Below are 115,343 nucleotides of genomic sequence, written 5' to 3'. Positions count from 1 at the left end.
TCTCGCGACTTTGTGATTCATCCATGGATTCGCTTTCCACAAAATCACCGAAGGCCTTGAGCAGGGTGCGGGTCTCACTGGTCGCGTCCACGCCCTCGACACAGCCCAGCAGGGTCTGAAAGTCCTCACTGAGCTTTTTGCCGCCGCGATCACGGGTGAAGGCAATGTATTGCTTTGACTGGCCTGACTGCCATTGGGTCAGGTCGATGCGTACGGCCAGGGTCATCTGGTTAAGGTTGAGCTGGCGGCCCGTCGTGACATTGCCCTGTTCATCGAGCGTGAAGCCTTCTCGATAGTGTAAAAGCGCCAGGGTCAGAAACTCGGCCTCGCCCTGTCTGGCGTGAACAAACAGCAGCGGCCCGCCGGTGGGGAGGTGTTCATCGATCAGCGCTCGAAAGCCATTGGCGGTTTGCTGCGTAAAATCGACAAAATCGAGATTGCCGGCCAGATACTCGCCCAGCCCATGAGCAAGGGTAGCCCCGGTGTGCTCGTCGCTGAAATGGCCCCAGCCCTTGGTCTTGCCATTGAAGGTGGCGTTGAACTGGTTGAGCAGGGCATCCATGGCCTGCGAGTCTGCCATGGGCGCCGAGGTAGCGTTCAGGGTGGTGCTCTGATCGTCAGCGGATTTGTCGAGGTAATGGACGATGCTTTGAACAATCGGCATGACAGTCATCCGGCAGAAAATGTGGCGCGATGATAACGCGCTGGGCGGTTTAAAGGCAGCGCCACGGCTTGTCCCCGTTGCCGGGAGACGCCATGATCGGCTCATGAGAATGTCTGATATGCGTGATTACCGTCGTGAAGATTTCGACCCCCTGGTGGCCCTGTATCAGCGCGGCAAGGGCGATGAGTTTCGTTTTGAACCCGGCTGGCCGGAGCGCTTCCCGGTTATACCGTTACCCATGGATGAAGTACGCCTGAAAGCGTTCAGTGATGCCCGGGTACTGGTCGTCCCGGGCGAAAAGGGCCTGGCCGGCGTCATCTACTGGCAGCAGAGCCACATTGTGGGGCTGCTGGTGGACCCGCAATCGCGTGGTAGGGGGCTTGGACGAGCATTGATGCAGGCAGTACTTGACCGAATGGCGAAGCCAGCGACCCTGAAGGTGGTGGCATCCAACACCTCGGCCATCAGGCTGTATGAATCTCTGGGATTTCAACGGAAAGGGCAGCGCCAGGCGACGTATCAGAAAGTGCCTGTGACGGTACTCATGATGAGCTATCGTCTGTGCAACGATTTCTAAAGGGTGGGGGCTTGTAAGGTTATGCCTGAAGCCGGGCTTCTTGCCCCGTTCAGGACAGGCAACCCTGATGTTTCTGGCAGCATGACGATCAGCCCGGTGCATCCTCCTGGTGGATCAGAGTGTCCTGAACCTGGTGATGCATCAGCTCGGATTGATGCTGGTCAATGGCCGAAGATGCGGACGTGCCGGCGAAAACCATGCCGTAGACGAGCACGGTTGCGCTGATCATCGCAAGATATTTGTCCATCCGTGTCATGATCGTGTCCCGATTCTGAAACTCTAAAAGTCCTGTTCAGGCTGTAGGGATATCGTGACGGTTTAATGACATGGTCAATCCGGTAAAAAAGGCATTTTTGTACGGGTATTTTGCCGGAGCACCGCCCGGAGTGATCTTTCTGGTCTATACCTCAACAGGAGCACTACATTTTTTATGCCACCGCAGGACTTTCGTTCGGTGTGCTCTTCCATGGAAGGAGGCCAGTTCATGTCACGTTTTTCCCGTCTCAATCGCACCGGTGCCCTGATGCTCGCAGCGCTTCTGGGCGCCACGACGCTGTCAGCCTGTACCACTACCAGCCCGTCCGACCGTCAGAGCCAGATGGCTCAGCGTGCCGAGCTGGATCAGAGCGTTCAGGAAACGCTGGATCGCCTCTATCGCACGGCGCCTCAGGCTCGTAGCCTGGCGCAGGAAGCGAAGGGCGTTCTGGTCTTCCCGGGCGTACTGGGAGCAAGTTTCGTGTTCGGGGCCAGCCACGGCGACGGTCAGCTGCTCATTGATGGCGACAAGGCCGGGTATTACACCACTACCAGCGGCTCGATCGGCTTCCAGGCCGGCGCCCAGTCCCAGGCCATCGTTTATCTCCTGATGAGTGAGAGTGCCCTTAATCGCGTGCGCAGCGATAACGGCTGGTCAATCGGTGCCAATGCTGGCGTCGCCGTGGCCGATGTCGGCGCCAACGGTCAGATCACCAATAACACGGCCAATCAGGACGTGATCGCCTTTGTCATGAACAATCAGGGCATTCAGGGCGGGGTATCGCTGGAAGGTGCGAAGATTTCCAAGGTCAATCCATAAGGCCGGCGCGTACCCGCATAAAAAAACCCACCGAGAGGTGGGTTTTTTTGTCAGCGCCGATTGTCTCAGGCGGTTTCGGGCAGCTCGGCGTTATGGAAAACGTTTTGCACGTCATCCAGATCGTTGAGCATGCCCAGAAACTTCTCAAGCTGAGCGACATCGTCACCCTCGACCGGGGTCATGGTCTGCGGTACGAACTGGATCTCGTCGGTTTCGAATTCCATCTCGCCGAAAGCGTCCAGTAGCGCCTGCTTGGCTTTGGCGTACTCGGTATGCGGGGCAAAGACCGTGAGGTGACCCTCTTCGTTTTCGATGTCGGTGACATCAACGTCGGCTTCCATCAGCGCTTCAAGAACGGCGTCTTCATCTTCACCCTTGAAGGCCAGGATGGCGCTGTGATCGAACATGTGGCTGACGCTGCCCGGGGTGCCGATCTTTGATTTCGTCTTGGTGAATACACCTCGAACGTCACCAAAGGTGCGGTTGGGGTTGTCGGTCAGACACTCCACGATCACCATGCAATTGCCGGGGCCAAAGCCTTCGTAGCGCGCCGGCGAGAAGTCCTCACCCCCCGCGCCGCTGGCCTTGTCGAGCGCCTTTTCGATTACATGCGACGGTACCTGATCCTTCTTGGCCCGCTCGATCAGGCCGCGCAGCGTCAGGTTGCCCGACGGGTCCGTGCCGCCTGACTTGGCGCAGACATAGATTTCACGTCCATACTTGCTGTAGACCTTGGTCTTGGCGTCGGCCGTTTTGGCCATGGATTCCTTGCGGTTCTGGAAAGCCCTGCCCATATCGAATTCCGTTCCTTGATTACCATTATGTGACGATTTTACTGTAACCCCGCAGGGGGCGAATAGCGTTATTTGAAACGATCCGCTTCGGCCTTCGAAAATGGTCGTCTCACGGATATTGCTTACCGGCTCTGTTATGCTGCGCGCCCTGCACTCATTGCCTGGCATGACGGGCAGTCCCTTCTTTACAGCCTACAAGGATTTGTCCTCATGTCGAACGACGCTGCCACCTTTGATTTTGCGTCGCTGAGCCTGCCGCCCGAATTGGCAGATAACCTGTCAACGCTGGGCTATCACGTCATGACCCCCATTCAGGCCGAAAGCCTGCCGCTGATGCTGGCAGGGCGGGATGTGATCGGACGCGGTCGTACCGGCTCGGGCAAGACAGCGGCATTCGGACTGGGCCTGCTGGCACGTCTTGATGTGAAGCGCTTTTGCATACAGACGCTGGTGCTGTGCCCGACGCGTGAACTGGCCGATCAGGTGGGTGAAGAGATTCGGCGTCTGGCGCGCGGCTGCCATAACGTCAAGGTACTGACCCTGTGCGGCGGCGTGCCGATTGGACCGCAGCGGGAATCCCTGTTTCACGGTGCCCATATCATCGTGGGCACGCCGGGTCGGGTGGAGGATCACCTGAAGCGCGGATCACTGAGCCTCGAAGCGCTGAAAGTGCTGGTGCTTGATGAGGCCGATCGCATGCTCGACATGGGATTTCAGGAAGCGCTGGATGCCATCATCGAGGCGACGCCGCGTCGGCGTCAGACGTTATTGTTCAGCGCGACATGGAGCGAGACCCTGGCGCCGGTTGCCGGCAGGGTCATGCAGGACCCCGTCACCATCGAGGTGGACACGGATCATGACGAGCAGAGCATCCATCAGCATTTTTACGCTGTCGAGGATGATGCTGCGCGCCTTGAGGCATTGCGGCGGCTGCTGCTCAAGTATCGGCCGGCCTCCAGCGTGGTGTTTTGCAATACCCGCCGTGAAGTGCAAATGGTCAGTGATGCGCTCAACGACCACGGCTTTGATGCTGCGGCGCTGCATGGCGATATGGAACAGCGCGATCGCGACCGCACCCTGATTCTGCTGGCCAACGGCAGTATCTCGGTACTGGTCGCCACCGACGTGGCCGCGCGCGGGCTCGATATCGAAGCCCTTGATGCCGTCTTTAACTATCAACTCGCCCATGATCTGGAAACTCACGTTCACCGCGTGGGGCGTACCGGGCGTGCCGGCGGGCAGGGTGCGGCCCATAGTCTGGTGGGGCCACGCGAACGTGCGAGGCTCTCGCTTTATGAGGCACAACAGGACAGTCCCATCACACTGGAGGCACTGCCGGAGTCGAGCGTGCTGTCGCGGTCGCCCTTCAAGCCCATGATGGCGACGCTGATGATCGATGCCGGTAAAAAACAAAAGATTCGCCCGGGTGATATCGTGGGGGCATTGACCGGTGAGGCCGGCATCAGCGCCGATCGGGTCGGCAGGATCAAGGTGCTCGAGCGCAGTGCTTTTGTAGCCGTTCACCGTGAGGACGCCGATGCCGCACTGACCCATTTGAACAATGGACGCCTGAAGGGTCGCAGCTTCCGCGCTCGCCGGGTTTCTCGCTGAGGATCGATATCAGTTACGGATCATGTACGTTGTGTGTCGATACGGTCATCATGAAGGTTGTGCCAGACTGGTCATGACAGGAGTGGACAAAGAGGTCGCATGAAAATTCCCAAACGATTACAGCCACTGGTAGATGATGGGCTGATCGATGAGATCGTGTTTCAGCTGCAAAGTGGCAAGGAAGCTCAGGTGTATGTCGTGCGCTGTGGCAATGAGCTGCGCTGCGCCAAGATATTCAAGGAGGCCAGCAAGCGCAGTTTCAAGCAGGCCGTGCAGTATCAGGAAGGGCGTCAGGTGCGCAACAGCCGTCGTGCCCGCGCCATGTCCAAGAAAACGCGCTACGGTCAGCGTGAGCAGGAGTCGGCCTGGCTCAATGCCGAGGTGGATGCCCTGTATCGACTTTCAGGTGCCGGCGTCCGCGTGCCCGAGCCGCATGGCTTCGTCGATGGTGTCCTGCTTATGGAGATGATTGTCGATGAGGAGGGGGGGCCTGCGCCGCGTCTGGATGATGTCAAGCTGAGTGAAGAGCAGGCCATCGAATATCACCATCGCATCGTGGTGGATGTGGCACGCATGCTGAGTGCCGGGCTGGTCCATGGGGATCTGTCGGAATTCAACGTGCTGGTCGGGCGTGAAGGACCGGTGATCATCGATCTGCCGCAGGCGGTGGACGCTGCCGGCAACAATAACGCCTCACGCATGTTGCTGCGCGATGTCGATAACATGCGTCGCAGCTTCGGGCGCTATGCGCCGTCGCTGTTGAACACCGACTACGGACTGGAGATCTGGTCCCTCTATGAGGCTGGCGAGCTGTATCCCGACTATCCCCTGACCGGCACCTTCGATCGTGACAATGCCAGTGTGGATGTCAGCGATCTGCTGGAAGTCATCGAGGATGTGCGTGAAGAGGAGCAGGAGCGCCGGCGTCGCGAGCAGGAGCAGGACGAGGAGGATCGCGACCTCAGTCAGTAACGGTTCTGAGCGGTGTATTTGTTGTTGCGCCTGAGTGCAGCAGGGACGTCATGGCGTCCTCGCTGACCGGGCGGCTGAAATGATAGCCCTGCAGCGTATGTGCGCCGAGCTCGCACATGATGCTGGCAACCTCTGCCGTCTCGATGCCTTCTGCCGTTACGGCCAGTCCGCAGGCCTGGGCAATCTGAATAATGGCCCGCACGATCGTAATGTCTCGCCCCGAGTGTGCCTCGGCAAGCTTGAGCACAAAGCTCTTGTCGATCTTTAGAATATCCAGCGGCATCCACTGCAGATAGCTCAGTGCGCTGTAGCCGGTCCCAAAGTCATCAAGTGCCAGCCGCACCCCCAGCTGACGTAGCCGGGCGAGCCGGTCGAGGACCGGTTTTTCGGCCTGGATATAGAGACTCTCCGTAATTTCCAGAATCAGACAGCTGGCCGGCAGGCCGCTTTCTTCAAGCGCACAGGTCACATGGCTGACGAAGGCTTCTTCTCGTAGCTGAGCCGGTGACACGTTGATCGAGATGCTTTGGAAGCTGTCATGGGTATGTCGCCATCGGGCGGCGGTATGGATAACGTCATGCAACATCTGCCGGCCCACCTCACGAATCAGCCCCTGCTCCTCCATATAGGGGATGAATTCGGCAGGCCCTGGAGTATCCGGCGCCTGCCAGCGCAGCAGCGCCTCCGCGCCCACGATCTGGTGATCGCGTGAGACGATGGGCTGAAAAAAGGGCACAAACTCCCGGCGGGCCACACCCTGACGAACGCGCAGGGCAAGCTGCTTGCGACGCTCGAGCTGGTTGGCGATATCGGCATCAAAGCGGCGCAAACTGGTGCTGCCGTGCTCGCGGGCATGACTCAAAGCCGTATCGGCGGCGTAAAACAGCGCATGTCCATCGCTTGCATCTTCCGGGTAGACCGCAAGCCCTGCACTAAGGGTAGGGTTGATGCAGTAGTGATCCAGCATCAAGGGCTGGGTCAGATCGGTCAGCAGGTCCTGAACCACGATCAGGGCATGATCGGAATCGATCAAGGGCATGAGCAGAACAAATTCATCACTGCCCAGACGAGCGACGCTACGGCTCAATGGCTCATTTTCAAGACGACGTGCGATCTCGAACAGATAACGATCGGCGACCTCATGTCCATACTCTTCGTTGATCTCGCCAAACCCGGCCAGGTCGATATACAACAGTGCCAGCGGTCGCGAGTCGATCGCGATGGTTTCAAGATCCCGGAAAAATGCGGCCCGATTCAAGGCGCCGGTCAGCACATCACGCCATGCCATGTGTTCTATGGCCTGTCGGTCCCGCTCGCTTTTGTAGATGTGGGCCAGTTCACGCACCAGTGCCAGTATCATCTCCTGACCAAAGATGGGATCGTCATCTTCCTGCCAGGCAAAAAGCTCCAGCGCGCCCATGGCCTGTTCACCAATGCCTATGCTGCAGATAAAGCGTCGAGGCATGCTGTCCGGCCAGCGCTTCTCTGTGGTGGTGCGCTCGTCGATCGCGAACTCAAGGGGGTGTGCCTGACCAAGCCATACCCGAGCCGAGGCGGTCAGGCTATCCCCGGGGCGGGTCAATGGGTGTTGACCCTCATACAGCGCGGATACACGTACCGGGGGAGTGATGTTGTCAAAGGGCTCATAGACGACGCGACAATGATGCCAGGCCGTATGTTTCAGGATCGATTTCAAGGCTTCCTGAGAGGCCTGGCGAAGGCGCATGGTGCCATGTGGCTGGGTAGCCACCTGCGAGACGGCCTGAAGTTTTAACTGCTCGCGATAAAGACGTCGCGCACTGGCGTCGGCAGCGAGCTCGGCGGCATGGCGTGCCTGCCGTTCACGGGCGAGCTGCCTTTTCAGGCGTTCGATAGTGTTGGACGAGTTTTCCAGGCGTGGTGTTTTCATCGGCTCGAGATACGAAAAAGGCAGTGCTTTTCACCGCGATGGCGACACTTTCCACGGTCGACCTCGACGGCTTCGTTGAAAGGAGTGCAGCAGCCCTGCATCAATCCGTGAGCAGGCTCCCGGAGGCCTCGCGCCGGGTGATACTCCCTCATCATGCAGGCATTGAACATATTGAAACAATACCTTTCACATTCCCATCTTTCCCTAATAACGGCCGGTTGATTGGCAGTCTCAAGGCTGATCGGCCTTAAAAGGGAAATTATGGTATGCAACAACATTGAACTTATGACATTGCGGCATTGAAGTTTTCATGACATGAGAACTTGTCATCGTTGTTAAGGTCTACTTCAGCATCTTCGACAAGAGACATGTGCCGGCAGTGCATGGACCATGGCTTTTTTCGTTCTCTGAACCCCGGTCAGGTGGTGAAAGGAGTGCGTCTTGAGCGTCAAGGGTGGAAATCAGGAAGCCGCTGTTGCAGGTGAACAGCAAAAGGGTCTGGAGTCAGAGCCTGTCCGTAGACACTGGCATGATCCTTTACGACGGCATCGCCATCGCTGGCAGGCAGGACTGATTCTGCTGCTGTTTGTGCTGGCATTGCTGGCCTGCTGGCATCTGCTGGCCCGGATGAATCCGACGCTTTTACATGACGCTATTGTCGCCGTGCCGGTGCAGGCCGTGTCGCTGGCGCTTCTGACCACGTTGCTTGGCTTTGTGTCGCTGGTGGGCTACGAGTGGTCTGCTGCGCGGTTCGCCGGGGTGACATTGTCACGGCGAATGCTGGTGACCGGTGGGCTGTGTGCGCCGGCGATCGGCAATGCGGTCGGACTTTCCATGCTGTCGGGCGCGGCGGTCAGAAGCCGTCTTTATGGCAATCATGGCATCGGCGGTCGCGAAATCATGCGGATGTCGGCTTTCACCAGCCTGGCCCTTGGGAGTTCCTTGCCATTGTTGGCGGCTCTGGCCGTGCTATTGACGCCCTCACACACGGCGCGTCTGCTCTCGTTGCCGCTACCTGTAGTGATGTTAATTGCCTGCGGTGTGGCTGTTGGTTATCTGGTAATGGTGTTCTGGTGGCGTCGGGCCGAGGTTGAGCCAGGCGCCTGGGTTGTCCATGTGCGCTGGCGCCAATGGCGAATGCGTCTTCCCACCCTGCGTCTGGCGGGGTGGCAGTGTCTGATCACGCTGCTGGATGTCACGCTGGCGGCCGCCACGCTTTATGTATTGCTGCCGCATGCGCCGGCCTTTCCTGCTTTTGTCATCATTTACCTGCTGGCCCTGGCCGGCGGCGTACTAAGCCATGTGCCGGGAGGCGTCGGCGTTTTCGAGGCCATCATGCTGACGGGGCTTTCCCATCATGTGGGGCTGGCACCGCTGACGGCGGCGCTTGTGCTTTACCGGCTGATCTATGTGGTACTGCCGCTGCTGCTGGGATGTCTGGCACTTTTGTTGATCGAGGCACGCCGCTCCCGTCACGCGCGCACGGCATTGAATGTGGCCTCGGGCATGGCGGCACCAACCCTGTCACTGCTGGTCTTTCTGACCGGGGTCGTGCTGCTGTTTTCAGGCGTCACGCCTGCCGTCAGTGCGCGGCTGGAAGTACTGGGCGAGCTGGTGCCGCATCGACTGGTCGATGCCTCCCATCTGGCCGCCAGCCTAATCGGTGTGCTGTGTCTGCTGTTGGCCAACGGGCTGCGTCGTCGACTGTCGGCGGCCTGGGCGCTGACGCTTGGGCTTTTGCTGCTGTCGAGTGTGCTGTCGCTGCTCAAGGGGCTGGACTGGGAGGAGGCCGGCATCGCGCTGGCCGTGGCGGCGCTGCTGCTGGTGTTTCGGCGCGCCTTTTATCGACCCAGCCGGCTGATGCAGATGCCGGTGTCTCCCTTTCATCTTCTGGCCTGTCTTTGTGTCGTGCTGGCCTCGCTCTGGATCATGTTTTTCGTCTACCAGGACGTGCCCTATCGCAATCGGCTCTGGTGGCAGTTTGCCCTCGATGCCCAGGTGCCGCGCGCGCTTCGGGCGGAGCTTGGCAGCGCGCTTTTAATGGCAGGTATTGCGCTGGCCTGGCTGATCCGAACCCAGCCCGGGGCCATTATCCTGCCCGATGAAGCCGCGCGACAACGGGCCGACTCGATCATCAACGAGGGCAGCCATCCCGAAGGCTGGCTGGCCATGACCGGCGACAAGGCATTTTTATTCAACGACACGCAGAGCGCTTTCATCATGTATGCCCGCCATGGGCGCAGCATGGTGGCGCTTTTTGACCCGGTCGGGCCGGCCGGTGAGCGTGCCGAGATGATCTGGCGCTTTCGTGATCTCTGTGATCGTCACCACGCCCGTCCGGTGTTTTATCAGGTACGGGCAGAAAACCTGCACAGCTACATGGATATCGGCCTGAGCGCGGTCAAGCTGGGTGAAGAGGCGCGTGTCGATCTGCGTACCTTCAACCTGGACAGCAAGCAGCACAAGTCGCTGCGCTACACCTGGAATCGCGGGCAGCGCGATGGAATGTCGGTTGAATTTCTTGCTCCGGGGGAGGCGCCACTGGACAAGCTTGAGGCCATCTCCGATGCCTGGCGGCTGGCCAAGAGTGCCCGAGAAAAAAGCTTCTCGCTGGGGCGCTTTACGTCTTCGTATCTGGCGCATTTTCCTGTGGCGCTGGTGCGATACAACGACGAGCCGGTGGCCTTTGCCAATCTGCTGGAAACGGATCGGGGACGAGAGGCCGGGATTGATCTGATGCGGGCCGGGGATCAGGCACCAAAGCTTGCCATGGAGTTTTTGATGATTGCGCTGATTCTGCACTATCAGGCCAGCGGGCTTGAAGTGTTCAGCCTCGGCATGGTGCCCATGGCCGGTATGCAGCCGCGAGCCGGCGCGCCATTGGCTCAGCGGTTGGGGGCAGTGGTTTACCGCTACGGAGAGCATTTCTACAACTTTCAGGGGCTCAAGCGATTCAAGGACAAGTTTGATCCGTGCTGGGAGCCGCGCTACATGGCGGTACCGGCAGGGCTGGACCCGCTGGTGGCGCTCAAGGACACCGCAGCGCTGATTGCAGGCGGCTATACCGGACTGGTGAGGCGTTGATCATGGCAAAGGGAAACATCAGAGTGTGGCGCCGCATCGCGGCGGGCGTACTGGTTCTTGCCGCTCTGGGCGGTCTCTACTGGTGGTGGCAAAGACCGCCTGAGCCGGGCGTGACGACGACACGGGTTGATGCCAATGAGACGCTGACAACGGCCCATCCGGGCGGGCGGCCCGAGGCCCACATCGTGATTGCGGCTACGCCGGATCAGCATTTTGATGACAATGCGCTGCTGGCGCTGTCTGAACAGACCGGTGCCGAGCTGGTGCAGTTTATGCTGGATGATGGTGACGACTGCAACACGCAGCAGGCGCGTTTGATGCAGGCCCGGAAATCACTGGAAGATCGTATTGATCTGGTGGTGGGGCTGGGTCGCGGCGGGGCGCTGGCCTGGCGCTGGCTGGCCGATCAGAACATCGATCAGGCGCATGCCCTGTCTGCCGGCTTCAGAGTGGCAGCGCTGGACTGTCGCACGCCGTTGCCCACCAGCGGCCACCATGGAAAGTGGGACATCGTCTGGAACAATGATCCCGATGATGCGACCGGACGATTTGTGCGTGGTGTAGAGGGGATTGAGGTGCATACCACCATCGGTGATTACGGCGCTGCCAGTACCACCCTGGCCGCGCAACGATTGGCGGCACTGCTCAAGGGCAGCGGTAGTACGCTTCCCACCATACCGTTGCCGGGGCAGGGCGATCAGACACATTCGAAGACGGTCACCCTTTATTACTCGGGAGACGGCGGCTGGCGTGATCTTGATCAGGTTTCCGGTGAGTACATGGCGGCACATGGCTATCCGGTGGTGGGCGTCGATACGCTCAAGGCCTTCTGGCAGCATCGAAGTCCCGAACAGAGCGCAGCTGATCTGGGCGCGCTGATGGCGACATATCGACAGAAGTGGGGGGCAGAGCACTTCGTGCTGGCGGGCTACTCCTTTGGCGCTGACATCCTTCCGGCGCTTTATAACCGACTCTCCGCGCAGGATCAGCAGTCCGTATCGGCCATGATACTGCTGGCCTTTTCAAAAACGGCTGATTTCGAGATTGCCGTGAGCGGATGGCTGGGCAAGAGCAATGGCGAAACGCAGACCGGCCCTGAAGTGGCTCGTGTGCCGGCTGACAAGCTGGTATGCCTCTATGGCAGTGAGGAGGCTCCTGACAGTGGCTGCCTGCAGCCTGAGATGAAAGGCACAAGAATCCAGCTGCCGGGTGGACACCATTTTGATCAGAACTATGCGCACCTGGCGCAGATCATGATGGCTCAGATCGATCAGCGGGAGACGGCCAGGTGATCCAGATGTATTTATTCGTGATGTCAAATATAGTGGGGTTCAACGTCACCAAAGATATGTACCGCGCTGAAAGGGCCCAACATGTTTTTTCATTCGATCAACGAGACGCTTTCCCTTTCGCTGCTTCACCCCGGTATGGCGCCGGAACTTTATCGTCTGGTGGATGACAATCGTACCCATTTAAGCCCATGGCTTGGCTGGGTGGCCCATACGGCATCGCCGGCCGATAGTGGTGAGTTCATTCGCCGGTCGCTGCATGATCACGCCGAGGGCAAGCGGCTGATCTGCGGGCTTCATGTCCATCAGGAATGCGTTCGCTTGATCGGTCTGGTGAGCTTTAACGAGATCATGCCGGCGACCGGTCGAGCCAGTCTGGGGTACTGGCTTGGAGCACGCTGGCAGGGTCGCGGGCTGATGACGCAGGCCTGTCAGGCCATGACGCAATTGGCGTTTAAGCATTACGACCTGCAGAAGGTGCAGATCTCGGCGGCGACCGGCAATACTCGAAGCCGGGCGGTTTGCGAGCGGCTTGGGGCGCGGCTCGAGGGTGTGATTACGCGCGCCGAGAGCGTCAATGGCGTGGTGCATGACCATGCGGTCTACGGTCTGGATCGAGATATCCACCATTGAGGGTGTCGACGCTGCTAAAACAGATCGCCACCATAATGGCCGGGTCTTTTGCGCGCACCCCTCGGGTTTTGGGTAGCGCAATGCAGGGTCGGTTCATTACAGTATTGGCATGACCCCTTCTCAACGCGCACCGATTCAAGAGAGTCTCCATTGAACACACCCGAGCTGATCCATACCCGAATGAAGCGCCTGAGACTGGTGTCGATTCTGGAGGGGACAACCCTTTTACTGCTGCTGGTAGTGGCCGTGCCGCTCAAGCACGTGGCCGGTATTCCGCTGGCGGTCTCCATCATGGGGCCGATCCATGGGGTGGCCTTTTTGCTCTACCTGTCGGTGGTCTTTCGAGTAGTGTCCATGGGCGGCTGGAGCGGCATGGATATTGCCCGCATGATCCTGGCCGCCTTTATTCCCTTCGGAGCCTTCATCAATGCGCCCTTCATGCGCCGCAAGGAAACCGAACTGGTTGGAATGATCAACGACCAGTCGATCGATCAGCCGACTTCGCGAGACTCAAGGCGCTGATCGCCTACCGGCTGATTGCCGAAATAGCGCTTGTACTCCCGGCTGAACTGGGACGCACTCTGATAGCCCACGGCGCTGGCGGCACTGCTGACGTTATGGGTTCTGGCGGCAATCATGGCACGCGCTTTTAAAAGCCTGATGCGCTTTTGGTATTGCAGCGGAGAGAGGTGCGTAAATCGCTTGAAGTGATGATGAAAGGCCGAGGGGCTCATGTTGACCTTTTCGGCCAGCGTCTCGACGGACAGCGGATGCGCGTAGTCACGATGCAGGGCCTCAAGCGCAAGACCGATACGCCCATACTGGGTGTGTTGCTGTAGAAGCTGGCGTAATGACTCTCCCTGCGGCCCCCTGAGCGCTTCAAACAGTACTTCACGAATACGCTGTCGCCCCAGTGCGCGGCACATGACCTCATCATGCAGACACTCCAGCAGATGCACCACGCCTTGCCCCATGGAGGAGGTCAGATCCACGGCCGCCATGGGCTTGGGCGTCGAGATCGTATTTGGCGCTTTCGGTACGACCTGGCTCAGTTCTCCCAGCATGATCATGTCGATGCTGATGGACACACCCAGCATGGGCGCCTGCGGCGTGGCCCGGGTTTCACATTCAAAGGGCACCGGCATGGCCTGAACCAGATAGTGACCGGCGCCATAGTGGATCGTGCGCTCTCCCAGATATCCGGTCTTTTCCCCCTGAGCGATGATGAAAAGCCCCGGCTCGTAGACCAGCGGCGTGCGCGGATGGCTACCATGAAGGGCCATGAGTCGTACGCCTTCCAGGTTCGTCGGGATATAGCCGTCCCGGTCGATCAGGGGCGTCATCAGCTCGCACATGCGCTGCTGAAGAGCGTCGGTGGCAGGTGCATGTGACAGATTGGGCAGGGTATCGGTCATGACGGGACATCCGTAATTCGGGGCAAGTATTCATTGGCTACAGAAGATGTCAGGATTATGCATGAAAATCGCGTAAATGATATCTTATAACAATTATTTTTGCAGAAATAGGCAAGTGACAAGCAGAACCGTGTATGGTGCAGGACGGATTTCGATACCACACTGGAATCACTCTAGGATATCCGCCTGAATGCGGATGTCCGGTTTTGATACGCAGGAGAAAGATTATGTCGACACCCGCCAGGGGCTACGCTGCCCATAGTGCTGAAACCCCGCTTGCACTCTGGAACTTCGAGCGTCGCACGCCGCGCGCTGATGATGTTTCCATCGAGATTCTCTACTGCGGTGTCTGCCATAGCGATCTTCACTTCGCCCGCGATGACTGGGGCATGGCGACCTATCCGGTCGTTCCGGGGCATGAAATCGTGGGTCGTGTGACCGCCGTGGGCAATGACGTAACAAATTTCAAGGCAGGCGATATTGTGGGCGTTGGCTGTATGGTGGATTCCTGCCGTCAGTGCAATTCCTGCAACAGCGGTCTCGAGCAGTACTGCGCCGAAGGGTTCACCATGACCTACGGCAGTCCCGACCGCCACGACAACACCCTGACCCAGGGCGGCTACTCCGACTCTGTCGTGGTCAGTGACCGATTCGTGGTACGCATGCCGGACGGTCTCGATCTCAAATCCGCCGCGCCGATCCTGTGTGCCGGAATCACTACCTATTCCCCGCTCAAGCATTACGGTGTCAAGCCGGGCGACAAGGTCGGGATTATTGGCATGGGTGGTCTGGGCCATATGGGCGTCAAGCTGGCCAGCGCCATGGGGGCCGAGGTAACGCTCTTTACCCGATCCGAATCCAAGGTGGCCGAAGCGAAAAAGCAGGGCGCTGATCATGTGGTGGTCTCCACCGATGAAGCGCAGATGGCGGCCGTGACCGAAACCTTCGATTTCATGCTCGATACCGTTCCGGTACAGCACGACATCAACCCCTATCTCAATGCCCTCAAGCCGGACGGCACTCATATCCTGGTCGGCCTGCTCGAGCCGCTGGATCCGGCTGTCAGCGGTGCCAATCTGGTCTTCCGTCGCCGGGTGCTGGCAGGCTCGCTCATCGGCGGCATGCCCGAAACCCAGGAAGTGCTGGATTTTTGCGCCGAACATGGCATCACCTGTGATGTCGAGATGATCAACATCGATCAGATCAACGAGGCCTGGGATCGCATGCAAAAGGGCGATGTCCGCTATCGTTTCGTGATCGATATGGCGTCTCTGAAAGCCGACAGCGCGGCCTGATAGTGAGGCCCGGGGCAGTCGAATGTCGACTGACCCATGATATTTACGAGAACCGGTGCCTGTGGGCGCCGGTTTTTTTATATCATGGGTCGATTTGGCGACAGGGAAGCGATCATGCGCAGCGACGAGTTCTATATGCATCGGGCGTTGGATCAGGCGCACCTTGCCATGGCAGCAGGAGAAGTACCGGTCGGGGCCGTCGTGGTCAGCGCCGAAGGCGAGATCATTGGTGAGGGGTTCAATGCGCCGGTCGGGCAGCATGATCCCACGGCGCATGCCGAAGTGCAGGCCCTGCGCGATGCCGGCAAGCGTACCGGCAATTACCGGCTGACCGGCTGTACCCTGTATGTCAGCGTGGAGCCCTGTTTAATGTGCACCGGAGCCATCATTCATGCGCGGATCGCGCGAGTCGTCTATGGCGTGGCGGAGCCGCGAACCGGTATGGCGCAGTCAAAGGCCAATCTCTTTGCTCAGCCCTGGCACAACCATGAGGTAGAGGTTGTTTCGGGCGTGCTGGTGGCACCCGCCCGCCGGCTTTTGAAAACCTTCTTTGCGAGCCGTCGATCTTCCTGAAGGGTCAGGCGCTTGTATCCAGCATGCCCGCCAGTTCAACGCGATTGCGTCCTGCCAGTTTGGCCCGGTAAAGCGCCTGATCGGCGGCCTGAATCAGGTCCGGCAGGTTATCGCTGGCGCGGCGTGTCGTAATCAGTCCGAGGCTGATGGTGACAATGGTGTGGCCATCGTGTCTTGTCAGGTTTAGCGCTTCGACACCGCGACGTAGCTGCTCGCCCACCTCGGCAGCCTTTTCCGGTGAGATGTCGGGCAGACAGGCAATGAACTCCTCTCCACCAAAACGGGCCAGCAGTCCGCCATGGCGGGTGACGATATCCTGCAGACAGTGAGCGACGCGCTGCAGGTAGTGATCCCCCGTTGGATGTCCCAGCAGATCATTGATCTTCTTGAAGTGGTCAATATCGATCACGATGATCGTCCGGGTCCGGCTGGCATCGAGTTTCTCGACCCACTGGCTGAAATAGCGCCGATTGGGCACCTTTGTCAGCTCATCATGCTGCGCCAGCCATTCCACCTCCTGCTGCAGGGCAATGCGCTTTTCCACCTCGCCTCTCAGGCGATAGTTGGCATCCTTGACCCCGTTATGGCGCTGGCGCAGGCGGTGATGAAAGTACATCAACAGATAAATCATCCAGGTAAAGACCAGCCCGGTGATCAATACAACGGCCGGCAGTTTTGAGCGCTCATCAAACAGCCTGGCATAGCTGGCCTCGGCGCAGATCGTGAAGTTGCTCTGGCCCAGCCGAAGAATATTGCAGTGCTCGAGCATGCTCAGGGCTTCACGAGTATTGGAGCTGTACAACGTCGTGCCATTCTGCATCACCCTAATGCGAAAGTTCTGGCTGTCCTGCGCATCATCGATGGTTGCAAACAGGCGTGCCGGATCGATCACGAAGCCCGCCGCGCCGTTAATGGCGGCTGTGTCAAGGTCGTGGATGGGTTGATAGAAGATCACGCCACGCCCGCCGTTGGTCAGACTGACCATGCCGGTCGCACTGGCATTCCCCTGCAGGGCATCGGGCAGAGCGATGTCATCATCACTGGAGAGTACGTGATGGCCGAGCAGGGGCTGATTGTTCTGCAGCGGATAGGCGTGCCGGATACGAGGTCCTTGCCGATCGATATAGGCAATGGTTCGCATATAGTCGAAATGTTCAACAAGGTGTTTGGCTCGGTGCGTCCATGCACGACTGGATGGCAGGCTTCCGGCAGAGTCCCAACTAATGGCAAAGCGCTGCATGGCCTGGTCGCTGACGCTGATCTCCTGACCCAGTCTCTCGCTGAGCGCGTCAACGCGGGTGCGGGCCACCTGATTGACATCGCGAATATTCTGGCTGTTGTGATAGTGCCAGAGTACCAGCAGTATCAGTAAAACCGTCATGGAGGCGGCCAGGGCAATGCCAACGGTGGCCAGGCGTCGCTTTGGCCACTGGGTCACGAATTCAGCGGCCAGTAAAAGAACAATGGCCAGCAGGGTAGGCGTTGACAGTGAGACCTCATGAAGCGAGATGAACCCGTGCTGCTCGATGAGGTGTGTTGCTGTCAGCATGGTGGCCATGGCGAGGCCGATGGGGCCGATCTCTCCCGGGCGCGATGAGAACAGTGGCAGAACCAGTAAAAGCACCAGCGCGACCGTCATCAGAATGGACGGACGAATCGAATAAAAGGGTGCCTGCTCGGGCCAGTGATCGAAAATCAGTGACCATTGGGCATAATTCACGGCGGCATCCGGCAGTAAAAATGAAGCCAGAAGTGCCAATAATGGTATCAGGGTGATACCCGTGATCATGATCGCAAAAGGCCTGAGACGATACGGCCGCCAACGGCGGGTCACATTCATCCCAAGTCTTGAGAGGGTGACCATGCCGACCAGTGCCAGCAGCAGATGCTCCACGGGCGGCGTCAGCCACCACCCTGCTGCGACGCAGGGAAGGGCACACAGGGTCAGTAGCAGGTCACCATGGCGGGCGAAAAAGGCTTTCATGGAACAGGCGGTATGGTCTCGAAGACGGCAGTGGGCGTGTTGCTGGCAGTGGCACGGTCAAGTGATGAAAGCTGATGCTGGCTGCGCTCTACCCAGTTCAGGATTTCTTCGTAGCGTTTGATGTTACGCACATAGAGTGCGGCTACGTTACCACGTGCAAAGCCATGTTCCACACGGCTATACCAGCTGCTTTCCTGTAGAAGTGGCAGCATCTCCCTGATGGAGTCCCACTGATCGGGATCATGACCCTGAAGACGTGCCAGTCGTCGTGCATCATACAGATGACCCAGCCCCAGATTATAGGCGGCCAGCGTCATCCATGTTCTGTCCGGTTCGGCGACCCTTTCGGGAATTCGATCATGCAGATAGCGCAGATAGCGGGCACCACCATCAATGCTCTGCTGTGGATCTTCGCGATTATCAACGTCCATGTGACTGGCCGTTGCCCGGGTCAGCATCATCAATCCCTTGACGCCGGTCGGGGAGACCGCACCCGGTTTCCAGTGTGATTCCTGATAACCCACGGCCGCAAGCAGCTTCCAGTCAAAACCGTTTTCGATGGCCGCCCGTTTAAAGTCGGGCAACCACTGATCGAGATTCGATCGGGCCTGGGCGATAAAGCGTCGCGCGCCGACATATTCAAGATAGTCGTCATGGCCAAAATACTTTTGCGTTAAACCCTCAAGATCACCGCTGCGCCGCATTTGATCGATGAAGACATTGGCGCGCTCCACCAGCGAGGGATCGGTACGGGCAGGAAATGCCCATGCCAGCGTGACCGGTTCGCCAATCGGTAGCGCTCTGGCCACATTCGGAAAGAATAGACGACTCAGCTTGAATTCGTGAGCATAGACCACGGCGGCATCCAGTTTGCCACTTTCTACCATGGCCAGAAGATCCGTGGTTTCCAGGTCGGGACTTTCCCGCCAGGTCAGCGACGGGTGTGTCTTTTGAAGCTCATGCAGTACCCGACTGGTGCCTGCACCGGCTACCGTACCGATATCCAGCCCGTCAAGGTCTTCGATCGTTCGGGGCGCCTGCATGCCGCGCCGGTATGCCACCATGGGTTGCATGGACATGATGGGCTGGGAGTAGATGACATCCCCACGCAGTGGGTCGAGCACCAGGCCGGCAGCGCCGATATCGGTACGCCCGGTGGCCACGTTATTCAGTACATCACTAATATGGTGATCATCTTCCACGGCCAGACTGACGCCCAGGTCATTGGCAAAGCGGCGAAAAAGTTCGAACTCGAAGCCGGTTGGTCCCTGACGGCCTTCATGGAAGGTGGCTGGCGCGTTGCGCGTGGCGATTTCCAGGAAGTCACGCTGTTTGATCTCGGAGAGAGTGGTACTGGCAAGCATCGGCATCAGCGCGTCAGACCACGTCGAGATCGCGCGGGCAGGCGTGAGCAGCAGCAATAGCGCTACTACCAGCCCTGCAATCCTTCGGGTTGTGCGTAAAAAATGCCTGTGCATTGTGAGAAAACGACCGTTTGAAAGATGGCACAAGATACCGATGCCAACCGGAGGCGGCTAGTCGATGGGTCTTAACTGCACGATAGTCTCAGCCTTTCGGATGATTTCGATCCATGACCGACGCACGGCCTCGGCCTTCGCCACGCGAGCCGCTTTCCAGTATGATGACGCCCTCGCCGCCTGGCGCTGTTTCAACACGGGGAGCGTGATCCTTTCGATAGCGCTCCTGTACCACACCTCATTTCCTGTCAGTCAGTAGAGGCTTCGTTCGTCATGCTCGAGCTGCACGGCCAGAGTGCCCTTTCTTCCTTTCGTCATGCCCGCCTGCTTGCCCGTTTGCGCGAGGCCATGCCGGGCGTGACCGGCGTGCAGGCGATGCACCGCTATTTTCTGGACGTCGAGAAGACGCCGGAGCCCGGGGCACTTGAACGTCTTTGTGCGCTATTGGAGGCCGGCGAGCGGGCAGATTCAGTGCCCGCCGGTGCGCTTTATCTGGTCGTGCCGCGCTTTGGTACCGTTTCCCCCTGGTCTTCCAAGGCCACCGACATCGCCCACAACTGCGGCCTGCATGAAGTGCGCCGAATCGAGGCGGGTGTGGCCTATTTTGTCGAAACCGATGCACTGCCCTCCAGAGATGAGGTCGAGGCGATTCGACAGGTACTGGCTGATCGCATGACGCAGACCGTGCTGGTGGATTCAAGCGATGCCGCGAAACTGTTTCAGCGTCATTCGCCGGCGCCGGAAAGCCACGTGGATATTCTTCAGGGCGGACGCGAGGCTCTGGTGGCGGCCAACGTGACGCTGGGTCTGGCACTGGCCGAAGATGAAATCGACTATCTGGTCGAGTCCTTCAATGGTCTTGGGCGCAACCCCAGCGATGTCGAACTGATGATGTTCGCTCAGGCCAACTCCGAGCACTGCCGTCACAAGATCTTCAATGCCGACTGGCACATTGATGGTCAGGCGCAGCCCCATTCGCTGTTTGGCATGATCCGTAACACTCACCAGTGCTCGCCGGATAATGTGTTGTCTGCCTACAGCGACAACGCTGCCATTATCCGTGGTCATGAGGCAGGGCGCTTTCTGGCTGACAGCCGTGACTTTCGTTTCGTCACGCATCAGGAGCCGATCCACATCCTGATGAAGGTCGAAACGCACAATCACCCGACGGCCATTGCCCCCTACCCGGGCGCGGCGACCGGCGCCGGCGGCGAGATTCGTGATGAAGGCGCGACCGGCCGCGGCGGCAAGCCCAAGGCCGGTCTGACCGGCTTTACCGTGTCCAATCTGCGTATTCCCGAGCTTTTGCAGCCGTGGGAGGCGTTCGATTACGGCAAACCAGAACGCATCAAGAGCGCGCTCGACATCATGATCGAGGCCCCGATCGGTGCCGCAGCGTTCAATAACGAATTTGGTCGTCCGGCGCTCAACGGCTATTTCCGCACCTATGAGCATGACGTGATCGGCCTGGCCGGCGTCGAGCGACGTGGCTATCACAAGCCCATCATGCTGGCCGGCGGCTACGGCAACGTGCGTGATGAGCATGTGCTCAAGGGCGAAATCGCCGAAGGTGCAAAGCTGGTTGTCATGGGCGGGCCGGCCATGCTGATCGGTCTGGGCGGCGGGGCCGCCTCGTCCGTGGCCTCCGGCAGCACCAGCGATGCCCTGGATTTTGCCTCGGTTCAGCGCGACAACGCCGAGATGGAACGTCGCGCTCAGGAAGTCATCGATCGCTGTATTGCGCTGGGGGAAGACAACCCGATCAGCTTTATTCATGACGTGGGTGCCGGCGGGCTTTCCAATGCGTTGCCAGAGCTTGTGAAGGACGGCGGTCGCGGCGGATTGTTCAACCTGCGTGATGTGCCCAGTGCCGAACCCGGCATGACGCCGCTGGAAATCTGGTGCAACGAGGCACAGGAGCGTTATGTGCTGGCCGTGATGCCGGAGGCCATCGAGCAGTTCGAGGCGCTGTGTGCCCGTGAGCGCTGCCCGTTTGCCGTGGTGGGTGAAGCCACCAGAGCCCATGAGATTACGGTCGTTGACGAGCACTTTGAAAGCCGTCCCATCGACCTGCCCATGAGCGTGCTGTTTGGCAAACCGCCTAAAATGCAGCGCAGCTTCGAGCGTTGCGAGCTCGCCCAGCCGCCCCTGATGCTGGACAATCTGGACCTCAATGAGGCCATGGACCGTGTTCTGCAGCTGCCGGCAGTGGCTTCAAAGAACTTTTTGATCACCATCGGCGATCGTACCGTAGGTGGCATGAGCGTACGTGATCAGATGGTTGGGCCATGGCAGATCCCGGTGGCGGACTGCGCCGTGACCACGGCCTCCTTTGATACCGATGCCGGCGAAGCCATGGCGATGGGTGAACGCACGCCCACAGCCCTGATTTCGCCTGCCGCCTCGGCGCGTCTGGCTGTCACCGAGGCGATTACCAATATTGCTGCGGCGCCCATCGAGTCCCTTGGTGATATCAAGCTCTCAGCCAACTGGATGAGCGCGGCCGATCACGAAGGCGAAAACCAGGCCTTGTATGACGCGGTCCACGCAGTCGGTATGGAGCTGTGCCCGGCGCTGGATATTGCGATTCCGGTCGGCAAGGATTCGATGTCGATGCGTACCGCCTGGCGTGATGGCGAACGCGACAAGGCCGTGACAGCGCCGCTGTCATTGATCGTGTCGGCCTTTGCCCCGGTCAGCGATACCCGAAAGACCCTGACGCCGCAGTTGGCCTCTGTGGATGCCACTGAACTGCTGCTGATCGATCTTGGACGTGGCAAGAACCGTCTGGGTGGCTCTGCACTGGCGCAGGTCTATGGCCAGCTGGGCGCTCACGCGCCGGATCTGGACGCGCCCGAAGATCTGGCCGGTTTCTTCCGCGCCATTCAGACCCTCAATCGTGACAATCGACTGCTGGCCTATCATGACCGCAGTGATGGCGGACTTTTGACCACGCTGGCCGAGATGGCCTTTGCCGGTCACTGCGGTCTGGCCATCACACTCGACGAGCTGGTGCGCGATGCCCACCACGCGACCGAGGCACTGTTTGCCGAGGAGCCGGGCGCCGTCATTCAGGTTCGTCGCGATGAGATCGATGCCGTGCTCGCCACGCTGGAAGCCGCCGGGCTTGCTGACTGCGTGCATCGCATCGGTACTCCGACCAGAGACGACCGTTTCTCGGTCACGCTCTATGACGCCACACTGATCGAGTCTACCCGGGTGCATGCCCTTCGTACCTGGGCGGAAACCAGCTATCAGCTGCAGGCGCGCCGGGATAACCCGGACTGCGCTCGTCAGGAGTTCGACGGCCTTGATGAAACCCGCAACCCCGGACTGCATGCCAGTCTGAGCTATGACGTCAATGACGATGTGGCCGCCCCCTTTATCAACAAGGGCGCTGCTCCTCGTGTGGCAATTCTGCGCGAGCAGGGCGTCAACGGTCAGCTTGAGATGGCGTGGAACTTCACCAACGCCGGTTTTGAGGCCATTGACGTTCACATGTCGGACATCCTGGAAGGTCGCGTGGATTTGACCGACTTCCAGGGGGCTGCGGCCTGCGGTGGATTCTCCTATGGTGACGTGCTGGGCGCCGGCGGGGGCTGGGCGAAGTCGATACTCTTTAGCGAGCGTGGGCGCGATCAGTTTGCGCACTTCTTCGAGCGCGAAGATACCTTTGCCCTTGGCGTGTGCAACGGCTGTCAGATGCTCTCACAGCTCAAGTCACTGATTCCGGGGGCCGATCACTGGCCGCGGTTTGTGCGTAACCTGTCCGAGCAGTACGAGGCGCGCGTCTCCATGGTGCGTGTGGAATCCACGCCCTCGCTGTTTCTGGCCGACATGGCAGGCTCCAGAATGCCGATTGCGGTGGCGCATGGGGAAGGGCAGGCGCAGTTCAGTGATGCAAGCCACCTTCGTCAGGCGCAGGCGAGCGGTACGGTCGCGCTGCGCTATGTCGATAACTTCGGTGAGGTGACGACCGGCTATCCCGCCAACCCCAACGGCTCGCCGTCCGGCATTACCGGCCTGACCAGCCGTGATGGCCGTGTGACCATCATGATGCCGCACCCCGAGCGCGTGGCACGGGCGGTCACCAACTCCTGGCGTCCGCAGGAGTGGCAGGAAGCCGGTGGCTGGATGCGCATGTTCCGTAATGCCAGAAAGTGGATCGGCTAAGCGCTCATCAACATCGATGAATGGACATGAAAAAGGGCCTCTTTCCAGAGGTCCTTTCATGTGTCAGGCATGCCTTGTGCGGGCAGGAGCTCAGTTCTGCGGGCGGGCAGCCGGGCTCAGGAAACGGACGCTGGGGGCGTGTTCGAGCAGCGGATCGGTGCCTTCCTTGAACGGCTTGTAATGCGGCATTTCCATATGCTTGTCGAAGGCCGCGCGGTCGGTATAAACCTCGTGAAGGATCACGGTGTGGCCATCTTCTTCCGGCACCAGCACATCAAACTGATGACAGCCGCTTTCGTTGGCCAGTGATTCGTTGGCATCGTTATGAGCCAGCGCCAGAAACGCATCGCGTTGGCCTTCCTTGATCCTGAATTCGGCCAGAACGACAAAATTGCCATTGGTCACGCTCATCATGATTCTCCCTTTAGGACTTTAAGCAGCAGGACATTAAGGTGTTCGGGGCGGCAACAACGTGCTACGGCATCACTATAGTGTTGATGGCGCATTAATGAACTCTGGGCGCCGGACCCATGCCCATGCGTTCATGAAACTCTGCCACGGCGCTTCGCAAAAGTTCCAGAAGTCCCGGAACCAGCGCGATGCCCTGTTCCGGGCCTGCCACGAACTGCTCCACGCTGACATGAACGGCTTCACCGTGAATGACGACCTTGGCTGCCTTGATGGCATTCATGACGTCATTGGCAATATCAAGCAGCTGGGCACGGTCGGTACCGGCATCGGCCTGCCAGACGCCGGGTAGCATCAGCTGAAAAAAGGCCGGTTCGTCTTCGGCCACCACCAGTATGAACTCAAGGTTTTCAAGCGTAATGCGCGCGGCGTGCTTATCGATGGCTTCTACCTGGAAATCCAGGCTCCCCAGGCCTTCAATATAGTACTCGATCTGTGTGTTGGCCTGCATTGCGCGCCTCTTTGGTCACCAGCGGTGACGGTTTTAAACATCCAGCCCGTTTCAAAACTCGGAAATGACAGGATCAGTATAAGGACATGTCAGCGTCTTTAACGACACCCCCAAGGCTACGGCCCTACCAGCAGGAAGCCGTCGAGCGCGTCGTCGGTCATTTTCGTCGCAGCCACGACCCGGCAGTGGTGGTTCTGCCGACCGGCAGCGGCAAGAGCCTCGTGATTGCCGAGCTGGCACGAATCGCGCGCGGTCGTGTACTGGTGCTTGCCCACGTGCGTGAGCTGGTGGCGCAAAACCATGCCAAATATGAAGCCTATGGGCTCAGCGCCGACATTTTCAGCGCAGGCCTTGGGCGACGAGACAGCCAGCGCCAGGTAGTCTTTGGCTCGGTACAGTCCGTCATCAATGCGCTTGACGAGTTTGACGACGGTCAGTTCACGCTGCTGGTCATCGATGAGTGCCATCGAGTGGCCCCAATGGTGGATGACAACGCGAACGGCAAGCAGCGACAGTCACCCGGCAGTTACCAGCGAGTGATTGATCATCTGCGGGCGAGTCGGTCGGATATCAAGGTGCTGGGTCTGACGGCGACGCCCTATCGGCTGGGGCAGGGGTTCATCTACCACCGCCATTATCACGGCATGGTGCGCGGCCCTGAACATTCGTTCTTTCGTGACTGCGTGTTCGAGCAGCCCCTGCGGGTCATGGTCAAACAGGGCTATCTGGCCGAGCCACGGCGTATTGATGCTGCCGTGGCGCGCTATGACTTCTCACAGCTTGCGCCGCGCGCGGGCGGCCAGTACGCCGAGTCCGATCTCAACCGGGTGGTCAGCGGCAATCGGGCCACACCAGTGATCATTGAAGATGTCATGGCCCGTGCCCATGATCGCCAGGGCGTGATGATCTTTGCCGCGACCGTCGCACATGCTGAAGAGATCATGGGCTATCTGCCCGAGGGGCAGACGGCACTGGTGACCGGCACGACCCCCGGCCGTGAACGCGAAGCCCTGATTGAGGCTTTCAAGGCACGAAAGCTCAAGTATCTGGTCAACGTGGCGGTGCTGACCACCGGCTTTGACGCGCCGCACGTGGATCTGATCGCGATTCTGCGTCCGACCGAATCGGTCGGGTTGTACCAACAGATCGTCGGGCGAGGGTTGCGCCTGTCTCCCGGAAAGACCGAATGCCTGGTGCTGGATTATGCGGGCAATCCCTGGGAGCTCTATGGGCCTGAAATTGATGCACCGCGCCCGGACAGTGACAGTGAACCGGTACAGGTCGAATGTCCCGAATGCGGGTTTGCCAACATTTTCTGGGGCAAGCGCGATGGCGAGCTGGTCATCGAGCATTTTGGGCGCCGCTGTCAGGGGCTGGTCGAAAAGGAACGCGGTGCGTCAGTGCAGTGCGATTTTCGCTTCCGCTACAAGGTCTGCGAGCATTGCGGGGTGCAAAATGACATTGCAGCCCGGCGCTGTCGCCACTGTCAGGAGCAGTTGATCGATGCCGATGACAAGCTGCGCGATGCCCTGAAACTCAAGGATGCTCGGGTGCTGCGGGTCAGTGGCATGATGCTTGAGGAGAGCGTCAACGGTCGCGGGCTGGCGCGTTTGAAGGTCTCCTATGTCGATGAGGACGGGGCGACGCTTTCAGAGTGGTACGCCCTGGAAACGCCCGCTCAGCGCAAGGCCTTTTATCACGCCTGGTTGAAGCCACATCTGCGTGCGCCCGGCATCGACTGGCAGCCGTCCACGATCAAGGAGGTGATCGCCTCACGCGAGCGTCTGCGACATCCGGACTTTGTGGTCGGTCGCAAGGTGGGGCGCTATTGGCAGGTACGCGAGCGTCTTTTTGACTATGAGGGACGCTATCGCCGTGCTGATAGCGCCGACGGCGCCTGATGAGGGCAGCACCAAATATCGTTATTCTGCTAAGATATAGGCCGTTGCCGTCCGGCAGCATTGTTACCATCGATTTGTGATCGCATTGGCGGTCAAGGAGCCTCTCATGAGCTGGTCTGCACCCGAAGTCAAGGAAATCAGTGCTGGTATGGAAGCCAGTGTTTACCTGCCTGCCGAGATTGAAATCGACATTGAAGAGTGAACATGACAGGGCGCGGCGTTTGCGCGTTCGCGTACTGGGGGCGGCCGCCGGTGGCGGCCTGCCTCAATGGAACTGCTGTTGCAACGTCTGTCGCCTCGCCCGCACCGCCCCTCAACGCGTTGTCCCTAGGACCCAGTCCTCGATTGCCGTCTCGGTCGATGGGCAGCAGTGGGCGCTGATCAACTGTGCCCCGGAAGTGCTCGCCCAGCTGCAGCGTGAACCGACGCTTCAGCCCAGGGGGCATGATCGCCATACGCCGATTCAATCGATTCTGGTCACCAATGGTGACGTGGACCACGTGGCGGGTCTTTTGAGCCTGCGCGAACGCTCCCCGTTTCGACTCTATGCCACGCCCGAGATTCACGGCGTGCTGCGTGACAACCCGATTTTCAACGTGCTGGCCGCCGACTGCGTCCAGCGCTGTGATGTGGCGCTTGATAGCCGTATCGAGCTGCTGCCCGGCCTGATGGCGACGGTTTTTGCCGTGCCCGGCAAGACCGCGCTCTATCTGGAAGGGGATAAGGTCGACATCGGTGCCGAAGGGGAGTCCACCGTGGGTGTCGAGTTCGAACTCGATGGCCAGCGACTTTATTATATTCCCGGCTGCGCCACCGTGACGCCGCGTCTGGCGGAGCGGCTCGATGGGGCCGCGGCATTGCTCTTTGATGGCACCCTGTGGCGCGATGACGAAATGATTCTTGCCAGTGTCGGTCAAAAGACCGGTCAGCGCATGGGTCATATGTCGATGTCAGGGGAGGCGGGCAGCATGAAGGCGCTGTCCGATGTAGTCATTGATCGGCGCATCTTTATTCACATCAATAACACCAATCCCGTCCTGATCGAGGACAGCCCTGAACGGCGAGAGGCCGAAGGTGCCGGTTGGGAGATTGCCTTTGACGGCATGGAGATTACTTCGTGAGTTCGTATCAGGACGCCCTGACGGAAGTGACCGAGCCGATGAGTGTCGAGGCGCTGGAAGCGCGTCTGCGCGAGATCGGTGAGGCGCGCTATCACCACCGCCACCCGTTCCAGCTTGCGCTGCAAGGTGGTGAGCTTGATCGCTGCCAGGTACGGGCCTGGGCGCTTAATCGTTATTACTATCAGGCGATGATCCCCATCAAGGATGCCACCCTGATGGCGCGTTTGGGGGACCCTGAATGGCGGCGCGAGTGGCGCAGCCGACTGGTCGATCATGACGGTGAGGCGCCCGGTGAAGGCGGCATTGAGCGATGGCTGAAACTCACCGACGGGCTGGGGCTAGAGCGTGAGATGGTGCGCTCGACCCGGCGCATCCTGCCGACAACGCGTTTCGCGGTAGAGGCCTATACGCATTTTGTGCGTGACCGCACGCTGCTGGAGGCGGTGGCCTCCTCGCTGACCGAGCTGTTTTCGCCCATGGTGATCGGCACTCGGGTCTCGGGCATGCTCGAGCACTACGACTTTGTCTCCGAGGAGACGCTGGATTATTTTCGTCCGCGTCTGACACAGGCGCCGCACGATGCCGAACGGGCGCTGGCCTATGTGCGCGAGCACGCCAGGCGTGCCGACCAGCAGCAGGCCGTGCTGGAGGCACTGGTGTTCAAGTGTGATGTGCTCTGGACGATGCTGGACGCACTTCAGCATGCCTATGTGGAAGGTCATCGACCGCCGGGCGCCTGGGATGGCAAAACCGGCCTGATCGCAGGAGCCACGCCTTGAGCAAGCGGCTTGACGATAACGCTGTAGTGCGCCTGCCACGCGGCGTACGTATGCGTGAGGATGCGGCTCGTGGTGGTTGGGTGCTGCTGGCACCAGAGCGAATATTTCAGCTTGATGCGATCGCTCATGCGATCATGTCCCACGTCGATGGCAAGCGTTGCGTGTCGGAGATCATCGACGCGCTGGTGATCGACTTTGACGCCGAGCGGGACCGAATTCGCCATGACGTGCTGGCGCTGTTTCATGCCCTGATCGATCGCGGCGTGCTGGAGGTAGTCCCATGAGTGATGTGGTTCCGACCAACAGGCCCGTCCCGCCGCCCATGGGGCTGCTGGCCGAGCTGACGCACCGTTGCCCGCTGCAGTGCCCCTACTGCTCCAATCCGGTCGAGCTTGAACGCCGTAATGAGGAGCTGGATACCGCCGGCTGGCAGCGCGTGCTGCGTGAGGCCGCCGCACTGGGCGTGCTGCAGGTACACCTTTCAGGCGGCGAGCCGGCAGCCCGGCCGGATCTGGTCGAGCTGGTCGAAACCTGCGCTCGTGAAGGGCTCTATTCGAATTTGATCACTGCCGGCGTCAGTATTACACCGGAGCGGCTAACGGCGCTCGACGCTGCCGGGCTGGATCACGTTCAGCTCTCTTTCCAGGGCGCCGATGATACCGTCACCGAACATGTTTCGGGGATGCGGGGGGCGTTTGATAAAAAATGTGCCTTCGCCGGTGAGGTTCGAAAGCGGGGGCTGCCCCTGACCATCAACGTGGTGGTTCATCGCGCCAATATTCACCAGATTGAAGACTTTATCGATCTGGCCCTGAATCTGGGCGCTGAGCGTCTGGAGCTGGCGCATGCCCAGTATTACGGCTGGGCGCTGCATAATCGTGGGGCGCTGATGCCGCGTCGTGCCGACGTCATGACGGCGCTTCGAACCGTGGAGGCCGCCCAGGCTCGCCTCAAGGGTCGTCTGGCGATCGACTCGGTCGTGCCGGATTACTACGCCCATTTTCCCAAGCCCTGCATGAACGGCTGGGGCCAGCAGACGATCAACGTCACGCCCTCGGGGCTGGGATTGCCATGCCACGCGGCACAGACGATTCCGGGGCTCGAATTCTGGAGCGTGCGCGAGCACAGCCTTTCGGATGTCTGGTATCACTCGCCGGCCTTCAATGCCTTTCGCGGGACTGATTTTCTGCCCGATACCTGCCAGAGCTGCGATCGTCTCGACATCGATCATGGTGGCTGTCGCTGTCAGGCGCTGATGATCACCGGTGACGCTCGACAGATGGATCCGGTATGCCAGTATTCGCCCTGGCATGAGGAGATCCAGACGCTGACACTCGAAGAGGCCGGTCGCGACGAGCCTTTCGCCTATCGCCGTTTTGCGAGAACCGGACGGCCTGCCTGATTGCTGCTGACTCCAACCTCAGGCGGCAGATGCTTGAAGCGGGGCGGCCTGATAAACTTGGGCCAATGCCCCGTGTCCCTTGAGCCTTCTTCTCATATTCCATGACCCAGTCCGGTGATCTTCACAGCCCGACCCCCGAGGCTGCCCCTGCCGTCATGGTCGGCGGTGAGCCGCTGCATGAGATGCCGGAGGATCTTTACATTCCGCCGGAGGCGCTGCGTGTCTTTCTGGAAACCTTCGAGGGACCACTGGATCTGCTGCTGTATCTGATCCGGCGTCAGAACCTCGATATTCTGGCCGTCAATGTGGCTGCCGTGACCCGTCAGTACATCGAGTATGTGGAGCTCATGAAGGTTAGCGGGATCGATCTGGCCGCCGAGTATCTCTTGATGGCCGCCATGCTGGCCGAGATCAAGTCGCGCACGCTGCTGCCGCGGCCACCCCGTGCCAGCGAAGAGGATGACGAAGAAGACCCGACCGCTGCGCTGGTGCGGCGTCTTCAGGAATACGAGCAGATCAAGCTGGCCGCCCAGGCCATCGATGAACTGCCGCGTCAGGGGCGTGACTGGTATCAGGCCGATGCCGGACTGCCGGTGTTACAGCCTCGCGTTCAGCATCCCGACGTCGAGCTGTCGGAGCTTCTCGGGGCACTCTCGGCCCTGATGCAGCGCGCCGATTTCAAGCAGGAACATCAGATTACCCGCGAGGTCCTCTCGACCCGCGAGCGGATGATGGCCATTCTTGAGCGCATCAACGACGAGCAGTTCACCGCGTTTGAGGCGCTTTTTGATCCCGAGGAAGGCAAGGCCGGGGTCGTCGTGACCTTTATGGCCATTCTGGAGCTGAGCAAGGAGCGATTGATCGAAATCGTACAGAACGCGCCGCTGTCGCCCATTCACGTGCGTGGTCGGGTGCAGCAGCCCGATAGCGAGGAAGATGCCCTCGAACAGCCCTTTGAGCCGGACGACCAGGCGGGGGTGTCATGACGCCCCCGCTTGATCATATCCTTGAAGGCGTAATGCTGGCGGCCGGTGAGCCGCTGACGCTCGAGCGACTGGAGGCGGTCTTCGATGACAACGACCGCCCCGGGCGTCGAGCGCTGCGCGAAGCACTATCGACGCTGGAAGCGCGCCTCACGCAGAGTGCGCTGGTGCTTGAAGAGACCGCCTCCGGTTTTCGTCTGCGCGTGCGCGATGGACTTTCCCCTTGGGTGTCACGACTCTGGGATGAGCGCCCGCAACGCTATTCGCGCGCGCTACTGGAGACGCTGGCCCTGATTGCCTATCGCCAGCCGGTCACGCGTGCCGATATTGAAGACGTCAGGGGCGTGTCGGTCAGCGCCTCGATCATGCGCACCCTGGTTGAGCGGGGCTGGGTGCGGGTTGTGGGGCATCGCGATGTACCCGGGCGCCCGGCGGTCTATGCGACGACCAGGAGCTTTCTTGATGATTTCGGCCTGCGCACGCTGGATGCCCTGCCGCCCATCAGTGCGGTAAAAGAAGGGGAAACCGTTGACTGGCTTGAGCAACTCACGCCCAATGCGTCCACGCCAGAGCCCACGGTGAAAGCCGGGGAAGAAGTTCCCGACGGTGAGCGCTCTCACCTGAGTGCCGAGGGTGACACGCCTGCCGATAGCCAGGTCAGTGGTGAATATCCAGCCAGCGATGAACAGGTAACCAGCGGTGAGCGCGCTGGCCACAGCACCATGAATCATGACGCTGCCGATAACGGCAGCAGCAATACCGAGGATGTGCTGACTGACTCGACGAAAGGGGAGCAGAGACCATCCGAACGCTCGTCGATTGAGACGCCGATGCCTTCACGTCAGAGCCCGAGTCTTGATGAGATCGGTCAACGACTGGCCGAGCGACTGCGCGACCAGGCAGATCGCGACGGCCCGGATGCTGGGTCCGATGAGAAATCGACGCAAACCAGTTACCCAGAAGATTGAGACTTCGCATGAACACTGAAAAGCTGCAAAAAGTACTGGCCCGTGCCGGGCTGGGATCACGGCGCGAAATGGAAGCTGCCATCGGCGCCGGACGCATCAACGTCAATGGTGAAACGGCCAAACTGGGCGATCGTATCTCCGAGGATGCCCGGGTGACCGTGGATGGCCGCCCGGTCACGCTGAAGTCGAGTGAGGCCTCGTCGCGTCGCGTCATCATGTACAACAAGCCGGAAGGGGAGCTTTGCACGCGTCGCGACCCTGAAGGTCGTCGCACCGTATTCGAGCACCTGCCGCGCCTGTCCGGAGAGCGCTGGATTGCCATCGGTCGACTGGACATCAATACCAGCGGTTTGCTGCTCTTTACCACCGATGGAGAGCTGGCCAATCGCCTGATGCATCCTTCGATGCAGATCGAGCGCGAGTATGCCGTTCGTGTCATGGGGGAAGTGACCATCGAGCATGTTCGGGCCATGGTCGAAGGCGTAATGCTGGAAGACGGTCCGGCACGCTTTACCGACGTGCAGGAGTTCGGTGGTGAAGGCATCAACACCTGGTTCCATGTGGTCATCATGGAAGGGCGCAACCGTGAAGTGCGCAGGCTCTGGGAATCCCAGGGGCTGACGGTCAGCCGCCTCAAGCGGGTTCGTTACGGCAGCGTCTTTCTGGACAAGCGCGCCCGGGCCGGTGAGTGGACCGAGCTGACCCAGCAGGAAGTGGATGATCTCTCCGAGCTTGCCGGGCTTGAAAAGCGCAAGGTGCCGGCGCTGACACCCGATGAGAAAAATCGCTGGAACCGCGACAAGAACAAGCGTCGCCCCGTGCGCGGCGTCAAGTCGCCGGAAGCGGCGCGAAGCGATGCTCAGGAAGGCACGTCGCGTCGCCAGGACAAGACGTCGCAGCGTCAGGAAAGCATGTCCCGCCGCAGCGAGCGCCGTGATGAAGTGCGGCCGATGACGCCTCGCGAGAAGCGCAACGAAAAGCGCAGCGACCTTGGCAACTGGAGCTCTACGGCCCCGACAGGCAATCGTCGTCCGGCTGGCAAGAGTGATAAGGGCCAGGAGCGGCGAGGCAGTAATAATCAGAAGGGAAATGCGGGCACGCCACCGGGCCGGAAGGGCGGCGGGCGTCGTTGATACACGGCGCATGAAAGTGATGCTTGCATCGCGCATGCTTTCAAAGTAGTATTTGCGCCCGTCGAGTGGGTCGTTAGCTCAGTGGTAGAGCAGTTGGCTTTTAACCAATTGGTCGTAGGTTCGAATCCTACACGACCCACCATTCTCGACAGAAATAATGGCATGTTTGTGATTATCGGCAGGATTGTCGGGTCGTTAGCTCAGTGGTAGAGCAGTTGGCTTTTAACCAATTGGTCGTAGGTTCGAATCCTACACGACCCACCACAAGCATCGTCATTGTTTTGGGCTTCATATTGTATGCCTGAATTTCGGGTCGTTAGCTCAGTGGTAGAGCAGTTGGCTTTTAACCAATTGGTCGTAGGTTCGAATCCTACACGACCCACCAGATTTGAAAACGCCTCATCCCTTTCGGGTGAGGCGTTTTTGTATGGGTCTGACTTGATTGCCTGTGCAAGGCACTGTCTTGAAAGGCTGCAAGCCGGACTAGCGGAATTTTTCCAGCGTCTCCTGGTACTGCTTGAAATCCTTGCGCCGTTCCCGAATACGGCTGGTCAGGGCGTAATCTCCATTTTGCTGTGACGCCTTTTCGGCCAGCGTCAGCTGTTCCAGCCCGCCTTCGATATCCCCCTTGAGCTGAAGCTGCTCGGCCAGTGCCAGGTGCCCCCAGTCTTCTCGATTGCTGCGCCCGGCGGCTTCGCTGAGCAGATTCCAGACATCCGGATCTTCGGCATGGGTATCGGCCAGAGCTCGCAGGCTCTGAAAGGCCGTTTCGGGATTGATCCCCAGCTGCGCCTCGGCCTGAATGATCCGGGCGGGATAGTAGTCGGGTGTCAGGCGCAGAATGCGTTCACAGCGGCGAATGGCATCTTCGCGGCGCCCGGCGTCCAGCGCGGCATCAGCGGCGCTTGCCGGCAGCATCAGAATATCGGGGGCCTCGCGGGCCAACTGATCAAACGTTGCCAGCGCCTGATCGGGGCGCTGGTTGATACTGTCGTTGAGGGCATCGAGATAGCGCAGAGCGATGGGGTGTGCCTTGTCCTGCTCAAGGCGGGTACGCACGAAGCCCGGGTCGCTCATGTTCATCGCCAGCATGGCCCGGGCGCGAATCAGGTCATATTCGGGGCCCGGGTCGCTGATGTTGTTGGTCCTGTACTGCTGAGCCAGGCTGGTGGTGTCGCTCAGTCGTGATTCGGTCATGGGGTGTGTCAGCAGGAATTCGGGCGGGGTGTTGCCCTGCATGCTGGAGAGGCGCTGCATGGTGGCAAACATGCGCGGCATCGCCGTGGGGTCCATCCCGGAGCGCGCCATGGCCTGCAGGCCGACCCGGTCGGCTTCCTGTTCATAGCGGCGCGAATAGCTCAGCTGGCTCTGCATGGCGGCGGCCTGGGTACCGGCCATGGTGGCTATTCCCAGGTTGCCACCGCCGCCGGCGGCCAGCACCATGCCCGCCAGCATGGCGGCCATGGTCGGCAGCTGGGTACGCTCATTGCGCGCCATCTCGCGGGCAAAATGGTGCTGCGAGAGGTGCCCCATCTCGTGGGCAATGACCGAGGCAAAGGCATCCTGATCAGGTGCGTAGGCAAAAAGACCTGTATTAATGCCGATGACGCCACCGGGCACGGCAAAAGCGTTGAGGGTTCGGCTCGATACCAGGGTGACAAGAGGGGTGATATCGCCCAGCTGGCTATTGGGCAAAAGCCTGGCCACCAGCGTATTGAGGTAGTCCTGTGTGATGGGGTCGCGCCATTGCCCGACATGAGCTCGAAATTCCCGTAGCCAGGCCCGCCCGAGACGAAACTCTTCCTGGCTGCTGTAGCTTCCGGTTGCATCTCCAAGCGTTGGGAGCTGTCCGGCAGGTGCCGTTACCGATGTGGTAACACTACCAAACAGCAGGACTGCTGTGATAATGCATCGAAAATGCGTGAGCCTTGACATGACATGCTTACCGGATGGCGATGGGGACATGAAAGGGCAGAAGTGACTGACGGCCCGCGATAGGCAGCAGAGGTTGCCGGTGGCATCAAGTTGCCTTTAAATCGTGCCGATTACAACCAGCAGGGGAGCCAGTGGCATTGGAAACATTCGAGGATATCGGGCAGATGAAACAGGCTGCCGATCTGGTGCTGGATGCCACCGGACTGGATTGCCCCATGCCGCTTTTAAAGGCGCGTCAGGCGCTGGCGTCATTGGCAGAAGGGCAGTATCTGTACGTGATCTGCACGGACCCGGGGTCGTGGCGTGATTTTGAAAGTTTCGCGGCGCATACGGCGCATCAGCTTGCCGGGCGTCGGCAAGAGGGTGATACCTGGTACTACGTACTGATCAAGGGATGCTGATGTTGGCGCTCGCTGGATGGACACTCATGGTGACAATAATTTGATGACCTTCAAAAACCTCTGGAACCATTTCATGGAGCGCTACCTCTCGGATGAGGAAGCGGTCACGCTGGGCGCCCTGCTGGTATTGGGCTTTGCTATCATCATTTTTTTTGGCGGCATGCTGGCGCCATTTTTCACCGCGCTTGTTTTTGCCTTTCTACTACAGGGTGTGGTGCGTTGGCTCGAGCGGTTGGGGCTTTCACGGCTGCCGGCCGTATGCCTGGTACTTTTGATGTTTGTCGGGGCGATGCTGTTTTTTGCCCTGATCATTTTTCCGATGGTGTGGGATCAGTTTGCGCGGCTGGTACAGGGCTTGCCGGCGGTGCTGTATCGCAGTCAGGAGCTTCTGGGCGATCTACAGGCGCGCTATCCCAGCATCGTCACACCCGATCAGGTTCAGCACCTGATCAATACGGCCAGCCAGGAGGCCACTCAGCTGGGGCGGCGCGTCGTTAGTCTGTCGCTGAGTTCGCTCGCGGGTATGCTGAGCGTCATCATCTATCTGGTGCTGGTACCGATTCTGGTCTTTTTCATGCTCAAGGACCGCGAGCGACTGATCGGTTTTTTTCTGTCGCTGCTGCCCAAAAAGCGTCTGCTGATGACCCGGGTCTGGTGTGAAATGGATACCCAGATTGCCAATTTCATTCGTGGCAAGTTTATCGAAATCGTGATTGTGGGAGTGGTGTCCTTTTTTACCTTCTGGGCGCTGGGGTTGCCCTACGCGGTGCTGCTGGGCATCGTGGTCGGGCTGTCCGTGCTGGTACCCTATATTGGCGCCGCGGCAGCCACACTGCCGGTTGCTGCCTCGGCCGGACTTCACTTCGGATTCGACGCCCAGTTCATGTATGTCCTGTTGGCCTATGCCATCATTCAGGCGCTTGATGGCAACGTGCTGGTGACCCTCCTGTTTTCAGAAGTGGTCAATCTGCATCCGGTGGCCATCATCCTGGCCGTGCTCTTTTTCGGCGGCATCTGGGGGTTCTGGGGTATCTTTTTCGCCATTCCGCTGGCCACGCTGATCAAATCGCTGATGTTTGCCTGGCCACGTGGCGCCAGTGCGCGGCGCAAGGAAGGGACGGTCGCCACCGAGTGATGGCTGAGGCCCTGCACTCGTGCAGGGCCATGGTGATGTCTTATTGGTCGGCGTTGAGGGCTTTCGCTGCGGCCAGTACTTCGTCGACGTGTCCTGCCACCTTGACCTTGCGCCACTGGGCGGCAATGTTGCCTTCCCGGTCGATCAGAAAGGTACTGCGTTCGATGCCTTCGTGCTCCTTGCCATAAAGCTTCTTGAGCTTGATGACATCGAAGGCGCGACACAGGGTTTCCTCCGGGTCACTGACCAGCTCGAAGGGGAAACCCTGCTTCTCCTTGAAGTTTTCATGTCGGCGAAGCGAGTCTCGCGAAACGCCAAAAACACGCGTGCCGGCCTGCTCGAAGTCGGCCATGCGGTCGCGAAAATCCTGCCCCTCAGTTGTACAGCCGGGCGTGGCATCCTTTGGATAGAAATAAAGCACAACCTGCTCACCCTTGAAGGTAGTCGGGTTGAAATCTGTTCCGCCAGTGGCCTCCAGTGTGATGTCCGGGGCGGGGGCGCCAGGGGTGATGCTCATGCCAGTTCTCCCATGAAAATTAAAGGGTATCGCGGTTTCAGGCCTGCCGTGAGACAGCGCCAAAGCGGCGACGTCGTGTCGAGCAAGGTCTGTGACAATAACCGAGACCAGCGGTGAAATCAGCCGCTCCCGAGAGCGGACGTGTTTTCCTGCCGGGCTGCGTCTGTACAGCATGGGGTGCGCCGAGTACCATCGTCAGCGTAATCACCGACCCCATATGTCCTGCCTCACCGGCAGACGGTATCGGCATCGGTTTATCACGGCGGCTCCAATATGGCCGCTTTCAAACGAATTCAAAGGAAGAGGTTGGCGGGATGATCACTGGCAGCATGGTCGCTCTGGCGACGCCCATGAAAGCCGATGGGGCCATCGACTGGGACGCCCTGAGGCATCTTGTAGGCTGGCATCTCGAGCACGGCACCGATGCCATCGTGGCGGCCGGTACGACCGGTGAACCGACCACCATGAGCTTTGCCGAGCACTTCGATGTGATTCGCACGGTGGTGGAAACGGTCAATGGCCGGGTGCCTGTCATTGCAGGTACCGGTGCCAATGCCACGGCAGAAGCCGTGGAACTGGCACGTTATGCCAAAGAGGTTGGGGCCGATTACTGCCTGTCGGTCACCCCCTATTACAACCGCCCGACCCAGGAAGGGCTATACCAGCATTTCAAGGCCGTGGCCCAGGCCTGCGATCTGCCGGTCATCATGTATAACGTCCCCAGCCGTACCGGTGTGGATCTTTACAACGAGACTGCACATCGTCTGGCAGCCATCGACAACATCGTGGGGCTCAAGGATGCGACCGGTAATCTCGAGCGCGCCGAGGACCTGATCGAGCGTCTCAAGGGGCATGACTTTGCCCTTTACTCCGGCGATGACCCGACGGCCTGCGAATTCATGCTCGCTGGTGGTCATGGTGCCATATCGGTCTCGGCCAATGTGGCACCGCGAGCAATGCACGAGCTTTGTGTTGCCGCGACCGCCGGTGACTATGACCGTGCCCACCAGATCAATACTCGTCTGATGCCGCTGCATTCGGTATTGGGCATCGAAGCCAATCCGATCCCGGTCAAATGGGCGCTCAATCAGCTTGGTCTGATGGAAAGCGGTATTCGACTACCCCTGACCTGGCTTTCCGAACGATACCAATCCACCGTAGCCGAGGCGCTGCAGCTGGCCGGAGTGATGGATCAATGAGCAAGACACGCTGGATGATGGTCACGCCCTTGCTGCTTGTGATGAGTGGCTGTGGTGGCGGTTATTACCATGACCGCAACAGCGAATACGCCGATGCGGAAATGACGGCGCCGCTGGAGCTGCCGGCCTCGCGTGATCAGACCCGCTATCAGGATGCGATGCCGGTCCCGCGCGCCTCCAACGATTTCATCAGAAATCGCGATGGTTATGAGCCGCCCCGGCCACAGACCCTGTCGACCAGCGATCGTGAAACCCGGTTTGTTGAGCCTCGTCAGGCCGACGGCAATCGCTGGCTGGTGGTCAGCGCTGCTCCCGGCGCTGTCTGGCCACGCCTGCAGGAATTTGTGCGTGCCAATGGCTATCAGGTGCAAAACATTGATGGCAATACGGGGCAGATCACGACGGATCGTGGTGTGCTGTCCGTGCGTCAGGGAATTCGCAATAACACCACGGATGTTTATTGCCAGCAGGGCGGCGAGAGTGTCGATGCTTGTCTGAGCCAGGTCAGTCAGTATCTGTCCTCCAGCGCGCCACAAAGTGGTGTATCGCTGGTGGCCCAGAACCTGTCGCGCAATGATCGCGTTCGTCTGGAAAGCCGTGATGATAACTGGCGGCTGGCGCTGGCGCTCGATTTCCCGCGTGCCTGGGCAGAACTTGCCTGGCAGCTGGAGAACAACTACGAGACGCCCAACCGTCGCCTGATCGATCAAAATCGCAGCGAGCGGGTGTTCACCGTGGAATATACCGTCAAGGGTGAAGGCAGCTGGATTCCGTTCCGGGGCAGCAGCGACGAGACACAGCAGTATCAGCTGCATCTGTTGCCCGGCGATAACGCCACCTACGTGAGCGTGACCGACAGTGCCGGCAATCCGGTCGATCAGCAAAGGTCTCATGACCTGCTCGACGGTGTGGCCTCGATTCTGCGCTGATGCGATTTGCATCGCTGGGTAGCGGCAGCCGCGGCAACGCCACGCTGGTCAGCAGTGCGGGTACCCATTTGCTGGTGGACTGCGGCTTCGGGATTCGCGAGGCGACCAGGCGTATGCAGTTGCTCGCCATGGATCCGGCCACGCTGGCCGGCATCCTGGTAACGCATGAGCATATCGATCACGTTCGGGGCGTGCCTTCTCTGGCGCATCGGTTTGGTCTGACGGTCTATATGACCGTCGGGACCTGGTTGTCGCTCAAACCGGATCCAGCCATCGACGTGGTGCTGATCACGCCGGAAGATACTCTGAGCATTGGTGACTTCGACATTACGCCTGTCACCGTGCCACATGATGCCCGCGAGCCGGTACAGTATCTGATTCAGGCCGGCGCGCACCGTCTGGGCCTTCTGACCGATCTGGGCGTGGTCACACCGCACGTGCTCCAGCGCTACCGTCGTTGCGATGCGCTGTTTATCGAATGCAATCATGATTCGCGAATGCTGGACTACGGTCCCTATCCGCCGAGTCTCAAGCGTCGCGTCAGCGGTCGGCTGGGTCATCTGTCCAATCGCCAGGCCGCGGAGCTTTTGCAGGCGCTGGGTACTGATCGCCTGCAGCGACTGGTTGCGTCGCACCTCTCAGAGAAGAATAATCTGCCCGAACTTGCCTTTGAGGCGTTAAGGCCCTTGCTGGATAACGATGAGTCGCGTCTGGTCATTGCCCAGCAGGGACGCACCGTTGACTGGCAGTCGGTCAGCTGATGCAACGACATGACAGGCGGGGCGTGACAGACCGTCAATGCCGCCCCGACTCTTTTCTATCACCTTCTGATTCCCTGCCGGAGACTTTCGTGGAAAAACGCCAGGAACTTTATGCGGGCAAGGCCAAGTCCGTTTTTGAAACCGATGATCCGGACCGCCTGATTCTCGAGTTTCGTGACGACACCAGTGCCTTTGACGGCAAGAAGGTCGAGCAGCTCGAGCGCAAGGGGCGCGTCAATAACCGCTTCAACGCGTTCATCATGAACGCCCTGAAGGAAGCGGGCATTCCGGTGCACTTTGAACGGCTGCGCTCGAATACCGAGTGTGAAGTCAAGCGCCTGACCATGATGCCGGTGGAGTGTGTGGTGCGAAACATCGCCGCCGGCGGACTGTGTCGTCGTCTGGGTGTGGAAGAAGGGATTGCGCTGACGCCGCCGACCTTTGAGCTCTTTCTCAAAAATGATGAGAAGGGCGATCCGATGATCAACGAATCGCTGGCCGAAACCTTTGGCTGGGCCCGTCGAGAGCATCTGGTACGTGCTCGCGAGCTGACCTTCCAGATCAACGACATCCTGCAAAAGCTCTTTCTCGACGGCAATCTGCTGTTGGTGGATTACAAGCTCGAGTTCGGTCTGTTCCACGGCGAGGTCACTCTGGGTGACGAGTTTTCGCCTGATGGTTGCCGTCTATGGGATGCCACTACCCGCGAAAAAATGGACAAGGACCGGTTCCGTCAAGGGCTGGGCGGCGTGATCGAAGCCTATGAAGAGGTCGGACGCCGTATCGGCATCGACTTCGATCAGACCATCGACTGATCAATGTCCGGACAGGCGGCGGCGTGTGCTGCCGCCGTCCTGTCAGGTCATTTGAACCAGTCTGTCGACCACGATAATGCTTTCATGGTTATGGCTGCTCGTGTCGACATGAAAGCGCACGTCCAGATCAAAAAGGCGAACGCCATAGCAGCGGTCATCGTGCTTGTTCCGGCGATAGGCCGGGCGTGGGTCCTGCGCCAGCACTTCACCTATCAGAGTGGCAAGATGTTCTCCATCGGCTCTCTCGTTGAGTGTTTGCCGGCATTCATGGCTGAGTTCGACCCTTAAAGATGACGGCGGTGCAGGCGCAAAGCCTGCCCGGACATTGTCTGCGCTGTCGGCCCAGGGTAGATAGGGTTTGATATCGACCACCGGTGTGGCATCTACCAGATCATGCCCCCGCAGTATGAGTGTCAATGAAGGGGTATATTCAATGCCCACCAGTTCCACCAGCGACAGGCCCAGCCGGTTGGGTCGGTGAGTCGAACGTGAGGCGAACACACCAACGCGGGCATTGCCGCCCAGTCGCGGCGGACGAATCAATGGCGTCCAGCGCTCGGGGCTCTGGTGAAAGAGAAAACTGATCCAGAGGTGACTGAACTGTTCCAGTCCGCGCACGCAGTCCGGATGATCAAATGGCGCGTTGAAGCGCAGAAGGGCCGTGGCACTTGGTGCCAGTCCCGGTTGGCGCGGAATTCCGAACTTGTCAGGATAGCAGCTTTCGATGGTGCCAATGATGTCGAGCGTCATCGAGGCGCTGGTGGAAGAGAGCGTGTCATGTGTTGTCATGAATCGATTATGCCATTCGGACGCGCCAGCGACATCCTGACATCACGGGCAGCAGCAGGAGAGAGCTTCGCGAGGGTCGGGATAAAAGTCGCCATCCCGATGTCCAACGCGGGTGGCATCATGCGCCTGAAAGGCACGTGCAGGTATCGAGGCAAGGATAAAACATCATGACGGATCACCACGGCGCGGCTGGCAGCACGCCGATGCTTTTTACCGAGAAAAAGATCAATACCACGCTATTGGGCGTGGCCTTTGCCTTTTCGGTGGCGGGCGGTATTACATTGCTGGTACATGCCTGGCAGACGGAGCGTCTGTGGCCGGTAGGCCCCATTGGGGTCGCCTTGATTGCCTGGGGGCTTCTGGTTGGCAACAATCTGGCCGTACGCAGGCGTTTGTCGCCGGTACTCAGGCTGGAGGCGCAGCGCTTTAGCTATATTGGCGGCGCGGCCTGGAAACCCCGTATGATCTCGATCGATTTTCGCGATATTACTCAGGTCGACAAGGTACGCAGCAGCGGCATCATCCTGCATGTTCGTCAGGAGCGTCGAGCACGGATTGTGCCGATCGGACTTTTGTCGAAAGGTGATAGAGAGGCGTTTATTCAGGGCTTTCATGCCCGATGTGATGCCTCACGCACGCTTGATGCCTCTCCACAGGGTTCCCGGTGATTTGACGTCATGAGCACTGATATAACGCCAGATAGCATGATGGTTGATCACTGCCTTTCCTGCGCTCGACAGGTTGAGTCGCCCAATGCGGATGCGCGCCCCGAAGGAGAGATATCGCTGGTGGTGCTGCATTCGATCAGTCTACCGCCGGGGGCGTTTGGCGGTGATGACATCGAGGCACTTTTTACCAATCAGCTGGATTGGGATGCTCACCCCTTTTTTCAGTCGATTCGAGGGCTTCGTGTGTCGGCGCATCTGCTGATTCGTCGCGATGGAGGCTGTGTGCAGTTTGTCCCCTTTGACCGAAGGGCCTGGCATGCCGGCCGCTCCCGCTGGCAGAGCCGACAGGCACTTAACGACTTCAGTGTCGGTATCGAGCTTGAAGGTGATGCGCGTCCCTTTACTCATGCTCAGTACGAGCGCCTTGCGCAAGTACTGTTGGCACTCGAGCATCGCTATCCCCATATTGAGGCTCGCAAGTGGGTGACCCACGAGCAGATCGCCCCGCTTCGAAAGACCGACCCTGGGCCGAGTTTTGACCATCAGTACCTCGCCCGGCTCATGGCCGGCTAAAGGGCACGAGCTGGTCTCGTCCGGTGCTGGCTCATGCGGTATGACGTGACTATTCTGGCACAATGTCCGGTATCAGCTCGTTGTGTTCAGTGGGCATGTCGCCGCATCGGCCGTCGCGAGTCAGCCTGTTTGGTGATGGCCACACATGCAGCGCCTGGAGACGCGAATTGGCATGACTTCATGTTTACGGTATCTTCGTCGTCCAATCAGAGCGCCCATGTTCGAGTGTTGCCTGTTTCGTTGATGGCTAACGGGTCGGAATCCGTTGCAGTGCCTTTATGGCTATCCGCACCAGTACTGCACGTCCGATGCCATCGTATGACGTATCCGGAAACCATGGCCCCTGTAACTATCGGGTGCCTGTCCCGCCTTGAAAGCGCCAGAGGCTCCAAAAGGGCCCGCTGACAACTTATCTTCATTCGGAGAGACGTCTATGAGTCTGGAGGCAAGAGAAGATCACGATCCGATCGAGACAAGGGAGTGGTTGGAAGCCCTGACATCGGTAGTGGATCGTGAAGGTGAGGAGCGTGCTCAGTATATTCTGAGCCGTCTGGCTGATCGCTTGCGCCGTGATGGCAAGCTGCCGCCGTTCTCCGTGAACACGCCTCATCGCAATACCATTCCTGTTCATCGTGAAGCCAGGCTGCCCGGTGACATGTTCATGGAGCGCAAGATCCGCTCCGCGATTCGCTGGAACAGTGTGGCGCAGGTCATTCGCGCCAATAAAAAGAACAAGGGAGTAGGGGGCCATCTGGCCAGCTACATGTCCTGTTCCGTGCTCTATGAAGTGGGCTTCAACCACTTCTTCCGTGCTGACAGCGATGAGCAAAAGGGTGATCTGGTCTACATACAGGGCCACGTGACCCCCGGTATCTATGCCCGCTCCTTTCTCGAAGGGCGTCTGACCGAAGAGCAGCTCGACACCTTCCGTCAGGAAGCGCTGACTGAAGGTCTGTCTTCCTATCCTCACCCGTATCTGATGCCGGATTACTGGCAGTTCCCGACCGTATCGATGGGTCTGGGGCCGCTTCAGGCCATCTATCAGGCGCACGTCATGAAGTACATGAATGCGCGTGGTCTTGCCGATATGGGTGATCGCAAGGTCTGGGCCTTCCTGGGCGATGGTGAATGTGACGAGCCGGAGTCTCTCGGCGCGCTGCACCTGGCCAGCCGTGAAAAGCTCAACAACCTGATCTTTGTCATCAACTGCAACCTGCAGCGTCTGGACGGTCCGGTACGTGGTAACGGCCGTATCATGGACGAGCTGGAAGGCATGTTCCGTGGTGCCGGCTGGAACGTCATCAAGGTCGTCTGGGGCGGTTTGTGGGACCCGCTGTTCGAACAGGACAGCAAGGGGATCATGCAAAAGCGCATGGATGAAGCCGTCGACGGCGAGTACCAGAACTTCAAGGCGCGCGGTGGTGCCTATACCCGCGAAAACTTCTTCGGCAAGTACCCGGAGACTGCCGAAATGGTCAAGGACTACTCCGATGAGGACATCTATCGCCTCAATCGCGGTGGCCATGATCCGCAGAAGATGTATGCGGCCTACCATGAAGCCGTCAACAATGCCGGCGACCGTCCGACTGTCGTCCTTGCGCATACCGTCAAGGGCTACGGCATGGGCGGTGGCAGCGGCGAAGCCGACATGGAAGCCCACCAGATCAAGTCGATGGAAACCGATGCCCTGAAGGTCATGCGTGATCGTTTCGGCATCCCGGTCTCCGACAAGCAGCTTGAAGAGGGCATGCCCTACTACAAGCCTGACGACGACAGCCCGGAGATGCGCTATCTGCATCAACGGCGCAAGCAGCTGGGCGGCTATCTGCCGGCGCGCAGGAATGATTTCGAGCCCATCGAGATTCCGGGCCTGGATGACAAGATGTTTGCCTCCCAGACCAAGGGATCGGGCGATCGTGAAGTCTCCACCACCATGTCGTTTGTGCGTGTGCTCAACGGCCTGGTGAAAAACAAGCAGTTCGGCCAGCAGGTCGTGCCCATCATTCCCGATGAAGCGCGTACCTTCGGCATGGAAGGCATGTTCCGCCAGATTGGTATCTACGCGGCAGAAGGTCAGAAGTACGAGCCGATGGATACCGGCCAGATCATGTATTACCGCGAGGACCAGAAGGGTCAGATTCTCGAGGAAGGCATCAACGAAGCAGGCTCGATGGCGGCCTGGATCGCCGCGGCAACTTCCTATGCCAACCATCACGTGCCGCTGCTGCCGTTTTACATCTATTACTCGATGTTTGGCTATCAGCGCGTCGGTGATCTGGTATGGGCAGCGGGCGACCTGCAGGCACGTGGCTTCATGGTCGGCGGTACTGCCGGACGTACCACCATCAACGGTGAAGGTCTGCAGCACCAGGATGGCCACAGCCATATCCTGATGTCCACGGTCCCCAACTGCCGCTCCTATGATCCCTGCTATGGCCATGAACTTGCGGTCATCATGCAGGACGGTCTCAAGCGCATGTATCAGGACCGTGAAAGCTGCTTCTACTACCTGACGGTCATGAACGAAAACTATGTCCATCCCGAAATGCCGGAAGGCAGCGAGGAAGGCATTATTCGTGGCATGTACCTGCTTCAGGAAGGCAAGAGCGACAAGAAGCAGCCGCGTGTTCAGCTGCTGGGCAGCGGCACCATCCTGCGTGAAGTAGAAGCGGCTGCCGAACTGCTGCGCGATGACTTCAACGTGACTGCCGATGTCTGGAGCGTGACCAGCTTCAACGAGCTGCGTCGTGAAGCGCTCGAGTATGATCGTCAGCAGTTCCTCAACCCTGAAGGCGAGCAGCAAAAGCCGTGGGTCACGAGCTGCCTGGAAGGTCGTGAAGGACCGGTCATTGCTTCCACGGACTACATGAAGCTCTATGCTGATCAGGTGCGTGCGTGGGTGCCGTCTGACTTACACGTTCTGGGCACCGATGGTTTCGGCCGCTCGGACACGCGTGAACATCTGCGTCGTTTCTTTGAAGTCGACCGCTACTTTGTCACCGTACTGGCGCTGCGTGCGCTGGCCAATCGTGGCGAGATCGATGCCAAGACTGTCAGTGACGCGATGAAAAAATACGACATCGACCCCAGCAAACCCAATCCGCTGGTGAGCTGAGGCGCCTGTCTCACAAAAGTGCCGCCGGGTGAGCGACAGGCTCACCCGGTCATGGCAACGGCCAGGTGATAAGGAGCGCGACCTTGAGTAGCGAAATTATTAAGGTACCCGACATCGGGGGCAGCGAGGGCGTCGAGATCATCGAGATCTCCGTCCAGGCCGGCGATACGATCGAAGCCGAAGACACCATGATCGTGCTGGAGTCCGACAAGGCCAGCATGGATATCCCCGCACCGAAGGCTGGCAAGGTCAGGAAGGTACTGGTCAGCGAAGGGGACAAGGTGTCTGAAGGCGACGACATTCTCGAGCTTGAAGCCGAGGGTGGCGGCGACGCTGATGAGGGCGACGGCGAGGCAGACAAGAGTGATGACGAACAGTCATCGGTCAAGGACAGCCGCGAAGCCGAACACCTCGAGGAGGAGGCAGAAGCCGACGAATCCGATGTCGAAAAGGACAAGACGTCGAAGAAGTCCTCCGGCAAGGGTGGCAAGCGCACGGTAGAAGTTCGGGTTCCGGACATCGGTGGTAGCGAAAACGTCGAAATCATTGAGATTGCGGTCAGCGAGGGGGATGACATCAGCGAGGAAGACGCGTTGATTACCCTTGAGTCCGATAAGGCTTCGATGGATGTGCCCAGTCCCTACAGCGGCAAGCTGGTGTCGCTTGAGCTCAAGGAAGGCGACACCGTCTCCGAAGGTGATCTGATCGGCACCATGGAAATCGCTGGTGACGGCGACGACGATACCGATGAAGACACCTCCGATGACGACGGCGACGATGGTGCAGACCATGAAGAAGACGCCGATGTCACCGAGGATAGCGATGACGCCGAAGACGACGATAGCGAAGGCGGTCGTCAGGAGCTGCGCGTTCCCGATATCGGCGGCAGCGACAATGTCGAAATCATCGAAGTCTCGATCAGCGAAGGCGATGAGATCGGTGAGGAAGATGCACTGATCACGCTGGAGTCCGACAAGGCTTCCATGGACATCCCCAGCCCCTTCAAGGGCAAGGTGGTGGAAGTCAGCGTCAAGGAAGGTGATACCGTCTCCGAAGGCGATTTGATCGGCTATATCGAAGTGGCCGGCAGCAAGCCGAAGAGCGCGTCCAAAACGTCTTCCGGTGACAAGTCGAATTCGAAGAAAAAGTCCGACGATTCGGCCAAAAAATCATCCGATTCAAAGGGCAAATCCAGCAGCTCGAAAAAAGAGAGCGGCAAGCAGGATGAGCCTGGCAGCAAGTCGAAGAAGGACGAGGGTAGCTACGGCGGTGAACCCGGCCCCGAAGCCCGTCGCAATCAGGGCGAAAGCACCGCCGGCAGCAGCGTTCATGCCGGGCCCGCCGTGCGCCTGATGGCGCGTGAGCTGGGTGTGGAGCTTGCCGAGGTCAAGGCCAGCGGTCCGAAGGGGCGCGTGCTGAAAGAAGACGTGGACGCCTTCGTCAAGCAGGTCATGAGCGATCGCAAAAAGGGTGGTAGTGCTTCGGCACAGCCGTCCGCGCAGGCTCAGGGCGGAGCTGGCATCCCGCCGATCCCGGCGGTCGATTTCAGCCAGTTTGGCGAGATCGAAGAAAAGCCGATGGGTCGTCTGATGAAGGCGGGTGCGACCAATCTGCATCGCAGCTGGCTCAACGTGCCGCATGTGACCCAGTTCGATGAGGCCGACATCACCGAACTTGAAGCTTTCCGCAAGGCGATGAAGGACGAGGCCGCACAGCAGGGCGCGAAACTGACGCCGCTGCCGTTCATGATCAAGGCGGCCGCGCACGCGCTGGCGAAGTATCCGCAGTTCAACGTCTCGCTGCATCCGGATGGCGACAAGCTTATCCAGAAGAAGTACTTCCACATCGGCGTGGCAGTCGATACGCCCAACGGCCTGATGGTGCCGGTGATCCGCAATGTGGATCAAAAGGGCATTGTCGAGCTGGCCAAGGAAGTGATCGATCTTGCCGGCCGGGCTCAGGAAGGCAAGCTCAAGCGCGACGAGATGCAGGGCGGCTGCTTTACCATCTCAAGTCTGGGTTCGATTGGCGGTACGGCGTTCACGCCCATCGTCAATGCGCCTGAAGTGGCCATTCTGGGCGTGTCGAAGTCGCAGATGAAGCCGGTATGGAATGGCAGCGAGTTCAAGCCGCGACTGATGTGTCCGCTGTCGCTGTCCTATGACCACCGTGCTGTCAACGGGGCCGATGCGGCACGCTTTACGGCGTACCTGGCCTCGATCCTGACGGACATTCGTCGATTGACCATGTAACGCCAGGAAGTGCCAGAGGGCGGCCTGAATGGCCGCCCTTTTTGTCGGTGCGCTGTGGGCGAGGCTCGTCAATATGTCGCAGAGCCGTCGACTTCACTTGTGCCTGCAGGTCGCCTGTCGTTATTGTTGCGTTTTATTTTCAGATGGCCTCCCTGTAGTGATGATCTACTGAGGCGGGCCCGGATCATGAGTCATTTATTGAGGAGCGGTTTTTCATGCGTTTGATCCTGTTGGGAGCCCCTGGTGCGGGTAAGGGGACGCAGGCCCGATTCATCTGCGAACGCTTCGATATCGTCCAGATTTCGACCGGCGATATGCTGCGGGCGGCCGTCAAGGAAGGCAATGAGCTGGGCCTGAGGGTCAAGGAAATCATGTCTGCCGGCCAGCTCGTCTCCGATGATCTGATCATCGAACTGGTCAGGGAGCGTATTGCCCAACCCGACTGTGCCAACGGATTTCTCTTTGATGGCTTCCCTCGCACGATCGTACAGGCGGACGCTCTGAAGGAAGCCGGGATCGATTTGGACCACGTCCTTGAAATTCATGTGGCCGATGAAGAAATCATCAACCGTCTTTCCGGACGTCGTGTCCATCCCGGGTCGGGACGTGTCTATCATGTCGATAACCAGCCGCCGCTACAGGCCGATATTGATAATGAAACCGGTGAGCCTCTGATCCAGCGTGAAGATGACCGCGAAGAGACCGTGCGTCATCGTCTGGAGGTTTATCACGACCAGACCGAGCCCCTGATTGCGTATTATCAGCAGTGGCAGGAGCAGGCACCCGAGCAGGCACCGGCCTTCCATCGTATCGAGGGCGTGGGAAGTGTTGAAGATATTCGAGCCCAGGTAATCGAGGCACTTTCTTCCTGATCGATGATCGCGAAAGCGTTTTTCAAAAAAGACCGCATGCCTTTCGGGTGTGCGGTTTTTTCTTTTTTTTAAATGTGCAGTGACGCGTTTTTTCCGAAGTTTCCATCGAATACCCAGGCGAGCATAGTGTCTCTTTTACAGCAGTGCCATGATGCGCAGCTTCCATGGCTCGTACCACTGTGCAGCGGCAGGTGTGTCCTTTGAAGCGCAGTCTCGAAAGCGTTTTGGACGAGCGTTGCAATACCTACGTATAATGCCGCCTCATTTTCGACTCTGACGTAGCGAGCCCATGACTAGCCTGCTGGCCCTTGATGCTTCCTCTTCTGCCTGCTCCGTAGCCCTCTGGATGGACGGTCATGTGATCAGCAGGGTGGAGCATGCCCCTCGTGGCCATACCCGTCGTCTCATGCCCATGATTGATGCCCTTCTCGATGAGGCCGGTATTGCCCGTACCTCACTGGACGCGATTGCCTATGGTCACGGACCGGGATCGTTTACCGGCATTCGTATTGCGGCCGGTGTGGCGCAGGGCATCGCCTATGGTCTGGGGTGTCCGCTATTGGGCGTTTCGACGCTCAGGGCGCTGGCCCAGAGCGCCTGGCAGCGTGATGGCGCAAGGCTTGTCATGCCGGCCCTGGATGCGCGTCTGGGAGAGCTGTACGTCGCACTTTATCAGGTCGAACAGGAACGACTGAAAGCCGTCATGGTGGATAGCGTCATGGCGCCTGATGCCCTTGTGTTGCCTTCGTGTACGCCCGGGTCCATCACCATGATCGGCAGCGGTGTCACCCTCATGGACAGATTGTCGCTCGACATTCGGGAGTGCATCGGGACCACTGTCGAGTCCCGCGAGCCCGAAGCCTGTGACATTGCGCAGCTGGCCGCCATGGATTTTGCCTCGGGACTGATCACCAGCCCTGAAGAGGCCCTTCCCATTTATCTGCGTGATCAGGTTGTTTCAAGCAAGCATTAAGGATGCTCTTTATGGATTGGTTACATGTGGTGGTGCTTTCCCTGATTCAGGGCATCTCCGAATTTCTGCCTGTGTCGTCATCGGCGCATCTGATTCTGCCATCACAGCTGTTTGGCTGGCCCGACCAGGGGCTAGCATTTGATGTTGCCGTCCATGTAGGCACGCTTCTGGCCGTATTGATGGCCTTTCGCAAGGACGTCGTTGCCATTCTGGGTGGCTGGTTTGCGCATGTGTTCAAGCGCCGCCCGAGCGAGGAAGCCCGCATTGGCTGGGCCGTGATTGCGGCTACCCTGCCGGCCGGCATTCTGGGGTTTCTGGCCGATGATCTGATCAGCACCTATGCCCGGTCAGGGCTTGTAATTGCCACCACCACCATCGTTTTTGGTCTGCTGCTGTGGTGGGCAGACGTCAAGGGCATCCGCAAGCTCGTCATGTCCCAGATGACGCTGAAAAATGCGGTGTTGATCGGCTTTGCCCAGGCGCTGGCGCTGATTCCCGGTACTTCGCGCTCAGGGATTACCATCACGGCAGCACTGCTTCTGGGCTATACCCGTCAGACGGCGGCGCGCTTTTCGTTTCTGATGTCGATTCCGCTGATTCTGGCGGCAGGCCTTTTCAAGGGGATCGAGCTTGCCGAGACCGGTGCGGATGCCCACTGGCTGCCCATTCTCGGGGGCGTTGTGCTCTCCTTTTTGTCGGCACTGGCCTGTATCAAGCTCTTTCTGGCCGCGCTGGACCGCATCGGCATGCTGCCCTTTGTGATCTACCGCATGATTCTGGGCGTGTTCCTGTTTCTCTTTCTGGCATGACATCACCTGACGCCCTGACCAGTCCTGTGATGCTGGGCGATGATGCGCAAAGCCATGCCCTGGCACACCGGCTGGGGCTGACTCTGGCATCGACGCCGGACAGTGATGATCTATGGCTGCATTACGGCGAGCAGGGGCTGGTGCTGGGCGGTGACAAACGCCAGTTCGGTGCGCCGATTCAGGCGGACCTGGTGGGCGGTGGTGTGGCTCACCGCCGTCAGTTCGGTGGCGGGCGTGGGCAATTGATTGCCCGCGCCTGCGGTCTGAAACAGGGCGTATCACCAGATATCATTGATGCTACGGCGGGGCTTGGACGCGATAGCGCGGTACTGGCCTCGCTGGGATCACGTGTCCTGATGATCGAGCGCCATCCCGTGGTGGCGGCGCTGCTGTTTGATGCTTTAGAGCGGGCGCGCAGGCAGGAAGATTTAAAAACGCTGACCCAGCGGCTTTTTTTCGTGGAGGGCGACAGCAGTCAAACGCTGTCAGCGCTGGTAGCGGCCTCAAGCGTTGCGCCTCAGGTCATTCATCTTGATCCCATGTACCCGCATCAGGACAAGTCGGCGCTGGTAAAAAAGGAGATGCGCCTTTTTCGTCGTCTGGTCGGGGATGATATGGATGCGCCGCAGTTGCTGGCTCAGGCGCTCGATCTGGCGACCCACCGGGTCGTGGTTAAAAGGCCCAAGGGGGCACCGCCTATTGAAGGGCCGTCACCCAGCCACGAAATCGTCTCCAAAAACAGCCGCTATGACCTTTATGTCCATCGCTCCCTGAAGCCTTCACGCTGAAGCTTCGGTGTGCGGACGTCCTGCCGTCAGCTCGGTCAGGCGGTGGCGCAGGGCCGGGTCAAACAGGGTGCGGCTTTTCATCAGTGCTTCGGGCAGTCGCGCATCGAAATTGAGCTTCTCCTGTGACTGCCAGAGCCAGCCATCGCGCTCCAGGCTGTCGAGCAGCCCCGCAAACAGGCGTCGATCAAAGAATTCCGGTGCGTTGAGCCCCTGCAGTCTCGTCAGCCGCTCTGCCAGCAGCTGACTCTGCGCCTCCAGCATTTCCCGACTGATGGTGCCGTTGGGGTAGTGCATCAACGTTGAAAATAGAATGAAGCCCCGCTCGAGCGTGGGCTGAATGGCTCGTCCGAGCAGATAAAGCCGCTCACGTGCTTCATCGCCTGTCTCGGGGCGCTGCCAGGTGTCTCCATTGCCTTTTAAAAGCCCCAGCGCTACGAACACGTCCAGCACGCCATGCAGATGTTCGGCGAAATCCTTGTCATCCGCCTCGATGAAGAACTCCTGCTGAAGCGCCGGCCAGATGGGCGATAGCAGGCGCTCAAGCGTTGTGAAATCAAGACGCGCGTTGTTGCGAAAGGCAAAGGCAACCAGCGCGTGAAGGGCAAAGAGATGCAGGACGTTGTTGCGATACCACGTCAGCAGTGGCGCGCGCTCGTCGCTGACCGTGATCAGATCGCCCAGCGAATGCTCGATACGGCTGACCATTCCCAGATATTCACTGCGCGCCAGCCATTCCGGTGGTCCCTGTTCGGGTAGTCGAACGCGCTTGCCGCCCGGCAGCTGCGCCTGTAATGCGTAAAGTGTCTTGAGCTGACGCATCAGCAGATCAATTTCGATGGTGCGATGAGGCGTGGCCAGAATCGTCAGGGCGACCATGGAAATGGGCGTCAGGGCGGCGGCGTGATTGATGCGGGTGGCGATTTCGAGACTCAGATCCGGCACCGCTTCGCGCAGCCAGTCGGCTTCGCTCCCGGCTTCCTGCGAACGCCAGTCAGGAAAGCGCTGATCCAGATAGCTGCCCAGCACCAGTGGCTCACCGACGCTGACCTGAACGCGCCCGAAGGGCTGTCGCAGATGTCGCAGCACGCGCAGCAGCCCCAGTGGGGTCTCCTTGCGCTTTTTGCCCGTGCGCAACTCGCGGATGTAGGCGTTGGATTCAAGCACCTTTTCATAGCCGATATAGATCGGCACAAAGGCCATCTCGCGGCTTGGTGCCCGGGCATGGGAGCGTAGTGTCATCGACAGCATGCCGGGTTTGGGGGAGAGCATGCGGCCGGTACGCGAGCGCCCACCCTCGATAAAGTATTCAACCGGATGGCCCTGTGACAGCAGCTGGTGCAGGTATTCGTTGAACACCGCGGCATAGAGCCGATTGCCCTTGAAACTGCGTCGCATGAAAAAGGCACCGGCGCGTCGCAGCAACGGGCCGATCAGAGGCATGTCGAGATTGCGCCCGGCGGCAATATGCGGTGGCATCAGCCCCTCCTGGTAGAGCACATAGGAGAGCAGCAGATAGTCGATGTGACTACGGTGACAGGGGACATAGACCAGTTCATGGGTGCCTGCCAGTGCCTCGACGTCTTCGATGCCGTGCACATCGACGCCATCGTAGAGGCGATTCCACAGCCGCCCCAGCACCTGATAAAGAAAGCGCAGTACCGGAGCGGACATGTTGGCGGCGATCTCAAAGCCATAGCGCTCGGCCCGCTGCAGGGCGCGTTCGTCACGTTCGCCAAGCTCCAGCGCATTATCGTGCGCGGCGGCCCGAACGGCGGGTTGGCGCAATACGCGGCGGATCAGCGTGCGGCGATGTGACAGATCGGGCCCGATGGCCTGCAGTCGAACGCGTCGGAAGTAGCGCCGCAGAAAGCGGGTAATGCGGATACGGTTGAACTGCTCATCAACGTCACCGTGTGCCATCAGCGTGCGCAGCGATACCGGTTCTCCCAGACGAATTTCGAGCGAGCGGCCGTTCATGATCACGCCTGCCAGTCGCTGCAGGCGGCCTACCAGTGACCAGCCATCGGCGGTCAGCAGATGGCGCAGGCCCACACGTTCACGCTGCGGGGCGCGCCCCCAGAACAGCGTGACCGGCACCAGGTCGACGTCACTGTCGGGGTATTCCTCCAGTGCGGTAATCAAGTGATCCAGCGATGTGGAGCGATCGACATGACCGCGATGACGGCGGTAGTGCGTGGCATCAAACAACGCCATGCGCGCCGGGAATCGCCGCCCATGAGCCAAACAGATGTCGCCGTCGGGGGAGGGTAGATCAAGGCGTTGACAGAAAATCGACAATGCCAGGCGATCGGACAGGGCCGACACCGGTAGTATGTAGATAATGGGTCGGTCATGTCCGGTGACAAGCGCTCCGGGGTTTTCGGGGTCGATGCTGCGAAAACGCAGCCAGGCACCGAGCGCTCGGCATCCCAGGCGCTGCCAGAATCCCTGTATAGACGTTTCAGACATGGCCGGTTTGCTCGCTGAATCGGGAGTGTGGGAGGTCGGGTGACCTGACAGGGGGATCTGCACCGATCCGATGACAGGGCACTATAGTATAGCGCTGGTGGAATCGACATGGCCCAGAGGCCAGAGCAGGGAGAGATACCATGAGAGAGCAGTGGCATGACGGCAATCATTTTTCCCTGTTGCCGACGGCAGACCGCTTTGTGCCAGCGCTGCTCGAAGCCATCGACCACGCCAGAGCCTCGGTTCTGATCGAGCTCTATATCGTTGAAGATGGCGAGATGGGAGAGCAATTCTTTGAAGCATTGATTCAGGCGGCATCACGGGGTGTTGACGTTCGTTTGCTGATCGACGCCTGCGGGTCCTGGTCACTCGCTGATGAAAGCAAGCAACGTCTGGTGGATGCCAACATCTCCCTGCGTGAATTCAATGTCCTTTCACTGATACATCTGGGGCGTTTCATCTCCAGAGATCATCGAAAGCTGATTGTCATCGACGGACATACTGCCTTTACGGGCGGGTTCGGTGTGAATGATCAGTTTCTTCGGTCGTGGTTTGAGGTGGCCATTCGCATTACCGGCCCGTGTGTCGATGACTGGATCGAGCTGTTTAATCGCGTGTGGCGCTCACGCAAGACGCAGGACTTTGTGACCGGTGCCCGGCACAGGGATCGTAAGCCCGCCATTGCGCCGCACCCGATGCGCTGTGAAGGTCATATGGTCGGACGCGTGGTCTGGGGACAGGGGTATCACTATCAGGCCATACGCCGCTCGTTACAGCATCAGGTAGGTTCGGCCCATGAGCGTATCTGGATCTGCACGCCCTATTTCGTACCCACGCGCACGTTAAGAAGACAGCTGCGTCGGGCAGCGCGTCGAGGTGTGGATGTCAGATTACTGCTGGCGGCGCGCGATCATGACCATCCCAGCGTACGATACGCGGGGCAGCGATTTTTCACCCGGCTCTTACGCTCTGGCGTGCGCATTTTCGAGTTTCAGCCGCGCTTTATTCATGCCAAGTTCAGCCTGTGTGATGGCTGGGCCACCATTGGCTCATGCAACTTCGACCACTGGAGTCTGCAATGGAATCTGGAAGCCAATCAGGAAATTGATGATCCGGAGTTTGCGGCCGAGCTGGGTGAGTTGTTTGAACACTGCTTTACCCAGTGCAACGAGATCAGCGCAGACCGCTGGTCATCGCGGTCGCGACGCCAACGGTTGCGTGAATGGGGCTACGGTGTGATGGACGCGCTGATTACTAGGCTGCGCTGAGCACAGCGTTTGATAGCTGCATTACTGACGCTTGCCTGGGCCTCTGGATTTTCCCTTGCCGCCGGACTTGCCTTTTGATCCCTTGCCTTTTGAAGCATTGGGAGCGGGCTTTTCGACCGGTGCGCGTTGCAGCAGATACAGATCCAGTGTCAGCTCGGCCAGTTGACCGGCCAGTCGGGTGGCTTCCTTTGGCTGTTGGCCAAGGGCGGACAGTTCCGGGTCTTCTTCGTCGAAGAGTCCTGACAGGGTCATGAACGGCAGCAGCAGCTCGGCGGCTGTCTCTTCCTGGGCGCCAAACCAGGCGGCCTCGTCCAGAAAGACGCCCTCCATGAAGCCTGCGCACCAGAGCCGCACGGGATGTTCATCATCATCTTCATCGCTGCTCTCGAACTCGAGGTCAAAGGGCAGATCCGGAATGTTGCCGTTTTCAAAGACTTCGACGGCATTGGCCATCAGGGCGTCCAGCGCATCGAGCGTTTCCTGGCGTTGCTGGTCGCTTTCAAAATCGGGTGTGGTGTCAAAAATCAGGGCATGGCGCTCATCGCGGTCGTGAGGCACGGTGGAAATGGCCAATGCCGTCAAAAGGCCGTGGGCGCCAAACAGATCCAGCGCTTCCTCACTGACGCGCTCGGAGTCGAGAAACTCGAACAGCGCATCCAGACGGTCATCCTCGAGCAGCGGTACCGGTTGAGGCGTATCGGCCGTGATATCATTCATTGAGCAGTATCCATACAGTAAGCGGCGCGTTGTACGGCAGCCGGGCCGCCGGGTTGAGAGCGGACAGTTTATCATCCATGACCGATTTTCCAGCCAGCGACATTGATGAGTTTCCCATCGGGGATGCCAGTCGGGCCCGGCTTTTGGCCCATGTCGAGCGATCTCTCCAAAGAGCCCGCCAGCGCTACCCGGCGCTGCCGTCTCCAGGGGTCTGGTATGACCTGCGTGGGCGCAGTGCCGGACAGGCCCATTATGGGCGTGGCGGGTTGCGCTTTAACATGACGCTGTACAGCGAGCAGCCCGATGCCTTTCTGGCAGAGGTCGTGCCGCACGAAATGGCCCACTGGGTTGTCCATCATGTCTATCCCGGACGCGTTCGCCCGCACGGCGTGCAGTGGCAGCGGATCATGATCGAGATATTCGATCGCCCGCCCAGCACCACCCATCAGTTTGATACCTCAAAAGCCAGCCCCGCGCCTTATGCCTATCTCTGTGGCTGTCGTCGTCACTACTTTACGCGTCGACGCCATAATAATGAGCGTCGAGGCAGTCGATATCGCTGCCGCCACTGTGGTGAGACGTTGCGCCTTGAAGCGAGCGCCGAAGCGCACACGACGCGCGACGAACGGTGATCAGACATCGGGGAGAATGGTCGAACAGTGACCATGGTCTAATGGTCAGTCTGCCCCGGCATAACGCTAATCTAAGGGTCACACTATTCATCATGGTGGGTCTACGTGATCCATTAGATCAAGGAGATGCGACATGAGCCATACTGCCCGGGACATGGCGGGTGCCGCACAAAAGCTGCGTAGCCCGATCAGCGAGCAGGACTACCGCGAGCGCTATCATTATTCGATCGAATCTCCTGAAGCGTTCTGGCGTGAAGAGATGCAACGTCTTGACTGGATGCGCACGCCTGAAAATATTCTCAACGGTCACTTCGGAGACAACCATTCCCGAATCAAATGGTTCGAGGATGGTGTGCTCAACGCTTCTGTCAACTGTCTGGATCGCCACCTCGAAAGCCGCGGCGACAAGCCGGCCATCCTCTGGGAAGGGGACAATTGTGATCATCAGCGCGTACTGACCTATCGCGAGCTGCATCAAGGAACGTGCCGGTTTGCCAACATGCTCAAGGCGCTCGGAGTGGGGCGTGGCGATACCGTAACGCTGTACATGCCGATGATTCCTGAAGCCGCGATTGCCATGCTGGCGTGTGCTCGCATCGGGGCCGTGCACTCCGTGGTATTTGGCGGCTTTTCTCCGGAAGCGTTGGCCGGGCGGATCTCGGACTGTGCCTCGCAGGTGGTGATTACTGCCGATATTTCACGACGCGGCGGCAAGCAGGTGCCGCTCAAGAAAAATGTCGACGAGGCACTGGCCATCAAGGGCACCGAATGTGTCGAGCATGTACTGGTGGTGCCTTGCGGTGACGCGCCGATTGACTGGCAAGCACGTGATATCGATGCCTGCGCGATGATGCAGGAGCAGTCGGATCAGTGCGCTCCCGAGGCAATGAACGCTGAAGATCCGCTGTTCATTCTTTATACCTCGGGGTCGACGGGCACGCCCAAGGGGCTGATGCATACGACAGGAGGCTATCTGCTCTATGCGTCCATGACGCATCAGGAGATCTTTGGCCTGCGTGACGATGACGTTTACTGGTGTGCTGCGGATGTAGGCTGGGTCACCGGTCACTCCTATGTGGTATACGGCCCGCTGGCCAATGGAGCTACGACGGTCATGTTCGAGGGGGTACCGAGCTATCCGGATTATGGCCGGGTTGGCGAGGTGATTGATCGACACAACATTACGATCTTCTATACCTCTCCCACGGCCATTCGCGCCATGATGGGGCATGGTGATCATGTCATGGACAGCAGTCGACGCGATTCCCTGCGTCTGATCGGTACGGTAGGGGAGCCCATCAATCCACAGGCGTGGCATTTCAGTCACCAGATTATTGGCAATGGGCGCTGTCCGATCATGGATACCTGGTGGCAGACCGAAACCGGTGGTCACATGATGGCGCCGCTCACGGATGTCGAAAACGTCAAGCCTGGAGCAGCCATGCGACCCTTCTTTGGCATTCAGCCGGCGCTGATGGATGCTGAAGGAAACCGTATCGAAGGAGAAGGCGACGGCAGCCTTGTCATTGAAGGAAGCTGGCCGGGCCAGGCGCGCACCATCTGGGGCAATCACGAGCGTTTTGAGGAAACCTACTTCAGCATGCATCCCGGTACTTATTTTACCGGCGATGGGGCGCATCGCGATGCAGATGGGGATTACTGGCTTACCGGCCGCATCGATGATGTGCTCAACGTTTCCGGCCATCGCATGGGTACGGCAGAAATTGAATCGGCACTGGTGGCGCATCCGGCCGTGGCCGAGGCAGCGGTCGTGGGCTTTCCCCATGATATGAAGGGCCAGGGGATCTATGCCTATATCACCCTGATGCAGGGGGCTGAAGCTTCTGATGCCCTGAGCAGGGAGCTCAATGATGTCGTACGCCGTGATATCGGCGCCATTGCCAAGCTTGATGCCATCCAGTGGGCGCCCGGTCTACCCAAGACCCGTTCGGGCAAGATCATGCGACGCATCCTGCGCAAGATTGCCGCCAATGAAGTCGATGGGCTGGGGGATATCAGCACCCTGTCCGATCCTGATGTGGTCGAAGCCCTGATCAAGGAGCGAGTTAACCACTGACGAATATGCTCATCTGCTTCTAGATCACGACAAGCGCGTCACATTGCCGCATAATGAACGTTGGCATCAGCAAACTGGTGCCAACGTTTTATTTTGGAAATAAAAAAATCATGGGGTAACATGCCGAGATTGCTGGTTACATGATCGGCAGATGGCATGATGACGCTCGGCCTTGAACTGCTGATGACGTGGCTGACCGCGTTTTGACCGGGTCTGGGCCGTCCTGAATGATACGGGGAATCCTGGAGGAAACTGCATGGCCTTTGCCCAGAAGTTTATCGTGGCAGACGATCACCCCTTGTTTCGTGCGGCACTGACGCAGTCTCTGCGTCAGGTAGCGGCCAATGCCGAAATTGTCGAAGCCGACACCATGGAAGCCACCATCGAGGTCGTGACACGTCACCCCGATGCTGATTTGATTCTTCTGGATCTGCGTATGCCCGGTGCACATGGCTTCTCGGGGTTGATTCAGTTGCGTGGCCAGATGCCTGACATCCCCGTGGCGGTTATTTCCGGCAGTGAAGAGCCGCAGGTGGTACGTCGCTCTCTTGATTATGGTGCGTCGGGATTTATACCCAAGTCCGCTTCGCTGGATACAATCGCCGGTGGTATCAGCGCCATTCTGGATGGTGAGATATGGCTGCCAGCGGAAATGGCAGACTACCTTGGAGACGGCGATGAGGAGGAAGCCAAGTTCGCCGCAGCCATCGCATCACTGACGCCACAACAGTTTCGCGTGCTGAACATGCTGACCGAAGGCCTGCTGAACAAGCAGATTGCCTATGATCTCAATGTGTCCGAGGCCACAATCAAGGCGCATGTCACCGCCATTTTGCGCAAGCTGGGCGTTCATTCGCGCACGCAGGCCGTGATCGCGGCCCAGAAGCTGGAAGTGGAGCCTTCTCGCGTCGAAAATTGAACGTCTGCCTGATCGTTGAAAATCCCGGCATGAACCGGGATTTTTTGTGTCCGACCGCCGCGCGCCTGTTCAACTCGAGCGACGGTTGGCCTGGAGAGTTCGGGTCAGAAGGGCGCGCAGCGCCGCCGGGCGAACCGGTTTATTGAGCAGGTGATAACCGGCTCGGCGAATCAAATCGGCGACCTCTTCGGTGCGATCGGCCGTGATCACGATCCCCGGGACATCTCCGGTAAAGCGCTCGGCCAGTGATTCCAGTGCCATCAGGCCGGTCACTTCATTATCCAGGTGGTAATCAGCCAGAATAATGTCGGGCTCACCGGTCATGTTACGCACAACCGAGCGTGCACCGCCGATCGAGGTAGCCGTAAATACCTCGCATTCCCAGCCTTCCAGCATGGCCTTCATGCCCTCCAGCGTCATGGTCTCGTTATCGATGCAGATGATCCGTGCACCGCGAATGCGATTGCCGGCGCTTTTCTGTGCGGCCTGAGTTTCCTGACGGGTAAGGACGGCACCCTGCTTGAGCGGTACGGTCAGTGCAAAAACGGTGCCGTGACCTTCCCGCGAGCGAATGGTAATCGGATGATCGAGCACGCGCGCCATGCGATCGGCAATGGAAAGCCCCAGCCCCAGTCCCTTCTCGCTCTCACGGTGACGTGATTTCTGATCCAGTCGGCGAAACTCCTGAAAGATCTCGGCCTGACGCGATTCCGGAATGCCAGGACCGGTATCCCATACCTCGATCAACAGTTGCTCACCGCGGCGGCGACAGCCCAGCAGGACGCGGCCGTGCTGGGTGTAGCGCAGGGCATTGGAAAGAAAGTTTTGAATGATGCGCCTGAGCATCTGAGGGTCGCTGTCGATCACGGTGCCCGTTTCGACCATGTCCAGATCCAGGCCGCGGTCCTGGGCCATGACCGAAAATTCAGCATACAGGGGGCGCAGAATCTCATTGAGAGCAAAGATCTGACGTCGGGGCGTCAACGCGCCGGCATCCAGCTTGGAAATGTCCAGCAGGGTCCCCAGCAGCTCTTCTGCCGCCTGAAGCGAGTTGTCGATGTGCACCAGCGTGTCGTGGTGTTCGCTCTCTTCCAGACGTTGAGTCAGGGCCGAGGTGAACAGCCGTGCGGCGTTAAGCGGCTGGAGCAAATCATGGCTTGCTGCGGCCAGAAAGCGGGTTTTTGACGCATTGGCGGTTTCGGCGACCTGCTTGGCCTGCCGCAATGCCAGCTCGGCTTCGGAGCGAACCCGGTTTTCCTGACGTAGCGCAATGTTGACCTCGGATAGCTCCCGGGTACGCTCACGCACGCGCTCCTCGAGATGCTCATTGGTTTCCTTGAGAGCAATTTCAGCCAGCCGGCGCTCGGTAATGTCCTGGTACAGCGCGAAAAAGCCCAGTACCCGATGGCTTTCTCCGAAATGGGGCGTATAGGTGGCGAGCATATAACGTGTGCCGCCTTCCCGGTCGGTCAGGGAGAGCTCCCATGACACACGCTCGCCGTTGAGTGCGCGCTGCATCCATGGGGCGCGCAGCTTCCATGTGCTGGCGGTCATGACGTCTTCAGCACGTTTGCCGATCGCCTGAAGACGATCCACTTCCATGGCCGTTTCGTAGGCGCGATTGGTGAAGAGGTAGTGGCAGTCGCGGTCAAAATAGGCGATCAGTGCCGGTACGTTATCGGTATAGATACGGATATTGTTTTCCGAGCGGATCAGGGCTTCTTCCGTGCGCTTCTGATCGGTCACATCCTGGTAGGTGTAGACAAAACCGCCGCCCACCATGGGGTTGCCGTGGATGTCGAGCACACTGTCATCCTGTCGGTAGCGCTGATAGTGGTGTGCCTGGCCGCTGCGAATATTGTCCATCAAAAGCCGCACGTGTTCCTGTGGGTCGCCGGGGCCATATTCGCCGTGCTCGGCGTTGTATAAAAAGATGCGCTCGATGGGTTCGCCAACATGAATCAGGTGGTCAGGAAAGCGAAACAGCTCCAGGTAGCGCTGATTCCAGACCACGATGCGCAGCTTGTGGTCCACCACCATCACGCCCTGATTGATGTTCTCGATGGTGGCCTGCAAAAGGGATCGGTTGAACTCGAGGACCTGGGAGGCTTCATCGACGATGGACACGACGTCCGAGATGGACACATCCCGCCCGGAAAGCGCCGAGTTCATGACGATGCGTGCCGACGAGGCGCCAATGGCGGAGGCCAGAAGCCGCTCGGTAAATCCGATCAGGTCGATCGAAGCCCGTGTGCCAGGATCCAAACGCTGTTGATGACGCCAGCCATAGTCATTGAAGGCGCGCTCGACCTGATCCTCATTGAGAAAACGCCGGGACAGGGACTTGAGATCGCTCACCGACGTGGTGCCGCCCCATGGCCGATTGATCAGGGTCTGATGAGACGCCACGCTGTCGACAAACAGTGAGGCCTGAATGCGCTCGACCACTCGCTGGCGCGTCACCTGGGAGAAAAAGATATAGCAGAAGAGATTCACGCCCAGTGACAGTAGAACCCCCTGGGTGATGGGGTCATCCAGTGACAGGCCCAGCAGATTGGCGGGGCTGAGCAGTTCGATGCCCATCGGACCGGCATCGATAGGGAACGGGAAAAGGCCGGCGCGTACCAGCGTGGGCAGCAACAGGGTGTAACCCCAGATCAGAAAGCCCAGCAGCAGCCCCAGACTGACACCAAGGCGATTGCCTCGTTTCCAGTACAGCCCGCCAATCAGAGCCGGTGCCAGCTGCGCCAGCGCGGCCAGTGACAGTACCCCAAGGCTGGCGAGCGAACTGGAGGGGGCGGTAAGCTTGTAAAAGCCATAGGCCAGTGCCAGCGTCAGCACGATGATCAGGCGGCGAATGCGCAACACCCAGCGGGCATAGTCGCCGTGACGCGCGTCAAATCCCTTGAAGCGCAGCAGCAGGGGGATGACCACTTCGTTTGAGATCATGATGGACAGGGTCACGGCGGCCATGATGACCATGCCGCTGGCGGCTGCAAACCCACCAATAAACGTGATCATGACGAGCCAGGGCTGGTCCATTGCCATCGCCAGATGCAATACCCATGTGTCCGGGTCCAACCCCAAGCCTTCAAACATTGTCAGGGCGGCCACGGCCAGTGGCAGCACAAAGAAGCCGGCTGCAATCAGGTAGAGCGGGAACAGCCAGCGTGCGCGAGCGGTGTCGTCGGTGCTGGTGTTTTCGACCACGGTGACGTGAAACTGGCGCGGAATGCAGAACACGGCCAGCAGGGCCAGCAGCGTCTGGGTCCAGAATCCCTGACCGAAACTGGCACTGCTGAAATGACTGCCGGCAGACAGGTCATGTACTGCTCGACTGGAGAGTTCACCCAGACCGTCAAAGGCGCCCCAGGTGATCAGGGCACCTAACAGTACGAAGGCGCCGAGCTTGACCACGGATTCAAAGGCAATGGCCTGGATCAGCCCCTCATGATGCTCGGTGGCATCGGTGTGGCGGGTGCCGAACAAAATGGCAAAAAGTGCCATGAGTGCGGCGACATAGAAGGCTGTATCGCCAAGAATCGGCGAGCGCACAATGTCATTGTTAGCCGTCAGCACTGTAAAGCTTGCTGCCATGGCCTTGAGCTGCAGGGCCAGATAGGGAAGGGTGCCCAGCAGGGCCACCATGCTGGCCAGTGCTGCCAGTGCCTGGGTCTTGCCGTAGCGTGAGGCAATAAAATCGGCGATCGAGGTGATATTTTGCCGCTTGGCGACGCGAATCATCTTGGTCAGGATTGGCCAGAACAGCAAAAAGGCCAGGATAGGGCCCAGAAAGACGCTGAGATACTGAAGTCCGGAATTGGCCACCTGGCCTACGCTGCCGTAAAAGGTCCAGGAGGTACAGTAGACCGCCAGTGCCAGGCTGTAGACCAGTGGGCGGCGTTTGGCCGGCCCCAGTCTTCGCGCTCGCTGATCGCCACGCCAGGCGATGCCAAAGAGCGTGGCGATGTACAAAAGCGAGATGGTGAGCAGTAACCAGCCCTGAAACATCGTGAAAATCCTTGCCTGACCCGCGTAAGGGCTGCTTTTTGGTGACAGCCTCGACATTTCGATGGCACATCGGCCTTTGCCCGAGTGCCATCGCCCCTTCAAGTCCCGCCTGATGCGACCGGTCTTCGCCTGCGCTTTGTGGCAATGATAAAGTAGCGCCAATGTCGCATCTATCCGAAGTCATCTCCATGCAAGAACTTGATCAGTCCGTGAACACTCTCCAGAAGCGGGAGTTCGACAAGCTTCAAAAACGTCTGCGCCGTAACGTCGGCAATGCCATCATCGACTATGCCATGATCAATGATGGCGACAGGGTGATGGTGTGCCTCTCCGGTGGCAAGGACTCCTACACCATGCTCGAAATTCTTCGCAATCTTCAGCGCAATGCGCCGGTGAACTTTGAGCTGGTGGCCGTCAACATGGATCAGAAACAGCCCGGCTTTCCAGAGCATGTGCTGCCGGAGTATCTGGCAGGGCAGGGCGTTGAGTATCACATCGTTGAACGTGATACCTACTCGATCGTGAAAGAGAAGGTCCCCGAGGGCAAGACAACCTGCGGGCTGTGTTCGCGTCTGCGACGTGGCACGCTTTACGGTTTTGCCGAAGAGATCGGCGCCAACAAGATCGCGCTGGGTCATCATCGCGACGACATGCTGGAAACGCTTTTTCTCAACATGTTCTTTGGGGGGTCGCTCAAGTCGATGCCGCCCAAGCTGCTCTCCGACGATGGCAAGAATATCGTGATTCGTCCGATGGCCTACTGCGCCGAGGCCGATATCGCAAAATTTGCCGAAGCCATGGCCTTTCCCATCATTCCGTGCAATCTGTGTGGCAGTCAGGAAAACCTGCAGCGTCAGGTGGTCAAGGAAATGCTCGCCGACTGGGAGCGTAAGCACCCCGGGCGAATCGAGACCATGTTCAAGGCATTGACCAATGTGGCGCCCTCCCAGCTGGCGGATCGGGACCTGTTTGACTTTCACGGGCTCGAGGAAAAACAGCGCCTGATGAAACGTGACCGTATCGACACGGTAAATCTGATGGCACGGGATGATGACGCGCCGCTGTCATGAAATTCATGGCAATCGTTCAGGAAGTGTTTGACTTTCCTGCAATGATCGGTAGAATGCAGCGCCACATGACCCGGGTGGTTAGCTCAGTTGGAAGAGCACCAGCCTTACAAGCTGGGGGTCACTGGTTCGAGCCCAGTACCACCCACCATCATTTTTGATAAGGTCATGTTGCTGTAATCAGGGTTGCGGACTGGTAGTTCAGTTGGTTAGAATGCCGGCCTGTCACGCCGGAGGTCGCGGGTTCAAGTCCCGTCCAGTCCGCCAAAGCTCTGGGTGCAGTGATATTTCGATATAAATGGACTGGTAGTTCAGTTGGTTAGAATGCCGGCCTGTCACGCCGGAGGTCGCGGGTTCAAGTCCCGTCCAGTCCGCCATCGAAATTATCGTACTATCGGGTGGTTAGCTCAGTTGGAAGAGCACCAGCCTTACAAGCTGGGGGTCACTGGTTCGAGCCCAGTACCACCCACCATCATCTTCCAAGATGATTTGATGTTGCAAGTGTATGCGGACTGGTAGTTCAGTTGGTTAGAATGCCGGCCTGTCACGCCGGAGGTCGCGGGTTCAAGTCCCGTCCAGTCCGCCATTCGCTTGAACATGTGTTGTTTTTTCTCTTCAATACGCTCTCTTCTGGCAACACCTGATCCGCCTTCGGATTATCTCTCCCTGATTTTGATTCCTGTCTGCACATGACGCCTGTCATGGCGGCCAATTCTGCTGTTCGTTTCTTACTGCGCGATCGTCGTCCCTTGAAGGATGTCGGCTTGCCAGTCTTTGCTGTGCGCTGCATGCTTGGTCTGTCATGCCCTTGATCGAGTGATCCTCGAGGGGCAAGCCAATAACAAGCTGCAGGACAACCTCAAAATGACGAACCTTGGTTTCAGCAATACGGTCGCCAACAGCGACATTGCCATTGCTTCTCCTCGTTTTCTGGCCAGCGACAATACATCGGGCATCTGTCCCGAGGCCATGCACTATCTGCTTCAGGCCAACGAGCAGGATGATCTTGCCTACGGCAATGACGTCTGGACCGAGCGCGCCGCCAACCACTTCAGAACGCTTTTCGAGACGGACTGCGAAATATTTTTCGTCTTTAACGGGACTGCAGCAAACTCTTTGGCACTGGCCTCTCTTTGTCAGTCCTATCATGGTGTCATCTGCCATCAGTTGGCGCATATCGAAACAGACGAGTGTGGCGGCCCGGAATTTTTTTCCAACGGTTCCAAGCTGTTGCCGGTGGATGCCCCCATGGGGAAGCTGACGCCAGAAGGCATTGCAAGTGTCGTGACGCGACGCAACGACATTCACTATCCACGGCCCAGGGTAGTGTCCATCACTCAGGCCACGGAAGTCGGTACGCTCTATTCAATCGATGAATTGCAGGCCATTCGAGAGGTGGCTGACCAGTACGATCTCAAGATTCATATGGATGGCGCCCGTTTTGCCAATGCTTGCGCCTCACTGAATGTGACACCTGCCGAGATGACCTGGAAAGCCGGGGTTGATGTATTGTGTTTTTCAGGGACCAAAAACGGTCTGGCCTTTGGTGAAGCCATCGTCTTTTTTGACCGTGAGCTGGCTCAGGACTTTGAATATCGCTGCAAGCAGGCGGGGCAGCTGGCCTCCAAGATGCGATTTGTCAGTGCGCCCTGGCTTGGGCTTCTGGAAAACGATGTCTGGCTTGCCAACGCGCGCCATGCCAATGCCATGGCGAAACGGCTGCTTGATGGTGTGCGCAATATTGAAGGGGTTGATGTCATGTTCCCCGTTCAGGCCAATAGCGTCTTTCTTGAGGTGCCAGCGCCTGCTCAACAGTACTTGCGTGATTGCGGATGGACGTTTTATACCTTTATAGGGGAGGGTGGCGTCCGCTTTGTCTGTAGCTGGAACACGTCCGAGACGTTGATCGATGCGCTGGTGGCCGACCTTCGTCAGGCACTGGCGCAGCATCACCAACAGTGATATTGATAGGATATCTTCCCTGACACCGGTGCGGCATTACCTCATGCCGCATCGCCTGACCCGAGCAGAAGCGTTCGCCGGTGTCTTCCCGGTTCACCACAATCAACCATCTTTTTTAATGCCCGACAGGGCTTTCCATGACCGAGAGAAACCTTCAATGAGCGGGAGTGCCGTAGTGGCCGATTGATTTTCACGAAATGACGAGCGTGCGTACGGCAGGGCACACCGTCGCCACTCAAGGAGAAGTTCATGAGCATTTTTGATCATGTGCAGCATCGCTTTGAGCGCACCCTCCAGGAAGAGATGAGTCTTCAGGAGTATCTTGAGCTCTGTCGAGAGGACCCGACCGCCTATGCCAGCGCCTCCGAGCGCATGCTCAGCGCCATCGGTGAGCCGGAAGTCATTGATACGGCCAAAAACCCCCGCCTTTCGCGCATTTTCTCCAACAAGTTGATCCGACGTTACCCCGCCTTTGCCGAATTTCACGGCATGGAAGAGGCTATCGAGCAGATCGTCGCCTATTTTCGCCACGCCTCTCAGGGGCTTGAAGAGCGCAAACAGATTCTTTATCTGCTCGGTCCGGTGGGCGGTGGAAAATCCTCGATTGCCGAGCGCCTCAAGGCGCTGATGGAGCAGATTCCCTTTTACGCCATCAAGGATTCGCCGGTTCATGAGTCGCCGCTGGGGCTTTTCAGTCCCGAGGAAGACGGCGAGACACTTGAAAGCGAATACAATATTCCCAAACGCTACATGCGCAGTGTCATGTCGCCCTGGGCGGCCAAGCGCCTTCGCGAGTATGGCGGCGATATCTCCCGGTTCAGAGTCGTCAAGGTCTATCCGTCACGACTCAATCAGATCGCGATCTCCAAGACCGAGCCGGGTGATGAAAACAATCAGGACATCTCCTCGCTGGTCGGCAAGGTCGATATCCGCAAGCTTGGGCTTTATTCTCAGGACGATCCGGATGCCTACAGCTTCTCCGGCGGTCTCTGTCGCGCCAACCAGGGGTTGATGGAGTTCGTCGAGATGTTCAAGGCACCCATCAAGGTGCTGCATCCGCTTTTGACCGCGACTCAGGAGGGCAACTACAACCCGACCGAGGGCATGGGGGCCATCCCATTTGACGGGGTCATTCTGGCGCACTCCAACGAATCCGAATGGCAGCAGTTTCGCAATAACCGCAACAATGAGGCCTTCCTTGATCGCGTCTATATCGTGAAGGTGTTTTATTCGTTGCGCGTCTCAGAAGAGATGAAGATCTACGAAAAGCTGTTGCAGCACTCCTCGCTGTCACATGCACCCTGCGCGCCGGATACGCTGCGCATGCTGGCACAGTTCTCGGTACTCTCAAGGCTCAAGGAGCCGGAAAACTCCAGCGTCTACTCAAAGATGCGCATCTATGACGGCCAGAATCTGAAGGACACCGACCCGCGTGCTCGTTCAATTCAGGAATATCGTGACGCCGCCGGCGTGGATGAGGGCATGGAAGGCCTGTCGACCCGATTTGCCTTCAAGATTCTCTCCAAGGTCTTCAATTTTGACTCCAGCGAGGTGGCGGCCAATCCGGTGCATCTGCTGTATGTGCTTGAGCAACGCCTGGAGCAGGAGCAGTTGCCGCGTGAAGTCCACGACCGTTATCTGCGCTTTATCAAGGAGTATCTGGCGCCGCGCTATGTCGATTTTATCGGCAAGGAAATTCAGACCGCTTATCTGGAGTCCTACTCCGAGTACGGTCAGAACATCTTCGACCGCTACGTGACTTATGCAGATTTCTGGATTCAGGATCAGGAGTTTCGCGATCCGGAAACCGGCGAACTGCTGGATCGACAGGCGCTCAACGAAGAGCTCGAGAAGATCGAAAAGCCGGCCGGCATCTCCAATCCGAAGGATTTTCGTCACGAAGTGGTCAATTTCGTGTTGCGGGCGAGGGCGCAAAACGAAGGGCTCAATCCCAGCTGGCAGTCCTATGAAAAGCTCAAGGGCGTGATTGAACACAAGATGTTTGCCAATACCGAAGAGCTTTTGCCAGTCATCTCGTTCAATGCCAAGGCCTCCAACGACGATCGAAGAAAACACGAAGACTTTGTCGATCGCATGGTTGCGCGTGGTTATACCGAAAAGCAGGTGCGCCTGCTATCGGAGTGGTATCTGCGCGTACGCAAGTCTCAGTAAGCGGTTGGCGCCGGCTGGCCGGCGCCCATTCCCACCCGGATACGGGGCAGCCGGTTTGAGCGGTCTGCAGGAGGTGGTGACGTGAGTTATTTCATTGATCGGCGCAGCAACGCCCGTCACAAGAGCGCGGTCAACCGACAGCGTTTTTTAAAGCGCTACCAAAAGCACATTAAGCGTGCTGTAGAAGAGTCGGTCAATCGTCGCTCGATTACCGACATGGAGCGTGGCGAGAAAATCAGTATCCCGGGACGCGATATTTCCGAGCCCGTATTTCGTCACGGGCAGGGTGGGCGACGCACCGTGGTCAGCCCCGGTAACCGTGAGTTTGCCGAAGGTGACCGGATGCGCCGTCCGCACGGCAGTGGCGGTGGCAATGGCAGTGGTGAAGGTTCCGCGTCCAATCAGGGGGAAGGCGTCGACGAGTTCGCGTTTACCCTGTCACGAGACGAATTTCTAAGCTTTATCTTCGATGGGCTGGAGCTGCCGCATCTGGAGCGCAAGCAGCTGGCCGACATGGCCGAGAGTCGGCCCGTACGGGCCGGGCTATCGAGACAGGGCGTACCTGCTCGCATGAACATCGTGCGTTCGATGCGCGAGGCGCAGGCGCGGCGTATCGCCATGCGCGCCCCGATCAGGCGGGCGCTGCTGGAAGCCCGGAAGGCGCTGGAGGAGGAGGAGCGCAAGGACCCGGTGCTGCGCCACCCCGGCCGGGTGCGTGAACTCAAGGATGAAATCGAGCGGCTGGAAAGGCGCCTTGAAGCTGTTCCCTTCATCGACACCTATGATCTTCGCTACAACCATCTCACCGATCAGCCTCAACCCTCCAACAAGGCAGTCATGTTCTGCGTGATGGACGTTTCCGGCTCCATGACCCAGAACCACAAGGACATCGCCAAGCGTTTCTTTCTGCTGCTTTATCTGTTTCTCGAGCGTGACTACGAGCGTGTTGAGCTGGTGTTTATTCGCCACCATACGTCCGCACGTGAAGTCGATGAAGAAGCCTTTTTCTATTCGCGTGAAACAGGTGGGACCATCGTGTCCAGCGCACTGCATCTGCTCGATGAGGTCATCGAGGCGCGCTACCCGCCGGCGCAGTGGAACCTCTACGTGGCTCAGGCCAGCGATGGGGACAACTGGGACGATGATTCCGTGCAGTGCGGTCAGATCCTGTCGGATGCGCTGATGCCAAAGCTTCAGTATTACGCGTATGTCGAGATCACCCCGCATGCCCACCAGGCGCTCTGGGATGAGTACATGCGCGTACAGGACCGCTACCCCGAGCGCTTTTCCATGCGACAGATCGTTCAGACAGGCGACATCTATCCGGTTTTTCGTGAACTGTTCAAAAGCCGCCAGAGCGGTCAGGAGGCTCACTCATGAGCACATCCTACAAGCCGATCCATGATGAAGACTTTCTGGGCCAGGGGTCTGACTGGTCCTTTGATGATCTTGAATATTACGAGCGGGAGATTGCCCGCATTGCCGGTGAATACCAACTGGATACCTATCCCAATCAGATCGAGATCATCACCTCCGAACAGATGATGGACGCCTACTCCAGCATCGGCATGCCAGTGGGGTACAGTCACTGGTCATTTGGCAAACAGTTTTTGTCCGTCGAACAGGCCTATAAACGCGGGCAGATGGGGCTGGCCTATGAGCTGGTGATCAACTCTGATCCCTGCATCGCCTATCTGATGGAAGAAAATACCCTGATGATGCAGATTCTGGTCATGGCGCACGCCTGTCATGGCCATAACTCGTTTTTCAAGGGCAACTATCTCTTTCGCGCCTGGACCGACGCTTCTGCCATCGTGGACTATCTGGTCTTTGCCCGTCGCTATGTCAGCGAGTGCGAAGAGCGCCACGGCGTCGAGGCCGTCGAACAGCTGCTTGATGCCTGCCATGCGCTGCAGAATCAGGGCGTGGATCGCTACAAGCGACCTTCTGCCATTTCGGCAGAAGAGGAAGCACGCCGTCAGCAGGAGCGTGAAGGCTATCTGCAACAACAGATCAACACGCTCTGGAGCACCATTCCTCAGCTACGCGCTGCCGACGCCCGTGAAGGTGAAGTCGATGCTCACGGGCTGCCTCAGCGACCGCGCTATCCTTCCGAGCCGCAGGAAAACCTGCTGTATTTCATCGAAAAGAATGCACCCCTGCTGGCACCCTGGCAGCGCGAGATCGTGCGCATCGTGCGCAAGCTGGCGCAGTATTTTTACCCGCAGCGTCAGACACAGGTCATGAATGAGGGGTGGGCCACCTTCTGGCACTACAACATCATGCACCGTCTCTACGATGAAAAACTGATTGATGAGGGCGTGATGCTGGAGTTTCTCCAGTCGCATACGGCGGTGGTGGCGCAGCCCGGCTTTGACAGCCCCTGGTACAACGGCATCAACCCCTACGCGCTGGGATTTGCCATGTTCAGCGACATACGACGTATCTGTAGTGACCCGACCGAAGAGGACCGGGTCTGGTTTCCGGAGATGGCCGGCAGCGACTGGCTTGAGACCGTGCATTTTGCCATGCATAACTTCAAGGATGAGTCCTTCATCCAGCAATTCCTGTCGCCAAAGGTGATTCGCGACATGAAGCTTTTTGCGCTGCTTGATGATGATCAGGACGATATGATCGAGATTTCGGCCATTCATGATGACCGCGGCTACAAGCGAATTCGCGAGGCGCTGTCACTGCAATACTCGCTGGGACATCGGGAGCCGGATATTCAGGTCTGGGAAGCCAGGATTCATGGCGACCGCTCGCTGGTGCTGCGTCATGAGCGAACGCAGCGGCGTCCGCTGGAAGGGGCCTTTTCCTCGGTCATGCGTCATCTTCATGAGCTGTGGGGATTTCCCATCGTGCTGGAAGTGGTCGAAAACACGGAAGTCGTGGATCGCCACGAATGGCCACCCGCTGCCGGATAGCCGAAGACTGAGCGAATATTGTTCGTATATCACGCCTGAACGGGCCCTGGGGCTCGTTTTTTTGTGCCTGCCAGCCACCTCCTACCGATTAGGGTATACTCGCCGCCGCTCGAAGGGGCACGTGTCGACAATATACGGCTTTTGACAATACGGTAGCAGGGGATGAATATGGCGCGGCGACGTCCGGGAATCTTGAGGCGTTTCAGGCGCATGAGTGGTGCCGGGCTCATGGCAACAGTGGTGCTCTACGGTCTCTGGTATTACCAGGAACGTACGTACTGGGAACAGATGAGCTGGATGGGTACGCCTCAGGCCGAAGTCTGGTACGACTGGAAAACGCTTAACCGCACGCTGCGCAATGATGGATTCCTGACCGGCTGGTCGGATCTGCGCGCCAATCCCCTCTGGACCGTTTATCGTCTCGATCGGGTGAATCATCCCTCCATCGGCGCCCGCCCTGGGCATTTCAGCGAAGACTGGCGCACGATCTGGCCGGTAACCAGTGATGATTATACCGGCAGTGGTTATGACCGCGGTCATCAGGCGCCCAATTATGCGATTGCGGCTGTTCATGGCCGTCAGGCGCAACTCGATACCTTTCACATGAGCAACATCTCGCCTCAAAGGCCTGATCTCAACCGGCGTGTATGGCAGCGCCTGGAGGAGGTGGTGATCGATGAGTTTGCCAACCATTTCGGTACGGTCTGGGTGACGACCGGGCCGATCTTCGATGACGCCATCAGACGAATGTCGTCATTTATCGAAATTCCCGATGCCTTCTACAAGATCATCGTGGCGCCGGGCAATGCCAATACACCGACCAGAATGATTGCCTTTATTGTGCCCCAGAATGTTCACGGCAATGAGCCGCTGGATCGTTTTCTGGTCAGCGTTGACGAGATCGAGGCGCGCACGGGATTCAATTTCTTTAGCGAGCTGCCGGATGAGGTTGCCCGCCGGCTGGAGTCCGGGGTTCACGCTCAGGGCTGGGGGCTGGAGAAAGTGGCAAGGCAGCCTTCGCGTTATTGAGCGACTGTCATGGCGCCTAACGGCGTCATGGCCTGTTGCATAAACGTATGGGCATCAATCGATACACAATTGCTGGCGTAGTCGAGCCTGATAAGGGTCAGTCAGAGAGCGCGCCGGAACAGGGCATCTGCAGCCTATGCTGATGGCAGTATGCTATAGAAAAGATACGTCAGAGAGAGGTAAAGCAGAGGGGGGAAACATGGTGCCCGGGAAAGGACTTGAACCTTCACGACCATACGGTCACTAGCACCTGAAGCTAGCGCGTCTACCAATTCCGCCACCCGGGCAGGGTGTCAACGGTTTGAAAACCGTGATGAAAGCGATGCCTGATCAACTGGTGCCCGGAAGAGGACTTGAACCTCCACGACCATACGGTCACTAGCACCTGAAGCTAGCGCGTCTACCAATTCCGCCATCCGGGCGTTGATCATGCTGTACTACAGTTACCTGAAATCGTCAGGCCTTGAGCCTTTATTTTCCACCATCTCAACAAAGATCCTTTGTGAGATGGTGCCCGGAAGAGGACTTGAACCTCCACGACCATACGGTCACTAGCACCTGAAGCTAGCGCGTCTACCAATTCCGCCATCCGGGCAGGTGGGCCGAAATAATACGCATTTTTTTCACCGATGCAAGAGGTGGGCGTCGGTAAAAGCCAATTTTTTACACCCTGCAACGTTTTCGGGGCAATAAAGGGTTTTGGGTCGTCCTGTCGAGACCGCTATAATCGCTGACATGAAGACAAGACACCACATCACCCCGCGCCCGCTGCTCGCCATCTTGCCCGGTATCACAAGACAACCATTTCAGGGAAGCAATCTATGAGTCAATGGACGCCAGCCGACGATCCGCAGGCGGAACGTGAGGCCAGTCAATATGACAACCCGGTCCCCAGTCGTGAATACCTTCTGCAGATTCTGACCGAGCACGGCAAGCCGATCACGCATGAAGATGTCAGCAAGCTGCTGGGCATCACGGATGAGGATCGTCTGGAAGCCGTCCGCAGGCGCCTGTCCGCCATGGAGCGTGACGGGCAGATCCTGCGTCAGAAAAGCGGTGCCTTTGAAATTATCGATCCCCAGTCTCTGCTGGAAGGCCGCGTGGTCGGCCATCGTGATGGCATCGGCTTTTTCGTGCGCGATGACAAGCAAAAGCCGGATCTTGTGATCCCGCCGCGTCAGATGCGGCGTCTTTTTGACGGTGACCGTGTGCGCGTTCGCGTCAGTGGCAAGGATCGACGCGGCAGGGAAGAGGCCAGCGTCAACGAAATTCTTGAGCGCAATACGCCAAGCCTGATTGGCCTGTATCGCAAGCGCGGCAGCGACATCGCTGTGGTCGTCCCCGAGAACAGCCGCATTGCTCACGAGATCATCATTGAAGACGGCGCGGCCAACGGTGCCGAGGATGGCCAGGTCGTCGAGGTGCGTATTACCACGCAGCCCGGCCTGCGCCAGCAGCCCATCGGTGAAGTGACCGAAGTGCTGGGTGAGCGCATGGATCCCGGCATGGAAATCGATATCGCCATCCGCGAGCATGACATTCCGGCCGAGTTTCCCTCCGAGGTGCTGGACCAGATTCGTGACATGAGCGAGGAGGTGCGTGACGAGGACAAGCATCATCGCGTTGATCTGCGTGACTGGCCGCTGGTCACCATCGACGGTGAAGATGCCAAGGACTTCGACGACGCCGTGTATGCCTGGAAGACCAAATCCGGCGGCTGGAAGCTGATCGTGGCGATTGCCGATGTCTCGCATTATGTCGAGGTCGATTCCCCGCTTGATCGTGAGGCCTGGCAGCGCGGTAACTCGGTCTATTTCCCCGGTCAGGTCGTTCCCATGCTGCCGGAGCTGCTCTCCAACGGTTTGTGCTCGATCAATCCGGACGTCGACAGGCTCTGCATGGTCTGTGAGATGAATATCTCGCAGCGCGGCGAGATCAGCCGCTACAAGTTTTATGAAGGCGTGATGCGCTCGCATGCGCGGCTGACCTACAACAAGGTCGGCACCATGCTTGAAGATGCCGACAGCGAAGAGGGTCAGGCCCTTCGAGGTGAGTACGCTCACGTGGTCAAGCCGCTGGAGGCGCTGCACGGGCTGTATCAGACGCTGCGTCAGGCGCGTACCGTTCGAGGCGCCATCGACTTCGAGACGACTGAAACCCAGATCGTGTTCAACGAACAGCGCAAGATTGAGCGCATCGTGCCGCGTACACGCAACGACGCGCACAAGCTGATCGAGGAGTGCATGCTGGCAGCCAACGTGGCGACCGCGCGCTTTCTCGAAAAGCACAAGCTACCGGCACTGTACCGCGTTCACGCCTCGCCCTCGGATGAAAAGCTCGCCACGCTGCGCGCCTTCCTTGGTGAGCTGGGCCTGACGCTGGGTGCCAGCGACGAAAAGGGTAAATCCACGCCGCAGGATTTTCAGAGTCTTCGCGAGGTCATCAACGGCCGCCCGGATGTCGACATCATCCAGACGGTCATGTTGCGCAGCATGAATCAGGCGGTCTATTCGCCGCATAACGAAGGCCACTTCGGTCTGGCCTATGCCGCCTATGCTCACTTCACGTCTCCCATCAGGCGATATCCCGACCTGCTCATTCACCGTGCCATTCGCTCGGTCATCCGCAGTCAGCGTGACTCGTCCCACGTGCAGCGTGTAGAAGGCGCTCCGAATAACGAGCCGCAGCGCTGGTGCCCATATAGCTTCGAGCAGATGGTAGCCATGGGCGAGCACTGCTCAATGACCGAGCGTCGTGCCGATGAAGCTACTCGTGATGTCGAGGACTGGCTCAAGTGCGAGTTCATGGCCGACAAGGTCGGTGACGTTTTTGAAGGGGCCATTGCCTCGGTCACCCAGTTTGGTCTGTTCGTGCGGCTCAACGAGCACTTTGTCGAGGGGCTGGTCCATATCAGCAACCTTCCTTCTGACTACTACCAGTTCGAAGGTGAGCGTCATCAGCTCAAGGGCGAGCGCACGGGTGTGACGTATCGTCTGGGCGACGGGGTCACTGTTCAGGTGGCGCGTGTTGATCTGGATGATCGCAAGATCGATTTCATGCTGACCGATGCTCAGTCCAAATCCCGACGTCGCATCCGAAAGCCCGGCACCGATACGCCGGCCCCGGAGAGCAGTGCGCCTGCCGAAGCGGAGGCGCCGAGCAAGAAGCGGCGTAAATCCCGTCCCGGCAAGAAGGAGCGTCTGCGTCGGCGGGAAGAAAAGGCCTCCGAGGCAGGGACTCCGGAAGCGCCTGATACCGATACACTCAGGGCCCAGGAAGATGCAGCGGCACGAAAGCCTCGCAAACGTATTGGCAAGCCTGCCGGTGCCGGTAGTAGTGATGCCGACAAGCCAAAGCGCGGCAAGAGCAAAAGCAGTGCCGACAAAAAAGGCAAGCGTGATACTGACAAGGGCCGTCGCAAGTCATGAAGGGCGATCATCAGCGTAGTGGCAAGCGAAGTGGCGCCAAACCTCAGGCGCAGAGGCGGCAAAATGCCCCGGGCCGTGACAGACATAAAGGCGCCTCGTCGGCGAGGGCATCAGCCCCCAGAGGGCTGGATTCGGTACATGGCGTTCATGCTGTCGAAACCCTGCTGATGCGTCAGCAGGTGCCCTCGGAGCTCTGGATACAGGAAGGACAGGCAGAAAAGCGTCTGGCCGACATCCAGCAGCAGGCGTCAGCGCTGGGGGCGCGCGTGGTCCTGCAGTCGCGTGAGGTGCTTGATCAGATTGCCGAAGGCGCACATCAGGGCGTTATCGCCTTTTGTGAACCTCTGGTGGCCGATAATGAGTCATCGCTTTTCTGGCAGCTCGAGGCCAACGTCGATCAGGCACCGCTGCTGCTGGTGCTTGATGGCGTCACGGATGTCCACAATTTTGGTGCCTGTCTGCGCTCGGCCGATGCGGCAGGCGTCATTGGCGTGATGGTCGCCAAGGACCGCTCGGCGCCGCTTAATGCCACGGTGCGAAAGATCTCCTGCGGTGGGGCTGAAAGTGTGCCGGTCTATCAGGTGACCAATCTGGCCCGGGCGCTTGCACGGCTGAAGGAATATGGCATGCAGGTACTTGGTGCCGCCGGGGAGGCGGACACTTTCGTTCATGATGTCGACATGCGCGGTCCTACCGCGCTGGTCATGGGTGCTGAAGGCAAGGGGCTGCGTCGGCTGACCCGCGAACACTGCGATCAGCTGGTCAAGCTGCCCATGGCCGGTCAGGTGTCGAGTCTCAATGTGTCGGTGGCTACGGGCATCTGCCTGTTTGAAGCGGTGCGTCAGCGACGCCCGCATTGATCCTTTTGCTTGCAAACAGCGGGCCATCTCCCTACAATTGTGCGGTTTCGCGGCGGCTACGGCCGCCGACTGCATTTGCAGATCATCGAAGCGGTAACCTCGATGCTGCCCTTGTAACGAAAAATACCCTTCTATCAACTCCTTGCTTCCCATGGCGGATGTTTCTGTCATCGAGAAGCTGTCAAACCGAAAGGAGACACCATGCGTCATTACGAAATCGTGGTCATGGTCCACCCGGACCAGAGCGAGCAGGTGCCTGCCATGATCGAGCGCTATACAGGGCTCGTGACTGAAAATGGTGGCACTGTTCATCGTCTTGAAGATTGGGGCCGTCGTCATCTGGCTTACCCGATCAACAAGATCCACAAGGCTCACTACGTTCTGATGAACGTTGAATGCAGCGGCGAAACGCTGGCTGAACTGGAAAACATCTTCCGCTTCAACGATGCCATCATTCGCAACATGGTCGTGCGTTGTACCGAAGCTGTCACCGAAGCATCTCCGATGATGAAAGCGGCAGATGAAAAGGGACGCCGTCGTGAGCGCTCCGATGACGAACGTCCGCGTGAACGTTCCGATTCAGAAGAGTCGACCGAAGCTGCCTCCTGAGCTGATGCTCTGGCCTGAATCCACCCATTGGAGAGACTGACATGGCCCGTTTTTTCCGTCGTCGCAAGTTTTGCCGCTTTACCGCCGAAGGCGTGAAGTACATTGATTACAAGGACCTCGACACGCTGAAAGCCTACGTGACCGAGACCGGCAAGATCGTTCCGAGCCGTATCACCGGTACACGTGCACGCTATCAGCGTCAGCTGGCAACCGCGATCAAGCGCGCTCGCTATCTGGCCCTGCTGCCCTATACCGACAGCCACCAGTAAGCTGCATACGCCATGCAGGGTTTTGCTCGCTGGATAATGCAGAGTACGCCGCGCGCGGTTGGTGTGGCGCTACTGGGTTCACTGGTCCCATGGCTTTTCTGGCTGTCTGCTGCCGTCAGCGCGCTGGTGACGCTGCGCCGTGGTCTTGGACCGGCATCCCCGGTAGTACTGGCTGCGGCACTGCCGGCTGGCTGGTGGTGGATGCAGGGCGATGCCATCCCGTTGGCCAGCATTCTGCTGGTGACGGTCATGGCCATTATTCTGCGCGAGCGGTTTCGCTGGGGTGAAACCCTGCTGGCCGGGGCCATCGTGGTGGCCGTGTTGATCCAGATCGGGATCTTCGCACCACCTGATGCCTCGCAACTGATTGAGGAAGTACGCGCTCAGGCGCCGGAGATTGACGAACTGCTTCGGCAGTACGCAAGCCAGGGAGTGCCGGTTGAAAGACTGGCGATTCTGATGATCTCGGCCGTGACCGGCCTGATGGTCATGCTGGCCGCAACCGCCTGCCTTGCGCTGGCGCGAAGCTGGCAGGCAGCCCTGTACAATCCCGGCGGTTTCCGAGACGAGTTTCATCGCTTTCGTCTGTCGAGGCTGGAGCTTGCCGGTGTGGTCCTGATGACCGCTGTCGGTTTTCTGGGCGCACTCCCGGGCGCCATATTGATGGCCTGGGTTCCTCTGTTGGTGGCGGGCATTGCCCTTGTGCACGGTGTGGTAGGTGTAAAGTCCATGAGAGGGTTCTGGCTGGTCGGCTTTTATGCATTGCTGCTGACCACTTGGCCCACGTTAGTGATAGTGCTGCTGCTGGCGCTGATAGATACCTTTGCGGATTTCCGCACGCGTCTGATCGGCAGTCAACGTTAAGAGGTCCACGAGATGGAAGTCATTCTGCTCGACAAGCTCGGCAAGCTGGGAGACCTGGGCGACCAGGTCAGCGTCAAGCCGGGTTACGGTCGTAACTACCTGGTGCCTTACGGCCTGGCCGTTCCGGCAACCAAAGCCAACGTCGAAGCTTTCGAAACGCGTCGTGCCGAGCTCGAAGCCAACGCCGCCGAGCGTCAGGCCGAAGCCGAACGTCGCGCTGAAGAGCTGTCCGAGATCGAGCTGTCGCTCGTTGCTCGCGCAGGCGATGAAGGCAAGCTGTTCGGTTCCATTGGTCCGCGCGATCTGGCTGATGCCATCGCTCAGGCCGGTATCGATGTTGCGCGCAGCGAAGTTCGCATGCCGCTGGGCCCGATCCGTCAAACTGGCGAATACGACATCGAGCTGCGTCTGCACTCCGATGTTACCGCCAGCGTTCGCGTGGTCGTGGTTGCTGAGTAAGCCATATTGATGGCACTGCGCATATCCATGATATGCCATGAGAAGGGGCACCTTGTGTGCCCCTTTTTTTAATGACCGTTTTCAATCGCTGTCCGGCTGGAAGGATCATGACATGTCCTTTCCGCGAGCGTAGGCTATGATCCTGCGTTGAATCACTCTCCCGGGTAAGTCGTCACATGGTTAATCGTCGTCATGAGTGAAGTGATCGAGTTTGATCAGGAAACCGCTGCGCTCAAGGTGCCGCCATACTCGCTTGAAGCCGAACAATCCGTACTGGGCGGTCTGATGCTGGACAATCAGGCCTGGGACGAGATTGCCGATCGTCTGGTCAGTGATGATTTCTATCGCATAGAGCATCGCGATATTTTCAAGGCCATGGCCCGTCTGGCAGAAGAGGGGCGACCGCTGGATGTGGTGACGCTCTCCGAGGAGCTTGAATCACACGACCGGCTGGACCGTGTTGGTGGTCTCTCCTATCTCGCCGAACTGGCACGTAACACGCCGTCAGCCAGCAATATTCGCGCCTATGCCGATATCGTGCGCGAGCGTGCCACCCTGCGAAAGCTGATCGCGGCGGCCAATCAGATTGCAGAGGGTGCCTTCAATCCTCAGGGCCGCAATGCGGACGAGCTGGTCAATGAAGCTGAACGGCTGGTCTTCCAGATATCCGAATCCCGGCCCAAGACTGGCGGTGCCATTGGCATGAGCGACCTGCTCAGCAAGGCCGTGGACCGTATTGATGAGCTGTTCAACCTCAAGGGACAGATGACAGGGTTGTCGACCGGCTTTCGTGATCTGGACGACATGACCTCGGGGCTTCAGCCCTCTGATCTGGTGATCGTGGCGGGCCGCCCCTCGATGGGCAAGACCACCTTTGCCATGAACCTGGTCGAGCACGCCGTAGTGAGCAGCGACAAGGCTGTGGTGGTGTTCTCAATGGAAATGCCGGCGGAGTCCCTCATGCTGCGCATGATCTCCTCGCTGGGGCGCATCGATCAGACCCGTGTGCGTAACGGGCAGCTTGAGGATGAGGACTGGCCGAGACTGACCTCGGCGGTGAACCTTCTCAAGGATAAACAGCTCTACGTCGATGATACCGCGGCTCTCTCACCTAATGAGATGCGCTCGCGAAGCCGGCGTATTGCGCGAGATGCCGGCGGTATCGGGTTGATCATGATCGACTATCTGCAGCTGATGCAGGTACCGGGCATGTCGGAAAATCGTACCGCAGAAATCTCTGAAATTTCGCGTTCGCTCAAGGGGCTGGCCAAGGAATTCAACTGCCCGGTCGTGGCGTTGTCGCAGCTTAACCGCTCGCTGGAACAGCGCCCCAACAAGCGTCCGGTCATGTCGGATCTACGTGAGTCCGGCGCCATCGAGCAGGATGCCGACGTCATCGCCTTCGTCTATCGCGACGAGGTGTATAACAAGGACAACCCCGACAACAAGGGGCTGGCCGAGCTGATCATCGGCAAGCAGCGTAACGGTCCCATCGGTACCGTGCATATGGCCTTTATCGGCAAGTACACCCGATTCGAGGATCTCGCGCCGGGCAGCTACGGCCAGTACGAAGAGTAACTGGCGTCCCTATGCGCCCAAAGACCCATGAGACGACGCCATTGGCGTCATTTCCCTTTTTCCTGATAAGCCTGACAGGAGTCAATATGCCGGCTGGATACCGTCGCGGCGGACGTCGTCAACCCAAACTGGAAGCACGCGGTACGCTTGAAAGCGTCGAAACCGAAGGTCCCTTCAAGGAGTGGCTGGGCATGCCGGATCTTTACCGGCATACCCTGACCGTGAACGGCGAGGTCTACTCCTACCAGGTAGAAGAGGCCCAGCTGGATGTCTCGATAGGCGACTATGTTGTATTTCGTTACAAGGAGACCAAGGCCGGGCGCTGGATCGATCGTCGCTCGCTGGGGGTCGCCATTGACCCCGCGACCTTCAATCGCGAATAGCCGCTGAGGCCGTGGTCGGTCGTCGTGTCGATGATCTGCGGGACCGGATGGCAACATCCGGTCCCGTTTTGCATTTTGAATGCCGTAATGGGAAATACCGGGTATTTCATTTGAAATGAGAAGCATTATTATTTAAATTCAGTCCCCTATTCGTTTGAACGGTGTCAGTGATCGAGTGATTCTTTCGTTCGGTCGATACGCCGTCCTCAGAACCCGCGCAGGGGTGGTATTGCAGAAGATGGTGATCTCATGAGTCAGGCCGATTTTCTTCCCGTCAGCGGCGCCCAGGCTGGTATCTGGTACGGCCAGCAGAGCAGTTCCTGTCAGGGAGGATATTCCACTGCACAGTGTCTCGAGTTCACCGGCAATATGAATGTCAACAGGCTGGCACAGGCCGCCTCAATGGCCATCAACGAGGCCGATGGTCTGTTTGAAGGCTTTGTGGTCACCGACAGTGGCCCGGCAAGACTTGCAGCCAGCGGTATCAGACAGGCAAAAGACGTGGAGATCATTGATCTGCGCGGCAGGAAAGATGCCCGCGAACGGGCCTGGCAGCAGATGTCCGAGCGTCGTGAGGCCCCCTTTGCGCTGGAAAAGGGCCCACTTTATCGTCAGGCCATCTGGCGACTGGCGGATGATCATGTGCTCTGGTGGCTCAACATGCATCATGTGGCCGCCGATGCCTGGGCCTATGGACTGATCCAGCAGCGCGCTGCCGAGCACTATATCGCACTGGGCAAGGAAGAGGCGGTCAAACCGGCCTGGTATGGCAGTATCGAGCGCGTTATCGAAGAAGAGCAGCGCTATCTTGAAGGCAGGGCGCTTGAGCAGGACCGGACGCACTGGCAGGGCATCTTTGGCGATGACCCTGAACCTGTTTCTCCCTCGGGACGATTTGCACCGGCGCAGCCTCATGCCCTGCGCTGCGAAATGACGCTGGACCAGGCGCAGAGTCGGCAGTTTCATGAGCGGTGTGTCGAGCAGCGCCAGGGGCTGGCCGAAGCTATTCTGGCCGCCAGTGGGGCCTGGTATGCGCGCATGTGTCAGCGGCCCGATGTCACACTGGGCGTTCCCATGATGGGGCGCATGCAGGGTGCGGCGCTTCGCACGCCCATGACCCAGGTTAACATGCTGCCGCTGCGTCTGATGGATGACTTCAGCGCCGCACCCATTGAGTGGTGTCAGTCCGCGGCACAGTCCTTGAATACCCTGCGGCGCCATCAGCGCTATCGCCATGAATGGCTGCTGCGCGATCTGGGACGCCGGCCCGGCCGGCGCCCGCTGCTGGGTATGCACGTCAATGTCCTGCCCTTCGATTCAAGCGGTCAGTGGCCGCAAAGCCAGGTGTACAGGCATCACCTGGTGGCAGGACCTGTCGATGATCTGGTCTTTTCGGTGTATCTCGGTGGTGACAGCGAGGCCATGCGCCTGGCACTGGATGGGAATCCGGCGCTTTATAACGAGAGCGAGCTTGAGTGGCATCTCGCGCGGCTGGCACAGTGGTTGTTAACGTTCATGGCTGCCCCCGAAACCCCTGTGGGCGAGCTGATGCTGGCCACCCCACAAGACCATCAGGCGCTGGCTCGCTTCAACGCCACCGACCACCCTGTGGAAACGACCCACATGGCAACGCTGTTTGAGCGCCAGGCTTGTAAAACACCCGGTGCGACAGCGCTGGTGGCAGGTGGCGTGGCACTGGATTACCAGTCGCTGGGGCGTCAGGTGCAGGCGCTGGCGAATTCGCTGATCGAGCAGGGCGTATGTCCCGGTGACGCTGTCGGAGTGGCACTGCCTCGTTCGCTGGAAATGCAGGTGGCACTACTGGCCATTCATCATGTGGGGGCGGCCTGGCTGCCTCTGCCGCTGGAATATCCCGATGCGCGTCTGATGGACATCATCACGCGCGCCACGCCGCGATTGATTCTGATCGATGAGGTACAGCGTGTGCGCTTCTCATCGGACGTCGTGCAGGTCCTGACGTTGGCAGATGCCGATAAGTGTCGAACGCTGACCCCCGGGAGCGCTGCACAGCGCGATGCCGGTCTCGGTGCTTACATTCTTTTCACCTCCGGCTCGACCGGCAAGCCCAAGGGTGTACTGGTTGAGCATCACGCCATCGTCAATCGCATTCTCTGGATGCAGGGGCGCTACGCGCTGGGAGAGGGGGATCGGGTGCTTCAAAAAACCCCCAACGGCTTTGATGTGTCGGTATGGGAATTCCTGTGGCCCATGATCAGCGGTGCGGCGCTGGTCATGGCACGCGAGGGTGGTCACCGTGATCCTCGCTATCTCATTGATACCATCATTGATGAGGCGATTACCACGCTGCACTTTGTGCCCTCAATGCTCGATATTCTCCTCGATGAGCTGAGCGATCAGGACGTTGAGCGCATGACCGCCCTGCGTCAGGTCTTTGTCAGCGGTGAGGCGCTCTCACGTGAGCTGGAGCATCGTTTTCTGACGCGCCTGCCCGCGGTGGCGCTGCACAATCTGTATGGCCCCACCGAAGCTGCCGTCGATGTCAGTGCCTGGCAGTGCCACGTTGCGGACACCGACAGTAGCGTGCCTATCGGGGCGCCCATCTGGAACACGCGTTTGCATGTGCTGGATGCCGGTTTACAGCCGGTGCCGGTCGGGATGCCGGGAGAGCTCTATATTGCCGGGCGCAATCTGGCACGTGGGTATCTGGGTCAACCGGAACTGACCGAAGAGCGCTTTATTGACTGCCCGGCGCTGGAGAGCGATTCGAGACTGTATCGCACCGGTGATCTGGCGCGCTGGCGCTTTGACGGTGTGCTCGAATATCTCGGGCGCATTGATCATCAGGTCAAACTGCGCGGCCAGCGCCTGGAGCTCGGCGAAATCGAGTCCGTCATGCTTGCCTTTGACGGGGTGGCGCACGCTGTGGTCAGTGTCCATGGCAGTGGTCACAGCGCTCGACTGGTAGGCTACGTCATTGTTCAGGAGAGCCGCGAGCCATCGCTGGACGCGCTCAAGCGCCACCTGTCGCGCGCGCTGCCGGATTATATGGTGCCCGGTGTCATCATTGAGCTTGAGGCGCTGCCACTGAGCCCCAACGGCAAGCTGGATCGTCGGGCTCTGCCGGCGCCCGGGGCCGGAGAGGAGGGCATGGCACCGGGGACGCCTCGCCAACAGATCATGGCCGATCTTTTTGCCGAGGTGCTCGGGCTTGAACGAGTCAGCATTCGGGATAACTTTTTCGATCTTGGCGGCAACTCGTTAAACGCACTGCAGTTGATACGCCGCATTAATGAGGCGCTGGGGTCAAATTTCACCATTGCCACGCTTTTCGAGGCCTCTACCATTGAGGCGCTGGATGCGCTCAATATGGAGGAGGCCGCGGCAGGTGGGCTGGATGTCATTCTGCCGCTGAGAGAAAGTGGCGAGGCGTCACCGGTCTTTTGCATCCATCCGGCGGGCGGCTTGGCCTGGTGCTATGCGGGGCTGGCACGCACGCTGCCTTCACGATATCCCCTGTACGGTTTGCAGGCGCGTGGGCTTTTGCCCGACGCTCGACGTCCGGAGACGATGGAAGAGATGGCGCGCGATTACATCGCACAGATACGTCGTATTCAGCCTCAAGGGCCCTATCATTTGCTGGGTTGGTCGGTGGGCGGGATGATCGCACATACCATGGCGGCACTACTGGAAAGCGACGGTGAAAAAGTGGGCATGCTGGCGCTACTGGATGCCTATCCGGCTGATCTCTGGCGAGACATGACGCCACCGGATGAAGGCATGGCCCTGGAGGCGCTGCTGCGTATTGCAGGGCTTACCGATACAGCGCTTGTCGACAATACCGGATCGCGTCGGGCGCAGGTCATTGCCCTGCTGCAGCGCGAAGGCAGTGCGCTTGGTCAGCTGTCGTCACAGACGCTGGATGCCCTGGTGGATGTGGTGATCAACAACAGCCGTCTGGTGCGAGAAACCCATCATCTCGTCTATCGCGGTGACATGCATTTCTTCACGGCGGCCACGCCCCGTGAAGAGGACTGGCTCGACCGCCGCGCCTGGCAGCCCTATGTCGGCGGGCGCATCATCAATCTGGATCTGCCGGCCACGCACCCGGAGCTGATGCACCAGAAGCATCTGACCACGATCGCACAGCATTTGATGGCGGTTCTTGAGCCCCGAACGACCTGTTGCGACGGCGTGTCGTAATGGCATCTCGCGCCGAGACCCTCATGGTTGATCTCTTTCGGCGGCGCGCGCTGATCGGGCTTGGAGAGATTCACTGGTGTCCGGCGGTGATGGAAGCCATCACCGCGCTGCTGGAAAATCCGGCACTTGAGGGAACGTTTGACGATATCGTTGTCGAATTTGGGAGTGCCCGTCACCAGGCATGGCTTGACCGCTACATCGGCGGTGAGGACATGGATGATACCGGGCTCGAAGCTGTCTGGCAGGACACCCTCTATTTTCTGCTGTGGAGCCCGCCGGTCTACGCTGATTTTTTCAGGCGTCTCCGTGCTGCCAATCTCAAGCGTGCTTCCAGATATCGTGTTCGGGTGATACTGGCGGAGCCTGCCATAGATTGGGAAACACTGGATGCCGAGGGTTTTGTCCGCTGGCATGAGCAGCGTGAAGGCGCCTATGCTGAACGTGTCGAGCAGGAAGTTCTCGAGCGAGGGCGGCGCGCCGTGCTGGTCTTCGGACTGCGCCACCTGACGCATCATTCACTGCCTGATGCGTCCTACGAGCCGCTGGCAGAACGACTCGTTAAGCGTTACCCAGGGATTATCGAGCTGATTCATCCCTATCATGGGGAAAAGGGCGTCTTTTCAGGCGATCACCTTTTCCTTGATGTACGTCATAATGGTCTAATGTTACCTGCCGCTTCCGAGTTCTCGAGCGGCCCTGCCATGATCGACCATATCTGGTACCTCGGTGACCTCGAGCGCCGGATTGCGCTGCCTGATGCACTCTTTGCCGATACGACCTGGCTCGCCACGATCGTGGCACGACTGCAACGTCTGGGTGAAACCCACATTGCACGTGCTCGACGCCTGATGACAGCGCCGCAAAGGGCCATTTTTGATGATGGTCTGACGCGTTATCGAAGCGACGTACAAAAGGGCCCGGTAACGTAGCATCAAGACAACACTGGAAAGGCAGTGCTGGCGCTGACACGGAATTGTCATCCGGCATTGCTACTCTTTCGACAACTGATAGAAAAGACATAGAGATGACCATCGCCGAGCGAGCGATGAGAAGATAGCCCAGGGAGGGTTACATGGAATTACATCAATTAGAAAATGCCGCGTCACACCATCATGAAATGGAAGTGCGCGTCGTACGCAATACGCTTAGCCACATCTACCAGATTGAATGCGAAACCCTCAGCGGTGACCGACAAAAGCTCAGCCGTCGTGGCAAGCCCTGTCTGTTCCGCTCGATCGATGAAGCCATTGATCAACTGATGGTCGCCGGTATCCGCCATGCTTGGATCGTGCGTCAGAGTGAAGAAGACGGCAGTGATAGCTCGCGCCGCCTGGTACAGCTGGGCAGCCTGCCCGAGCTGGCCATTGCGATCTGATGATTGCGAATTCGATTGGGGCGCATGCCGTTAAAAACACCAAAACCTGATCTTGTAATTGAATGACCTCGCGCCGGCTTTTGCCGGCGCTTTTCATGGGGGATGACTCAACCGCTGCTCCTGCCGGTATTCTAACGATACCCGGCCAGATGATCCCCCTGTCCATAGGCCGGTTCATAATCCAGCTGATCCAGAAAACGAATGGCCTGCTCGCGCAGGGCTTCGCGTTTGTCGCTGCTCATTTTATTAAGCGAGCCATAAATAAGCTTCATCCGCTGGTTGCCGGCCAGCTGTTTTTCATGACGCTCCAGAAAGTACCAGTACAGGCTGTTGAAGGGGCAGGCATCCTCACCGATGCTTTTTTTGACATCAAAACGACACTGCTGGCAGTGGTCCGACATACGGTCGATATATTTGCCCGAGGCACAGTAGGGCTTTGAGCCGAGGTAGCCGCCATCGGCATACAGCACCATACCCAACGTGTTGGGCAGCTCCACCCATTCATAGGCATCGATGTAGACCGCGAGGTACCAGTCGCACAGCGCTTCCGGGCGCACGCCGCAGAGCAGGGCGAAATTGCCGGTGACCATCAGCCGCTGAATATGATGGGCATAGGCATGATCCCGGGTCATTTCGATGGCGCGTCTCAGACAGCGCATGTCAGTGTCGCCGGTCCAGTAGAAAGCGGGTAGATTCCGGTCGGCCTTGAGATCATTGCGCTGCTTGTAACCCGGCATATTCAGCCAGTAGATACCGCGCACATATTCGCGCCACCCCAGAATCTGTCGAATGAAGCCTTCTGTGCAGTTGAGTGGGACACTGCCATCACGCCAGGCGTTTTCTGCCGCCTGACAGACCTCCAGCGGCCTGAGTAGCCCGGCATTGAGCGCACCGGAAAGCCGCGCATGATACAAAAAAGGGTGCTGGTCGCTGATGGCGTCCTGATAATCGCCAAAAAAGGGCAGGGCGTGTTTGATGAAATGGTTCAGATCATTGAGGGCCTGACGCCTCGTGACGGGCCAGTTGAACCCTTCAAGCGTGCCAAAGTGATCGCCGAAATGTGTCTCGACCAGCGCCATGACCTCACGGGTCATCTGGTCCGGCTGATGCTGAGGCGGCTCGGGTGGATGGATGTCTCTGGGCAGCGGCTTTCGATTGTCCTGATCGAAATTCCACCGCTCTCCCTGCGGATTGTTCTGCTCATCCATCAATAGCCCGGTTTCGCGACGCATCCAGCGATAGAAGTGCTCCATACGAAATCGCTGGCGGCCCTGAGCCCACTGGTTAAACTCTTCCTGAGAGCAGAAGAAGCGATCATCAGTCACCATGTACCAGGTCGGGGTGTTGCTTCGTCTTTTCTGTATGCGATCAAACAGGCGCCATTCGCCGGGAGAGGTCACCCGGATGTCATCGCAGTCATAAAGTGTGGCCACGCGTTCGGCCTCACTGATCAGATCCTGCGTATTGTCGTTATCATCCAGACAGGTGTAGTGCACCTGATGTCCCTTCTGGCGAAGCGCTTGTGCAAAATGGCGCATGGCAGAGAAGAGAAAGGCGATTTTTTGCGGATGATGAGGCACATAGCGGCCTTCCTCTTCTACTTCGAACAGGGCTACCACGGCATTGTCCGGTGCGCCTGTCAGCACGGGAAGATCCTCGGTCAGTTGATCCCCAAGGATTACGATCAGCGGTCGAGACATTTACACTTCCTGCATGTAACGAATAGGGACATTTCATCAACGCGGCTTGAGCGGCGCTGATAGAATAATTTCATTAAAATTGATCATTTTGAGGGTTTGTGTAATCAATCCCCTCTGGTTACTGCAAGGAGTATAGACATGGCGCAGGCCCCCTTTGGCGTACTGCTGGCCAATCTTGGCACCCCGGATGAGCCCACACCTTCTGCCGTACGGCGATATCTGGGGGAGTTTTTGTGGGATCGTCGCGTCATCGATGTGTCTCGTCCGCTCTGGTGGTTCATTCTCAATGCCATCGTGTTGCGAACGCGTCCAAAAAGGGTCGCCGAGGCCTATGCGAGCGTCTGGGAAGAGGAGGGGTCGCCGTTGTTGGCCATTGGCCGACGTCAACAGCGCGCACTCAAGGCACATCTGGATGCGCAGTATGGCTGTGACATCCCGGTTGAGCTGGGCATGACCTATGGCAGACCCACGATGGAAAGCGCCGGGCTGAGCTTTCGTCGTGCCGGCGTCAATCGCATCGTGGTATTGCCGCTTTATCCGCAGTATTCACGTTCTACCACGGCGGCCGTCTTTGATCGTCTGGCCGATGCGCTCAAGCCGTGTCCGGATATTCCCGAGATGCACTTTATCCGCGATTACCATGACGACCGCGGCTACATTACAGCGCTGGCCGAAAGTGTTCGTGAACACTGGGCCACGCGCGGCAAGCAGAACCATCTGTTGATCTCTTGGCACGGCATCCCGAAGCGTTACGCCGAGGAAGGTGATCCCTACCCGAAACACTGTCGCGCTACCAGTGAGGCGCTGGCGCGCGAGCTGGGACTTGAGGACAGTCAGTGGACCATGACCTTCCAGTCACGTTTTGGTCGGGAGGAATGGCTCAAGCCCTATACCGACGAAACGCTCAAGAACTGGGACGTGAAAACCACGCCCGGCATTGATGTCATCTGTCCGGGCTTTGCAGCGGACTGTCTGGAGACGCTTGAAGAGATTCAGGTAGAGAATCGCGAATATTTCGTTGAGGCCGGCGGGGAAGAGTATCACTATGTGCCAGCGCTCAATGACCGCGAGGGTCATATTGAAGCGCTGGCGGGTCTGGTCGAGAAAAACACGCGCAACTGGCGCTGACGTTCAGCGTACGACAGGTCAGCGCCTCACGGGCTGTGGCGCTGACCGCTGCCGGGGTCTTCCGGATGCGGTGTGTCCGGTTCCTGTCCGACATCCTCTTCGCGAAGCTCGCTGGGGGCACCGGTGGTCGAGGCATCACTGGGAAGCTTTTGGTGCAGTGCCACCTTGGCCAGCAGGTGCGCGCTGATGGGCGCCGTGATCAACAGGAAAATGGTGACCAGCAGCAGCTGGATATGAAAGGTGCGATCAATCAGCAGGAAATAAAACATGCAGGCGACCAGAATCAGCCCGACGCCCAGTGTCGTGGCTTTGGCCGGCCCATGCATGCGCAGATAGAAATCACGCAGGTGCACCATCCCGAAGGAGCTGATAAAGGTGATCAGCGCGCCGGCGATCAGAAAAAAGGCCGTCAGCGCTTCGAGCGCCGTATCAACCCATGCCTTGTCCAGCCATGCCATGGTGATCTCCTATTCGATGATGTCGCCGCGCAACAGATACTTGCACACGGCCACGGTGCTGATAAATCCCAGCATGGCAATCAGCAGGGCGCCCTCGAAATAGACCCGACTGCTGAGCCAGATCGTATACAAAATGATCAGGGCGATGCTGTTGACGTACATGGTGTCCAGTGCGATCAGCCGATCGGCCAGAGAAGGGCCGACCAGTAGCCGATAGGCGTTGAGCACGATGGCCATGGCGACCAGAAAAAAGCTGATCCACAGCGCAATACCGATCATTCGTAAATCTCCATGAGCGGCCGCTCGTAGCGGTTATAAATCTCGTCGATGATGCCCTGTTCATCATCGGTATCCAGCACATGAATCAGCAGGCTTCGGCCATCAAGTCTCAGATTGGCCGAAATGGTACCCGGGGTCAGGCTAATGGTGCTGGCCAGCAGGGTGATGCTGAAGTCGCGCTTGAGCGTTAACGGATATTCGATAAAGGCCGGGCGCGGACGACGCCATGGGCGGCCAATCAGCCAGGCGACCTGAAGATTGGCGATCAGGATGTCCAGCATGACGCGCAGGGTATATCTCAGCAACAGCATGGGCTTTTTGACCACTGGCTGAGCATCCCAGAAGCGCTGGGTCATCAGCGGAATGGCAACGCCCAGAATGACGCCCATGATCACGGAACCGTAGGTGATGGTATCTGACAGCATGATCCAGACCAGGGTCAGAATCAGCGAAAGGATGGGTCTGGGAAGACAGCGTTTAATCAGCATCGACAGACTCTCCTGACGCGACATGGCCCAGCACGGCACTGCGATATTGCACGGTATCGGCGAGCTGTTCGGCCGTGGCAGTGGTGTAGCCACCGATGGGGCCTGCCAGCATCACCAGTATTGGTGCCCAGGCCAAAAGCATCACCGTTCCTGTCAGTTTGCTGCGGGAAAGGGGTTCGCCGACCGGGTCACCGTTGCTATTGCGCCAGAAGATGGTGGAGCCGGCGCGTGAGGCCGCCACCACGCCGGCAAGACCGGACAGCAGCAGCAGCGGCCACAGCCAGAGCCCCTCGGACAAAGTGGCGGTTGACATCAGCCATGCCTTGGCCAGCGCCCCTGACAGTGGGGGAAGGCCGGCGGAGCTCACGGCACCAAGCATATAAAGGGCGCTGAGCAGGGTGGCGTACCTGAATTTTCTGCTGCGCACGATCCGGGTACCGACCTTGCCGCGCTGGTCGGCAATCATGTCCGCCAACAGGAAAAGTCCACCATTGATCAGCGTGGTATGTAGCATGTAAAACAGCATTGCCCCACGCGACGCTGTTCCCTCCATGCCCAGTCCGCACAGCAGCGTGCCGATCGAAATCAGCATGAAATAGGAAATCTGCATGCGCAGGTCGCGTGCCGACAGTACGGCCAGAGTTGCCAGACCCAGCGTTGCCAGCCCGCCCCACCAAAGCCAGGGTTGCGCCAGCAGTGAAAGGCCGCCGGCCTGTTCGCCAAAGATCAGGGTAAATACACGCAGGATGGCATAGATGCCGACCTTGGTCATGATCGAGAACAGCGCCGCAATGGGGGCTGGTGCCGAGCTGTAGGCGCGTGGTAACCAGAAATAGAGCGGCAGGATGGCGGCCTTGAGCCCGAAGACCACCAGCAGCAGCAGGGCGCCGGCACGAACCAGTCCCTGTCGGTCAGCCGGCAGCTGGCTGACGCGCTCGGCCATATCGGCCATGTTGAGCGTACCAATACTGCCGTACAACACGCCCAGGGCAATGAGAAAAAGCGATGAGCCGGCCAAGTTCAACACCACATAGTGCAGCCCCGACTGCACGCGTGCCTTGCCGCCGCCATGCATCAAAAGCGCATAGGACGCCAGCAACAGCACTTCAAAAAAGACGAACAGGTTAAAGAGGTCACCGGTCAGAAAGGCGCCGTTGATTCCCATAAGCTGCAGGTGAAAGAGCCCGTGAAAGTTGGACCCCTGATTGTCCTCACCGCCACTGGCATGAATGACACTGCCCAGCGCCAGCAGCGAGGTCAGCAACACCATCATGGCTGACAGCCGATCGGCCACCAGAACGATGCCATAGGGAGCCTGCCAGTTACCAAGTCGATAGACCAGCGTCTCACCGCCGGCGACCTGGCTGACCAGCCAGAAGGCAACGGCGACCAGCAAGGCCGTGGCCGTAATCGAGATGGTGCGTCTGACCGGGTCAACCCCTTCACGCTTTCGCAGCAGAATAATGGCCACCACCAGGGGCAGCAGAACCGGGAAGATGGGCAGATGCTGCATCACGCCTTGTTCTCCCTTGGGTCTTCACGATCGGTACGGTTGCCGTCGACACTATCGCTGCCCAGATCGCCTCTGGAGCGCATCGCCAGAATGATGGCAAAGGCTGTCATGGCAAAACCGATCACAATAGCGGTCAGCACTAGTGCCTGAGGGAGAGGGTCAGCATAATGCTCGCTGGTACCCACCAGAGCCGCACCATGCGTGGTTAGCCCGCCCATGGAAAACAAAAACAGGTTGACGGCATAAGAGAGCAGCGTCAGCCCGACGACTACCGGGAAGGTTCGCCCGCGCAGGGTCAGATAGACGCCGCTGGCGGTCAGGATACCGGTAGTGATGGCATAGAGCGCTTCCATCAGGGGATGTCCTTGTTGGGTCGATGTGCAGTGGTGAGCTTGCCCAGATTGGCCAGAATCATCAGCGTGGCGCCAACGACCGCCAGATAGATACCACCATCAAAGATCAGGGCACTGGCCAGTTCGATATCACCGATCAGAGGGAGATGGAAATGATCGAAGGTCGAGGTCAGGAATGGATACCCGAATAGCCAGCTGCAAAGCCCGGTAAAGGTCGAAAGGGCAACGCCGGCAATGGCGATGGGCTGGAACTGGAAGTCCAGTCGCTGCTGTGCCCATTCGACACCGCGCGACATGTACAAAAGAATCAGGGCCACGGCCGTGATCAGACCGGCGATGAAACCGCCGCCGGGCTGGTTGTGACCGCGCAGGAAGATGAAAAACGACACCAGCAGCGCCAGTGGCAGCAGGGTCTGGGAGACCACCATCAAAAGCGTGGGGTGGCGATCATCAGACCACAGACGGCCCTCCATGTCGGTCGCCGGCATGAACAGACGAAGCCGGTTCAGCAGCTTGAAGATTGCCAGCCCGGCGATGGCCAGTACCGTAATTTCACCCAGCGTATCGAAGCCACGGAAGTCAACCAGGATGACGTTGACCACGTTATGTCCGCCGCCGCCAGGCACGCTGTGATCGATAAAAAACCGAGAAATACTATCGAGATCGCGCGTCAGGACAGCAAAGTTGAGGCTGGCCACGGCACCACCAAACCCGATAGCGATCAAAACGTCACGCACCACGCGGGCACCGGCGGACTCCTTGGGGGTTTTCTGCGGCAGGAAGAAAAGCGCCAGCATCAGAAGAATCATGGTCACGACTTCGACGGACAGCTGCGTCAGAGCCAGGTCGGGCGCCGAGAATCGCGCAAAGGTCAGTGAGACCACCAGACCCACCACGGAGAGCATCAAGAGCGAAATCAAACGATAGCGATGCAGAGCGGCCGTCAATACGCCGCCCATGATCAAAAGTCCGGCGCCCAGCGCCACGATCGGGTCCAGTGTCTGTTGGGCAAGGTTGCCGGTCAGCATGTCGAGATCTGCCAGCCCCAGCGCCATGGCAAGCACGGAAACGGCCATCAACAGGAACATGTAGCGCTGCAGCGAACCGTTTTCGAGTCGGTCGATCAAACGCTGACACAGCCCTACCAGACGCTGAACAAAGGCCTCAAAGATGTAGCGGGCATCCTGCGGGCGGAACTGGCGGTTGAACCGCATCATGTGGCGATGAAGCAGGTGCAGCACGATGCCCCCGGCAATGACCGCCATGCTCAACAACAGGGCAGCATTGACGCCATGCCAGAGCGAAAGATGAAACTCCGGCATTTCCCCCGAGACTGTCGCGCGGGCGGCATCCTCGAGTATCGGGGATTGCGGCAGGGTTGGCATCAGCCCGATGACAATACACAGCGCCACCAGCAGCTCGACCGGAAATCGCATGAGCCAGGGGGGCTCGTGAGGCGTTTTGGGCGGCTCCTGGCGCGGGCGTCGGAAAAAGGTGGCATAGGCCAGACGAAGGGAGTAGGCCACCGAGAACAGACCACCAAGGCCGGCCAGCAGCGGAACAATCCATGCCAGACCGCCGAATTGCTGTGAGGACAGCGCTTCGGTAAAGAACATTTCCTTGGAAATGAAGCCATTGAGCGGTGGAATGCCGGCCATCGAGATCGTGGCAATACAGGTGAGTGCCGTGGTGATCGGCATCAGTTTGTAAAGACCGCCCAGCTTTCGGACATCGCGGGTGCCGGTTTCATGATCGATGATGCCTGCTGCCATGAACAGCGACGCCTTGAACAGGGCGTGATTGATGATATGGAACAGAGCTGCCACCAGTGCCAGTGAGTTACCAAGTCCAAGCAGTGAGGTGATCAGGCCCAGATGACTGATGGTGGAAAAGGCCAGAATGCCCTTGAGGTCGGTTTTTAAAAAGGCAAACCAGGCGCCGTATACCAGCGTGACCAGGCCGGTCAGCGTCACAATCACCGTCCAGAGTTCCGTACCTGACAGCGCCGGATGCAGGCGCAGCATTAAAAAGATGCCCGCTTTGACCATGGTCGCCGAGTGCAGATAGGCCGACACCGGCGTCGGGGCAGCCATGGCATGAGGCAGCCAGAAATGGAACGGGAACTGCGCTGACTTGGTAAACGCGCCCAACAGCACCAGCACGAGGATGGCCGGATAAAGCGGGCTGGACGTGATCAGATCATGGCTCTCCAGCACCGTTTCGATGCTGTAGGTGCCAACGACCTTGCCAATCAGCATGATGCCGGCCAACAGCGCCAGGCCACCGGCGCCGGTGATCGTCATCGCCATGCGCGCGCCCTTGCGCGCTGTCGTCTCATGAGACCAGAAACTGATCAGCAAAAAGGAAGAGATGCTGGTCAGCTCCCAGAACCCCCACAGCAGTAGCAGGTTGTCCGACATGACAATGCCGACCATGGAGGTCATGAACAGGATCAGGAAGGCATAAAACCGCGACATCGAGTCCTGCTCGGACAGGTAGTAGCGGGTATAGAGAATGATCAAAAGACCGATACCAATGATCAGCAGCAAAAAAAGCAGCGACAGGCCATCCAGACGAAAGGCCAGCTCAAGACCCAGTGCTGGAAGCCATTGCATTGAGGTGCGCATGACCTCTTCACCGTCATGCCCCAGATAGAAATAAAGGACCAGGCCGAGTGCGATGGCGGGTGCGATGGCCGTGGCCAGCGCGCAGACGGTTCTGCCGCCACGTATGGCAAGCGCGGGCACGAAAACGCCCAGAAAGGTCAGCAGAGGGATCCAGGGCAGGGTCATGAATGCTTGTTTCCTGATGAATGGCTTCCAGTGTACGGACTATTCGACATGCCACGATGACCAATGGGCCCCGATTCAGGGCCGAAGCAGGACGGACGACGGACATCATGAATAGACGACACAGCGAGCAAATCCCGCAGTGCAGTATGCGTCAGTGATTTCTTGCAGGGCCGGTCAGAGATATCGAACAGAAACCCACCATGGGCGGGAAGCCGTCTCCCGTTATGGGGCCGGCCCTTGTTATTAGTCCCTTGCGAAATGTTGCGCCGGGCAATGACATCAAGCAGTTAGGCGATTCTCCCTTGCAGATGACGTGCTGGCAATACCTTCCGTGACGCCTCGGCCGCCTTTTCGCTGTCAAGCCCGAATCTTAAGGTTAAATGATTGAAAAGGGCAGGCCATTCCCGCTGTAATGCGACTCTACCATAGCATACCAGACCCGATTTGCTGCCTTCTTCCATAAACAGGCAAGGATATGAGTGGCATCCATGATGCCGTGCAGGATGGACATATCGTCCCCTCGGGTAAGACAAGGAGAGAGCACATCATGCAGATTGCCGTGTTGTCCGGATTTGCGCTGGCTATCCTTGTGCCTCTTTTATCCCGCTGCTGTGGCAGCCGCACCGGTGCATTGCTGGCCCTTTATCCTGCAGGTGTTGCTTTCTGGCTTGTCTCGCTGGCACCGCAGGTACTGCAATCGGGTGGAATCTATTTCGAACAGGCCTGGGCGCCGAGCCTTGGACTGAGCTTAAGTTTCTGGCTGGATGGTCTGTCACTGCTGTTTGGTCTTTTGATCAGCGGTATCGGCACGCTGATCATTCTCTATGCCAGTGGCTATCTCCATGGCCATCCTCAGCTTGCCCGCTTTTATGTGCTGATTCTGTCCTTCATGTCTTCCATGCTTGGCGTCGTCATGGCGGACGGTCTGATGACCCTGTTTGTCTTCTGGGAGTTGACCAGCATCACCTCCTATATGTTGATCGGGTTCAACCACGAGGATGCTGCCGCCCGTAAGTCGGCACTTCAGGGGTTGCTGGTGACCTTTACCGGCGGCCTCGCGCTCATGAGCGGACTGATTCTTCTCAACGTGGCAGGGGGCAGCTGGTCGCTTCAGACGCTGCTGGGCAGCGGGGAGGCGCTTCGTGAGCACGCCCTTTATCTACCCATGCTGCTGTGTCTGTTGGGGGGGGCATTCACCAAGTCGGCCCAGTTTCCGTTCCATTTCTGGCTGCCCAATGCCATGGCCGCGCCGACGCCGGTGTCGGCTTATCTACACTCGGCGACCATGGTCAAGGCCGGGATCTATCTGATGGCACGTCTCCAGCCCGGGCTGGGGGGCACCGAAGCATGGATGACCATTCTCTGTGTCGTGGGAGCGATCACCATGGTCGTGGGGGCCTTTCTGGCCATTCGTTATACGGGCATCAAGAAGGTGCTGGCCTATTCCACGGTCATGGCGCTTGGCACGCTGACCATGCTGCTGGGCATCGGTGGCGAGGCGGCCATGATTGCCTTTGTCACTTTTCTGACCGCGCATTCGCTTTACAAGGGGGCACTGTTCATGGTGGCAGGGGCGCTCGACCATGAGACGGGCACCAAGGATATCGATGAGATGGGTGGGCTACGCCGGGCCATGCCGGTGACGGCGCTGTGTGCTCTCGTGGCTGCCCTGTCACTGGGAGGCGTGATTCCGCTGTTCGGGTTTGTTGCCAAGGAGCTGATGTTTGAAGCCGTGCTGGATGCGCCCCGTTTCACCGGCTTCCTGATTGGCATGAGCCTGCTGGCCTCGATGCTGGTGGTTGCCGCAGCGGCCATCGTCTCTCTGCGACCCTTTTTTGGAACGCTCAAGACCACCCCGAAAACGCCGCATGAGGCCCCGCTTTCCATGCTTGCCGGGCCCTGCGTGCTGGCAGGTCTGTCGCTGGTGCTGGGGATCATGCCATGGCTTGCGGGCGACGGTCTTTTGAATGCGGCCGCTACGGCGGTCATGGGCACCGAAGTGGTGTCGGATTTGTATCTCTGGCACGGCATCAATACGGCGCTGATGATGTCGCTGATCAGCCTGGGTGTCGGACTGATGATTTGCTGGCGCTGGTCGGGTGTGAGAGGCGTTATCCATCGGTTCAGTCCGGTGCTGGATCGCGGTCCTGAGGCTGGATACTGGAAGCTTATGGATCTGCTGGTCCGTGTGGTCGAGTGGCAGACGCGCCTGCTTCAGAGTGGCTACATGCGCAACTATCTGATCCTGACTCTGCTCAGCTTTACGGGGCTGACAGGCTATACGCTGCTGGTGCGTCATGGTCCGGTATTTGATCTGGCACTTGATGTGCGCTTGCAGGAAGTGGTTGTTGCAATGGTCACGGCGGCCAGTGCCATTGTGGCCTGCATGATGCGTTCGCGTCTGGCGGCCGTGGCCGCGGCGGGCGTGATGGGATTTGGCATCGCGCTGATCTTTTTGCTGTTCAGCGCGCCGGACCTGGCTATTACCCAACTCCTGATCGAAACCCTGACGGTCATTCTGCTCATTCTGGTGCTGTTTCGGATGCCGAAGTTTTCGAGCCTGTCGACGCCCATGGAGCGGGTGCGCGACATGCTGGTAGCCGTACTCACGGGGGGGCTCATGACCCTTCTGATGCTGACCGTGCTTGCCCAGGATCTGTTTACCTCCATCTCGGAATACATGATCGAAAACAGCGTACCGCTGGGTCACGGTCATAACATCGTTAACGTGATTCTGGTCGATTTCCGCGCGCTCGATACGCTGGGTGAAATCTTTGTACTGTCTCTGGCAGCCATTGGTGTGCTGGCCATGCTGAGACTGCAGGCAAAAGAGAGGAAAACGCCATGAAAGCAGGCACGCTGATTCTCTCGGTCGCCGCCCAGACGCTGGTGCCGCTACAGATTCTGTTCTCACTCTTTTTGTTGCTGCGCGGCCACGATGAGCCCGGCGGCGGCTTTATCGCAGGCCTTGTCGTGGCCGGCGCCTTTGCGCTGCATCAGTTTGTCAACGGCCCACAGGCCACCCGTCGTCTGCTGCGAGTCGACCCGCGCGACTGCATCGGTTTTGGATTATTGCTGGGAATCGGCTCTGCCTTTCCGGCCTGGTGGCAGGGTGAAGCGTTTTTGACCGCGCAGTGGTGGGAGATTCCCGGGCTCGGTATCAAGCTTTCTACACCCCTGATCTTTGATATCGGCGTTTATCTGGTGGTGCTGGGATCGGTATTGACGGCCGTGATCACCCTGACGGAGGTCGACAAGGATGAAGCATGATGTGCGCGTACCATTCGCGGAGGGCATTGTATGGAACCCATAATGGCAGTCGTCATCGGCGTGATTTACGCCACGGCCATCTACATGATGCTAAGACGATCCATCGTCAAGCTGGTGATCGGGCTGATCCTGATTTCCAACGCGGCCAACCTGCTGATTTTCGCCACGGCCGGCATGACACGCGATGCCCCACCCCTGATTCCCATGAACGGCGACCCGCTGGGGGATGTCATTGCTGATCCGCTTCCGCAGGCACTGGTTCTGACCGCCATCGTGATTGCCTTTGGCGTTTTGTCATTTGCCGTAGTGCTGATTCGACGTGCCTACCAGATCGTCGGCGTCGACGATATGGACCAGATGAAGGATACCGACACGTGAATCCTGAAGTCGCTCTCCCCATACTGATCCCTTTGGCAGCAGGAGCGCTGTCGATGGCGTTCTGGCGCTCGCGCATGATGCAGCGGCTGATCGGCATCGCCGGGACGGCTGCGCTGTTGGCGACCAGCATCTGGCTCTTTGCCAGTGTTCAGTCACAGGGATATGTGGTCATGAATGCCGGTGGCTGGGCTGCGCCCTTTGGTATCACGCTGGTGGCAGATCTTCTGAGCGCCATCATGGTGGTGCTGACCGGTATTATCGGCTTTGCCGTCGCGGTGTATTCACTGCCGACCATCGGGCGAGGCCATGAAACCTTTGGCTACTATCCGCTCATGCACCTTCTGCTGGCCGGGGTGGCGGGCGCCTTTTTGACCGGTGATATCTTCAATCTATATGTCTGGTTTGAAGTGATGCTGCTGGCGTCCTTTGCGCTATTGATTCTGGGCGGCGAGCGCGCGCAGATGGAAGGGGCCATCAAGTACGTCACTCTGAATCTGTTGTCATCGGTGATTTTCCTCAGCGCGGTCGGGCTGCTTTATGGCCTGCTGGGCACGCTCAACATGGCGGATATCGCGCGTCGCGTCGCGCTGGTCGAGGACAATACGCTTATCGATGTCGTGGCAGTGATGTTCATGATCTCGTTTGGCATCAAGGCGGCGGCCTTTCCGCTGTTTTTCTGGCTGCCGGCGGCCTATCACACCCCGCCGGTGGCGGTATCCGCCCTGTTTGCCGGTCTTTTGACCAAGGTGGGGGTCTACGCCCTGTTTCGTGTCTTCACGCTGATCTTTAATCAGTCGGTGGGCTACACCCACGAGATTTTACTGTGGGGCGCGGGGCTGACCATGCTGACCGGCGTACTGGGCGCTGCGGCCCAGTTCGAGTTTCGGCGCATCCTCTCCTTTCATATTGTCAGTCAGATCGGCTACATGCTCATGGGACTGGCGCTTTTTACACCGCTGGCGCTGATCGGTGGGGTGTTTTATATCCTTCACCACATCATCGTGAAGACCAACCTGTTCCTGATCAGCGGAGTGGTGTACCGATTGAAGGGCACGCATGACCTCAAGCAGCTGGGTGGGGTCTACAAGGCTTGGCCGCTGTTGGGCGTGCTCTTTCTGATTCCGGCGCTGTCGTTGGCCGGCGTTCCCCCATTGTCCGGATTTTTCGCCAAGTTTGTCCTGATTCGCGCCAGTATCGAGGCCGGCCACATCGGCATCACGGTGATCGCTCTGCTGGTAGGGCTTTTGACACTCTATTCGATGACCAAGATCTGGGCTGAGGTGTTCTGGAAAAAATCACCTGAGGATGCACCTTCTGCAAGAGTGTCGCCGCTGTCCCAGCGTCATCTCTGGCTGATGCTGTTACCGGTGGTGGGACTGGCTGCATGTACGGTGTTCATCGGGCTCAACGGTCAGCTTCTTTATGATGTGGCAGAAGCCTCGGCGGCGCAGCTTCTTGATCCACAGGCCTATATCGACGCCGTACTGGGGGAGCAGCCATGACCGGGCTTTTATCCAATCTGCTGCTGGCGGTGGCGTGGATTGCCCTGAGCGGTGATTTCAGCATGGGCGGAATGTTGACCGGTCTGGCCTTTGGTTATCTGGTCATTTTGTTGCTGCAAAATCAGCTGCCCGGTCTGAAAGGCTATGGCACACGTTTGCCAAGGATCGTGTCCTTCGTCTTTTATTTTCTGCGCGAGCTTTTCATGGCCAATTTCAAGGTCGCCTTTGATGTCATCACGCCGCCATGGCACATGACCCCCGGGGTGATCGCGTTCGAACTGGAAGCGAAAACCGATCTTGAGATTGCCTTTGTGGCCAATCTGATTTCACTGACGCCTGGAACGCTGAGCCTGGACATCTCCGATGATCGTCAGGTGCTGTTCATTCATGCCATGTTCCTGGATGACGAGCAGGCATTAAGAGGAGATCTTCGCGAGATGGAGCGTCGGGCGCTGGCGGTGCTGCGATGACGATAATCGTGAATATGTCGAGGGACCCATGCAGATACTGATCCATCTAAGTTTTGCCATTCTGGCCATCTCCATGGTGCTCTGCTTCGCACGTCTGGTGATCGGCCCCAGTCTACCGGACAGGGTCGTGGCACTTGAGCTCCTGTCGATGATCATTGTCGGGATCATTGGTATTCATGCGCTGCAAAGTGATGAAACCAGCTTTCTGGATGTGGCTATTGTTGTGGCGCTGATGTCCTTTCTGGCCACCGTCGGATTTGCCCGTTTTCTGGAACGAGGAGGGCGTCGAGATGATTGAATTGCTTCAGGGGCTGTTGTTGCTGGCAGGCTCTCTTTTCATGTTCGTTGCAGCACTTGGCGTCGTTCGACTGCCGGATCTCCTGACCCGTATGCATGCCTCTACCAAGGGCGCCTCGCTCGGGGTCATGCTGCTGATGGCAGGCGTTGCTCTTCACTTTCTGGAAGAGGTCGTGTTTGCCCGAACGATCGCCATCACCTTTTTTGTCTTGATGACGGCGCCTGTCGCGGCGCATGCCATCGGCCGTGCCGGCTATTTTGTCGGGATCGAGCTGTGGAAGGGAACGCTCAAGGACGAGCTTCGGCCCAATTACAACCCTCTGAGCCACCGTCTGCACAGCGGGCTTAAAAAGACACCAAGAGGGGCGGACGAAACGGCGCATCATGAGGATAAGGGCGACCGGGAAGAAAGCTGACTCTGGAGGCTTGAGATATCGCCCATCACCGGGCGTTGCTATGCTGTCGCTACCACTTCCTGAATACTGATCCTGCCATGCTGTCTGGAAAAAAATTTGCACCGCTGCCTTGGCTTCTGGGCATCGCCGGACTGATCCCCTTTGTGGGGCTTGCTACTGTTATCGTGCTTTCCGTGCCGGGGTGGCAGGCCGTCGCCTTCAAGGCCTTTCTCTACTATAGCGCCGTCATCCTCTCGTTTCTGGGCGGGGTGCACTGGGGTGTGGCGATGAGTCTGGATCACGAGGGCAGTCATCACTTCAGCTCCCGTATGGTAGTGGCCATGGCGCCATCCCTGCTGGCCTGGCCGGCACTGATGCTCAGTCCCCGGTTTGCGCTGCTGGCGTTGATGACAGGATTTTTGTTGATTCGTCTTTATGAAGCCCAGGCTGACAGCGTTGAACGTTTGCCGTCCTGGTATACCTCGCTGCGGACCCTGCTGACAGTGGTAGTGGTGATTTCTCATCTGTCCGTTCTGGCGTTATTAACGCTGACATAATGGGTTGAGTAGAGAGTGACGACACTGGTTTAGATAAACTTTCGTCTAAATAAAAAAGCCAATTTTCCAGCTTTTTTCTATCTGAACTTTTTTTGAAAGAATTAGTGTTGTTTTATTATCGATTAGATCGAAGTCCATAAAAACGCCTTCCCTTTATTGCGGAAGGCGTTTTTTTGTATGGTAATGACTAAAACATTTAATGCTTTGATTTAAATTGAATGACAACCTTTATGACGTGTGCTGAGAGACCATAATGTATAGCGGTTTCGGCACAACATTTAAGCGTTCTACTTGTCTATCCTCGGTAATTATCACGTTATAAGCCCCTTTTTAAGATGGTTTGTTGTTAAAACAAATCTGATATTAAAAGTGTTAACTAAAAAGGCGCGACGACAAGGACAAATACTGTCTCAAACCGTCCCATCGCATAACTTCGGGAGGGTTATATGAGATCAAGGGATAACGCACCATGCAGACAGTGATCGTCACCGGAGGTGCCGGATTTATCGGTTCGGCATTGATACGCCATCTCATCGCTCACGATACATGCCGCATCGTTAATGTTGACTGTCTGACCTATGCCGGCCATACCGCCACGTTAAAGGATATTGATCAGAATCCCCGTTACTGTCTGGAGCAGGTGGATATCCGTGATCGCTCGGCGCTGGATCGTGTATTTTCGACCTGGCAGCCGGATGTGGTCGTGCACCTCGCCGCAGAGTCGCACGTTGATCGTTCCATTGATGGCCCGGCGATCTTTATCGATACCAATATCGTGGGGGTTTTTAACCTGCTGGAAGCCGCGCGATGCTGGTATGCAAGCCTTGAGGGCGAGCCGCGTGAGCGCTTTCGCTTTCATCACGTCTCAACGGATGAAGTCTTTGGTGATCTGGCAGCAGACGCCGAACCCTTCAGCGAAACCACACCTTACGCACCCAGTTCCCCCTATGCGGCCAGCAAGGCCAGCGCCGATCATCTCGTGCGCGCATGGCAGCGTACCTACGGCCTGCCAACCCTGATCACGAACTGCTCGAACAACTATGGACCGTGGCATTTCCCGGAAAAACTGATCCCGCTGGTCATCCTCAACGCGCTTCAGGGACGCGATATTCCGGTCTACGGCGAGGGGCATCAGATTCGTGACTGGCTATATGTCGATGATCATGCCCGTGCCCTTCACCTGGTCATGACGCAGGGAAAAATCGGCACCAGCTATAACATCGGCGGTCACGAGGAGCGTCGCAATATCGATGTGATCACCACCATCTGCGATGTACTCGAACGCCTGGAAATTCCCCATCCCGCTGGCGTTAATCGCTTTCACGACCTCATTACCCATGTGCCGGATCGGCCGGGCCACGACCGGCGCTACGCCATCGACGCTTCCCATATTGGTCGTGAGCTGGGCTGGCGCCCACAGGAGAGCTTTGAAAGCGGGATCGAAAAAACCGTGCGCTGGTTTGTGGAACACGGTGACTGGTGCCAGGGCGTCGAGGAGGAGGAAACTCGCCAGCGTCAGGGACTGGGGGTGACGGCATGAAAGGCATTATTCTGGCAGGCGGCAGCGGTACAAGGCTCTATCCGCTGACACTGGGCGTGTCGAAACAGCTTCTCCCCATCCATGACAAGCCAATGATCTATTACCCGCTGTCGGTGCTGATGCTGGCAGGTATCCGGGAAGTATTGATTATTACCACTCCCGTTGAGCAGCCCCTGTTCAAGCGCCTTCTGGGCGATGGAAGCCGTTTCGGGGTATCGATCGAGTATGCCGCTCAGCCCAGCCCCGACGGATTGGCCCAGGCATTTCTCATCGGCGAATCCTTCATTGGCAATGACAGTGTCTGTCTGGTTCTGGGCGATAACATCTTCTATGGGCACGGTTTTGTGCCACGTCTCAAGCGTGCGGTCGAGCGAGAGGCCGGCGCCACGATCTTCGGCTATCAGGTGCGAGACCCCGAGCGCTTTGGCGTCGTGGAATTCGATAGTCAACAGCGGGTGCTGTCGCTGGAAGAAAAACCCAGCGAGCCCAAATCGCGCTATGCCGTGACCGGGCTCTATTTCTATGACAACGACGTGGTCGACATTGCCCGCGACGTGCGGCCCTCGCATCGAGGGGAACTTGAAATTACCAGCGTCAATCAGGCCTATCTGGCGCGGGGAAGCCTCAATGTCGAGCTGCTGGGACGTGGCTTTGCCTGGCTTGATACCGGGACCCACGAAAGCCTGCTGGAAGCCGCCCAGTTTGTCGAAACCATCGAAAAGCGACAGGGCTACAAGGTGGCCTGTCTCGAGGAGATTGCCTGGCGCCAGGGCTGGATCAACAGTGAGGCCCTGATGGCGGAAGGGCGCGCCCTGGAGAAAAACGGTTACGGGCAGTACCTGATCTCATTACTGGAGTCGCCATGATCCCCTTTACGCGTCCCTTCCTGCCTCCCGAGGCGGATTATCAGCGCTATATCCATGACATGTTCTCCCGGCAGTGGCTGACCAATAATGGACCATTGGTGCAATCCTTCGAGGCCCGCCTCAGAGGATTTCTTGATATCGACCACTGCCATTTCGTCGGCAATGGCACGCTGGCGTTACAGCTGGCATTCAAGGCGCTGGCGCTGAAGGGTGAGGTCATTACCACGCCGTTCTCCTTTGTGGCCACGCTTAATGCGCTGCTATGGGAAGGGTTAAGTCCGGTGTTTGTTGATATCGAACCACAGACCTTGACGCTGGATCCGGCGCGTATTGAGGCGGCCATAACGCCGAATACCTGCGCCATTTTGGCGACCCATATCTATGGCCACCCCTGTGATGTGGAAGCCATTGAGGCCATCGCCCGACGTCATGATCTACGGGTCATTTATGACGGCGCGCACGCTTTCGGATCGCGCCATCTGGGCCGCAGTCTGTTGGATTATGGTGACATCAGCATCACCAGCTTTCATGCCACCAAACTCTTTCACACCATTGAGGGCGGGGCGCTGTTTACACGTAGCCCCGAGCTGAGTGAACGCATTGCGTCGCTGCGTGCCTTTGGGCAGATCGGCGGCGCCGGCATCAATGCCAAGGGGTCTGAAGCACATGCGGCCATGGGGCTGGCGTTATGGCCCTGGCTGGATCATATCCTTGCAAGCCGGGCCAGCATCGCCGGCATTTATGATCGCTGGATTGACGATCATGATCTTCCGATTGCGCGCCCCGGGCTGTTTACGGGGGCCGAGATCAATCATGCCTATTACCCCATCCTTTTGCACAGTGAAGTGCAGCTGGAAAGGGTTCTTGATCATCTGGCGGAACAGGACATTCATCCACGTCGCTATTTTCATCCCGCGCTCAACCTTGTCGGTGCACCGGGAAATGCCGTCATTCGCATGCCCGTAGCGGAGGATTTAGCTTCGCGTGTGCTGTGCCTGCCCAACTTCGTGGCCATGACCGGAGAGGATGCCGAGCAGGTCATGCACCATCTTGAAGACGCACTATTATTGGAGACCGCATGAGTCACGAGGTCCAAACGCTTGCCTTTCATCATCATCGCGACCGCGCTGTTTCTCCGGAAGCGTTTTTACGCTTTATCGAGCAGGTAGAGAAGGAGTTCGAGCCCCCCCTGTCGCAGCAGCACCACCTGCCTGACTATGTGGACAAGCTTCTGCGCCTGGCCGAGGTCAACTACGTGCTTGATGGCGACAGGGTGGTGGCCGCCATCGCCTGCTATGCCAACGACCATGAGCATCATAATGCCTATGCCACCTTTATCGGCGTACTGCCGGATTATCGGGGTAGCGGTATCGCCAGACCCCTGCTGAGTCGAGGCATTGAATCGTGTCGTCAGGCAGGCATGCACAATCTGCGCGCCCGAACGTGGCACCGCGGCAAGATTCTGGCCTTCTATGAAGAAATGGGATTTGTGGTGGAGCGCGTGGAAACCAACGAGTGGGGGGTTGAGTCTTTACAGCTGAATATGGTGCTCAATGACCCCTCTGATGATGCTCGCTAGCATCATTTATCCATTTGATGACGACGCAATCGGGGTGAACTCATGAATGTACTGCTGTCCTGCGTTGGCCGGCGTGGCTATCTGGTGGACTACTTTCGTGAGGCGCTTGCCGGTCAGGGGCGCGTCATTGCCGCCAATAGTGATCCCATGACCGATGGGATGTGGCGTGCCGATCGCGCCTATGAGGTACCGCCCGTCAATGATGCCGGCTATATCGATGCCCTGCTCGAGATTGCAGAAAAGGAAGACGTCGGGCTTGTGGTCTCACTGTTTGATATTGACCTGCCTTTTCTTAGTGCTGCCCGGGAGCGGTTTGCCGAGCGTGGCATCCGGGTTGTCGTTTCCAACGAGGCCGTCGTGGATATTGCCAACGACAAATGGCGCACCCGAGTCTTTCTGCAGGAGCACGGCTTCGATGGCCCGCGCACCTGGTCGACGCTGTCATCGGCTCTGGAAGCTATCGATACCGGTGAGGTGCGCTGGCCGTTGTTCGTGAAGCCTCGCTGGGGAATGGGGTCGATCGGTGTGCAGATTGCCCGCGATGCCGATGAGTTGCGCTTTTTCCATGAGCATACCCGTCGCGCCATTGCGCGCAGCTATCTCACGATGATGGAGGCGCGCGTCGTCGACAGGGATGGTCACGGAGAAGTGCTGATTCAGGAGGGCGTGTCGGGGCAGGAGTATGGGCTCGATGTCTTCAACGATCTTGAAGGCCACCATGTGGTCACCACCGTCAAACGCAAGGTGCGCATGCGCTCGGGGGAGACCGATGTGGCTGAAGTGGTGGACATGCCCGCGCTAATGCGCCTGGGGGCACGCCTGGGTCGTCAGCTGGGGCATGTGGGCAATCTGGATGTTGACGTGATGGTCAGTGGTGATCGACTGGCTATCATCGAGTTCAACGCTCGTTTTGGCGGCGGCTATCCCTTCTCGCATCTGGCCGGTGCCAACTATCCTGAAATGCTGATACAACTGGCAAGAGGGCTGCCTCTGATGCCTGCCCTGGCCCGTGTTGGCACCTTCGGGCTCAAGGCGCTGGTACCCATGCAGGCCCCTGATTCGGGAAGGGGCGCCTGATCCACATGACCCGTGGTTTCGTTTGACAGGAGTACGTCGTGTCGGTCAAGGCCAATGCGCTTGCCAACTATGCCGGCCAGCTTTACACCACGCTGGTCGGTATTGTCGTTTATCCCTTCTATCTGGCCTGGATGGGCGAAGAAGCCTACGGCCTGGTGGGCTTTTTCATTGTTTTACAGGCCTGGCTCAATCTGCTGGACATGGGAATGTCCCCCACGTTGTCGCGCGAGACGGCCAGAGCCGCGACGCATCAGGGCGAACAATGGCAACTGCTGCGCCGGCTGGTGCGAAGTCTCGAGATTATCTTTCTGGGGCTGGCGGTCGTTATGGTGTTGTCGATCGTGCTGGGCAGCGACTGGATTGCCAGTCAGTGGCTTGAGGTCAACACGCTGTCACATGACGAGGTAGCCTGGTGCATCGTGCTCATGGGCTTCATGATCGGTATGCGCTGGCTGGCGTCACTATATCGAAGCGGCATTCAGGGGCTGGAGCGACAGGTATCGCTTAATGTGGCCAGTGTCGTTATCGCTACCTTCAAGTTTGTCGGCGTCCTGCTGATTCTGCAGTTCGTCAGCACGCAACCCAGTGCCTATTTCGAATATCAGCTGGCCATCGCGATACTGGAGCTTGTAGTACTGGGCATCATGTTTTATCGCCTGATGGGCGGACGCGAGCAGTGGCAAGGGTTTTCATGGGAGGTTCTGCGCCCGGTGTTGCCCTTTGCCGGTGGCGTGGCTTATACGGCCGGCATCTGGATCTTGATGACGCAGCTCGACAAGCTGCTGCTGTCGTCGTTTTTGCCACTGTCGGAATACGGCTATTTCACGCTGGTTGTGGTGGTGGCCAACGCGATCATGACGCTGACCATGCCGATCAGTCGTGCCCTGATGCCGCGGATGACCGGTTTGCTGGCCAGTCAGGAAGAGGCACGGATGCTGCATCTTTATCGTCGGGCCTCGCAGTTTATCGCGGCCACGCTCTTGCCGGTGGCCGGCATGGTGGCGCTCTACGGTGGGCAGTTGCTGTATGCCTGGACCGGCAACATGGAGGCGGCCCGGTGGGGTGCGCCCATTCTGCTCTGGTACGCACTGGGCAATGGCCTGCTGGCGATTGGCGCCTTCCAGTATTATCTCCAGTATGCCCACGGACGTCTGAGGCTGCATGTCATCTACAACACGGTCTCTGTATTGATCGTGGTGCCGGTGATCGTGATCGCGGCCTGGCAGTGGCAGGCCATCGGGGTGGCCGTGGCGTGGTTCGGCTTTCGTCTGCTGTCATTTTTACTCTGGACGCCCTTCGTACACGCAAGGTTTGCGCCGGGCATTCATCGCGACTGGATGACTCGCGACATTCTGCCCTGCGCGGCCGCCACGGTGTTGATGCTGCTGCTTTATCAATGGCTGGGGCTGTCTCTCTGGACGCTATCCAGACCCTGGATATTTGTCAGTCTGACCGCCATGGGCATCGCCATTTTGCTAGTCAACGCCGTGGTGTCCTCAGTGGGGCGCGACATGATCATTCGCCGTTTGCAGGAGAAAAAGCATGCCCGCGCCACCCACTGAAGAACGCCTGGTTCAGCACTGGCCGGTTGGGGCCGACACTCCGGAAGTCAGTGTCATCTGTACGACGTATAACCAGGCCGGCTATATCCGCGAAGCCATCGAAAGCTTTTTATCTCAGCAAACCGATTTCTGCTTTGAAATCATCGTTCACGATGACGCCTCGACGGATGGTACTGCAGAAATCGTTGAAGAGTATGCCAGTCGTTACCCGCGGGTTATCCGGGCGGTGCTGCGGGATGAAAACCAGTATCAGAAAGGGCACAGGATCATGCCGCTGGCAGCAGGCTTTGCCAGAGCGCCCTGGCTGGCCCTGTGTGAAGGGGATGATTTCTGGTGTGATGAGCAAAAGCTGGCCCGGCAATACCGTGCCATGCAGGCCAGGCCGGAGATCACGATCAGCTATCACAATGTCATCCGCCGCGGCCCCGACAGGGAAGTCCTGCATGTAGAACAACAGGACGCTCGCAATCATGAGCGTGTGGTAACGCTTGATGAGCTTCTGGTAAATACCGGGGATTACTGCCCGTCACCGTCGCTAATGCTGCATCGGCGCGTGATGGAGCGTTTGCCCGAATGGTTCTACACCACGGCCCCGGTCGGCGACTTCTATCTACAGATTCTTGCGGCTCAGCCGGAAGGGGCGCTGTATCTGCCTGACGTCATGGCGGTTTATCGCACCCATGCGCAGGGATCCTGGTCCCAGCAGCAGCGCCAGCTCGACGATGACGGCCGATATGCGCGTCATCAGGACTTCATGACCCGTCATGCCGAATGCATGGCCCATCTGGCCGGCCAGCTGGATGCTTCTCATACGCCGGCCATTACCCTGGCCCTGGCGCGGCGCTGGTATTACGCCTCGGTGGAATATCTGCAGGCGGGCCGGTACCAGGGCTTTCGAGAAGCCATCGCGACCAGCATGCATCATCAGGCCATCTCTGCGCCGCAACGACTGTTGTTTCTTCTGCGTCGTACGCCACGGCTGGCAAGCAGGGTCATCGCAATGCGCCACTGGTATCAGCGCCGCCGCAACAATGGCGATGCCTGACCCGGGCGTCTGAGCCCTTTTCAGGGCTCAGGGCTTTTTATAGGGTGTCTCAGGCCGTTGCCATCTGATTTTTCTGCTGCTCGCGCAGCGCATATTTTTGAAGCTTGCCGGTTGAGGTTCTGGGCAGTGATGCCTGGAACGTGACATGTCTGGGGACCTTGAAATGTGCCATGTGCTCGCGGCACCAGCTCAGCAACTCAGCCTCGCTGGGCCTGTCGGTTTCCGAGGCTGGAACCACAAAGGCGTGCGGCGTTTCGCCCCAGAACTCATGCGGTCTTGCGATCACGGCCACTTCGCGAATGGCGGGGTGGCTCATCATGATCTCTTCGATTTCGATCGAGGAGATCGATTCGCCACCTGAAATGATGATGTCCTTGGCGCGATCGCGTATCTCGATATAGCCATCTTCATGCATGACGGCGATATCGCCGGTGTCGAGCCAGCCGCGCCCCATGGCCTCAAGGGTGGCTTCGGGATTTTTGATGTAGCCCTGCATGATGGTATTGCCACGTAACATGAGATGCCCCAGCGACTGTCCATCGGCGGGGACATCCTCATGGGTGACCGGGTCCTTCAGCGCGACACGCTCGATGGCAAGGGTTCCCACGCCCTGGCGAATCTGAAGTCGCGCGCGCGCCTCGATGGTCAGCGTCGACCACTCCGGCTGGAACTGGCAGACCAGCGAGGGGCCATAGGTTTCGGTCATGCCGTAGAGATGCAGCACGTTAAATCCCAGTGCGCTCATGCGGGCGATGGTGGCCGAATTGGGCGGTGCGCCGCCGGTGGCCAGCATGACCGGATGAGGCAGCGGGGTGGCGGCTTCGGGCCGGTCGAGCAGCATGGTCATGATGATGGGGGCGGCTGCCATGTGGGTGATCCCGCGAGTGTGGATCATTTCAAGCACGCGGGCCGGTTCGACCCGGCGCATACAGACATGCGTACCGCCCGCTGCTGTTACGGCCCAGGTGTGAGTCCAGCCGTTGCAGTGGAACATGGGCAGCGTCCAGAGATAGACCGTGCGGTCATCCATCTTCAGCGTCAGCGTATTGGACAGTGCGTTGAGATAGGCGCCCCGATGACTGTAGATCACGCCCTTAGGATTGCCCGTGGTCCCCGAGGTGTAGTTGAGCGCGATGCAGTCGCTTTCCTCTTCAGGGGAGACAGGAAGGCATGGGGGGGCCCCTTTCACCAGCGATTCATAGTCATGAGGCGTCGACAGATCCCAAGGTGATGCCTTCCCGCTACCATCCTCGACTTCGATCAAAACGGGTGGAGGCGTCGTCAGCAGGGCCATCGCCGCGGCGACCGTATGACGAAGAGCTCGATCAAAAATCAGTATGCGTGTCTCGGCGTGCGCCATGATGAAGGCCACGGAAGCCCCATCGAGTCGAGCGTTGATGGCATTGAGTATGCCCCCCGCCATCGGCACGCCGTAATGGGCCTCCAGCATGGCCCTTGAGTTCATGCCAAGCGTCGAGACTACCCTGTCCGATGTGATACCCAGAGCCTGAAGGGCGCCGCCGAGCTGTCGGCAGCGTTGATAAAACGATTGATAGGAGAAGGTGGCATCGTCTTCAACGATGGCCGTTCGATCCGGATGCACGCGTACGGCACGTTCCAGAAAGCTGATGGGCGAAAGAGGGACATGATTGCTTTTACCCTGTGATGGACATGACGACGACGGTAATGCGCGGTAATTGTTCAATGCCATATCTCCACGAGACCATGAATATGTTTTTATTCTTTTAATGAGTTTTAAATAAAATAAGTGACGCCGGGTATGACAGTCTTTTAAATCATTCTGATTATTTAAAGCCTTTAGATGGCAAGGCGGGGATTAATTGGGTTAAGTTTGAATTAAAAGTTCTGTACTTTTGGTTCTACAATATAAACACGGTCGGACCTGTTTTTTATTTTGTAAAAACAACATGGTCAATACGGCACATTATGCTGAAGCCATCCATCGTAGTTTGGAAGTTAATGTTTATTTTCAGGCTGTCGGCTGATTAAATCGTTTTTATTTAATATTAAATAAAATCCGTATAACGGATTACCGCCGATAGTTTATTAAAGGCCTTCGATGCTGGAGCAGTCATGACGGCGGATATTGAAAGACGTCTGAGCCTTGAGGGTCAGGTGGCGCTGGTGACGGGTGCTGCGAGCGGATTGGGCGCGCATTTCAGTCAGGTGCTTGCCAGTGCCGGTGCCTCTCTGATGCTGACCGGGCGTCGACGGGAGCCTCTCGAGGTTCAGGCCGCCGGCTTGCGTGAGCAGGGCGTCGAGGTGTGGGTGTCCACCATGGACATCCGCGATGACGCCGATGTGGACCGGGCACTTGCGACACTGGCCGCTGAAGCAGGCCGAATTCCCGATATTGTGGTCAACAATGCCGGCATTACCGATACCACCCCTGCAATATCAAGGGACATGGAGGCATGGACCGACATCATCGATACCAACCTCAATGGCGCCATGCGGGTTTCGAAGGTTGCAGCCCGGGAAATGCAGGCACAGGGTCGGGGAGGGGTGATCGTTAATGTCGCCTCGATTCTGGGGCTACGAGTTGCCGGTCACGTGGCCGCCTATAGCGCCAGCAAGGCGGGATTGATTCAGCTGACCAAAAGCCTGGCGCTTGAGTGGGCGCGTCATGGAATTCGGGTGAATGCCCTGGCACCGGGCTATATCGATACCCCCTTGAATCACGATTTTTTCCAGAGTGAGCAGGGGCAGCAGCTGATTCGACGTATCCCCCAGCGACGTCTGGGCGCGCCCGAATCCCTTGATGGTCCCTTGCTGCTGCTGTGCAGCGACGCCGGCAGCTACATGACCGGCAGTGTGTTGACGGTCGATGGTGGCCACACGGTCAGCTCGCTCTAACGCTTTATTTCCCCATTTCTTCGGATATCACATGGACTTTTCACTCCCCCGGGACATCGAGCAGTACCGTCAGCGCATCAGCACCTTTGTGGATGAGCGCATCATGCCGCTGGAGAAGGACCGCGCCAATTACGATGAACACGAAAACATCGTGGATCATCATCTGCAGCGGCTGCGGAGTGAAGTGAAGGAGGCCGGCCTCTGGTCACCGCAAATGCCGCGTTACCGTGGTGGCATGGGGCTTTCCATGGTGGGCATGGCGGCCTGCTATGAAGCCATGAACCGGTCCATCTTCGGGCCGGTCTGTTTTAACGCCGTGGCGCCTGATGACGGCAACATGATGGTGCTCGAAAAGGTTGGCACCGAAGCGCAAAAGTCGCGCTGGCTTCAACCGATCGTGGATGGCCAGGTACGCAGTGCCTTTGCCCTGACCGAACCCCATCCCGGTTCCGGCTCCGATATGGCCGGCATGATGCAGACCCGGGCCGAGCGCCGTGGCGACCGGTGGGTTATCAACGGACACAAGTGGTTTATTACCGGTGCCGGGCTTGCCGAGCATTTCATGCTGGTCGCCCGGACCAGTGATGATGCGCGCAAGGGCCTGACGGTCTTTTTGTTTCATCGTGATCAGCCCGGTTGGGAGATCAAGCGTCGCATCCCGATCATGGGGCCTGAAGAGCACGGCGGGCACTGTGAGCTGATCTTCGACGGCCTGGAGATTCCTGACGATCAGGTGGTGCTGGGGGTCGGCGAAGGTATGAAAGTCGCCCAGATTCGACTGGCCCCGGCGCGGTTGACGCACTGCATGCGGTGGCTGGGTCTGGCGCAGCGGGCGATGGAAGAGGCGCTGGGCCATGTCGAGATGCGTCAGGCCTTTGGGGCTGCGCTGGCGGACAATCAAAGCATCCAGACGATGCTGGGCGAAGTGGCCATGGAGATCGAGGTGGGCCGTACGCTGGTCATGAAGGCCGCCTGGGCGCTTGATCAGGGCAGCTTTGCCCGCAAGGAGGTCAGCATGGCCAAGGTGGCGGTCTCGAACGTGCTCAACAAGGCGGTGGATGTGGCCATTCAGGTGCATGGCGCCAAGGGGTACTCCCAGGACACGGTGCTTGAATGGATCTACCGCTATGCCCGTCAGGCGCGCATCGTGGACGGTGCCACCGAAGTTCATCAGATGCTGCTGGCACGCATGCTGCGCAGCGAAGGCAACGACTTCTGGCACTGGGAGGTTGCGGATCAATGAGTGAGACCGGTTCGGATTCGGCCCTGACGCAATGGCTGGCGCAGCGCTGCGACGCCGAGCGTGTGGTCATCACGTCCCAGCGGCGTCTGGGTGGCGGCGCCGTACAGGATAATCGTTTGCTGGAGGTCAGCGTGACCGGCGGCCCCATGGCCGGTGAACAGCGCTGGGTCCTTCGCAGTGATGCCCTGGCGCCGCTGGCGATCAGCGCCAGCCGGCAGGAGGAGTTTCTGCTGATCGAACGTGCCTGGCGTCATGGCATTCGCGCGCCTGAGCCGCTATGGATGTGTGAAGACAAAAGCGTTCTGGGGCGTTCCTTCATGATCATGCGCCATGTTGCGGGAGAGGCTTCTCCTCGGGCGCTGGTGGCTCGTGCCGGGGAAGGTGCGCTTGAACCACTGGTGGAGGAGCTGGGGGCTGAACTGGCCCGTATTCACGCCCTGCCGCTGTCCGACGAAGATCAAATTCCACAGGGCGATGTTGATTGGATCTCCACGCAGCTGGCCGATCTTCGGCACCGGCTGTCACGGCTTGAACCGCCACAGCCTGTGCTGGCCTGGGCGCTGCGCTGGCTGTCAAGACAGCCCCTGGCGCCGTCAGGAACCGTACTGGCCCATAATGACTTCCGTACCGGCAATCTCATGGTTCAGGATGGCCGGCTCGAGGCGGTACTGGACTGGGAGTTTGCCGGGCCCAATGCTGCCCTTGCCGATATCGGCTGGTTTTGCGCCCCCTGCTGGCGTTTCGGTGGTGCCGGGGAAGCCGGTGGTCTTGGGTCGATGGAAGCGTTTTTGCGCGGCTATGAAAATGCCGGCGGTGAGCGCGTCGATCGTGAGCAACTCGACAGATGGATCATCCTGGCCACTCTTCGCTGGGCCGTGATTGCACTGGAGCAGGGCGCTCGGCATGACAGCGGTATACAGCCGGATCTGGAACTGGCGCTGACCACACATCTACTGCCCGGTCTGGAGCTTGACCTCCTGCGTTTGATTCCCGTTGATCCAGATGTTGACCCGGACACTTTGCTCCGGTCCCCGGGCAGGGCCGGGGAGGATTCTACCGAAACGTCTCTTCCCAGAGCCTGGGAGGCGCTTTCGGCGCTTAACGACGACGCGCGCGATCTGATGGAGATTACACGTCAGACACTCAAGTCAGAGATCATTCCGGCACTGGACGGCGAGGCGAGACATTCGGCGCTGATGGTGGCCAATGCGCTGTCGATCATCTCCCGCCAGCAGTATCAGGGCGTCTCCATCTGGGATGAGGTCAGAGAGACGCTGGCACAGCAGCTTTCCCTGCCGATGGAGGGCCTTGACGCTCAAGCCGGTGCCCGTGCTCTGGTGGAAGAAATTCACCGCGGCGAGCGTGATACCCCGGAGCAGTTTGAAGCGCTGCGCCATCTACTCAAGGAAGATGCATTGGCGCGCGCGCACATCAGCCAGCCCCGTGCCGCTCGG

95 protein-coding genes, 11 tRNA genes and 1 pseudogene (2 of these 107 cut by a window edge) are annotated in these 115,343 nt (G+C 58.5%); 81 read left to right on the top strand and 26 right to left on the bottom strand.

Going from position 1 to position 115,343, the window contains the following annotated elements; all coding sequences use genetic code 11:
• Positions 1 to 664: the 5' portion of a nucleoid-associated protein YejK gene (gene yejK, locus B9H00_RS03490; RefSeq protein ID WP_086899493.1), read on the bottom strand. It extends 332 nt beyond the left edge of the window; 664 of the gene's 996 nt are visible here — the first part of the coding sequence; it begins with the start codon at positions 662 to 664; its stop codon lies beyond the left edge, outside the window.
• 103 nt (positions 665 to 767) lie between these two features.
• Between yejK and B9H00_RS03485 the strand changes: the two genes are divergently transcribed.
• The gene (locus tag B9H00_RS03485; protein WP_157663171.1) at positions 768 to 1,241 is read left to right on the top strand and encodes a GNAT family N-acetyltransferase; all 474 of its coding nucleotides are present in this window, start codon (positions 768 to 770) and stop codon (positions 1,239 to 1,241) included.
• Positions 1,242 to 1,329: 88 nt separating this feature from the next.
• Here B9H00_RS03485 and B9H00_RS16725 read toward each other — a convergent pair whose 3' ends face one another.
• Positions 1,330 to 1,497, bottom strand: a complete 168-nt coding sequence (locus B9H00_RS16725; RefSeq protein WP_157663170.1) for a hypothetical protein — start codon at positions 1,495 to 1,497, stop codon at positions 1,330 to 1,332.
• 228 nt (positions 1,498 to 1,725) lie between these two features.
• On the opposite strand from B9H00_RS16725, the gene B9H00_RS03480 reads away from it, so the two are divergent.
• Complete coding sequence (locus tag B9H00_RS03480; protein ID WP_086901680.1) at positions 1,726 to 2,316, top strand: BPSL1445 family SYLF domain-containing lipoprotein; 591 nt, start codon at positions 1,726 to 1,728, stop codon at positions 2,314 to 2,316.
• 65 nt (positions 2,317 to 2,381) lie between these two features.
• Here the strand turns inward: B9H00_RS03480 and B9H00_RS03475 are convergent, their stop codons facing one another.
• The gene (locus tag B9H00_RS03475) at positions 2,382 to 3,110 is read right to left on the bottom strand and encodes a YebC/PmpR family DNA-binding transcriptional regulator (protein WP_086899491.1); all 729 of its coding nucleotides are present in this window, start codon (positions 3,108 to 3,110) and stop codon (positions 2,382 to 2,384) included.
• Between the two features lie 210 nt (positions 3,111 to 3,320).
• Here B9H00_RS03475 and dbpA point away from each other — a divergent pair, with 210 nt between their 5' ends.
• Both dbpA and B9H00_RS03465 read left to right on the top strand, forming a co-directional pair.
• A complete protein-coding gene (gene dbpA / locus B9H00_RS03470) occupies positions 3,321 to 4,721 on the top strand; it encodes an ATP-dependent RNA helicase DbpA (RefSeq protein ID WP_086899490.1) in 1,401 nt (466 codons plus the stop codon).
• Positions 4,722 to 4,820: 99 nt separating this feature from the next.
• Positions 4,821 to 5,693 carry a PA4780 family RIO1-like protein kinase gene (locus tag B9H00_RS03465; RefSeq protein WP_086899489.1) on the top strand — a complete coding sequence of 291 codons (873 nt, stop codon included), beginning with the start codon at positions 4,821 to 4,823 and terminating at the stop codon, positions 5,691 to 5,693.
• Here B9H00_RS03465 and B9H00_RS03460 read toward each other — a convergent pair.
• Positions 5,683 to 7,602 (bottom strand): putative bifunctional diguanylate cyclase/phosphodiesterase, encoded by a 1,920-nt coding sequence (locus B9H00_RS03460; RefSeq protein ID WP_086899488.1) that lies wholly within the window; start codon positions 7,600 to 7,602, stop codon positions 5,683 to 5,685. The genes B9H00_RS03465 and B9H00_RS03460 overlap by 11 nt on opposite strands.
• A 441-nt stretch (positions 7,603 to 8,043) precedes the next feature.
• On the opposite strand from B9H00_RS03460, the gene mprF reads away from it, so the two are divergent.
• The 4 genes from mprF to B9H00_RS03440 all read left to right on the top strand — a co-directional run bounded on the left by mprF (position 8,044) and on the right by B9H00_RS03440 (position 13,130).
• The gene (gene mprF / locus B9H00_RS03455; protein ID WP_211329558.1) at positions 8,044 to 10,686 is read left to right on the top strand and encodes a bifunctional lysylphosphatidylglycerol flippase/synthetase MprF; all 2,643 of its coding nucleotides are present in this window, start codon (positions 8,044 to 8,046) and stop codon (positions 10,684 to 10,686) included.
• A 2-nt stretch (positions 10,687 to 10,688) separates the two neighbouring features.
• Positions 10,689 to 11,978 (top strand): virulence factor family protein, encoded by a 1,290-nt coding sequence (locus B9H00_RS03450; RefSeq protein ID WP_086899487.1) that lies wholly within the window; start codon positions 10,689 to 10,691, stop codon positions 11,976 to 11,978.
• A gap of 81 nt (positions 11,979 to 12,059) precedes the next feature.
• A complete protein-coding gene (locus B9H00_RS03445) occupies positions 12,060 to 12,608 on the top strand; it encodes a GNAT family N-acetyltransferase (protein WP_086899486.1) in 549 nt (182 codons plus the stop codon).
• Positions 12,609 to 12,758: 150 nt separating this feature from the next.
• A complete protein-coding gene (locus B9H00_RS03440) occupies positions 12,759 to 13,130 on the top strand; it encodes a DUF3817 domain-containing protein (protein ID WP_236944346.1) in 372 nt (123 codons plus the stop codon).
• On the opposite strand, the gene B9H00_RS03435 is transcribed toward B9H00_RS03440, so the two are convergent.
• Positions 13,100 to 14,023 (bottom strand): AraC family transcriptional regulator, encoded by a 924-nt coding sequence (locus tag B9H00_RS03435; protein WP_086899485.1) that lies wholly within the window; start codon positions 14,021 to 14,023, stop codon positions 13,100 to 13,102. The two genes, B9H00_RS03440 and B9H00_RS03435, sit on opposite strands and share 31 nt — an antisense overlap.
• A 227-nt stretch (positions 14,024 to 14,250) precedes the next feature.
• Between B9H00_RS03435 and B9H00_RS03430 the strand changes: the two genes are divergently transcribed.
• A complete protein-coding gene (locus B9H00_RS03430) occupies positions 14,251 to 15,318 on the top strand; it encodes an NAD(P)-dependent alcohol dehydrogenase (RefSeq protein ID WP_086899484.1) in 1,068 nt (355 codons plus the stop codon).
• Positions 15,319 to 15,432: 114 nt separating this feature from the next.
• A complete protein-coding gene (tadA, locus tag B9H00_RS03425) occupies positions 15,433 to 15,891 on the top strand; it encodes a tRNA adenosine(34) deaminase TadA (RefSeq protein WP_086901677.1) in 459 nt (152 codons plus the stop codon).
• Positions 15,892 to 15,895: 4 nt separating this feature from the next.
• Here tadA and B9H00_RS03420 read toward each other — a convergent pair whose 3' ends face one another.
• Positions 15,896 to 17,875: a sensor domain-containing diguanylate cyclase gene (locus B9H00_RS03420; RefSeq protein ID WP_086899483.1), complete on the bottom strand. Its 1,980-nt coding sequence runs from the start codon at positions 17,873 to 17,875 to the stop codon at positions 15,896 to 15,898.
• The gene (gene mltF, locus B9H00_RS03415) at positions 17,872 to 19,353 is read right to left on the bottom strand and encodes a membrane-bound lytic murein transglycosylase MltF (RefSeq protein WP_086899482.1); all 1,482 of its coding nucleotides are present in this window, start codon (positions 19,351 to 19,353) and stop codon (positions 17,872 to 17,874) included. Before mltF ends, B9H00_RS03420 begins: the two co-directional genes overlap by 4 nt.
• Positions 19,354 to 19,626: 273 nt before the next feature.
• Between mltF and purL the strand changes: the two genes are divergently transcribed.
• Positions 19,627 to 23,526, top strand: a complete 3,900-nt coding sequence (gene purL / locus B9H00_RS03410) for a phosphoribosylformylglycinamidine synthase (RefSeq protein WP_086899481.1) — start codon at positions 19,627 to 19,629, stop codon at positions 23,524 to 23,526.
• A 90-nt stretch (positions 23,527 to 23,616) separates the two neighbouring features.
• Here purL and B9H00_RS03405 read toward each other — a convergent pair whose 3' ends face one another.
• Positions 23,617 to 23,937: a putative quinol monooxygenase gene (locus tag B9H00_RS03405; protein WP_086899480.1), complete on the bottom strand. Its 321-nt coding sequence runs from the start codon at positions 23,935 to 23,937 to the stop codon at positions 23,617 to 23,619.
• A gap of 94 nt (positions 23,938 to 24,031) precedes the next feature.
• On the bottom strand, positions 24,032 to 24,445 hold the full coding sequence (locus B9H00_RS03400) for a hypothetical protein (protein WP_086899479.1): 414 nt from the start codon (positions 24,443 to 24,445) through the stop codon (positions 24,032 to 24,034).
• An 86-nt stretch (positions 24,446 to 24,531) separates the two neighbouring features.
• Between B9H00_RS03400 and B9H00_RS03395 the strand changes: the two genes are divergently transcribed.
• The 11 genes and pseudogenes from B9H00_RS03395 to B9H00_RS03345 all read left to right on the top strand — a co-directional run bounded on the left by B9H00_RS03395 (position 24,532) and on the right by B9H00_RS03345 (position 33,117).
• Positions 24,532 to 26,346, top strand: coding sequence for a DEAD/DEAH box helicase (locus tag B9H00_RS03395; protein ID WP_086899478.1), 1,815 nt, complete (start codon positions 24,532 to 24,534; stop codon positions 26,344 to 26,346).
• Positions 26,347 to 26,537: 191 nt separating this feature from the next.
• Positions 26,538 to 27,467, top strand: coding sequence for a pyrroloquinoline quinone biosynthesis protein PqqB (gene pqqB / locus B9H00_RS03390; protein WP_236944345.1), 930 nt, complete (start codon positions 26,538 to 26,540; stop codon positions 27,465 to 27,467).
• Complete coding sequence (pqqC, locus tag B9H00_RS03385) at positions 27,464 to 28,246, top strand: pyrroloquinoline-quinone synthase PqqC (protein WP_211329557.1); 783 nt, start codon at positions 27,464 to 27,466, stop codon at positions 28,244 to 28,246. Before pqqB ends, pqqC begins: the two co-directional genes overlap by 4 nt.
• Positions 28,243 to 28,530, top strand: coding sequence for a pyrroloquinoline quinone biosynthesis peptide chaperone PqqD (gene pqqD, locus B9H00_RS03380; protein ID WP_086899476.1), 288 nt, complete (start codon positions 28,243 to 28,245; stop codon positions 28,528 to 28,530). The genes pqqC and pqqD overlap by 4 nt, the downstream gene beginning before the upstream one ends.
• Positions 28,527 to 29,648, top strand: a complete 1,122-nt coding sequence (gene pqqE / locus B9H00_RS03375) for a pyrroloquinoline quinone biosynthesis protein PqqE (protein ID WP_086899475.1) — start codon at positions 28,527 to 28,529, stop codon at positions 29,646 to 29,648. The genes pqqD and pqqE overlap by 4 nt, the downstream gene beginning before the upstream one ends.
• 101 nt (positions 29,649 to 29,749) lie before the next feature.
• Positions 29,750 to 30,634 (top strand): segregation and condensation protein A, encoded by an 885-nt coding sequence (locus B9H00_RS03370; protein WP_086899474.1) that lies wholly within the window; start codon positions 29,750 to 29,752, stop codon positions 30,632 to 30,634.
• Positions 30,631 to 31,599, top strand: a complete 969-nt coding sequence (gene scpB, locus B9H00_RS03365) for an SMC-Scp complex subunit ScpB (protein ID WP_086899473.1) — start codon at positions 30,631 to 30,633, stop codon at positions 31,597 to 31,599. The genes B9H00_RS03370 and scpB overlap by 4 nt, the downstream gene beginning before the upstream one ends.
• Before the next feature lie 8 nt (positions 31,600 to 31,607).
• Positions 31,608 to 32,444: pseudogene (rluB, locus tag B9H00_RS03360) on the top strand (23S rRNA pseudouridine(2605) synthase RluB); the annotation flags it as partial.
• Between the two features lie 355 nt (positions 32,445 to 32,799).
• Positions 32,800 to 32,874, top strand: a tRNA-Lys gene (locus tag B9H00_RS03355).
• A 47-nt stretch (positions 32,875 to 32,921) separates the two neighbouring features.
• Positions 32,922 to 32,996: transfer RNA gene (locus B9H00_RS03350), tRNA-Lys, on the top strand.
• 46 nt (positions 32,997 to 33,042) lie between these two features.
• Positions 33,043 to 33,117: transfer RNA gene (locus B9H00_RS03345), tRNA-Lys, on the top strand.
• 98 nt (positions 33,118 to 33,215) lie between these two features.
• Here B9H00_RS03345 and B9H00_RS03340 read toward each other — a convergent pair.
• Positions 33,216 to 34,667: a M48 family metalloprotease gene (locus tag B9H00_RS03340; protein WP_086899471.1), complete on the bottom strand. Its 1,452-nt coding sequence runs from the start codon at positions 34,665 to 34,667 to the stop codon at positions 33,216 to 33,218.
• 131 nt (positions 34,668 to 34,798) lie between these two features.
• Between B9H00_RS03340 and B9H00_RS03335 the strand changes: the two genes are divergently transcribed.
• Both B9H00_RS03335 and B9H00_RS03330 read left to right on the top strand, forming a co-directional pair.
• On the top strand, positions 34,799 to 35,068 hold the full coding sequence (locus tag B9H00_RS03335; protein ID WP_322788264.1) for a sulfurtransferase TusA family protein: 270 nt from the start codon (positions 34,799 to 34,801) through the stop codon (positions 35,066 to 35,068).
• Between the two features lie 43 nt (positions 35,069 to 35,111).
• Positions 35,112 to 36,203, top strand: a complete 1,092-nt coding sequence (locus tag B9H00_RS03330; protein WP_086901674.1) for an AI-2E family transporter — start codon at positions 35,112 to 35,114, stop codon at positions 36,201 to 36,203.
• 40 nt (positions 36,204 to 36,243) lie between these two features.
• Here the strand turns inward: B9H00_RS03330 and B9H00_RS03325 are convergent, their stop codons facing one another.
• Positions 36,244 to 36,720: a peroxiredoxin gene (locus B9H00_RS03325; RefSeq protein ID WP_086899470.1), complete on the bottom strand. Its 477-nt coding sequence runs from the start codon at positions 36,718 to 36,720 to the stop codon at positions 36,244 to 36,246.
• A gap of 314 nt (positions 36,721 to 37,034) precedes the next feature.
• Between B9H00_RS03325 and dapA the strand changes: the two genes are divergently transcribed.
• The 4 genes from dapA (at position 37,035) to purC (ending at position 40,424) form a co-directional block, all read left to right on the top strand.
• Positions 37,035 to 37,919: a 4-hydroxy-tetrahydrodipicolinate synthase gene (gene dapA / locus B9H00_RS03320; protein WP_086899469.1), complete on the top strand. Its 885-nt coding sequence runs from the start codon at positions 37,035 to 37,037 to the stop codon at positions 37,917 to 37,919.
• A complete protein-coding gene (gene bamC, locus B9H00_RS03315) occupies positions 37,916 to 38,848 on the top strand; it encodes an outer membrane protein assembly factor BamC (protein ID WP_086899468.1) in 933 nt (310 codons plus the stop codon). The genes dapA and bamC overlap by 4 nt, the downstream gene beginning before the upstream one ends.
• On the top strand, positions 38,848 to 39,609 hold the full coding sequence (locus B9H00_RS03310) for an MBL fold metallo-hydrolase (protein ID WP_086899467.1): 762 nt from the start codon (positions 38,848 to 38,850) through the stop codon (positions 39,607 to 39,609). Before bamC ends, B9H00_RS03310 begins: the two co-directional genes overlap by 1 nt.
• A gap of 89 nt (positions 39,610 to 39,698) precedes the next feature.
• Positions 39,699 to 40,424 (top strand): phosphoribosylaminoimidazolesuccinocarboxamide synthase, encoded by a 726-nt coding sequence (purC, locus tag B9H00_RS03305; protein ID WP_086899466.1) that lies wholly within the window; start codon positions 39,699 to 39,701, stop codon positions 40,422 to 40,424.
• Positions 40,425 to 40,466: 42 nt separating this feature from the next.
• Here purC and tsaA read toward each other — a convergent pair whose 3' ends face one another.
• A complete protein-coding gene (gene tsaA / locus B9H00_RS03300) occupies positions 40,467 to 41,213 on the bottom strand; it encodes a tRNA (N6-threonylcarbamoyladenosine(37)-N6)-methyltransferase TrmO (RefSeq protein ID WP_086899465.1) in 747 nt (248 codons plus the stop codon).
• 167 nt (positions 41,214 to 41,380) lie between these two features.
• On the opposite strand from tsaA, the gene B9H00_RS03295 reads away from it, so the two are divergent.
• The 8 genes from B9H00_RS03295 (at position 41,381) to B9H00_RS03260 (ending at position 51,263) form a co-directional block, all read left to right on the top strand.
• Positions 41,381 to 41,881 (top strand): hypothetical protein, encoded by a 501-nt coding sequence (locus tag B9H00_RS03295; RefSeq protein ID WP_086899464.1) that lies wholly within the window; start codon positions 41,381 to 41,383, stop codon positions 41,879 to 41,881.
• Between the two features lie 9 nt (positions 41,882 to 41,890).
• Positions 41,891 to 42,454: a 1,6-anhydro-N-acetylmuramyl-L-alanine amidase AmpD gene (gene ampD, locus B9H00_RS03290; protein WP_236944344.1), complete on the top strand. Its 564-nt coding sequence runs from the start codon at positions 41,891 to 41,893 to the stop codon at positions 42,452 to 42,454.
• A gap of 433 nt (positions 42,455 to 42,887) precedes the next feature.
• Positions 42,888 to 45,569, top strand: a complete 2,682-nt coding sequence (gene aceE / locus B9H00_RS03285; RefSeq protein ID WP_086899463.1) for a pyruvate dehydrogenase (acetyl-transferring), homodimeric type — start codon at positions 42,888 to 42,890, stop codon at positions 45,567 to 45,569.
• Positions 45,570 to 45,652: 83 nt separating this feature from the next.
• A complete protein-coding gene (gene aceF, locus B9H00_RS03280) occupies positions 45,653 to 47,821 on the top strand; it encodes a pyruvate dehydrogenase complex dihydrolipoyllysine-residue acetyltransferase (RefSeq protein WP_086899462.1) in 2,169 nt (722 codons plus the stop codon).
• A 215-nt stretch (positions 47,822 to 48,036) separates the two neighbouring features.
• Positions 48,037 to 48,693 (top strand): adenylate kinase, encoded by a 657-nt coding sequence (adk, locus tag B9H00_RS03275; protein ID WP_086899461.1) that lies wholly within the window; start codon positions 48,037 to 48,039, stop codon positions 48,691 to 48,693.
• A gap of 289 nt (positions 48,694 to 48,982) precedes the next feature.
• A complete protein-coding gene (tsaB, locus tag B9H00_RS03270) occupies positions 48,983 to 49,666 on the top strand; it encodes a tRNA (adenosine(37)-N6)-threonylcarbamoyltransferase complex dimerization subunit type 1 TsaB (RefSeq protein WP_086899460.1) in 684 nt (227 codons plus the stop codon).
• An 11-nt stretch (positions 49,667 to 49,677) separates the two neighbouring features.
• Complete coding sequence (locus B9H00_RS03265) at positions 49,678 to 50,475, top strand: undecaprenyl-diphosphate phosphatase (RefSeq protein WP_086899459.1); 798 nt, start codon at positions 49,678 to 49,680, stop codon at positions 50,473 to 50,475.
• A complete protein-coding gene (locus B9H00_RS03260) occupies positions 50,472 to 51,263 on the top strand; it encodes a class I SAM-dependent methyltransferase (protein WP_236944343.1) in 792 nt (263 codons plus the stop codon). Before B9H00_RS03265 ends, B9H00_RS03260 begins: the two co-directional genes overlap by 4 nt.
• Here B9H00_RS03260 and plsB read toward each other — a convergent pair.
• Complete coding sequence (gene plsB / locus B9H00_RS03255; protein ID WP_086899458.1) at positions 51,255 to 53,732, bottom strand: glycerol-3-phosphate 1-O-acyltransferase PlsB; 2,478 nt, start codon at positions 53,730 to 53,732, stop codon at positions 51,255 to 51,257. The two genes, B9H00_RS03260 and plsB, sit on opposite strands and share 9 nt — an antisense overlap.
• Before the next feature lie 140 nt (positions 53,733 to 53,872).
• Here plsB and B9H00_RS03250 point away from each other — a divergent pair, with 140 nt between their 5' ends.
• The gene (locus B9H00_RS03250; protein WP_086899457.1) at positions 53,873 to 55,000 is read left to right on the top strand and encodes a phospholipase D-like domain-containing protein; all 1,128 of its coding nucleotides are present in this window, start codon (positions 53,873 to 53,875) and stop codon (positions 54,998 to 55,000) included.
• 21 nt (positions 55,001 to 55,021) lie between these two features.
• Here B9H00_RS03250 and B9H00_RS03245 read toward each other — a convergent pair whose 3' ends face one another.
• Positions 55,022 to 55,717, bottom strand: coding sequence for a YecA/YgfB family protein (locus B9H00_RS03245; RefSeq protein WP_086899456.1), 696 nt, complete (start codon positions 55,715 to 55,717; stop codon positions 55,022 to 55,024).
• Between the two features lie 77 nt (positions 55,718 to 55,794).
• Between B9H00_RS03245 and B9H00_RS03240 the strand changes: the two genes are divergently transcribed.
• The 3 genes from B9H00_RS03240 (at position 55,795) to B9H00_RS03230 (ending at position 59,345) form a co-directional block, all read left to right on the top strand.
• Positions 55,795 to 56,349: a SprT family zinc-dependent metalloprotease gene (locus tag B9H00_RS03240; RefSeq protein ID WP_086899455.1), complete on the top strand. Its 555-nt coding sequence runs from the start codon at positions 55,795 to 55,797 to the stop codon at positions 56,347 to 56,349.
• A 154-nt stretch (positions 56,350 to 56,503) separates the two neighbouring features.
• Positions 56,504 to 58,426, top strand: a complete 1,923-nt coding sequence (gene acs, locus B9H00_RS03235) for an acetate--CoA ligase (RefSeq protein ID WP_407656578.1) — start codon at positions 56,504 to 56,506, stop codon at positions 58,424 to 58,426.
• 256 nt (positions 58,427 to 58,682) lie between these two features.
• A complete protein-coding gene (locus tag B9H00_RS03230; RefSeq protein ID WP_086899453.1) occupies positions 58,683 to 59,345 on the top strand; it encodes a response regulator in 663 nt (220 codons plus the stop codon).
• A gap of 69 nt (positions 59,346 to 59,414) precedes the next feature.
• Here B9H00_RS03230 and B9H00_RS03225 read toward each other — a convergent pair whose 3' ends face one another.
• On the bottom strand, positions 59,415 to 63,356 hold the full coding sequence (locus B9H00_RS03225) for a hybrid sensor histidine kinase/response regulator (RefSeq protein ID WP_086899452.1): 3,942 nt from the start codon (positions 63,354 to 63,356) through the stop codon (positions 59,415 to 59,417).
• Between the two features lie 188 nt (positions 63,357 to 63,544).
• Between B9H00_RS03225 and ttcA the strand changes: the two genes are divergently transcribed.
• The 11 genes from ttcA to B9H00_RS03170 all read left to right on the top strand — a co-directional run bounded on the left by ttcA (position 63,545) and on the right by B9H00_RS03170 (position 72,513).
• On the top strand, positions 63,545 to 64,426 hold the full coding sequence (ttcA, locus tag B9H00_RS03220; RefSeq protein ID WP_120211697.1) for a tRNA 2-thiocytidine(32) synthetase TtcA: 882 nt from the start codon (positions 63,545 to 63,547) through the stop codon (positions 64,424 to 64,426).
• A gap of 72 nt (positions 64,427 to 64,498) precedes the next feature.
• Positions 64,499 to 64,574 (top strand) — tRNA-Val (locus tag B9H00_RS03215).
• Between the two features lie 39 nt (positions 64,575 to 64,613).
• Positions 64,614 to 64,690, top strand: a tRNA-Asp gene (locus B9H00_RS03210).
• Positions 64,691 to 64,723: 33 nt separating this feature from the next.
• Positions 64,724 to 64,800: transfer RNA gene (locus tag B9H00_RS03205), tRNA-Asp, on the top strand.
• Positions 64,801 to 64,819: 19 nt separating this feature from the next.
• Positions 64,820 to 64,895 (top strand) — tRNA-Val (locus B9H00_RS03200).
• Positions 64,896 to 64,932: 37 nt separating this feature from the next.
• Positions 64,933 to 65,009 (top strand) — tRNA-Asp (locus B9H00_RS03195).
• 278 nt (positions 65,010 to 65,287) lie between these two features.
• Positions 65,288 to 66,385 carry a threonine aldolase family protein gene (locus B9H00_RS03190; protein ID WP_086901671.1) on the top strand — a complete coding sequence of 366 codons (1,098 nt, stop codon included), beginning with the start codon at positions 65,288 to 65,290 and terminating at the stop codon, positions 66,383 to 66,385.
• Between the two features lie 249 nt (positions 66,386 to 66,634).
• Complete coding sequence (locus B9H00_RS03185) at positions 66,635 to 68,557, top strand: PrkA family serine protein kinase (RefSeq protein WP_086899450.1); 1,923 nt, start codon at positions 66,635 to 66,637, stop codon at positions 68,555 to 68,557.
• A gap of 81 nt (positions 68,558 to 68,638) precedes the next feature.
• Entirely contained in the window at positions 68,639 to 69,937 is a 1,299-nt protein-coding gene (locus B9H00_RS03180) for a YeaH/YhbH family protein (RefSeq protein WP_086899449.1), read from the top strand.
• Positions 69,934 to 71,484, top strand: a complete 1,551-nt coding sequence (locus B9H00_RS03175; RefSeq protein WP_086899448.1) for a SpoVR family protein — start codon at positions 69,934 to 69,936, stop codon at positions 71,482 to 71,484. The genes B9H00_RS03180 and B9H00_RS03175 overlap by 4 nt, the downstream gene beginning before the upstream one ends.
• 228 nt (positions 71,485 to 71,712) lie before the next feature.
• The gene (locus B9H00_RS03170; RefSeq protein ID WP_236944342.1) at positions 71,713 to 72,513 is read left to right on the top strand and encodes a DNA/RNA non-specific endonuclease; all 801 of its coding nucleotides are present in this window, start codon (positions 71,713 to 71,715) and stop codon (positions 72,511 to 72,513) included.
• A 200-nt stretch (positions 72,514 to 72,713) separates the two neighbouring features.
• Here B9H00_RS03170 and B9H00_RS03165 read toward each other — a convergent pair.
• From B9H00_RS03165 to B9H00_RS03155, 3 genes are all read right to left on the bottom strand, one after another.
• Positions 72,714 to 72,800, bottom strand: a tRNA-Leu gene (locus tag B9H00_RS03165).
• A gap of 48 nt (positions 72,801 to 72,848) precedes the next feature.
• Positions 72,849 to 72,935 (bottom strand) — tRNA-Leu (locus tag B9H00_RS03160).
• 86 nt (positions 72,936 to 73,021) lie between these two features.
• Positions 73,022 to 73,108, bottom strand: a tRNA-Leu gene (locus B9H00_RS03155).
• Positions 73,109 to 73,334: 226 nt separating this feature from the next.
• Between B9H00_RS03155 and rnr the strand changes: the two genes are divergently transcribed.
• The 11 genes from rnr (at position 73,335) to B9H00_RS03100 (ending at position 86,520) form a co-directional block, all read left to right on the top strand.
• A complete protein-coding gene (gene rnr, locus B9H00_RS03150) occupies positions 73,335 to 75,941 on the top strand; it encodes a ribonuclease R (protein WP_086899446.1) in 2,607 nt (868 codons plus the stop codon).
• On the top strand, positions 75,938 to 76,801 hold the full coding sequence (rlmB, locus tag B9H00_RS03145) for a 23S rRNA (guanosine(2251)-2'-O)-methyltransferase RlmB (protein ID WP_086899445.1): 864 nt from the start codon (positions 75,938 to 75,940) through the stop codon (positions 76,799 to 76,801). The genes rnr and rlmB overlap by 4 nt, the downstream gene beginning before the upstream one ends.
• A 201-nt stretch (positions 76,802 to 77,002) precedes the next feature.
• Positions 77,003 to 77,410 (top strand): 30S ribosomal protein S6, encoded by a 408-nt coding sequence (gene rpsF / locus B9H00_RS03140; RefSeq protein WP_086622312.1) that lies wholly within the window; start codon positions 77,003 to 77,005, stop codon positions 77,408 to 77,410.
• Positions 77,411 to 77,451: 41 nt separating this feature from the next.
• Positions 77,452 to 77,679 carry a 30S ribosomal protein S18 gene (gene rpsR, locus B9H00_RS03135; protein WP_086622313.1) on the top strand — a complete coding sequence of 76 codons (228 nt, stop codon included), beginning with the start codon at positions 77,452 to 77,454 and terminating at the stop codon, positions 77,677 to 77,679.
• A 12-nt stretch (positions 77,680 to 77,691) separates the two neighbouring features.
• Positions 77,692 to 78,543, top strand: a complete 852-nt coding sequence (locus B9H00_RS03130; RefSeq protein WP_086899444.1) for a hypothetical protein — start codon at positions 77,692 to 77,694, stop codon at positions 78,541 to 78,543.
• 12 nt (positions 78,544 to 78,555) lie between these two features.
• On the top strand, positions 78,556 to 79,002 hold the full coding sequence (gene rplI / locus B9H00_RS03125) for a 50S ribosomal protein L9 (protein WP_086899443.1): 447 nt from the start codon (positions 78,556 to 78,558) through the stop codon (positions 79,000 to 79,002).
• Positions 79,003 to 79,194: 192 nt separating this feature from the next.
• Entirely contained in the window at positions 79,195 to 80,580 is a 1,386-nt protein-coding gene (gene dnaB, locus B9H00_RS03120; protein WP_086899442.1) for a replicative DNA helicase, read from the top strand.
• A gap of 86 nt (positions 80,581 to 80,666) precedes the next feature.
• Positions 80,667 to 80,963: a hypothetical protein gene (locus B9H00_RS03115; protein WP_086899441.1), complete on the top strand. Its 297-nt coding sequence runs from the start codon at positions 80,667 to 80,669 to the stop codon at positions 80,961 to 80,963.
• Positions 80,964 to 81,212: 249 nt separating this feature from the next.
• The gene (locus tag B9H00_RS03110; protein WP_086899440.1) at positions 81,213 to 85,145 is read left to right on the top strand and encodes a non-ribosomal peptide synthetase; all 3,933 of its coding nucleotides are present in this window, start codon (positions 81,213 to 81,215) and stop codon (positions 85,143 to 85,145) included.
• Positions 85,145 to 86,074: a hypothetical protein gene (locus B9H00_RS03105; protein ID WP_086899439.1), complete on the top strand. Its 930-nt coding sequence runs from the start codon at positions 85,145 to 85,147 to the stop codon at positions 86,072 to 86,074. The genes B9H00_RS03110 and B9H00_RS03105 overlap by 1 nt, the downstream gene beginning before the upstream one ends.
• Positions 86,075 to 86,217: 143 nt before the next feature.
• Positions 86,218 to 86,520 carry a hypothetical protein gene (locus tag B9H00_RS03100; RefSeq protein ID WP_086899438.1) on the top strand — a complete coding sequence of 101 codons (303 nt, stop codon included), beginning with the start codon at positions 86,218 to 86,220 and terminating at the stop codon, positions 86,518 to 86,520.
• 131 nt (positions 86,521 to 86,651) lie between these two features.
• On the opposite strand, the gene B9H00_RS03095 is transcribed toward B9H00_RS03100, so the two are convergent.
• Entirely contained in the window at positions 86,652 to 88,220 is a 1,569-nt protein-coding gene (locus B9H00_RS03095; protein WP_086899437.1) for a cryptochrome/photolyase family protein, read from the bottom strand.
• A 138-nt stretch (positions 88,221 to 88,358) separates the two neighbouring features.
• Here B9H00_RS03095 and hemH point away from each other — a divergent pair, with 138 nt between their 5' ends.
• A complete protein-coding gene (gene hemH, locus B9H00_RS03090) occupies positions 88,359 to 89,348 on the top strand; it encodes a ferrochelatase (RefSeq protein WP_086899436.1) in 990 nt (329 codons plus the stop codon).
• A 26-nt stretch (positions 89,349 to 89,374) separates the two neighbouring features.
• Here hemH and B9H00_RS03085 read toward each other — a convergent pair whose 3' ends face one another.
• From B9H00_RS03085 to B9H00_RS03060, 6 genes are read right to left on the bottom strand one after another with little or no spacing between them, the layout of a single operon-like run.
• A complete protein-coding gene (locus B9H00_RS03085) occupies positions 89,375 to 89,806 on the bottom strand; it encodes a Na+/H+ antiporter subunit G (RefSeq protein ID WP_086899435.1) in 432 nt (143 codons plus the stop codon).
• Between the two features lie 9 nt (positions 89,807 to 89,815).
• Positions 89,816 to 90,085, bottom strand: coding sequence for a K+/H+ antiporter subunit F (locus tag B9H00_RS03080; protein WP_086899434.1), 270 nt, complete (start codon positions 90,083 to 90,085; stop codon positions 89,816 to 89,818).
• A complete protein-coding gene (locus B9H00_RS03075; RefSeq protein ID WP_086899433.1) occupies positions 90,082 to 90,573 on the bottom strand; it encodes a Na+/H+ antiporter subunit E in 492 nt (163 codons plus the stop codon). The genes B9H00_RS03080 and B9H00_RS03075 overlap by 4 nt, the downstream gene beginning before the upstream one ends.
• The gene (locus tag B9H00_RS03070) at positions 90,563 to 92,089 is read right to left on the bottom strand and encodes a monovalent cation/H+ antiporter subunit D (protein ID WP_086899432.1); all 1,527 of its coding nucleotides are present in this window, start codon (positions 92,087 to 92,089) and stop codon (positions 90,563 to 90,565) included. The genes B9H00_RS03075 and B9H00_RS03070 overlap by 11 nt, the downstream gene beginning before the upstream one ends.
• Complete coding sequence (locus tag B9H00_RS03065; protein WP_086899431.1) at positions 92,086 to 92,439, bottom strand: Na+/H+ antiporter subunit C; 354 nt, start codon at positions 92,437 to 92,439, stop codon at positions 92,086 to 92,088. The genes B9H00_RS03070 and B9H00_RS03065 overlap by 4 nt, the downstream gene beginning before the upstream one ends.
• Complete coding sequence (locus B9H00_RS03060; protein ID WP_086899430.1) at positions 92,439 to 95,231, bottom strand: monovalent cation/H+ antiporter subunit A; 2,793 nt, start codon at positions 95,229 to 95,231, stop codon at positions 92,439 to 92,441. Before B9H00_RS03060 ends, B9H00_RS03065 begins: the two co-directional genes overlap by 1 nt.
• A gap of 547 nt (positions 95,232 to 95,778) precedes the next feature.
• Between B9H00_RS03060 and B9H00_RS03055 the strand changes: the two genes are divergently transcribed.
• The 15 genes from B9H00_RS03055 (at position 95,779) to B9H00_RS02985 (ending at position 109,769) form a co-directional block, all read left to right on the top strand.
• Entirely contained in the window at positions 95,779 to 98,079 is a 2,301-nt protein-coding gene (locus B9H00_RS03055; protein ID WP_086899429.1) for a putative monovalent cation/H+ antiporter subunit A, read from the top strand.
• Positions 98,076 to 98,501, top strand: a complete 426-nt coding sequence (locus tag B9H00_RS03050; RefSeq protein WP_086899428.1) for a Na+/H+ antiporter subunit B — start codon at positions 98,076 to 98,078, stop codon at positions 98,499 to 98,501. The genes B9H00_RS03055 and B9H00_RS03050 overlap by 4 nt, the downstream gene beginning before the upstream one ends.
• A 30-nt stretch (positions 98,502 to 98,531) precedes the next feature.
• The gene (locus B9H00_RS03045; RefSeq protein ID WP_086899427.1) at positions 98,532 to 98,879 is read left to right on the top strand and encodes a Na+/H+ antiporter subunit C; all 348 of its coding nucleotides are present in this window, start codon (positions 98,532 to 98,534) and stop codon (positions 98,877 to 98,879) included.
• Positions 98,876 to 100,381: a Na+/H+ antiporter subunit D gene (locus tag B9H00_RS03040; RefSeq protein ID WP_086899426.1), complete on the top strand. Its 1,506-nt coding sequence runs from the start codon at positions 98,876 to 98,878 to the stop codon at positions 100,379 to 100,381. Before B9H00_RS03045 ends, B9H00_RS03040 begins: the two co-directional genes overlap by 4 nt.
• Positions 100,378 to 100,851, top strand: a complete 474-nt coding sequence (locus B9H00_RS03035; protein ID WP_086899425.1) for a Na+/H+ antiporter subunit E — start codon at positions 100,378 to 100,380, stop codon at positions 100,849 to 100,851. Before B9H00_RS03040 ends, B9H00_RS03035 begins: the two co-directional genes overlap by 4 nt.
• A 28-nt stretch (positions 100,852 to 100,879) precedes the next feature.
• On the top strand, positions 100,880 to 101,149 hold the full coding sequence (locus B9H00_RS03030; protein ID WP_086899424.1) for a monovalent cation/H+ antiporter complex subunit F: 270 nt from the start codon (positions 100,880 to 100,882) through the stop codon (positions 101,147 to 101,149).
• On the top strand, positions 101,142 to 101,564 hold the full coding sequence (gene mnhG, locus B9H00_RS03025; protein WP_086899423.1) for a monovalent cation/H(+) antiporter subunit G: 423 nt from the start codon (positions 101,142 to 101,144) through the stop codon (positions 101,562 to 101,564). The genes B9H00_RS03030 and mnhG overlap by 8 nt, the downstream gene beginning before the upstream one ends.
• A gap of 77 nt (positions 101,565 to 101,641) precedes the next feature.
• The gene (locus B9H00_RS03020; RefSeq protein ID WP_086899422.1) at positions 101,642 to 102,100 is read left to right on the top strand and encodes a DUF3429 domain-containing protein; all 459 of its coding nucleotides are present in this window, start codon (positions 101,642 to 101,644) and stop codon (positions 102,098 to 102,100) included.
• Positions 102,101 to 102,569: 469 nt separating this feature from the next.
• Positions 102,570 to 103,640, top strand: coding sequence for a dTDP-glucose 4,6-dehydratase (rfbB, locus tag B9H00_RS03015; protein WP_086899421.1), 1,071 nt, complete (start codon positions 102,570 to 102,572; stop codon positions 103,638 to 103,640).
• Entirely contained in the window at positions 103,637 to 104,506 is an 870-nt protein-coding gene (gene rfbA / locus B9H00_RS03010) for a glucose-1-phosphate thymidylyltransferase RfbA (protein ID WP_086899420.1), read from the top strand. Before rfbB ends, rfbA begins: the two co-directional genes overlap by 4 nt.
• Positions 104,503 to 105,588, top strand: a complete 1,086-nt coding sequence (locus tag B9H00_RS03005) for a DegT/DnrJ/EryC1/StrS family aminotransferase (RefSeq protein ID WP_086899419.1) — start codon at positions 104,503 to 104,505, stop codon at positions 105,586 to 105,588. Before rfbA ends, B9H00_RS03005 begins: the two co-directional genes overlap by 4 nt.
• Positions 105,585 to 106,085: a GNAT family N-acetyltransferase gene (locus tag B9H00_RS03000; RefSeq protein WP_086899418.1), complete on the top strand. Its 501-nt coding sequence runs from the start codon at positions 105,585 to 105,587 to the stop codon at positions 106,083 to 106,085. Before B9H00_RS03005 ends, B9H00_RS03000 begins: the two co-directional genes overlap by 4 nt.
• Before the next feature lie 42 nt (positions 106,086 to 106,127).
• Positions 106,128 to 107,162, top strand: coding sequence for an ATP-grasp domain-containing protein (locus tag B9H00_RS02995; protein WP_086899417.1), 1,035 nt, complete (start codon positions 106,128 to 106,130; stop codon positions 107,160 to 107,162).
• Positions 107,163 to 107,200: 38 nt separating this feature from the next.
• Entirely contained in the window at positions 107,201 to 108,724 is a 1,524-nt protein-coding gene (locus tag B9H00_RS02990; RefSeq protein ID WP_086899416.1) for a lipopolysaccharide biosynthesis protein, read from the top strand.
• On the top strand, positions 108,705 to 109,769 hold the full coding sequence (locus B9H00_RS02985) for a glycosyltransferase family 2 protein (RefSeq protein WP_086899415.1): 1,065 nt from the start codon (positions 108,705 to 108,707) through the stop codon (positions 109,767 to 109,769). Before B9H00_RS02990 ends, B9H00_RS02985 begins: the two co-directional genes overlap by 20 nt.
• Before the next feature lie 49 nt (positions 109,770 to 109,818).
• On the opposite strand, the gene B9H00_RS02980 is transcribed toward B9H00_RS02985, so the two are convergent.
• Positions 109,819 to 111,474, bottom strand: coding sequence for an AMP-binding protein (locus tag B9H00_RS02980; protein ID WP_211329556.1), 1,656 nt, complete (start codon positions 111,472 to 111,474; stop codon positions 109,819 to 109,821).
• A gap of 389 nt (positions 111,475 to 111,863) precedes the next feature.
• Here B9H00_RS02980 and B9H00_RS02975 point away from each other — a divergent pair, with 389 nt between their 5' ends.
• The 3 genes in view from B9H00_RS02975 to B9H00_RS02965 are tightly spaced (at most 31 nt apart) and all read left to right on the top strand, a layout consistent with a single transcriptional unit that may run on beyond the window.
• Positions 111,864 to 112,646: an SDR family NAD(P)-dependent oxidoreductase gene (locus B9H00_RS02975; RefSeq protein ID WP_086899413.1), complete on the top strand. Its 783-nt coding sequence runs from the start codon at positions 111,864 to 111,866 to the stop codon at positions 112,644 to 112,646.
• 31 nt (positions 112,647 to 112,677) lie between these two features.
• On the top strand, positions 112,678 to 113,889 hold the full coding sequence (locus B9H00_RS02970; protein WP_086899412.1) for an acyl-CoA dehydrogenase family protein: 1,212 nt from the start codon (positions 112,678 to 112,680) through the stop codon (positions 113,887 to 113,889).
• On the top strand, positions 113,886 to 115,343 hold the 5' portion of the coding sequence (locus B9H00_RS02965; protein WP_086899411.1) for a phosphotransferase. The gene runs 3 nt beyond the window's last position; the window shows 1,458 of its 1,461 coding nt (coding positions 1-1,458); the start codon lies at positions 113,886 to 113,888; its stop codon lies beyond the right edge, outside the window. Before B9H00_RS02970 ends, B9H00_RS02965 begins: the two co-directional genes overlap by 4 nt.

It is taken from the genome of Kushneria marisflavi, assembly GCF_002157205.1.
Classification (GTDB): domain Bacteria; phylum Pseudomonadota; class Gammaproteobacteria; order Pseudomonadales; family Halomonadaceae; genus Kushneria; species Kushneria marisflavi.
Note: the sequence above shows the minus strand (reverse complement) of the source record. Positions and strands in the feature narration are given on the sequence as shown.

Excerpts from the sequence above, each read along its gene's own strand:
- B9H00_RS03485 (WP_157663171.1), top strand. The coding sequence starts at position 768 with ATGAGAATGTCTGATATGCGTGATTACCGTCGTGAAGATTTCGACCCC.
- B9H00_RS16725 (WP_157663170.1), bottom strand. The coding sequence starts at position 1,497 with ATGACACGGATGGACAAATATCTTGCGATGATCAGCGCAACCGTGCTC.
- B9H00_RS03480 (WP_086901680.1), top strand. The coding sequence starts at position 1,726 with ATGTCACGTTTTTCCCGTCTCAATCGCACCGGTGCCCTGATGCTCGCA.
- B9H00_RS03475 (WP_086899491.1), bottom strand. The coding sequence starts at position 3,110 with ATGGGCAGGGCTTTCCAGAACCGCAAGGAATCCATGGCCAAAACGGCC.
- dbpA (WP_086899490.1), top strand. The coding sequence starts at position 3,321 with ATGTCGAACGACGCTGCCACCTTTGATTTTGCGTCGCTGAGCCTGCCG.
- B9H00_RS03465 (WP_086899489.1), top strand. The coding sequence starts at position 4,821 with ATGAAAATTCCCAAACGATTACAGCCACTGGTAGATGATGGGCTGATC.
- B9H00_RS03460 (WP_086899488.1), bottom strand. The coding sequence starts at position 7,602 with ATGAAAACACCACGCCTGGAAAACTCGTCCAACACTATCGAACGCCTG.
- B9H00_RS03450 (WP_086899487.1), top strand. The coding sequence starts at position 10,689 with ATGGCAAAGGGAAACATCAGAGTGTGGCGCCGCATCGCGGCGGGCGTA.
- B9H00_RS03445 (WP_086899486.1), top strand. The coding sequence starts at position 12,060 with ATGTTTTTTCATTCGATCAACGAGACGCTTTCCCTTTCGCTGCTTCAC.
- B9H00_RS03435 (WP_086899485.1), bottom strand. The coding sequence starts at position 14,023 with ATGACCGATACCCTGCCCAATCTGTCACATGCACCTGCCACCGACGCT.
- B9H00_RS03430 (WP_086899484.1), top strand. The coding sequence starts at position 14,251 with ATGTCGACACCCGCCAGGGGCTACGCTGCCCATAGTGCTGAAACCCCG.
- tadA (WP_086901677.1), top strand. The coding sequence starts at position 15,433 with ATGCGCAGCGACGAGTTCTATATGCATCGGGCGTTGGATCAGGCGCAC.
- B9H00_RS03420 (WP_086899483.1), bottom strand. The coding sequence starts at position 17,875 with ATGAAAGCCTTTTTCGCCCGCCATGGTGACCTGCTACTGACCCTGTGT.
- mltF (WP_086899482.1), bottom strand. The coding sequence starts at position 19,353 with ATGCACAGGCATTTTTTACGCACAACCCGAAGGATTGCAGGGCTGGTA.
- purL (WP_086899481.1), top strand. The coding sequence starts at position 19,627 with ATGCTCGAGCTGCACGGCCAGAGTGCCCTTTCTTCCTTTCGTCATGCC.
- B9H00_RS03405 (WP_086899480.1), bottom strand. The coding sequence starts at position 23,937 with ATGAGCGTGACCAATGGCAATTTTGTCGTTCTGGCCGAATTCAGGATC.
- B9H00_RS03400 (WP_086899479.1), bottom strand. The coding sequence starts at position 24,445 with ATGCAGGCCAACACACAGATCGAGTACTATATTGAAGGCCTGGGGAGC.
- B9H00_RS03395 (WP_086899478.1), top strand. The coding sequence starts at position 24,532 with ATGTCAGCGTCTTTAACGACACCCCCAAGGCTACGGCCCTACCAGCAG.
- pqqE (WP_086899475.1), top strand. The coding sequence starts at position 28,527 with ATGAGTGATGTGGTTCCGACCAACAGGCCCGTCCCGCCGCCCATGGGG.
- B9H00_RS03370 (WP_086899474.1), top strand. The coding sequence starts at position 29,750 with ATGACCCAGTCCGGTGATCTTCACAGCCCGACCCCCGAGGCTGCCCCT.
- scpB (WP_086899473.1), top strand. The coding sequence starts at position 30,631 with ATGACGCCCCCGCTTGATCATATCCTTGAAGGCGTAATGCTGGCGGCC.
- B9H00_RS03340 (WP_086899471.1), bottom strand. The coding sequence starts at position 34,667 with ATGTCAAGGCTCACGCATTTTCGATGCATTATCACAGCAGTCCTGCTG.
- B9H00_RS03330 (WP_086901674.1), top strand. The coding sequence starts at position 35,112 with ATGACCTTCAAAAACCTCTGGAACCATTTCATGGAGCGCTACCTCTCG.
- B9H00_RS03325 (WP_086899470.1), bottom strand. The coding sequence starts at position 36,720 with ATGAGCATCACCCCTGGCGCCCCCGCCCCGGACATCACACTGGAGGCC.
- dapA (WP_086899469.1), top strand. The coding sequence starts at position 37,035 with ATGATCACTGGCAGCATGGTCGCTCTGGCGACGCCCATGAAAGCCGAT.
- bamC (WP_086899468.1), top strand. The coding sequence starts at position 37,916 with ATGAGCAAGACACGCTGGATGATGGTCACGCCCTTGCTGCTTGTGATG.
- B9H00_RS03310 (WP_086899467.1), top strand. The coding sequence starts at position 38,848 with ATGCGATTTGCATCGCTGGGTAGCGGCAGCCGCGGCAACGCCACGCTG.
- tsaA (WP_086899465.1), bottom strand. The coding sequence starts at position 41,213 with ATGACAACACATGACACGCTCTCTTCCACCAGCGCCTCGATGACGCTC.
- B9H00_RS03295 (WP_086899464.1), top strand. The coding sequence starts at position 41,381 with ATGACGGATCACCACGGCGCGGCTGGCAGCACGCCGATGCTTTTTACC.
- ampD (WP_236944344.1), top strand. The coding sequence starts at position 41,891 with ATGAGCACTGATATAACGCCAGATAGCATGATGGTTGATCACTGCCTT.
- aceE (WP_086899463.1), top strand. The coding sequence starts at position 42,888 with ATGAGTCTGGAGGCAAGAGAAGATCACGATCCGATCGAGACAAGGGAG.
- adk (WP_086899461.1), top strand. The coding sequence starts at position 48,037 with ATGCGTTTGATCCTGTTGGGAGCCCCTGGTGCGGGTAAGGGGACGCAG.
- tsaB (WP_086899460.1), top strand. The coding sequence starts at position 48,983 with ATGACTAGCCTGCTGGCCCTTGATGCTTCCTCTTCTGCCTGCTCCGTA.
- B9H00_RS03265 (WP_086899459.1), top strand. The coding sequence starts at position 49,678 with ATGGATTGGTTACATGTGGTGGTGCTTTCCCTGATTCAGGGCATCTCC.
- B9H00_RS03260 (WP_236944343.1), top strand. The coding sequence starts at position 50,472 with ATGACATCACCTGACGCCCTGACCAGTCCTGTGATGCTGGGCGATGAT.
- plsB (WP_086899458.1), bottom strand. The coding sequence starts at position 53,732 with ATGTCTGAAACGTCTATACAGGGATTCTGGCAGCGCCTGGGATGCCGA.
- B9H00_RS03250 (WP_086899457.1), top strand. The coding sequence starts at position 53,873 with ATGAGAGAGCAGTGGCATGACGGCAATCATTTTTCCCTGTTGCCGACG.
- B9H00_RS03245 (WP_086899456.1), bottom strand. The coding sequence starts at position 55,717 with ATGAATGATATCACGGCCGATACGCCTCAACCGGTACCGCTGCTCGAG.
- B9H00_RS03240 (WP_086899455.1), top strand. The coding sequence starts at position 55,795 with ATGACCGATTTTCCAGCCAGCGACATTGATGAGTTTCCCATCGGGGAT.
- acs (WP_407656578.1), top strand. The coding sequence starts at position 56,504 with ATGGCGGGTGCCGCACAAAAGCTGCGTAGCCCGATCAGCGAGCAGGAC.
- B9H00_RS03230 (WP_086899453.1), top strand. The coding sequence starts at position 58,683 with ATGGCCTTTGCCCAGAAGTTTATCGTGGCAGACGATCACCCCTTGTTT.
- B9H00_RS03225 (WP_086899452.1), bottom strand. The coding sequence starts at position 63,356 with ATGTTTCAGGGCTGGTTACTGCTCACCATCTCGCTTTTGTACATCGCC.
- ttcA (WP_120211697.1), top strand. The coding sequence starts at position 63,545 with ATGCAAGAACTTGATCAGTCCGTGAACACTCTCCAGAAGCGGGAGTTC.
- B9H00_RS03190 (WP_086901671.1), top strand. The coding sequence starts at position 65,288 with ATGACGAACCTTGGTTTCAGCAATACGGTCGCCAACAGCGACATTGCC.
- B9H00_RS03185 (WP_086899450.1), top strand. The coding sequence starts at position 66,635 with ATGAGCATTTTTGATCATGTGCAGCATCGCTTTGAGCGCACCCTCCAG.
- B9H00_RS03175 (WP_086899448.1), top strand. The coding sequence starts at position 69,934 with ATGAGCACATCCTACAAGCCGATCCATGATGAAGACTTTCTGGGCCAG.
- B9H00_RS03170 (WP_236944342.1), top strand. The coding sequence starts at position 71,713 with ATGGCAACAGTGGTGCTCTACGGTCTCTGGTATTACCAGGAACGTACG.
- rnr (WP_086899446.1), top strand. The coding sequence starts at position 73,335 with ATGAGTCAATGGACGCCAGCCGACGATCCGCAGGCGGAACGTGAGGCC.
- rlmB (WP_086899445.1), top strand. The coding sequence starts at position 75,938 with ATGAAGGGCGATCATCAGCGTAGTGGCAAGCGAAGTGGCGCCAAACCT.
- rpsF (WP_086622312.1), top strand. The coding sequence starts at position 77,003 with ATGCGTCATTACGAAATCGTGGTCATGGTCCACCCGGACCAGAGCGAG.
- rpsR (WP_086622313.1), top strand. The coding sequence starts at position 77,452 with ATGGCCCGTTTTTTCCGTCGTCGCAAGTTTTGCCGCTTTACCGCCGAA.
- B9H00_RS03130 (WP_086899444.1), top strand. The coding sequence starts at position 77,692 with ATGCAGGGTTTTGCTCGCTGGATAATGCAGAGTACGCCGCGCGCGGTT.
- rplI (WP_086899443.1), top strand. The coding sequence starts at position 78,556 with ATGGAAGTCATTCTGCTCGACAAGCTCGGCAAGCTGGGAGACCTGGGC.
- dnaB (WP_086899442.1), top strand. The coding sequence starts at position 79,195 with ATGAGTGAAGTGATCGAGTTTGATCAGGAAACCGCTGCGCTCAAGGTG.
- B9H00_RS03115 (WP_086899441.1), top strand. The coding sequence starts at position 80,667 with ATGCCGGCTGGATACCGTCGCGGCGGACGTCGTCAACCCAAACTGGAA.
- B9H00_RS03110 (WP_086899440.1), top strand. The coding sequence starts at position 81,213 with ATGAGTCAGGCCGATTTTCTTCCCGTCAGCGGCGCCCAGGCTGGTATC.
- B9H00_RS03105 (WP_086899439.1), top strand. The coding sequence starts at position 85,145 with ATGGCATCTCGCGCCGAGACCCTCATGGTTGATCTCTTTCGGCGGCGC.
- B9H00_RS03100 (WP_086899438.1), top strand. The coding sequence starts at position 86,218 with ATGGAATTACATCAATTAGAAAATGCCGCGTCACACCATCATGAAATG.
- B9H00_RS03095 (WP_086899437.1), bottom strand. The coding sequence starts at position 88,220 with ATGTCTCGACCGCTGATCGTAATCCTTGGGGATCAACTGACCGAGGAT.
- hemH (WP_086899436.1), top strand. The coding sequence starts at position 88,359 with ATGGCGCAGGCCCCCTTTGGCGTACTGCTGGCCAATCTTGGCACCCCG.
- B9H00_RS03085 (WP_086899435.1), bottom strand. The coding sequence starts at position 89,806 with ATGGCATGGCTGGACAAGGCATGGGTTGATACGGCGCTCGAAGCGCTG.
- B9H00_RS03080 (WP_086899434.1), bottom strand. The coding sequence starts at position 90,085 with ATGATCGGTATTGCGCTGTGGATCAGCTTTTTTCTGGTCGCCATGGCC.
- B9H00_RS03075 (WP_086899433.1), bottom strand. The coding sequence starts at position 90,573 with ATGCTGATTAAACGCTGTCTTCCCAGACCCATCCTTTCGCTGATTCTG.
- B9H00_RS03065 (WP_086899431.1), bottom strand. The coding sequence starts at position 92,439 with ATGGAAGCGCTCTATGCCATCACTACCGGTATCCTGACCGCCAGCGGC.
- B9H00_RS03060 (WP_086899430.1), bottom strand. The coding sequence starts at position 95,231 with ATGACCCTGCCCTGGATCCCTCTGCTGACCTTTCTGGGCGTTTTCGTG.
- B9H00_RS03055 (WP_086899429.1), top strand. The coding sequence starts at position 95,779 with ATGCAGATTGCCGTGTTGTCCGGATTTGCGCTGGCTATCCTTGTGCCT.
- B9H00_RS03050 (WP_086899428.1), top strand. The coding sequence starts at position 98,076 with ATGAAAGCAGGCACGCTGATTCTCTCGGTCGCCGCCCAGACGCTGGTG.
- B9H00_RS03045 (WP_086899427.1), top strand. The coding sequence starts at position 98,532 with ATGGAACCCATAATGGCAGTCGTCATCGGCGTGATTTACGCCACGGCC.
- B9H00_RS03035 (WP_086899425.1), top strand. The coding sequence starts at position 100,378 with ATGACCGGGCTTTTATCCAATCTGCTGCTGGCGGTGGCGTGGATTGCC.
- B9H00_RS03030 (WP_086899424.1), top strand. The coding sequence starts at position 100,880 with ATGCAGATACTGATCCATCTAAGTTTTGCCATTCTGGCCATCTCCATG.
- mnhG (WP_086899423.1), top strand. The coding sequence starts at position 101,142 with ATGATTGAATTGCTTCAGGGGCTGTTGTTGCTGGCAGGCTCTCTTTTC.
- B9H00_RS03020 (WP_086899422.1), top strand. The coding sequence starts at position 101,642 with ATGCTGTCTGGAAAAAAATTTGCACCGCTGCCTTGGCTTCTGGGCATC.
- rfbB (WP_086899421.1), top strand. The coding sequence starts at position 102,570 with ATGCAGACAGTGATCGTCACCGGAGGTGCCGGATTTATCGGTTCGGCA.
- rfbA (WP_086899420.1), top strand. The coding sequence starts at position 103,637 with ATGAAAGGCATTATTCTGGCAGGCGGCAGCGGTACAAGGCTCTATCCG.
- B9H00_RS03005 (WP_086899419.1), top strand. The coding sequence starts at position 104,503 with ATGATCCCCTTTACGCGTCCCTTCCTGCCTCCCGAGGCGGATTATCAG.
- B9H00_RS03000 (WP_086899418.1), top strand. The coding sequence starts at position 105,585 with ATGAGTCACGAGGTCCAAACGCTTGCCTTTCATCATCATCGCGACCGC.
- B9H00_RS02995 (WP_086899417.1), top strand. The coding sequence starts at position 106,128 with ATGAATGTACTGCTGTCCTGCGTTGGCCGGCGTGGCTATCTGGTGGAC.
- B9H00_RS02985 (WP_086899415.1), top strand. The coding sequence starts at position 108,705 with ATGCCCGCGCCACCCACTGAAGAACGCCTGGTTCAGCACTGGCCGGTT.
- B9H00_RS02975 (WP_086899413.1), top strand. The coding sequence starts at position 111,864 with ATGACGGCGGATATTGAAAGACGTCTGAGCCTTGAGGGTCAGGTGGCG.
- B9H00_RS02970 (WP_086899412.1), top strand. The coding sequence starts at position 112,678 with ATGGACTTTTCACTCCCCCGGGACATCGAGCAGTACCGTCAGCGCATC.